The 115343-nt window shown below is 57.9% G+C and carries 101 protein-coding genes and 1 riboswitch (2 of these 102 running past the window's edge); of the genes, 69 read left to right on the top strand and 32 right to left on the bottom strand.

All coding sequences use genetic code 11. From position 1 onward, the window contains the following. Positions 1 to 941 carry the 3' portion of an MFS transporter gene (locus MJA45_RS23665; protein ID WP_315604357.1) on the top strand. The gene continues 253 nt to the left of window position 1, outside the view, so only the last 941 of its 1194 coding nucleotides appear in the window; the start codon falls outside the window, past its left edge; the stop codon is at positions 939 to 941. Here the strand turns inward: MJA45_RS23665 and MJA45_RS23660 are convergent. Next, a complete protein-coding gene (locus MJA45_RS23660) occupies positions 932 to 2050 on the bottom strand; it encodes a mandelate racemase/muconate lactonizing enzyme family protein (protein WP_315604356.1) in 1119 nt (372 codons plus the stop codon). The genes MJA45_RS23665 and MJA45_RS23660 overlap by 10 nt on opposite strands. A gap of 320 nt (positions 2051 to 2370) precedes the next feature. Here MJA45_RS23660 and MJA45_RS23655 point away from each other — a divergent pair, with 320 nt between their 5' ends. After that, positions 2371 to 2784, top strand: coding sequence for a hypothetical protein (locus MJA45_RS23655; RefSeq protein WP_315604355.1), 414 nt, complete (start codon positions 2371 to 2373; stop codon positions 2782 to 2784). Positions 2785 to 2949: 165 nt separating this feature from the next. Here the strand turns inward: MJA45_RS23655 and MJA45_RS23650 are convergent, their stop codons facing one another. Beyond that, on the bottom strand, positions 2950 to 3168 hold the full coding sequence (locus tag MJA45_RS23650; protein ID WP_315604354.1) for a DUF378 domain-containing protein: 219 nt from the start codon (positions 3166 to 3168) through the stop codon (positions 2950 to 2952). A 192-nt stretch (positions 3169 to 3360) separates the two neighbouring features. Here MJA45_RS23650 and MJA45_RS23645 point away from each other — a divergent pair, with 192 nt between their 5' ends. Together MJA45_RS23645 and MJA45_RS23640 are read left to right on the top strand one after the other, a co-directional pair. Continuing rightward, the gene (locus MJA45_RS23645; RefSeq protein WP_315604353.1) at positions 3361 to 5121 is read left to right on the top strand and encodes an ABC transporter ATP-binding protein; all 1761 of its coding nucleotides are present in this window, start codon (positions 3361 to 3363) and stop codon (positions 5119 to 5121) included. Beyond that, complete coding sequence (locus MJA45_RS23640) at positions 5118 to 6920, top strand: ABC transporter ATP-binding protein (protein ID WP_315604352.1); 1803 nt, start codon at positions 5118 to 5120, stop codon at positions 6918 to 6920. Before MJA45_RS23645 ends, MJA45_RS23640 begins: the two co-directional genes overlap by 4 nt. Positions 6921 to 6997: 77 nt before the next feature. Here the strand turns inward: MJA45_RS23640 and MJA45_RS23635 are convergent, their stop codons facing one another. Beyond that, positions 6998 to 7336, bottom strand: a complete 339-nt coding sequence (locus MJA45_RS23635; protein ID WP_315604351.1) for a L,D-transpeptidase — start codon at positions 7334 to 7336, stop codon at positions 6998 to 7000. Between the two features lie 235 nt (positions 7337 to 7571). Here MJA45_RS23635 and MJA45_RS23630 point away from each other — a divergent pair, with 235 nt between their 5' ends. Together MJA45_RS23630 and MJA45_RS23625 are read left to right on the top strand one after the other, a co-directional pair. Then, positions 7572 to 8000, top strand: coding sequence for an NfeD family protein (locus tag MJA45_RS23630; RefSeq protein ID WP_315604350.1), 429 nt, complete (start codon positions 7572 to 7574; stop codon positions 7998 to 8000). A 3-nt stretch (positions 8001 to 8003) separates the two neighbouring features. Continuing rightward, positions 8004 to 8936: an SPFH domain-containing protein gene (locus tag MJA45_RS23625; RefSeq protein ID WP_315604349.1), complete on the top strand. Its 933-nt coding sequence runs from the start codon at positions 8004 to 8006 to the stop codon at positions 8934 to 8936. A 211-nt stretch (positions 8937 to 9147) separates the two neighbouring features. On the opposite strand, the gene MJA45_RS23620 is transcribed toward MJA45_RS23625, so the two are convergent. The 3 genes from MJA45_RS23620 to MJA45_RS23610 all read right to left on the bottom strand — a co-directional run bounded on the left by MJA45_RS23620 (position 9148) and on the right by MJA45_RS23610 (position 13724). Then, positions 9148 to 9330, bottom strand: a complete 183-nt coding sequence (locus tag MJA45_RS23620) for a hypothetical protein (RefSeq protein WP_315604348.1) — start codon at positions 9328 to 9330, stop codon at positions 9148 to 9150. Between the two features lie 247 nt (positions 9331 to 9577). Then, positions 9578 to 10762: a DUF4097 family beta strand repeat-containing protein gene (locus MJA45_RS23615; protein ID WP_315604347.1), complete on the bottom strand. Its 1185-nt coding sequence runs from the start codon at positions 10760 to 10762 to the stop codon at positions 9578 to 9580. 286 nt (positions 10763 to 11048) lie between these two features. Continuing rightward, positions 11049 to 13724, bottom strand: coding sequence for a beta-glucosidase H (locus MJA45_RS23610; protein WP_315604346.1), 2676 nt, complete (start codon positions 13722 to 13724; stop codon positions 11049 to 11051). A gap of 494 nt (positions 13725 to 14218) precedes the next feature. Here MJA45_RS23610 and MJA45_RS23605 point away from each other — a divergent pair, with 494 nt between their 5' ends. From MJA45_RS23605 to MJA45_RS23570, 8 genes are all read left to right on the top strand, one after another. After that, positions 14219 to 15187 (top strand): LacI family DNA-binding transcriptional regulator, encoded by a 969-nt coding sequence (locus tag MJA45_RS23605; protein ID WP_315604345.1) that lies wholly within the window; start codon positions 14219 to 14221, stop codon positions 15185 to 15187. Between the two features lie 106 nt (positions 15188 to 15293). After that, the gene (locus MJA45_RS23600; RefSeq protein ID WP_315604344.1) at positions 15294 to 16250 is read left to right on the top strand and encodes an ABC transporter permease; all 957 of its coding nucleotides are present in this window, start codon (positions 15294 to 15296) and stop codon (positions 16248 to 16250) included. A 13-nt stretch (positions 16251 to 16263) separates the two neighbouring features. Next, the gene (locus MJA45_RS23595; protein WP_315604343.1) at positions 16264 to 17163 is read left to right on the top strand and encodes a carbohydrate ABC transporter permease; all 900 of its coding nucleotides are present in this window, start codon (positions 16264 to 16266) and stop codon (positions 17161 to 17163) included. Between the two features lie 92 nt (positions 17164 to 17255). After that, complete coding sequence (locus tag MJA45_RS23590) at positions 17256 to 18872, top strand: ABC transporter substrate-binding protein (RefSeq protein WP_315604342.1); 1617 nt, start codon at positions 17256 to 17258, stop codon at positions 18870 to 18872. Between the two features lie 144 nt (positions 18873 to 19016). After that, on the top strand, positions 19017 to 20546 hold the full coding sequence (locus tag MJA45_RS23585; protein ID WP_315604341.1) for a glycoside hydrolase family 32 protein: 1530 nt from the start codon (positions 19017 to 19019) through the stop codon (positions 20544 to 20546). Positions 20547 to 20685: 139 nt separating this feature from the next. Next, positions 20686 to 23178: a GH32 C-terminal domain-containing protein gene (locus MJA45_RS23580; RefSeq protein ID WP_315604340.1), complete on the top strand. Its 2493-nt coding sequence runs from the start codon at positions 20686 to 20688 to the stop codon at positions 23176 to 23178. A 2-nt stretch (positions 23179 to 23180) separates the two neighbouring features. Then, complete coding sequence (locus MJA45_RS23575) at positions 23181 to 24056, top strand: ROK family protein (protein WP_315604339.1); 876 nt, start codon at positions 23181 to 23183, stop codon at positions 24054 to 24056. A gap of 385 nt (positions 24057 to 24441) precedes the next feature. Next, positions 24442 to 25644 carry an NAD(P)/FAD-dependent oxidoreductase gene (locus MJA45_RS23570; protein ID WP_315608091.1) on the top strand — a complete coding sequence of 401 codons (1203 nt, stop codon included), beginning with the start codon at positions 24442 to 24444 and terminating at the stop codon, positions 25642 to 25644. A 110-nt stretch (positions 25645 to 25754) separates the two neighbouring features. On the opposite strand, the gene MJA45_RS23565 is transcribed toward MJA45_RS23570, so the two are convergent. After that, complete coding sequence (locus tag MJA45_RS23565; protein ID WP_315604338.1) at positions 25755 to 26831, bottom strand: LacI family DNA-binding transcriptional regulator; 1077 nt, start codon at positions 26829 to 26831, stop codon at positions 25755 to 25757. A gap of 122 nt (positions 26832 to 26953) precedes the next feature. Between MJA45_RS23565 and MJA45_RS23560 the strand changes: the two genes are divergently transcribed. The 4 genes from MJA45_RS23560 to MJA45_RS23545 all read left to right on the top strand — a co-directional run bounded on the left by MJA45_RS23560 (position 26954) and on the right by MJA45_RS23545 (position 30641). Then, positions 26954 to 28225, top strand: coding sequence for an FAD-dependent oxidoreductase (locus tag MJA45_RS23560; protein ID WP_315604337.1), 1272 nt, complete (start codon positions 26954 to 26956; stop codon positions 28223 to 28225). A 162-nt stretch (positions 28226 to 28387) separates the two neighbouring features. Next, positions 28388 to 28813, top strand: coding sequence for a GNAT family N-acetyltransferase (locus MJA45_RS23555; protein ID WP_315604336.1), 426 nt, complete (start codon positions 28388 to 28390; stop codon positions 28811 to 28813). A gap of 100 nt (positions 28814 to 28913) precedes the next feature. Beyond that, on the top strand, positions 28914 to 29882 hold the full coding sequence (locus tag MJA45_RS23550; RefSeq protein WP_315604335.1) for a DUF4405 domain-containing protein: 969 nt from the start codon (positions 28914 to 28916) through the stop codon (positions 29880 to 29882). Positions 29883 to 29906: 24 nt separating this feature from the next. Then, positions 29907 to 30641, top strand: coding sequence for a dioxygenase family protein (locus MJA45_RS23545; RefSeq protein WP_315604334.1), 735 nt, complete (start codon positions 29907 to 29909; stop codon positions 30639 to 30641). A gap of 80 nt (positions 30642 to 30721) precedes the next feature. On the opposite strand, the gene MJA45_RS23540 is transcribed toward MJA45_RS23545, so the two are convergent. The 3 genes from MJA45_RS23540 to MJA45_RS23530 all read right to left on the bottom strand — a co-directional run bounded on the left by MJA45_RS23540 (position 30722) and on the right by MJA45_RS23530 (position 33329). Next, on the bottom strand, positions 30722 to 31561 hold the full coding sequence (locus MJA45_RS23540; RefSeq protein WP_315604333.1) for a MetQ/NlpA family ABC transporter substrate-binding protein: 840 nt from the start codon (positions 31559 to 31561) through the stop codon (positions 30722 to 30724). An 86-nt stretch (positions 31562 to 31647) separates the two neighbouring features. Continuing rightward, positions 31648 to 32316: a methionine ABC transporter permease gene (locus MJA45_RS23535; RefSeq protein WP_315604332.1), complete on the bottom strand. Its 669-nt coding sequence runs from the start codon at positions 32314 to 32316 to the stop codon at positions 31648 to 31650. Further along, positions 32313 to 33329, bottom strand: a complete 1017-nt coding sequence (locus tag MJA45_RS23530) for a methionine ABC transporter ATP-binding protein (protein ID WP_315604331.1) — start codon at positions 33327 to 33329, stop codon at positions 32313 to 32315. Before MJA45_RS23530 ends, MJA45_RS23535 begins: the two co-directional genes overlap by 4 nt. 93 nt (positions 33330 to 33422) lie before the next feature. Next, positions 33423 to 33541, bottom strand: a riboswitch (SAM riboswitch). A gap of 295 nt (positions 33542 to 33836) precedes the next feature. Between MJA45_RS23530 and MJA45_RS23525 the strand changes: the two genes are divergently transcribed. Further along, positions 33837 to 35723 (top strand): hypothetical protein, encoded by a 1887-nt coding sequence (locus MJA45_RS23525; RefSeq protein ID WP_315604330.1) that lies wholly within the window; start codon positions 33837 to 33839, stop codon positions 35721 to 35723. Positions 35724 to 36272: 549 nt separating this feature from the next. Beyond that, a complete protein-coding gene (gene mobA / locus MJA45_RS23520) occupies positions 36273 to 37184 on the top strand; it encodes a molybdenum cofactor guanylyltransferase (RefSeq protein WP_315604329.1) in 912 nt (303 codons plus the stop codon). Between the two features lie 219 nt (positions 37185 to 37403). Here mobA and fdhD read toward each other — a convergent pair whose 3' ends face one another. Beyond that, positions 37404 to 38192 (bottom strand): formate dehydrogenase accessory sulfurtransferase FdhD, encoded by a 789-nt coding sequence (fdhD, locus tag MJA45_RS23515; protein ID WP_315604328.1) that lies wholly within the window; start codon positions 38190 to 38192, stop codon positions 37404 to 37406. A 115-nt stretch (positions 38193 to 38307) separates the two neighbouring features. On the opposite strand from fdhD, the gene MJA45_RS23510 reads away from it, so the two are divergent. The 14 genes from MJA45_RS23510 to MJA45_RS23445 all read left to right on the top strand — a co-directional run bounded on the left by MJA45_RS23510 (position 38308) and on the right by MJA45_RS23445 (position 54900). Beyond that, positions 38308 to 39555: a molybdopterin molybdotransferase MoeA gene (locus tag MJA45_RS23510; protein ID WP_315604327.1), complete on the top strand. Its 1248-nt coding sequence runs from the start codon at positions 38308 to 38310 to the stop codon at positions 39553 to 39555. Beyond that, a complete protein-coding gene (gene mobB, locus MJA45_RS23505; RefSeq protein ID WP_315604326.1) occupies positions 39552 to 40121 on the top strand; it encodes a molybdopterin-guanine dinucleotide biosynthesis protein B in 570 nt (189 codons plus the stop codon). The genes MJA45_RS23510 and mobB overlap by 4 nt, the downstream gene beginning before the upstream one ends. Then, positions 40118 to 40666, top strand: coding sequence for a signal peptidase I (lepB, locus tag MJA45_RS23500; RefSeq protein ID WP_315604325.1), 549 nt, complete (start codon positions 40118 to 40120; stop codon positions 40664 to 40666). The genes mobB and lepB overlap by 4 nt, the downstream gene beginning before the upstream one ends. Positions 40667 to 40700: 34 nt before the next feature. After that, the gene (locus MJA45_RS23495) at positions 40701 to 41102 is read left to right on the top strand and encodes a DUF1761 domain-containing protein (RefSeq protein WP_315604324.1); all 402 of its coding nucleotides are present in this window, start codon (positions 40701 to 40703) and stop codon (positions 41100 to 41102) included. A gap of 244 nt (positions 41103 to 41346) precedes the next feature. Further along, a complete protein-coding gene (locus tag MJA45_RS23490) occupies positions 41347 to 42156 on the top strand; it encodes a phosphotransferase family protein (protein ID WP_315604323.1) in 810 nt (269 codons plus the stop codon). Between the two features lie 112 nt (positions 42157 to 42268). Next, positions 42269 to 42862: a hypothetical protein gene (locus MJA45_RS23485; RefSeq protein ID WP_315604322.1), complete on the top strand. Its 594-nt coding sequence runs from the start codon at positions 42269 to 42271 to the stop codon at positions 42860 to 42862. 125 nt (positions 42863 to 42987) lie between these two features. After that, positions 42988 to 43395: a YflT domain-containing protein gene (locus tag MJA45_RS23480; RefSeq protein WP_315604321.1), complete on the top strand. Its 408-nt coding sequence runs from the start codon at positions 42988 to 42990 to the stop codon at positions 43393 to 43395. A gap of 215 nt (positions 43396 to 43610) precedes the next feature. Next, positions 43611 to 43811, top strand: a complete 201-nt coding sequence (locus MJA45_RS23475) for a cold-shock protein (RefSeq protein WP_315604320.1) — start codon at positions 43611 to 43613, stop codon at positions 43809 to 43811. A gap of 237 nt (positions 43812 to 44048) precedes the next feature. After that, positions 44049 to 45827 (top strand): DNA helicase RecQ, encoded by a 1779-nt coding sequence (gene recQ, locus MJA45_RS23470; protein ID WP_315604319.1) that lies wholly within the window; start codon positions 44049 to 44051, stop codon positions 45825 to 45827. A 150-nt stretch (positions 45828 to 45977) separates the two neighbouring features. Further along, positions 45978 to 47105: a SpoIIE family protein phosphatase gene (locus MJA45_RS23465; protein ID WP_315604318.1), complete on the top strand. Its 1128-nt coding sequence runs from the start codon at positions 45978 to 45980 to the stop codon at positions 47103 to 47105. 36 nt (positions 47106 to 47141) lie between these two features. Next, entirely contained in the window at positions 47142 to 50846 is a 3705-nt protein-coding gene (locus tag MJA45_RS23460) for a response regulator (protein ID WP_315604317.1), read from the top strand. Between the two features lie 28 nt (positions 50847 to 50874). After that, positions 50875 to 51753, top strand: a complete 879-nt coding sequence (locus MJA45_RS23455) for a CheR family methyltransferase (RefSeq protein ID WP_407083171.1) — start codon at positions 50875 to 50877, stop codon at positions 51751 to 51753. 95 nt (positions 51754 to 51848) lie between these two features. Next, positions 51849 to 53924, top strand: coding sequence for a response regulator (locus tag MJA45_RS23450; protein WP_315604316.1), 2076 nt, complete (start codon positions 51849 to 51851; stop codon positions 53922 to 53924). A 430-nt stretch (positions 53925 to 54354) separates the two neighbouring features. Further along, on the top strand, positions 54355 to 54900 hold the full coding sequence (locus tag MJA45_RS23445; protein ID WP_315604315.1) for a general stress protein: 546 nt from the start codon (positions 54355 to 54357) through the stop codon (positions 54898 to 54900). Positions 54901 to 55044: 144 nt separating this feature from the next. Here the strand turns inward: MJA45_RS23445 and MJA45_RS23440 are convergent, their stop codons facing one another. Beyond that, positions 55045 to 56562 (bottom strand): hypothetical protein, encoded by a 1518-nt coding sequence (locus MJA45_RS23440; protein ID WP_315604314.1) that lies wholly within the window; start codon positions 56560 to 56562, stop codon positions 55045 to 55047. A gap of 467 nt (positions 56563 to 57029) precedes the next feature. Between MJA45_RS23440 and MJA45_RS23435 the strand changes: the two genes are divergently transcribed. Then, a complete protein-coding gene (locus MJA45_RS23435; RefSeq protein ID WP_315604313.1) occupies positions 57030 to 58232 on the top strand; it encodes a glucose-1-phosphate adenylyltransferase in 1203 nt (400 codons plus the stop codon). Between the two features lie 2 nt (positions 58233 to 58234). Further along, positions 58235 to 59281 carry a glucose-1-phosphate adenylyltransferase subunit GlgD gene (gene glgD / locus MJA45_RS23430; RefSeq protein WP_315604312.1) on the top strand — a complete coding sequence of 349 codons (1047 nt, stop codon included), beginning with the start codon at positions 58235 to 58237 and terminating at the stop codon, positions 59279 to 59281. A gap of 90 nt (positions 59282 to 59371) precedes the next feature. Here the strand turns inward: glgD and MJA45_RS23425 are convergent, their stop codons facing one another. Continuing rightward, positions 59372 to 60166 carry an SDR family oxidoreductase gene (locus MJA45_RS23425; RefSeq protein WP_315604311.1) on the bottom strand — a complete coding sequence of 265 codons (795 nt, stop codon included), beginning with the start codon at positions 60164 to 60166 and terminating at the stop codon, positions 59372 to 59374. A gap of 305 nt (positions 60167 to 60471) precedes the next feature. Between MJA45_RS23425 and MJA45_RS23420 the strand changes: the two genes are divergently transcribed. Continuing rightward, entirely contained in the window at positions 60472 to 61005 is a 534-nt protein-coding gene (locus MJA45_RS23420) for a hypothetical protein (protein ID WP_315604310.1), read from the top strand. 127 nt (positions 61006 to 61132) lie between these two features. Here the strand turns inward: MJA45_RS23420 and MJA45_RS23415 are convergent, their stop codons facing one another. Then, on the bottom strand, positions 61133 to 61297 hold the full coding sequence (locus tag MJA45_RS23415; protein WP_315604309.1) for a hypothetical protein: 165 nt from the start codon (positions 61295 to 61297) through the stop codon (positions 61133 to 61135). A gap of 137 nt (positions 61298 to 61434) precedes the next feature. On the opposite strand from MJA45_RS23415, the gene MJA45_RS23410 reads away from it, so the two are divergent. Both MJA45_RS23410 and rsbW (MJA45_RS23405) read left to right on the top strand, forming a co-directional pair. Then, a complete protein-coding gene (locus MJA45_RS23410) occupies positions 61435 to 61785 on the top strand; it encodes an STAS domain-containing protein (RefSeq protein ID WP_407083069.1) in 351 nt (116 codons plus the stop codon). After that, entirely contained in the window at positions 61785 to 62234 is a 450-nt protein-coding gene (gene rsbW, locus MJA45_RS23405) for an anti-sigma B factor RsbW (protein WP_315604308.1), read from the top strand. The genes MJA45_RS23410 and rsbW (MJA45_RS23405) overlap by 1 nt, the downstream gene beginning before the upstream one ends. Positions 62235 to 62399: 165 nt before the next feature. Here rsbW (MJA45_RS23405) and MJA45_RS23400 read toward each other — a convergent pair whose 3' ends face one another. Continuing rightward, positions 62400 to 62882: a Dps family protein gene (locus MJA45_RS23400; protein ID WP_315604307.1), complete on the bottom strand. Its 483-nt coding sequence runs from the start codon at positions 62880 to 62882 to the stop codon at positions 62400 to 62402. 231 nt (positions 62883 to 63113) lie between these two features. Between MJA45_RS23400 and MJA45_RS23395 the strand changes: the two genes are divergently transcribed. The 12 genes from MJA45_RS23395 (at position 63114) to MJA45_RS23340 (ending at position 76353) form a co-directional block, all read left to right on the top strand. Continuing rightward, positions 63114 to 63566: a DUF948 domain-containing protein gene (locus tag MJA45_RS23395; RefSeq protein ID WP_315604306.1), complete on the top strand. Its 453-nt coding sequence runs from the start codon at positions 63114 to 63116 to the stop codon at positions 63564 to 63566. Between the two features lie 184 nt (positions 63567 to 63750). Next, the gene (locus MJA45_RS23390; protein ID WP_315604305.1) at positions 63751 to 64110 is read left to right on the top strand and encodes an STAS domain-containing protein; all 360 of its coding nucleotides are present in this window, start codon (positions 63751 to 63753) and stop codon (positions 64108 to 64110) included. Then, positions 64107 to 64556: an anti-sigma B factor RsbW gene (rsbW, locus tag MJA45_RS23385; RefSeq protein ID WP_315604304.1), complete on the top strand. Its 450-nt coding sequence runs from the start codon at positions 64107 to 64109 to the stop codon at positions 64554 to 64556. The genes MJA45_RS23390 and rsbW (MJA45_RS23385) overlap by 4 nt, the downstream gene beginning before the upstream one ends. Next, entirely contained in the window at positions 64553 to 65329 is a 777-nt protein-coding gene (locus tag MJA45_RS23380; RefSeq protein WP_315604303.1) for a sigma-70 family RNA polymerase sigma factor, read from the top strand. The genes rsbW (MJA45_RS23385) and MJA45_RS23380 overlap by 4 nt, the downstream gene beginning before the upstream one ends. Positions 65330 to 65458: 129 nt before the next feature. Further along, on the top strand, positions 65459 to 65776 hold the full coding sequence (locus MJA45_RS23375) for a hypothetical protein (protein WP_315604302.1): 318 nt from the start codon (positions 65459 to 65461) through the stop codon (positions 65774 to 65776). Positions 65777 to 66021: 245 nt separating this feature from the next. Then, positions 66022 to 67038, top strand: coding sequence for a sialidase family protein (locus MJA45_RS23370; protein ID WP_315604301.1), 1017 nt, complete (start codon positions 66022 to 66024; stop codon positions 67036 to 67038). Between the two features lie 46 nt (positions 67039 to 67084). Beyond that, positions 67085 to 68590, top strand: coding sequence for an alpha-L-fucosidase (locus tag MJA45_RS23365; RefSeq protein ID WP_315604300.1), 1506 nt, complete (start codon positions 67085 to 67087; stop codon positions 68588 to 68590). A gap of 35 nt (positions 68591 to 68625) precedes the next feature. Then, complete coding sequence (locus MJA45_RS23360) at positions 68626 to 70026, top strand: alpha-L-fucosidase (RefSeq protein ID WP_315604299.1); 1401 nt, start codon at positions 68626 to 68628, stop codon at positions 70024 to 70026. Positions 70027 to 70271: 245 nt separating this feature from the next. Further along, positions 70272 to 71240, top strand: a complete 969-nt coding sequence (locus MJA45_RS23355) for an ABC transporter permease (protein WP_315604298.1) — start codon at positions 70272 to 70274, stop codon at positions 71238 to 71240. Between the two features lie 15 nt (positions 71241 to 71255). Next, a complete protein-coding gene (locus tag MJA45_RS23350; RefSeq protein ID WP_315604297.1) occupies positions 71256 to 72155 on the top strand; it encodes a carbohydrate ABC transporter permease in 900 nt (299 codons plus the stop codon). Positions 72156 to 72323: 168 nt separating this feature from the next. After that, positions 72324 to 73961: a type 2 periplasmic-binding domain-containing protein gene (locus tag MJA45_RS23345; RefSeq protein WP_315604296.1), complete on the top strand. Its 1638-nt coding sequence runs from the start codon at positions 72324 to 72326 to the stop codon at positions 73959 to 73961. A gap of 127 nt (positions 73962 to 74088) precedes the next feature. Continuing rightward, complete coding sequence (locus MJA45_RS23340) at positions 74089 to 76353, top strand: helix-turn-helix domain-containing protein (protein ID WP_315604295.1); 2265 nt, start codon at positions 74089 to 74091, stop codon at positions 76351 to 76353. A 123-nt stretch (positions 76354 to 76476) separates the two neighbouring features. On the opposite strand, the gene MJA45_RS23335 is transcribed toward MJA45_RS23340, so the two are convergent. After that, the gene (locus tag MJA45_RS23335) at positions 76477 to 77517 is read right to left on the bottom strand and encodes a LacI family DNA-binding transcriptional regulator (protein WP_315604294.1); all 1041 of its coding nucleotides are present in this window, start codon (positions 77515 to 77517) and stop codon (positions 76477 to 76479) included. Positions 77518 to 77671: 154 nt separating this feature from the next. Here MJA45_RS23335 and MJA45_RS23330 point away from each other — a divergent pair, with 154 nt between their 5' ends. From MJA45_RS23330 to MJA45_RS23310, 5 genes are read left to right on the top strand one after another with little or no spacing between them, the layout of a single operon-like run. Continuing rightward, entirely contained in the window at positions 77672 to 79984 is a 2313-nt protein-coding gene (locus tag MJA45_RS23330) for a glycoside hydrolase family 3 N-terminal domain-containing protein (protein ID WP_315604293.1), read from the top strand. Beyond that, positions 79981 to 83088, top strand: coding sequence for an alpha-mannosidase (locus MJA45_RS23325; RefSeq protein ID WP_315604292.1), 3108 nt, complete (start codon positions 79981 to 79983; stop codon positions 83086 to 83088). Before MJA45_RS23330 ends, MJA45_RS23325 begins: the two co-directional genes overlap by 4 nt. Before the next feature lie 11 nt (positions 83089 to 83099). Then, positions 83100 to 84443, top strand: coding sequence for a glycoside hydrolase family 125 protein (locus tag MJA45_RS23320; protein ID WP_315604291.1), 1344 nt, complete (start codon positions 83100 to 83102; stop codon positions 84441 to 84443). Further along, a complete protein-coding gene (locus MJA45_RS23315; RefSeq protein WP_315604290.1) occupies positions 84440 to 85465 on the top strand; it encodes a glycoside hydrolase family 18 protein in 1026 nt (341 codons plus the stop codon). Before MJA45_RS23320 ends, MJA45_RS23315 begins: the two co-directional genes overlap by 4 nt. A 21-nt stretch (positions 85466 to 85486) precedes the next feature. After that, positions 85487 to 86359 carry a sugar phosphate isomerase/epimerase family protein gene (locus MJA45_RS23310; RefSeq protein ID WP_315604289.1) on the top strand — a complete coding sequence of 291 codons (873 nt, stop codon included), beginning with the start codon at positions 85487 to 85489 and terminating at the stop codon, positions 86357 to 86359. 172 nt (positions 86360 to 86531) lie between these two features. Here MJA45_RS23310 and MJA45_RS23305 read toward each other — a convergent pair whose 3' ends face one another. Next, positions 86532 to 86891 (bottom strand): winged helix-turn-helix transcriptional regulator, encoded by a 360-nt coding sequence (locus MJA45_RS23305; protein WP_315604288.1) that lies wholly within the window; start codon positions 86889 to 86891, stop codon positions 86532 to 86534. A gap of 114 nt (positions 86892 to 87005) precedes the next feature. On the opposite strand from MJA45_RS23305, the gene MJA45_RS23300 reads away from it, so the two are divergent. After that, the gene (locus MJA45_RS23300) at positions 87006 to 88019 is read left to right on the top strand and encodes a zinc-dependent alcohol dehydrogenase family protein (RefSeq protein WP_315604287.1); all 1014 of its coding nucleotides are present in this window, start codon (positions 87006 to 87008) and stop codon (positions 88017 to 88019) included. Between the two features lie 144 nt (positions 88020 to 88163). On the opposite strand, the gene MJA45_RS23295 is transcribed toward MJA45_RS23300, so the two are convergent. The 4 genes from MJA45_RS23295 to MJA45_RS23280 form a co-directional block, all read right to left on the bottom strand. Beyond that, positions 88164 to 88910, bottom strand: coding sequence for an alpha/beta hydrolase (locus MJA45_RS23295; RefSeq protein WP_315608088.1), 747 nt, complete (start codon positions 88908 to 88910; stop codon positions 88164 to 88166). A 164-nt stretch (positions 88911 to 89074) separates the two neighbouring features. Next, entirely contained in the window at positions 89075 to 89842 is a 768-nt protein-coding gene (locus tag MJA45_RS23290; RefSeq protein ID WP_315604286.1) for a tryptophan-rich sensory protein, read from the bottom strand. Between the two features lie 82 nt (positions 89843 to 89924). Further along, positions 89925 to 90335, bottom strand: a complete 411-nt coding sequence (locus MJA45_RS23285) for a YtxH domain-containing protein (protein WP_315604285.1) — start codon at positions 90333 to 90335, stop codon at positions 89925 to 89927. Positions 90336 to 90399: 64 nt separating this feature from the next. Next, a complete protein-coding gene (locus tag MJA45_RS23280; protein ID WP_315604284.1) occupies positions 90400 to 90663 on the bottom strand; it encodes a GlsB/YeaQ/YmgE family stress response membrane protein in 264 nt (87 codons plus the stop codon). A gap of 182 nt (positions 90664 to 90845) precedes the next feature. Between MJA45_RS23280 and cls the strand changes: the two genes are divergently transcribed. Together cls and MJA45_RS23270 are read left to right on the top strand one after the other, a co-directional pair. Then, a complete protein-coding gene (gene cls / locus MJA45_RS23275) occupies positions 90846 to 92276 on the top strand; it encodes a cardiolipin synthase (RefSeq protein WP_315604283.1) in 1431 nt (476 codons plus the stop codon). 44 nt (positions 92277 to 92320) lie between these two features. Beyond that, positions 92321 to 92614, top strand: coding sequence for a hypothetical protein (locus MJA45_RS23270; RefSeq protein ID WP_315604282.1), 294 nt, complete (start codon positions 92321 to 92323; stop codon positions 92612 to 92614). Between the two features lie 33 nt (positions 92615 to 92647). On the opposite strand, the gene MJA45_RS23265 is transcribed toward MJA45_RS23270, so the two are convergent. The 4 genes from MJA45_RS23265 to MJA45_RS23250 are packed head-to-tail and all read right to left on the bottom strand — an operon-like array spanning position 92648 to position 94026. Then, positions 92648 to 93310, bottom strand: coding sequence for a thiamine diphosphokinase (locus MJA45_RS23265; RefSeq protein WP_315604281.1), 663 nt, complete (start codon positions 93308 to 93310; stop codon positions 92648 to 92650). Next, the gene (locus tag MJA45_RS23260) at positions 93307 to 93507 is read right to left on the bottom strand and encodes a hypothetical protein (protein ID WP_315604280.1); all 201 of its coding nucleotides are present in this window, start codon (positions 93505 to 93507) and stop codon (positions 93307 to 93309) included. Before MJA45_RS23260 ends, MJA45_RS23265 begins: the two co-directional genes overlap by 4 nt. A gap of 13 nt (positions 93508 to 93520) precedes the next feature. Further along, positions 93521 to 93817, bottom strand: a complete 297-nt coding sequence (locus tag MJA45_RS23255) for a hypothetical protein (RefSeq protein ID WP_315604279.1) — start codon at positions 93815 to 93817, stop codon at positions 93521 to 93523. Then, positions 93814 to 94026 carry a helix-turn-helix transcriptional regulator gene (locus MJA45_RS23250; RefSeq protein ID WP_315604278.1) on the bottom strand — a complete coding sequence of 71 codons (213 nt, stop codon included), beginning with the start codon at positions 94024 to 94026 and terminating at the stop codon, positions 93814 to 93816. The genes MJA45_RS23255 and MJA45_RS23250 overlap by 4 nt, the downstream gene beginning before the upstream one ends. A 213-nt stretch (positions 94027 to 94239) precedes the next feature. Here MJA45_RS23250 and MJA45_RS23245 point away from each other — a divergent pair, with 213 nt between their 5' ends. Continuing rightward, on the top strand, positions 94240 to 94764 hold the full coding sequence (locus MJA45_RS23245; RefSeq protein WP_315604277.1) for an NfeD family protein: 525 nt from the start codon (positions 94240 to 94242) through the stop codon (positions 94762 to 94764). Between the two features lie 15 nt (positions 94765 to 94779). Further along, entirely contained in the window at positions 94780 to 96366 is a 1587-nt protein-coding gene (locus MJA45_RS23240) for a flotillin lipid rafts scaffold protein FloT (RefSeq protein ID WP_315604276.1), read from the top strand. A 163-nt stretch (positions 96367 to 96529) separates the two neighbouring features. Here the strand turns inward: MJA45_RS23240 and MJA45_RS23235 are convergent, their stop codons facing one another. Further along, positions 96530 to 96802: a Rossmann-fold NAD(P)-binding domain-containing protein gene (locus MJA45_RS23235; protein ID WP_315604275.1), complete on the bottom strand. Its 273-nt coding sequence runs from the start codon at positions 96800 to 96802 to the stop codon at positions 96530 to 96532. Then, positions 96751 to 97134 carry an NAD-dependent epimerase/dehydratase family protein gene (locus MJA45_RS23230; RefSeq protein WP_315604274.1) on the bottom strand — a complete coding sequence of 128 codons (384 nt, stop codon included), beginning with the start codon at positions 97132 to 97134 and terminating at the stop codon, positions 96751 to 96753. The genes MJA45_RS23235 and MJA45_RS23230 overlap by 52 nt, the downstream gene beginning before the upstream one ends. A gap of 118 nt (positions 97135 to 97252) precedes the next feature. On the opposite strand from MJA45_RS23230, the gene MJA45_RS23225 reads away from it, so the two are divergent. The 3 genes from MJA45_RS23225 (at position 97253) to MJA45_RS23215 (ending at position 102188) form a co-directional block, all read left to right on the top strand. Then, positions 97253 to 99079, top strand: a complete 1827-nt coding sequence (locus MJA45_RS23225; protein ID WP_315604273.1) for an ATP-binding protein — start codon at positions 97253 to 97255, stop codon at positions 99077 to 99079. Positions 99080 to 99295: 216 nt separating this feature from the next. Next, entirely contained in the window at positions 99296 to 99877 is a 582-nt protein-coding gene (locus MJA45_RS23220; protein ID WP_315604272.1) for a TetR/AcrR family transcriptional regulator, read from the top strand. A gap of 169 nt (positions 99878 to 100046) precedes the next feature. Then, a complete protein-coding gene (locus MJA45_RS23215; protein WP_315604271.1) occupies positions 100047 to 102188 on the top strand; it encodes a YhgE/Pip family protein in 2142 nt (713 codons plus the stop codon). A 156-nt stretch (positions 102189 to 102344) separates the two neighbouring features. Here MJA45_RS23215 and MJA45_RS23210 read toward each other — a convergent pair whose 3' ends face one another. Both MJA45_RS23210 and MJA45_RS23205 read right to left on the bottom strand, forming a co-directional pair. Further along, entirely contained in the window at positions 102345 to 103634 is a 1290-nt protein-coding gene (locus MJA45_RS23210) for a polysaccharide deacetylase family protein (RefSeq protein WP_315604270.1), read from the bottom strand. An 81-nt stretch (positions 103635 to 103715) separates the two neighbouring features. Next, complete coding sequence (locus MJA45_RS23205) at positions 103716 to 104891, bottom strand: MGDG synthase family glycosyltransferase (protein WP_315604269.1); 1176 nt, start codon at positions 104889 to 104891, stop codon at positions 103716 to 103718. A gap of 358 nt (positions 104892 to 105249) precedes the next feature. Between MJA45_RS23205 and MJA45_RS23200 the strand changes: the two genes are divergently transcribed. Together MJA45_RS23200 and MJA45_RS23195 are read left to right on the top strand one after the other, a co-directional pair. Next, on the top strand, positions 105250 to 105588 hold the full coding sequence (locus tag MJA45_RS23200; protein WP_315604268.1) for a DUF3243 domain-containing protein: 339 nt from the start codon (positions 105250 to 105252) through the stop codon (positions 105586 to 105588). A gap of 151 nt (positions 105589 to 105739) precedes the next feature. Continuing rightward, positions 105740 to 106714 carry a YihY/virulence factor BrkB family protein gene (locus MJA45_RS23195; RefSeq protein WP_315604267.1) on the top strand — a complete coding sequence of 325 codons (975 nt, stop codon included), beginning with the start codon at positions 105740 to 105742 and terminating at the stop codon, positions 106712 to 106714. A 123-nt stretch (positions 106715 to 106837) separates the two neighbouring features. Here MJA45_RS23195 and MJA45_RS23190 read toward each other — a convergent pair whose 3' ends face one another. After that, entirely contained in the window at positions 106838 to 107674 is an 837-nt protein-coding gene (locus MJA45_RS23190) for a helix-turn-helix domain-containing protein (protein ID WP_315604266.1), read from the bottom strand. 312 nt (positions 107675 to 107986) lie between these two features. Between MJA45_RS23190 and MJA45_RS23185 the strand changes: the two genes are divergently transcribed. Then, complete coding sequence (locus MJA45_RS23185; RefSeq protein ID WP_315604265.1) at positions 107987 to 109078, top strand: Gfo/Idh/MocA family protein; 1092 nt, start codon at positions 107987 to 107989, stop codon at positions 109076 to 109078. Between the two features lie 186 nt (positions 109079 to 109264). On the opposite strand, the gene wsfD is transcribed toward MJA45_RS23185, so the two are convergent. Next, on the bottom strand, positions 109265 to 110704 hold the full coding sequence (wsfD, locus tag MJA45_RS23180; protein ID WP_315604264.1) for a glycan biosynthesis hexose transferase WsfD: 1440 nt from the start codon (positions 110702 to 110704) through the stop codon (positions 109265 to 109267). A gap of 194 nt (positions 110705 to 110898) precedes the next feature. On the opposite strand from wsfD, the gene MJA45_RS23175 reads away from it, so the two are divergent. Beyond that, complete coding sequence (locus MJA45_RS23175) at positions 110899 to 112059, top strand: Gfo/Idh/MocA family protein (RefSeq protein ID WP_315604263.1); 1161 nt, start codon at positions 110899 to 110901, stop codon at positions 112057 to 112059. A gap of 136 nt (positions 112060 to 112195) precedes the next feature. Here the strand turns inward: MJA45_RS23175 and MJA45_RS23170 are convergent, their stop codons facing one another. Continuing rightward, positions 112196 to 113314, bottom strand: a complete 1119-nt coding sequence (locus tag MJA45_RS23170) for an MGDG synthase family glycosyltransferase (protein ID WP_315604262.1) — start codon at positions 113312 to 113314, stop codon at positions 112196 to 112198. 446 nt (positions 113315 to 113760) lie between these two features. On the opposite strand from MJA45_RS23170, the gene gltB reads away from it, so the two are divergent. Then, positions 113761 to 115343, top strand: the 5' portion of a protein-coding gene (gene gltB, locus MJA45_RS23165; protein WP_315604261.1) for a glutamate synthase large subunit. 3010 nt of this gene lie beyond the right edge of the window; only the first 1583 of its 4593 coding nucleotides appear in the window; the start codon lies at positions 113761 to 113763; its stop codon lies off the right edge, out of view.

The raw sequence follows: 115343 nt of genomic DNA, 5'->3' as shown, positions 1-115343 counted from the left end.
CAAGCCTTGGCAGCGCCTTCTCCCCGGGACTTGGGGTCATGCTCGTCTTCCGCGTGCTGATGGGCCTGGGGCTCGGAGCGGAGCTTCCTGTAGCCTCTACCCTCGTCAACGAAGTCGCTCCCCCGGAGAAACGGGGACGGACGGTCGTGCTGCTGGAGAGCTTCTGGGCGGTGGGCTGGATCCTGGCCGCCGTGATCGCTTACTTCGTGATGCCGGACTACGGCTGGCGCGCGGCTGTGCTCATCGGAGCCCTTCCCATCGTCTATGCGCTCTATGTCCGGCGGGGGATCCCGGAGTCGCCTAAGCATAAGGCCGTTCAGAGCCGGGTTCCGGTCGGAACCCTCGTAACGAGTCACGGGAGACAGACGGCCGCCCTGTGGATCGTCTGGTTCGCCGTGGCCTTCTCTTATTACGGCATGTTCCTTTGGCTTCCTTCCGTCATGATCGCGAAGGGCTTCACGACGATACGCAGCTTCGAATACGTCCTGTACATGACCTTGGCCCAGCTGCCCGGCTATTTTGCCGCGGCCTATCTCGTGGAGCGTTGGGGACGCAAGGCTACCCTCGCCGTGTTCCTCGTCATGACGGCCCTTATGGCCGCTCTCTTCGGCTACAGCGAGTCAACGGCGCTCCTCATGACTTCCGGGGCGCTGCTCTCTTTCTTTAACCTGGGGGCCTGGGGAGCCTTGTACGCCTACACGCCGGAAAGCTACCCGGAGGAGGTCCGGGCATCAGGTGCGGGCCTTGCCTCCGGCATCGGCCGCATCGGCAGCGTGATCGCCCCGTACCTGGTCGGCTACCTGGTCATGCTTAAGCTTCCTTACGCCGCCATCTTCGGGATGTTCACGGTAGTGATTCTGCTCGGGGTGGCCGGGCTGCTTATTTTCGGCCGGGAAACGGCCGTCCGGACCAAGCCGTACGAGCCGGGCGCTCACGAATAAATGCTTCCGTCCCACCGGTAGTGACGGAGGATCTCCTCATCGGGCTCCAGGCCGATGCCGGCCCCCTGGGGCAGGGAGACGAATCCGTCAACCGGCTCCAGAGGGAACAGCCGGGAGAACGGATTGTCCATGACGTCCCATTCGACGGGCTCGATGTTCTCGTTCTCCATCTTGCTCCATGGCTCCAGGCAGGCTTGGGCCGTCAGGGCATACAGCCGGGAGAGCGACCCGTCATAAGTATGCGGCGAAACCCGCTTGCCGTACAGGCGGGAAAGGCTTAGCATCTCCCGGTACGCGTCGATTCCCCCGCTGTGGAGAGGGTCCGGCTGGCTGATGTCGAACGCTTCGGCTTGGAGCAGCGGCAGGAGCTTGGCGGGGCCGGCCAGGTTTTCCCCTCCGGCGACCGGAATGCTCAGGGACGCCCGGAGCAGCCGGTAGTCGGCGGCCCGGTCCAGGGGAAGGGGCTCCTCCAGCCAGCTGAGGTTATCCCAGCAGGCCCAGTGCCGTTCCCACTCCTTGACGGCGGCGGCATCGTAGCTCTGATTGGCGTCCAGGATCAAAGGAACGTTCCCGCCGGACAGGGATTGGACGGCCCGCACATGCTGCCTGTCTTCGCAGGCCGGCTTTCCCCCGATTTTGATTTTGAGCTGCCGGTAGCCGGCTTGAAGCACCCTTTCCACCTGTTCCAGGGACCGCTTCTCCCAATCCTCCCCCGGACGGTACGATTGGAGGGAGGCATAGACCGGGAGTCGGCTTCGCCGGGCTCCTCCCCACAGTCCGCTGACGGAAAGGCCTGCACCCTTTGCCGCAATCTCCGTCAGCGCAAGGCTTACCCCGGCCGCCGCACGCTTATTCCAATTGCCGACCGTCTCCACGAGAACCGTCCGTTCATCGGCCCGCTTTCCTGTCAGGAAGGGGATAATCCGCTCCTGAAAGCCGCGGTCGAGTACCGGCAGCCAGTCCGCCGCCTCCCCCCAGCCGGTCAGGCCCGAGCGGGTCGTGATTCGGAAGAGGTAGCAGGTGCGGTAGGCCTTCCATCCGTTCGCGTCTCCGTAAGGCTCCCGAAGCTTGTGAAACAAGGGAAAGGTTTCAATCCGGTCAATGATCATCTAACAGGCCTCCAGTCGGGCAGAATAAGGGCTTTAAGGAGCTACTAGCCTTTCCTTATCCGGCATGGCCTATGCAGACGAGCAAGGTCGGGATGGGTCCGCCCCCAGAGCAGTGCAGGCTTCGGCGGACTAGCGTTTCTAGTCTACCGGTCCTTGTCGTCTCCGCCCGGTTTACTTGCCCCCAAAACGGGTAAGGAATGGGAAGAAGACCAAATGCCTGTCAGGCCGCTTGAGGGAACGCTTCCAAGGTCAAGTAAGCCCTTAAGAACGGAAGCAACCTTGCGGATCCGGCATTTACTCAACCAAAGGAGAGATGAGCCATGGGAAGAAAAATTCAAGCGTATTTTCATACCGAAAATGAAGCGGAGGATGCCCGCATCCGCCTCCAGACGATAACAACGGAAGGATTGGAGGTCGGCGAGCTGCAGGGAGGGTACAGCGGCGGAGCCCCGCTGCTTGTTCCTTTCGCACTAGGGGCAACCAACGGTACCTCGGGCGTTGGCGGGTATGTGGGCGGCTCGGCCGCTACGGGCTCCGGGGCGGATAACGGCTCCGGCCTGGCCGCCTTTGTCGGCTTGAATGAGCTGGACAAGGATATTAACCGCGATAGCCATTACGACGGCGACCCGGCGGATCTCCGCTACGTGCTGACCGCAGAAGTAAGCACCGAAGACTGGCCGGAAGCGGTGCATGTGATCCGCAGCAACCACGGCCATGTCGAGGTACTGGACTAACCGGCCGCCCGCGGCCTGCAGGCTCCCCTGCCGGGAGGCGCAGGCCGGCTCCGCCTACCGCCCTTCGGGGCGGTTTTTTAGTATGAGGGCGGACATCCTTAACCGGCAAGCAAAAAAGCAGCCGGCGCGGGGCGCCGACTGCCCGATGCCGAATCCCTTTTCCGCTTAGCGGGCCGGGGTCCGGTCTTCCTCGTTCACTTTGTTAAACAAGCTGAAAGCGTAGATGGCCGCAAGACCGACAATGATGTATACGATCCGCGCCAGCACGCTGTCCATGCCGCCGGTCAGTCCACCGACCAGATCCCATTGGAAAAGACCGACAAGAAGCCAGTTCAACCCGCCAATGATTAGCAGAATCAAGGATAGTACGTTAAGTCCTCTCATGGAAAGCACCTCCTTATCCGGTTTGGTATGAACCATGGCTATAGTATTTATTTAACCTAAGGATTTATACGCCAAACGCCTTATGGGAAACTCTTCCGGAAGGGGTTTTATAACGATTTGTGGGCTTGTGCTTTATTGGGGGTGGGGTATACTGGAGGTATTCTGTTTTTTTGGAAAACGGAGGGAATTCGTGTGTCCTTTATTCTTAAGCTTAAATGGTTTTTCGGAGCCCAGCGGGTCCCTTATGTGACCGCGATCCTCATGATGACGGTCGTGACGGTGGCGGGCATGGTTCCTCCGCGCATGATCGGCAACACCATCGACTCGATTCAGGCGGGCGGCCTGACCAGAGAAGGGCTTACCCATACGGTACTGCTGCTCGTCGGTCTCGCGGTGGCGGGCTATGTCCTGACTTACTTGTGGATCACCACTCTTTTTGGCAATTCCATCCTGCTCGAGAAAACGCTCCGCAGCCGGCTTCTGGCCCATCTGACCCGGATGACGCCCTCGTTCTTTCACCGGAACCGGACGGGCGATCTCATGGCGCTCGCCACCAACGATGTCATTGCCGTAAGCAACACCGCGGGCTACGGCGTGCTTACCCTGGTCAATACCGTCATCGGCATTACCGTCGTGCTCATCACGATGATCTCCTTCACGAGCTACAAGCTTATGCTGGCCTCCCTGATTCCGCTTCCGTTCCTGGCCTACGCGATTAACCGGCTCGGCAAAGCCATGCGCAGGCGTTTTCTTGAATCGCAGGCCGCCTTCGGCAAGATGAACGACCAGGCGCTGGAATCCATCTCCGGAATGCGGGTAATCCGCTCCTATGTGCAGGAAGAGGACGATGCGGAGGCTTTCCATCGGGTTACCACCGATGTGATGGACAAGAACCTCAAGGTGGCGGCGGTCAACTCCTTGTTCCAGCCGGTGATTTCCACCATCGTCGGAATCAGCTATTCGATAACGCTTGCATACGGAGCTTATCTTGTCTTTCACGACGAGATTTCCCTCGGTCAGCTCGTCTCCTTCAACATCTACCTGGGCCAGCTCATCTGGCCGATGATTTCCTTCGGGGAGTTCATCAACATCCTTCAGCGGGGGAGCGCTTCGGTAGACCGGCTGGAGACTTCCATGTCCCAGAAGGCGGACGTGCAGGACCCGGCGCATCCGGCCGAAGTGGCCGTTCCCGACACGGTGGAATTTCGCGGCTTGTCCTTCCGTTATCCGGGAGCGGAATTCAACAGCCTGGAGAATCTTCATCTGAAGGTGGACAGAGGGCAAACCATAGGCGTTGTCGGGAGGACCGGAAGCGGCAAATCCACCCTGCTGAAGCAGCTTCTTCGGCAGTACCCGGTCGAGCCGAAACGGCTGTTCCTCTCCGGCGTGCCGATCGAAGAGCTGGCCGTCGACCGGATCCGGAGCTGGATCGGCTATGTTCCCCAGGAGCACCTGCTTCTGTCCAAAACGATCAAGGAAAACGTCGCTTTGGGCCGTAAGCAGGCGACGGAAGCGGAGGTGGAGCGGGCGATGGAGCTGGCGTCCTTCTCGCTTGATTTAACCCAAATGAAGGACGGGCTTTCCACCGTTATCGGCGAGAACGGCGTCATGCTGTCCGGCGGTCAGAAGCAGCGGCTCGGCATTGCCCGGGCACTCCTGATTGATCCGGAGATCCTTCTCATGGACGATGCCCTATCGGCCGTCGACGCCCGGACGGAAAGCGCCATCCTCCATAATATCCGTCAGGTGCGGGCTGGCCGCACGACTTGGATCTCGAGCCACCGGCTGTCGGCGGTGAGCCATGCGGATTGGATCGTCGTCCTGGACGAAGGGCGCATCGTGGAGGAGGGAACCCACGAGGAGCTGATGTTGCTAAGGGGCTGGTACCGCAGTCAATACGATCATCAACAGATGGAAGCGAGCCTGGAGGAAGAGAGGGAACCATCCCGATGAGAACGAAAACGACCGTGTTCCGGCGTCTCTTGGCTTATGCCTTGCTGTACAAAGGCCGCATCGCCTGGGCGCTGCTGATTCTGCTGGTGTCGACGGGCGCCCAGCTGGCCGGGCCTTACATAGCCAAAATCATCATTGACCAGCACATATCGAGCGGCAGCCGGGACTATGCCGCCGTCCTGCGCCTGATCGGCCTCTATGTCGCCCTTCTGCTGGCGACAAGCATCCTTACGTATGTCCAGTCGTACCTCCTGCAGGGGACGGCGCTTCAGATCATCCGCCGCATGAGGACCGATCTGATGAATCATATCCAGCGCATGCCGGTCCGCTATTTCGACAGCACCCCGATCGGCCAGGTCGTGTCGCGGATCGCTAACGATACGGAGGCCATCAAGGAGCTGTTCATCAGCTTCATGGCCACCTTCGTGGTGAGCGGGGCGACGATCATCGGAATCCTGGCCGCTCTCTTCCTGCTGGATGCCCGGCTGGCCCTTTACACGGCGGCCCTTCTGCCGATTGTGGCCGTTATCATGTGGATTCATCTCCGCTTCTCCAAAGTGTACATCACCATCATGAGGGCCCGTCTTGCGGACATGAATGCCCGGCTGAACGAATGGATCAACGTGATGCCCATTATCCAGGCTTTCCGCCGGGAGAAGGAGACGATCGCCGAGTTCGAGGAGCTGAACATGGACCGCTACCGCAACCAGCGCAAGCAGTTCCGGGTGTTCTCCCTGTCCTCGCGGAATGCGGTGGGCTTGATCGGAAGCCTCGTGACCGCGCTGGTCGTCTGGCATTTTGGTAGCCAGGCGCTTCAGACGACCATTTCCTTCGGGGTTCTGTACGCCTATATCGACTACCTCAGCCGCTTCACCCAGCCGATCATCGGCATCTTTGATCAGCTGATGAACGCCCAGCGGGCCTACGTCTCGGCTGACCGCGTATTCAACCTCATGGATGAGCCCGGAGAATACGGGGAAGGCGAGCGCGCCATGCTGGAAGCGAGCAGCGCCGCTTCCGTCACCGGACTGGCCGAGCGCCGCCATGCCGCCTCCTCGGTACCCCGTCCCGAAGGCACGGTGGCCTTCGACCGGGTCACCTTCAGCTACAAGGAGGGGATCCCGGTGCTGCGCGACATCTCCTTCCAGGCGAAGCGGGGCGAGACGGTCGCGCTCGTCGGCCATACCGGCTCCGGCAAGAGCTCCATCATGAACCTGCTGCTCGGCTTCTATGAACCGGATGACGGTTCCATTACCATCGACGGCAAGGACATCCGCTCCTTCTCGAAGCAGGCGCTGCGCAAGCACATGGGCATCGTGCTGCAGGATCCGTTTCTTTTTGCCGGGGACATCAAGTTCAACGTCTCCCTGTATAACCCCGAGATTACGCTCGAGCGGGTGCAGCAGGCGCTTCGCGAAGTCGGAGCGGCTCCTTTCGTGGAGCGCCTGCCCCGGGGATACGACGAGCCGGTGGTGGAGCGCGGAAGCACCCTGTCCGCCGGCCAGCGCCAGCTGATCTCGTTCGCCCGCGCGCTGGCCTTCGACCCCGCCATCCTCATCCTGGATGAGGCGACGGCCAGCATCGACAGCGAGACGGAAGGGCTCATCCAGACGGCGCTGAAGGTGCTGAGCGAAGGGCGGACGACCTTCATCATCGCCCACCGGCTGTCGACGATCAAGGAGGCCGACCAGATCCTCGTCCTGCACCGCGGCGAAATCGTCGAACGGGGCAGCCACGAGGAGCTCATGCGGCGGCAGGGCCGGTACTACCGGATGTACCGGCTCCAGGTAGGGGCTTAAAGCCGGACGGACGGGGAAATCTCATTGGAGTTGGAGCAGTCCCCGGATTCCGCAGGCTTTTCGGCTCCCCGGCCGGCTTACTTCCGGATCGTCACCCGGGTGCCGATCGGCACCAGCTTGGCCAGCGCCAGCACGTCCCGGTTGTGCATCCGAATGCAGCCGTGGGAGACCATTTTGCCGATGGAGGATTCGTTGTTCGTGCCGTGAATGCCGTAATGCGGCTTGGAAAGACCCATCCAGAAAACGCCGAAAGGCCCTCCGGGGTGGGGCACTTTGTTAATGATTTTAAATTCCCCAAAAGGGGTTTGGGTGGCGATCTTGCCGATCCCGACGGGATAGCGGTGAACGACCTTGTCCTGGTCGAGCAGGTAGAGCGCGCGCTCCGACTGGTCGATAATAATGCGGTAAGCGGGCATGGAGCAGTCCTCCCTTTCCTTCCTAATGGCAGCGAGATTATTCTCAGCCTATGAGGAAGCGGACCGAAAGGTGCCGCGGGAGGCGGCTGCGGCTTTATGGTAAAGGGGCGGCTCCATCGATTGGGGAAGCTTTGTCAACTTTTTGAATACTTTTGAGCGGCTCGCGCGTATACATTACAGGGCCATTGGAGGCCGGAGGTTCGGCAATTACCATGGGAATGAAGGAGGACGGGGTATGGCTTGGGTCATTTGGCTGGTCATTGGAGCGGCGCTGATCGTGGCCGAGATGTTCACGCTGACGTTTTACCTGCTCTGGCTGGGAATAGGAGCGCTGGTAGCGGCCTTGTTTGCTTGGATTTTTCCGGATTGGCTGCTGGTGCAGGCGGTGGCCGGCTCGGTCACGGCTCTGGCGCTGACCGTCCTGACGAAGCCCCTCGCCCGAAGGGTAAGGGCTTCGCGCGGGTACAAGGATGCGATTGACGACTTGGTGGGCAAGCAGGGGCTGGTCACGGAAGACATTCACGTCGGCAAGATGGGAATCGTCAAGGTAGGAAGCGAATCGTGGAGTGCGACTTCGACAGAGCCCCTGGTTAAAGGGGAACCGGTCATTGTGGTCCACCGGGGCAACGCGGTTCTGCAAGTAGAAAAATGGGGGAGGCTGTAAAACATGGGTACAGTAATTTCGGTAATAATCGTCATCGTGGTCGTCGCGCTCGTCGCGCTTACGGTCAAAATCGTTCCGCAGCAAAGAGTGGGAGTCGTCGAACGGCTGGGGAAATTCAACCGGCTGCTGACGCCGGGTCTTAATATTCTGATTCCACTTATCGAACAGGTGAGGATCTATCATGACCTGCGGATCCAGCAGGCGCATGTTCCGCCGCAGACGGTCATTACGAAGGACAACGTTCAGGTGCAGATTGATACCATCATCTTCTACCAGGTCGTCGGGCCGGAGCAGGCGACGTACGGCATCTCCGACTATGTTTCGGGGGTACGCAACATTACGACGGCCACGATGCGGCAGATCATCGGGAAAATGGAGCTCGACGAAACGTTGTCCGGCCGCGAGAAAATTTCGGTGGACATTCGGGTCGCCTTGGACGAGGCTACGGAGAAGTGGGGCGTCCGCATTGAGCGTGTCGAGGTCATCGACATCAAGCCTCCGCTCGATATCCAGGAAGCAATGGATAAGCAGATGAAGGCGGAGCGGAGCAAGCGCGCCATCGTCCTGGAGGCGGAGGCCGCCAAGCAGGACATGATCCTCCGCGCAGAGGGAGACAAGCAGAGCAAGATCCTGAAGGCCGAGGGGGAGCGCGAAGCGCGTATCCGTCAGGCGGAGGGCTACAAGCAGGCGCAGGAGCTTGAAGCGCTGGGTCAGGCGAAGGCGATCGAAGCGGTGGCCGAGGCCGAGCGTAACCGGATCGAACAGCTGGCCGCCGCAGGGCTGAACGAGAACGTGCTCGCGTACAAGTCGTTCGAGGCGTTGACCGAAATCAGCAAAGGGCCGGCGAACAAGGTATTCCTCCCGTCGAATGCGATGGAGGCGCTTGGAGCCGTCGGGGCCATCGGCGAGATGTTCAAGGGCAAGAAAACCGAATAGGCGGCTTGGCCTTAAGAAGAACGGTTTTCCGGGATACCGGGAAGCCGTTCTTTTTGTTGTTATTCCGCTTGCGGTTGCTTCCTCTCCTGCGACCGTTAAGGATTAGAGAGACGGGGGGCCGCTCTTCACATATAAAGGACTTCTCCCGCCGCCATGATGCGGGGGAAAAGTCCTGTCGGTTCGTTTAGGATGGAGCCTTTCGCCGTTGTCGTTAGACGGAAAGGTTCATTTTGCTGAGCTCGCCCTTGACCAGGTTGGTAAGTTCATCCTCATAGCCCTTCGTAATCCGGTACTTCCGGACGAAGTCGTTCACGAAGCGGCGGGCATCCTTCGGCTTATAGATGTGAACCATTTCGAGCAGGCTTTCCTTCACTTCATCGGTTCTTCTTCCCATTGCAATTCCTCCCATGGATTAACGTCTGGTTATGAGCGGCAGAGCTATGTAAGGCCGGTTTCTATTAAGATATACAGATTGGTGCTTGTTTAGTAATGATTTACCCTGCCTGTCTGCCTTTTAAACGAAAAAGGTCCTGGGGGACGTGTGTCTAATTTGTGAACAAAGAATCAAAAAACACCTCTTTCCGGGACAAAAGCCCGAATAGAGGTGATTCTTAAGGCAGGGGACCCGCCAAGGCGCAGCCTTAGTGCGTTCTCACATCCACCGAGCCTACGCTCGTACGGACGGTGAGGCCATGCGTTCCGCCGTTAAGGCTGCCTTCATTGCCGTCAAACTGGTTGCCGTGACGGTCCACGCTCCCTAGCTCGGAGGAGAAGGTGTAGCGGTAGCTTCCATTCTCTGGGACGTCGACCTCCACGCTGCCCAATTCCGTGGCGAAGTCCCAATCCTGATCGGGCTCTCCGCTGGCCCGGATCCGGCCGACTTCATGATCTACCGTCAAGCCGCCGGTGAACCCTTCGATGTCGATAGCGCCCACGGAAAGACGGACATCCGCCCGTCCCTTGGAATCCTTAAGCGAGATCCTGCCAACTTCGCCGCTCACGCTCTTAACCTGATCGAAGCCGCTGATGGAAATCTCCCCGACTTCGTTGCTCACCTCGACCAGCAGGGAAGGAGGAGCGGTGATGTGCAGGTCCACGCCGGCATTCTTGTCCGAGAACCAGTTTCCCGAGGAAGGGATCTCGGAGGAAACGAGGAGCGTACCGCCGTCCGGCCGGATCTTCAAATCAGGCCGGCGGGTTTCGGTCCGCTTGCCCCACCCCGTATGGTAGACGGGGGTAACGGTCACTTGGCCGTCCTGAGAAGGCTCAAGCGTTATGCGGCCCGCCGTTCCCCGGATGTCGAGACCCGTTAAGCCGGAAGCGGAGGTCACGATCGGGTCGCCTTCCACCTTGGCGCCGCCCCAGGCAACCGAACGGATGAGGCTTCCGGTAAAGGCCGTAACCGCTATAACCGAGCAAACGAGGAAGACGAGAAAAGCACCGGAGACATCGTAGGATATTTTGCGGTCCTCCCGTTTAACAAGCAGAGCTTCTGCCCCGTACGCAATCAGCATAACCGGCCAGTAGGAGAGCAGGGCTGCGGTGCCTTCCCATCCGCTCCAGCGGTCCAGGTTCAGCATCAGACCGAGCAGCACCAGCACGCCGCCCGTCGTAAAACGGCCTACCCGGTATTGACCGGAACGGTAGCGGTCCCAGGCCCGGAGCAGCCTCCAGCCTCCCCCTAAGACCAAGATCGCCCCAAGGATACTCCAGTTTCCGGCAAACCATATTCCCCATCCGGAGGGCAGGAGCTTCGACAGCAGGAGCATAACTCCGATCGCCACAGCAGCCAAGCCGAGCACCGTTTTGTTTGACTTAACAGGCATTTCTTTCTTTCCCCTTTCGCGCTTACCTTTATGGTTCTATCTTAAGGGAAGAAAGTCACGAGGATGAAGTCACCATCGTCACATGACGGGTAACATTCTTGGTCATAGGGAAGTCATGAGGGACGTCTGCCCGCATAAAAAAAACACGAGTGCCAAGGCTCACTTGCCTTGACACTCGTGCATTCCCTAAACCTGATTCCCGGCTTTCCGACAGGCGGGTCCTTCGGGAGTGCCGGTCCTCTTCTGTCTTTAGCGGGGGCTAAAAACGGAGGGAGGGTCGGAAGGGTTACTTGCCGATCTTAACCTTGCCTTCGAGCCGGATGTCCGAAGACGAGCTGCCGACATAGATAGGCACTTCACCGGATGGGGTAACCCATTGGTGAGTAGTCTCATCCCAGTAGGACAGAGCCTTAGGATCCAGCTTCACGTCAACCTTCGTCTGCTTGCCTGGCGAAAGCGTCACTTTGGCAAAGCCGGCCAGCTGTTTGGCTGGGGTATCGACTTGGGTCGGAAGCTTGCCGGCGTACACCTGCACTACCTCGGAGCCGGCTTTGCCGCCGCTGTTGCGTAGATGCAGCGACACTTGAACGTCCGGATCGCTGCTCGATTGGTCCTTGTTCGGGTTGCTGACCTTGACCTTCAAATTCCGGTAGTCAAAGGTGGTGTAGGAGAGGCCGTGACCGAATGGGAAGGCCGGCGTCAGTCCTTCCTTCTCATAGCCTTTGTAGCCTACGAATACTCCTTCGGAATAAGAGCCTTCCCCGTTCACGCCAGGGAACTGCGCTTTGGTCGATACCGGCGTCTGGTCTTCGTTAACCGGGAACGTCACCGGCAGCTTACCGGATGGGTTAACGTCACCGAACAGCACACGGGCGATCGCATTGCCCTGCTCTTGTCCGGCAAACCATGCCTGAACGATGGAATTCACATCGGATTTCCAGCTGTCCATCTGAACGGCGCGGCCGCTCATGGAGACGACAACCGTCTTCGGATTGGCCTTGGCCACGGCCTGGATCAAACGTTCCTGGTTGTTAGGCAGATCCAGATCCGACCGGTCCACGAAGCCCTCGGCGTCATAGGTGCGGGTCACAATGATGGCGGCATCCGACTTCTTGGCCAGGTCGACCGCTTCCTGAATGCGGGAATCGACCGTGTCGGCCGGAGGCTCCCAGCCGAACCGGATTTGGGCGCCGACGAGCCGGCTGTGGCTAGGCGAATCCGTGCGGTATTCCATCCGGATGTTGTGCTTCTCGCCTTCCTTCAGCTCAACATCCGCTTTGATCGTTTGCAGGGTCTTGCCTTCGTTCTTCACCAGCAGCTTACCGTCCAGATACAGCTCGCTCGAGCCGAGTGCCGTAAGGGACAGCTTGTAGCTGCCGGATTTCGGCGCAGTGATGCTGCCTGTCCAGCGGGCCGACATCGTGCCGTTAAAATCGCCCGGGATAACCGGCAGCTTCGGGGACTGGGCGTTGAAGCCTCCGAAGTTGTAGAAGCCCAGATTCATATTGACCTGAGGGTCAACATTTACCCGTTTGGGCTCGCCGTTCATCGAGGCATTGGTCCAGAATTCGGCCTTCAAGCCCGTCTGGCCGTCTTTTGCTCCGGGAGGAGCCAGCACCGCCGATGGGACGGCCGAAGGACCCGAGATAACATCCGCCGAGGAAATCGGATCGGTTCCCGGCGCGTAGCTTACTTTGACGTTCTTGCCGGCGCGGTTCGTAATCCCCTCCAGCGGGCTGACCGTGTAGGTCGGCGAAACCAGGGAGCTTCCGCCTCCGGCGGCCGAAGCGTTATCCGCATCCGGACCGATAACCGCAAGGGACTTCAGCTCATTGGCCTTAAGCGGCAGCGTCTGGCTGCGGTTCTGCAGCAGAACCATGCTCTCCTCGGCCAGCTGACGGGCAGCGGCTCCGTCCTTTTGAGCCGGAATGCGGACGTTCTGAACCGGGTTGTCGAACAGCCCTTTCTGGAACATTTGCGTCAGGATCCGGGAGGCCTTGTCATCGAGAAGTGTCTCGCTGATTTGACCGTCATCGACCGCCTTCTTCAGCTTGGCTCCCCATAAACCGAACGGGTCGCCGGGCGTCTCGATATCCAGTCCGGCTTTTGCCGATGCCACCGTGCTGAGGTTAGCGCCGTAGTCGCTCATGACAAATCCTTGGAAGCCGAGTCCTTTCTTCAGGACATCGGTGAGCAAGGTTTTGTTCTCGCAGGCGGATTCCCCGTTGATTTTGTTAAACGAGCACATGACCGAGCCAAGATGGGCATCCTTAATCGCTGCCGCAAAAGGGCGGGCATAGACTTCCTGGATGGCCCGCTCGCTCACGTTGGCGTTCGTCGTGAATCGCTCGGTTTCCTGGTTGTTGGCAAGATAATGCTTGGCCGTCGCGATAACCGGGCTCGTTTGAACGCCGTTCACGTATTCCGAAGCCAGCTTCGATTGAAGCAAGGGATCTTCCCCGAGCGATTCAAAGTTTCGGGCTCCCCAAGGAAGACGGGCGATGTCAAGCCCAGGCCCCAGAATGACATTATGCGTCGTATTAAAAGCTTCGCTGCCGATCAGGGTGCCGTACTTCTTGGCCGCTGCCGTGTCCCATGTGGCCGCAAGGGCGATGGGAGCGGGGAGGGCCGTCGATTTCTTGTCCTGAACATTCGGATCCGCAATCCGGACACCGGCCGGGCCGTCCGCCATGGTCAGGGCGGGGATGCCCAGCCGGCTCAGGTCTTTGTTATAGAAGCCGAAAAAGTTATTGACGTCGCCTGTAACAAACGACACCTTCTCATTCAGCGTCATATTCTTCAAAAGCAGCGCTGTCCGTTTCTCAGCGGGAAGAGACTTGTTCATCCACGGATGGTCATCGGCACCCGCAGCGGATGCCGTATTAAGATAGGGAGAGGCTGTTGACGTGAGCACAAGGGCTGTCAAAGCCAGAAGACGGGGGAACTTCCATTTCCACTTCAATTGTTCGAACTCCTCCTATTGGATAACGATAATAGTAACCGGTCCCCGGTGATAGCCATCGGGTGTGCACATGTTTTTCGGCTATGAAAATGCTATGAAAGCTTGCAGCTGCAACACAAATACTAGCATTGGGCAAAATCGCCTGTCACTGTGATAAACTGTCAACTCGTTTGGACTCCGTCTTATCGGCTCAAGGGAGCAAGCAGGGCTGAAGGCGGTGTCATCCGCACCAGAAGTGTCTTCAGTAGTGGTGTGGTCTTCCTTAAGGATAACCAACATTTACCGGAAAAAAGATGGTAAGGAGAAAGTAACCAAGCCACTCTCTGGCAAGAATGCAGGCAGGATCAGACCGAACAGGCCGCAGGTTCTTCTGGATGGAGAGGGAGGGAGGGGGAAGACATCCCATAAATAATTTGAAACGTTTCCAAAAAGATATTGAAACGTTTCCAATATGGTGGTATGATACGCTCATAAGCAAGGATGGAGGCGTAAGCATGTCGAGCATTAAAGATGTCGCAACCTTGGCCGGCGTTGCTGTCGGGACAGTCTCAAGGGTGATCAACAATACCGGAGCGGTAAAGCCGGAGACCCGGCGCAAGGTGACCGAGGCCATCCGCGAGCTGAATTACGTTCCCAATGAAGTAGCCCGGAATTTCAAAATGCAGAAATCCAAAATGGTCGCTCTCCTGCTGCCGAGCATTTGGCATCCGTTCTTCTCGGAGCTTGCCTATTATATTGAAGATGAGCTGGACCGGGAGGGCTATAAGCTGATGCTGTGCAACAGCGGCGGCAAGCCGGAGAAGGAACTCTATTATCTGGATATGCTGCGGCAGAACAAGGTCGCCGGGGTGCTTGGAATCACGTATAACGATATCGATAACGATATCACCACGGAAATCCCTATTGTCAGCATCGACCGTCACTTCAGCAAGAAGATTACATGTGTGACCTCGGACAATCGGGAAGGAGGGCGGATCGCCCTCACGGAGCTGGTCAAGGCGGGAGCCAAGAAGCCGGTGTTCATGGGAACCATTCCCCAGGCATTTAGTGAAACGCTACTACGCAAGGAAGGCTTTGTCGAGGAGGCCGAAAGGCTGGGAGTCGAATACGCCGTTTATGAACAGCCCGATCCGGTTCTGGATGACGATGCCTATTTTGACCGGTTTCTCTCCCTTCACCGTGACGCGGACGGAGTGTTCGCCATTACGGATATGTTCGCCGCCAAATATATCGACAGAGCCAGCCGCCTGGGCATCCGGGTACCGGAGGACGTCAAGGTGATCGGGTATGACGGCATTCAGGATCACCCGTATTTTCATCCGGTTCTGTCGACGATCCGGCAGCCGGTGGAGGCGATGGCGCGTACAGCGGTTAAGCTGTTGTTCCGGCGAATGGAAGGCGAAGAGCTGGAGGATGAAACGTACCGCATTCCGGTCGAGTTCCGCCCGGGAGAGACGACCTGACGACAGGGACAGGGAAGAGAGAGCGCATCCGCTCATCTTCCTTCCCTAGAATTGGAAACGTTTCAAAGCCTGCATGAAAGCGTTTTACTATCAAAGAGGTGATTCCATGAACTTAACTGCAACCGAAGCCTGCCGCAAGCGGGAGGAAGTCCGGTCTTCCAGGAGAGCCTGGAAGCGGATCAAACAAAACTATGAGCTGTATCTGTTCCTGCTGCCTGTCGTTCTGCTGTATCTGGTTTTTCGGTATTACCCTATGTACGGCGTGCAGATTGCCTTTAAGGATTTCTCTCCCAGTAAAGGAATCGGGGGAAGCGAGTGGGCAGGCTTTAAATACTTCATACAGTTTTTTGAGTCGTATACGTTCTGGCCGGTTATCCGCAATACGCTTTCCTTGAGCCTGCAATCGCTGCTTTTTTCCTTCCCGGTCCCTATCCTCGTCGCCCTAATGCTCAATCAGATGATGGCTAAGAGATACAAGAAATTCGTGCAGACGGTCATCTATGCCCCGCACTTTATTTCTACGGTTGTACTGGTCGGAATGCTGCATGTGTTTCTGTCGCCAAACAGCGGGCTGGTCAACCATATCCTCACCTGGCTCGGCGGCGAGCCCATCCTGTTCATGGCGGATGCCGGGTGGTTCCGGCCGCTCTACATCCTGTCCGGCATCTGGCAGGAAACGGGCTTCGCGACTATCATCTACCTAGCCGCTCTGGCGGGGATCAGCCCCGAACTGCACGAAGCTGCCATTATGGACGGAGCGAGCAAATGGAAGCGGGTGCGGCATGTCGACATTCCGGGTATTCTGCCCACCATCGTCATTCTGCTTGTTCTTGCTATCGGGAATATCATGAGCGTCGGCTTTGAGAAGGCCTTCCTGATGCAGAGCGATCTGAACTTCACGTCGTCCAATATTTTGCCTACTTATGTATACCAGCAGGGGATTCAGAAGGCCCAGTACAGCCTGTCGGCGGCCATCGGCCTCTTCAATTCGGGAGTCAATATTATCCTGCTGGTTATCGTAAACCGGGCCGCCAAAAAACTAACCGAAACCAGCTTGTGGTAGAAGGAGGCTGTTTATGAAAGCCTTTAGGCTCAATCGTCGAAGCCGCAGCGACCGTCTGTTTGATATCGCGAATTATTCGCTTCTTACGGTGGGGATGCTGCTGATTCTATATCCCTTGTATTTCGTCCTCATCGCCTCGATCAGCGACCCGAACCGCATTTATGCGGGAGATGTCTGGCTGCTGCCCCAAGGAATCACTTGGGACGGATACCGGCGCATTTTCCAGGATTCCGCCATCTGGACCGGCTACGGCAACTCGCTTCTGTATGCCCTGGTCGGAACGGTCATCAGCGTGACGCTTACTTTGATGGCCGCCTACCCTCTGTCTCGTAAGGACCTGGTCGGGCGTCAGGCGTTCATGTGGTTTTTTATGCTCACCATGTTCTTCAGCGGCGGTCTCATTCCCACTTACCTTCTGGTAAAGAATCTCGGCATGATCAATACGATCTGGGCGATGGTGATCCCGAGTGCCGCCGGAGTCTTTAACATCATCATTGTGCGCACGTTCTTCCAGATTACCATCCCTGAAGAGATGCGGGAGGCGGCTTTTATCGACGGAAGCTCGAATACGAAGTTCTTCCTGCAGATGGTCCTGCCTTTGTCGAAGCCCATTATCGCCGTCATGGTGCTGTACCACGTGGTCGGGTTCTGGAACGGGTTCTTCGACGCCCTGATCTACTTGAGCGACCAAGCCAAATACCCCCTTCAGCTCGTGCTGAGGAACATCCTCGTTCAGAACCAGGTGAATTCGAGCATGATGGTGGACGTGGAATCATACGCGGCGAAGCTCAGGGTAACCGAGCTTATCAAATACGGGGTTATTATCGTAGCGAGTCTGCCTCTTCTGGTGCTCTACCCCTTCCTTCAGAGGTATTTTGTGAAAGGCGTCCTGATCGGTTCGATCAAAGGCTAAGCCATTTCGTTCATACGGTAATTCCCCGGGCCAGGCCTCTCGGGTGGATTATAGATGGTTAGGTTCGTTATACAAACGGAGGGATCACGAACATGAGAAAAGGATTTACGGTTGCACTCGGCATGGCGCTGACAGTGACGACGGCCCTTGCGGGCTGCAGCAAATCGGATGACAGCACCAAAGGCACCGCTTCGCCGGATACCGCGGCAGCGGTCAACAAGGAAGGACTGCCGATCGTCAAGGACAAGGTCACCCTCAAGCTGGTGGCCCCGAAGGCTCCTCTCGCCCCCGAATACGGGCAAATGGAGATCTTCAAGCGCTTGGAGCAGGCTACGAACGTGCAAATTTCCTGGAATAACATTCCCGACACGGATTACGCGGAGAAAAAGAATCTGCTGCTCGCAAGCGGCGATCTCCCCGATGCCTTCTATGGGGCGAACTTCTCGGACTACGAGCTCGTCACCTACGGCAAAGACGGCACGATCAAGCCCCTTGAGAAGCTGATTGCGGATTATGCGCCCAACCTGACGAAGCTGCTCGAGAAAAGGCCGGATATCAAGGCCGCGATCACCGCGCCGGACGGCCATATTTACGGCCTTCCCTCCTGGGAGGAGAACGAGCTCGGCACGAACCCGTTCTTCCACGTCATTAACAAAGCCTGGCTGGATAAGCTGAACCTACCCATGCCGACGACGCTCGACGACTACACCAACGCCCTCGTCGCCTTCAAGACCAAGGACCCGAACGGCAACGGCAAAGCCGACGAAATTCCGCTCAGCTTCATGCATATGGGCTGGTGCATGGACATCGGAGGGCTGTTCGGAGCCTTCGGAATGCCGGACAATACGGAGCACCGGATCGTGAGGAACGGCAAGGTGATCTTCACAGCCATTCAGCCGGAATACAAGGAAGCGCAAACTTATTTCAACGAGAAGTGGTACAAACAAGGGCTGATCGATCCCGAATCGTTTACGCAGCAGGCTCCGCAATATCTGGCCAAGGGCAAAACCCCGGCCGAAACACTCGGCTCTTTCGTCTGGTGGGAGATTGAAGAAGTCGTCGGACCCGACCGGGCCAAGGACTATGCTCTTGTTCCTCCTTTGACAGGACCGGCCGGCAAGAAGACGATCGGACGCGGCAACGGCGGCGGCCCGGCCAAAGGCACCTTCGTCATCACGAAGGCGAACAAGAACCCGGAGGTCACGATGCGCTGGATTGACCAGCAGTATGAGCCTTACATGGCGGCACAGATCCATTGGGGCCCGATCGATCTGGTTTACAAGAAGGATGCGAACGGCAAGCTGGTCAACCTGCCTGTTCCTGGGGGGAAGTCGATGGGCGAATACCGCCAGCAGGTGGCTCCGAACGGCGCCGGCGTCATCACGAAGGAAGACTTCCAGAGCATTGTCGAGATGGAGCCGCGCGCAAAGCAGCGCAAGCAGGACCTGGAGAAGGTTTACGAGCCTTTCATGGAAAAAGAAAATTACCCGAGCCTCTTCTTCCTGCCGGAGGAATTGGACCAAATCAACAAAATCGAGCCTGATTTGCTTAAATTCGTTAATACCCAGCGGGCGAAGTTCCTCGTGGACGGCAATGTCGACAAGAGCTGGGACGCCTATGTGAAGCAGGTGAAGGACATGGGCCTCGACAAGCTGATGGAGATTTACCAGAAGGGGCTGGACCGCTACAAGCAGGCTCAGAAAAAGTAAGGCAAAAAGAGAGACAGCAGGACGGGTGTCGGTCCGCTAAGGACGAGGGGGGAGACCACTTGGCTTGGGATGCCTGGCGGACTCCTGCTCCTCGCATGGCGGGCAGGACATCGGGATCGGACTGGAGAAAGGTGTGGACAATCATTGACTCAAGCTTACAAGGACCCTTTTCGGCCGCAGTTTCATTTCACGCCGGAAGCCAACTGGATGAACGACCCGAACGGGATGGTTTATTACGAAGGAGAATATCATCTGTTCTATCAATATTACCCGGGAGGAACGACCTGGGGCCCGATGCACTGGGGGCATGCGGTAAGCCGGGATCTCGTCCGCTGGGAGCATCTTCCGGTGGCGTTGGCGCCGGATGACAACGGCTATATCTTCTCGGGAAGCGCCGTGGTCGATCGCCAGGACAGCAGCGGGCTGTTCGGCGGAGGTTCGGGTCTGGTCGCCATCTTTACCCACCACCGGAGGAACGAGGAGACGGGAGAGGTAAGCGAGTGCCAAAGCATCGCCTACAGCACGGACCGCGGCCGCAGCTGGACGAAGTACGCCGGGAATCCCGTGCTGGCGGAGAAAGGGCTTCAGGACTTTCGCGACCCTAAGGTATTCCGGCACGAACCGACGAACAGCTGGATCATGGTGATCGCCGCAGGAGACCACATCCGGCTGTACCGGTCGCCTGACCTGCTGGGATGGACCTTCGCGAGTGCCTTCGGGTCCGGGGACGGCTCGCACGACGCGGTATGGGAATGCCCGGACCTGTTCGAGCTTCCCGTCGAAGGGGAGAACGGAGGAAAGCGCTGGGTGCTGATTGTGAGCATCGGCGACCGGCCCGAGGGAGCCGAAGGATCCAGAACGCAATATTTTATTGGAGAGTTCGATGGGTTCCGGTTCCTAAACGAGAATGCCCCGGAGACGATCCTATGGGTGGATCACGGGCGGGACAACTACGCCGGGGTCACTTGGTCAGACATTCCCGACATCGACGGCAGGAGGATTTATCTCGGATGGATGAGCAATTGGAGGTATGCGAACCAGACGCCGACCGTGGCATGGAGAAGTGCGATGACGGTACCCCGTGAGCTGGGCCTCCGGAACGGCAGGCAGGGAGTAAGGCTTATTCAGTGTCCGGTTCGCGAGCTGCAGGCTCTCCGCAAGAAGACGCATTGCCAGACGGACCTGGAGCTGACCGAAGCCCAGAAGATTTTGGACGGCTGCGAGGAGGAACTGCTGGAGCTGGCGGTCGATTTCCGCCTGGGTTCCTCCGGCAGCGTCGGCCTCCGTGTCCGGGCCTCCGACCGGGAAGAAACCGTCATCCGCTATGATGCAGCGGCGGAGCGACTGTCGATGGACCGCACACGGTCGGGGGAGGTGGACTTTCATCCGGCCTTCGCCTGCCGGCATGAAGCCCCTTTATCCGTGGAGGAGGGACGCCTTCGGCTTCATCTCTTCCTGGACACCTCATCGGTAGAGGTGTTTGCGAACGACGGAGAACTGGTGCTAACCGATCTCATCTTCCCTCATCCTGACAGCCGGAGCCTCATCCTGTTTGCGGAAGGAGAAGGAGCCGTGGTGGAACGGCTTGAAGTGAACGCGCTAGGTTCCATCTACGATCCCGGCTCCGAGGCAGCCAAAGCGGACACGGCGAGACGTCAGGAAGCCATAAGGTAGAACCGGGCCGGGATTTGCGGTTCCGGAGAGCACGGTGACACTTTGACGAATTGCAGAACAACCAGACGGCGAAGGACGGGGAAGATTCCCGTCTTTCGCCGTCTCTTGAAAGAAGAAGCGAATGAAGGAGAGGGTGGACATGACAAGCGGGGAAAACACCCCCAGGGCAGGACTAGTGCCCAATCCGGTAACTTTGTCGGCGGGAAAAACATCGGATGAGCATGAAATTCAACAGGAAAGCAGAACGACATTGGCGGATAAGGCACTCGCCGCCCATTGGCCCTTTGACGAAGGAAGGGGGGCAGTGGCACGTGATGTGGCCGGCGGGCGTGCCGATCCCATCGATTACGTGTTCTTGAAGACGGAAGGAGAAAGACGGATGGATCCCGCCTGGAGGACAGGGATCCACAACAAGGCGCTGCTGTTTGACGGCTATTCCACCTGGATCAGACGCCCGGCCGATCAAGCGGTGTCCGTGACCGGGGAGCTGACCATTTCCGTCTGGGTCGCCCCGCGTGCTTTTGAGGGGGGAGTGGACCGGAAGCTGACGGCGATCCTTAGCCAGCACGACCGGGAGCGGAAGCAGGGATTCCTTCTCGGTCTGTTTCGTCACGGAGCCTGGTCCCTTCAGCTTGGTACGGGAGAGAGCTGGGAGGAAGTGTGGGCGGAGAAGGTTCCGCTTGTTCAAGGGGAGTGGGCTTTTCTAACGGCCACCTATACTCCGGCAACCGGGGAGATGAAGCTGTACCATAATGGCGAGGAAGCCGCCTGCCGCCGAATTCCGGGGGGCCGGAACGTATCCCCGGCCGCCGTTGACCTGCTTATCGGACGGAACCAGGAGGGAACGCCTTTCGCCGGGGCTTTCTCCTTCCATCTGTTCAGCGGCCTGATGGACGAGCTGAAGCTTTACACCCGCGCCTTAAGTGTGGAAGAGGTCAAGCGTCAATATGCAGAGGATCTGCTCCCGCATGGAGGCGTCCATCCCCGGATCCCTTACGAGGAGCTTAAGCTCGACAGGAGCCTGCTGGCCGGGGACCGCCACCGTCCGCAGTACCATGTCAGCCCGCCTGCCCATTGGATGAATGAGCCCCATGCCCCCGTTTATTACAACGGCCAGTATCATCTTTTCTACCAGCACAATCCGAAAGGACCGTTCTTTCATTATCTTCATTGGGGCCATTGGGTGAGCCCGGACCTAGTCCACTGGCGGGACCTTCCGGTTGCCCTAACTCCGGAGAACAACGGACTTAACCCGGATGGGGTCTGGTCCGGAAGTGCTGCTTATGATGCGGAGGGTGAACCGGCCTTGTTCTTCACGGCGGGGAATGACAGCGTCCATCCCAACCAGCGGGTCGGGCTCGCCCGAAGCACGTACCGGGACAACTTGGACAACGACCTGGTTCATTGGAAGGTCTATCCGGACCCGATTCTTATCCAGGACCCGGCCCAGAAGCTGACCGGGGATTTTCGCGACCCTTTTGTCTGGAAGACAGGAGACACCTGGTATTTGCTGATCGGGTCGGGGACTGTGAAAGGCAACGGCACGGTGGTGGCCTATTCCTCCAAGGATATGATAAGCTGGAGGAACCACGGTCTGTTTCGTACGGTCGATCGGCAAAAATACCCTTACCTAGGACCCGTCTGGGAGCTTCCGGTGCTGCTGCCCCTGGGGCGGGACCGGGATGGCGAAGAGAAGCACCTGTTTCTCGTTTCCCCTGTAGGGGAGGGGGCGGACGTGGAAGTGTTCTATTGGATCGGCAGCTTCGATCCGGTAACCGTTTCCTTCCGTCCCGATCAGGAGGAGCCTCAGCTGATCGATGTGGGGGACTTTCATTTTACAGGGCCGAGCGGGATGGTCGATCCCGTTACCGGGAGGAGCCTCGTCTTCACCATCGCGCAAGGGGATAGAACGGCGGAGGCGGAGTTCCGGGCGGGCTGGGCCCACAACGGAGGGCTCCCTCTGCATGTCTACCTCCGGGAGGACGGCCGCCTCGGCCTTGAGCCGATTCATGAGCTGGAGAAGCTTCGGGCCGAGAAGCTCGTTTCACTGGAAAACGTAACGGTACGTGAAGCCAATGAGCGGCTGCAAACGATCCAAGAGGACATGCTGGAAATCCGGGTGGAGCTGGAAGCTTGGCCGGACAGGGAGAAGACGGCTGCCGGTTCCCATGCGTCTGCCTCCCAAGAGCTTTCGGGCTCTTTCGGGGGAACGGACCCGGCGGTGACGCCAAGGCCGGCGGGAACCGCTAATGCCGTCTGCTCGGGAAGCGGCCGGATCCTTGGATTGAAGCTGAAGCGCTCCCCGGGCGGGGAAGAGGAGACGCTGCTTGGCTACGACTGGAATCAATCCAGTCTCTTCGTGGACCGGACGAGAACGACGTTGGATCCCCGAGAGCGGTGCGGAGGCATCCAAGGGGGCCGGCTCGAGCTGGCCGGAGAGAATTTGCGGCTCCATGTTTATGTGGACCGTTCCATGATCGAGGCTTATGCCAACGGATTAAAGAGCTTGACCACAAGGGCCTACACGAGCCGCGAGGATTCTCTCGGCCTTCGCGTATGGGGACCCGAAGAGGCCAAGGTAGTATCACTCGAACTATGGCGGATGAAATCGGCTTGGACACAGGAGGAGTAAAGATGATAGCAGGAGCGGTAGAAGCCGGCGGAACCAAATTCGTCTGCGGAATCGGCAATGAACAAGGAGAAATTATAGACCGGGTAAGCTTCCCGACGGAGCGTCCGGAAATCACGCTGCCCCGGGTTATCGAGTATTTCCGGGACAAGAAGGTGGAGGCAATCGGCATCGGTACGTTCGGACCGATCGACCTGAACCCGTCCAGTCCCCATTATGGCCATGTCACGACTACGCCGAAGGAAGGATGGGGCCACTATCCCTTCCTTCCTACGCTGCGCAAGGAGTTCGACGTGCCGTTCGGCTGGGACACGGACGTGAATGCGGCCGCTCTCGGAGAAGCCGTTTGGGGGGCGGCCCAAGGGCTGGACAGCTGCCTGTACTACACGGTGGGTACCGGCATCGGAGTGGGCGTCTACATGGAGGGCCGGCTCGTCCACGGGCTCGTGCATCCGGAGGGCGGACACGTGCTGACCCGGCGCCACCCGGAAGACCGCTTCGAGGGAGTGTGCCCGTATCATGGCGACTGCCTGGAGGGAATGGCCGCAGGGCCGGCTCTCGAGAAGAGATGGGGAGTGGAGGGCACCGAGCTTCCCGAGGATCATCCGGCCTGGGAGATCGAAGCGTTCTACCTCGCCCAGTCGATCGCGAACGCCGTGCTGACCTTGTCCCCAAAGAAAATCATTCTCGGCGGGGGAGTCATGCACCAGAGCCAGCTGTTCCCGCTGATCCGCCGGGAGGTGGCCCGGAACCTGAACGGGTACGTCAACGCTCCCGAACTGAGCGGCGGCCTGGACAGCTTTATCGTGCCGCCGGGCTTGGGCGACAATGCCGGCTTGGCCGGGTCGCTCGCTCTCGGACTGCGGGCCGCCGGCCGTTAAGAGGCCCGGCCCGGCTTGCCGGCAGGCCTCTTCCGCAAGGCAGCCGATAGCGGCATGGCAGGCTCTGCTTGAGGGCGCGCCGCAGAACTTATGAAATTTATATAGGCGTTAATGGTTATAGGAGTAAACAGAAGCCCGCCGTCCGGGATTAGGGACAGGCGGGCTTTTTGCAGGAAAAGGGTTATCCAGATTACCCCATCCTGCCAGGTAACACTTGACAGGATGGGGTCTCCAACGGAAACCGCGTTAAAGCTTAAGGGAAAGGGTGCGGCTGACGAAGACGGAGGAGACGCCGGCTTCTCCATGAACCTTTTGCGCCCGGCTTCGTATGATGGAAGTACATCACCGAAGTGGGCACGAACCCATCCGGAAAGGCGTGAAGGCAATGGGGAACCCGAAGAGAATCGTCATCCTGGGAGCGGGCTACGGCGGACTGGCCGCGGCGCTCCGGCTGCAGAAGAAACTGAGGCGGGGAGAGGCGGAGGTCACGCTTGTCAACAAGCATGACTACCACACGCTGACCACCCATTTGCACAAATCCGCCGCAGGCACCGATCATCCGGATAACGCCAGGGTCGACCTTAAGGAGATGCTTAACAGCCGCCGGACCCGTTTGCTTAAGGCGGAGGTTCAGAGGTTGGAGCCGACGGAGCGTAAAGTGGTCACCGACCGGGGCGTGCTCCGCTACGATTATCTCATCGCGGGGCTCGGAAGCGAGCCGGAGATGTTCGGCATCCCGGGCTTGAAGGAGCATGCGCTTACGATTCGCAGCACGAACAGCGTGCGCCTGATCCGCCAGCATATCCGTTACATGCTCGCGAAGTACAAAACCCAGCCGAAGCGCCTCGACTACCTGACGTTCGTGGTCGGCGGAGCCGGCTTCACCGGCACGGAATTTGCCGGAGAGCTGGCGGACAAGATGCCGGAGCTTTGCCGGCTGTTTGACGTCGACCCGTCGCTCGTGCGCATCTGCAGCATCGAGGCGGGGGCGGCGCCCCTGCCGCCCGGCATGCCGCGGGAGCTCGTACGCTACGGAATGGAGAAGCTGACTGCGAAGGGCGTCTCCTTTAAGCTCACCACCTCCATCCGGGAGTGCACGCCGGAGGGCGTCCGTCTCTCGGACGGCGAATTCATTCCAGCCGGGACCGTCATCTGGGCGGCGGGCGTCCGGGGCAACCGGCTCCTTGAGGAGGCGGGCTTCGAGACGGCGCGGGGCCGGGTGGCCGTCGACCCGTGCCTCCGGTCAAGGCAGCACCGCGAGGTGTTCATCGTCGGCGACAGCGCCCTCGTCCTAGGGCCGAGCGGGACCCCCTACCCGCCGACGGCTCAGATCGCCGTTCAGCAGGGCCGCTACGCCGCCGACAGCCTCCTGGCGCAGCTGCACGGCCGCCGGCTTCCCCCGTTCCGCTACGACCATCGGGGGACGGTGGCTACGCTCGGCCGCGCGGAGGCCATCGGCGTCGTCGGCGGCCGAGCGGTCACCGGCCTGCTCGCCTACGTGCTGAAGCTGCTCGCCGATGCCGGCTACCTGTTCACCATCGGCGGGCTTCCGCTCGTGCTGCGCAAAACGGTCTTCCGCCGCAGCTAGTGCAGGCACGGAGGACCAGGGAGCATCCGTTCGGGCGGGACACCGGGAAGCGGGGGGACCGTGCGTTGTCCGCGGGAAAGGTCGCCCCTTATCCGCGGACCCGGCGAAGGTCAGCCTTCGCGGCCGCCCGCTAGTTGCCGGCTCTCCCGAGGGGGAGGCCCCAGCGTTTCTCCGCGGAAGAAGGCGCCCCCTCGCAGCCTCACATGCTCGAACGGAAGAAGCGGGCTGCCGATCCGCCTCAACATGAGCTCGGCGGCGCGCTCGGCCGCCTCACGGACCAGCAGCACCGGGCGGGTTAACCCGGGATAGGCTGGATGAGCTTCATGATCGGTTCCGATCAGCGAAACGTGGCCCGGCACGGTTAGCCCGGCCCTCTCCAAGGCGACGGCCGCCCAAGTGACGTCGCGGTTCAAGGCGCACAGTACCGCGGTGTAGCCGCCGTCCGCGAGCTTGGCGGTCAAGCTGTTCAGCCAGTCCGTTCCCGTTCCGGGCGGCCCGGTCACGTGCTCGTCCGGGCTCATGGGCAGGCCAAGCCGCTGGCAGGCATCGAGGAAGGCCTGCCAGCGGAGCCGGAAGCCGCGCTGGGTCCGGGTATCGCCGACAAAAAGAATGCGGCGGTGGCCCTCTTCGTACATCTGGTTAAGGCTAAGGTGGACGGCGTGCTGCACGTCCCAGATGACGCTGTCCGCCAGGCTGCCGTCCGGAGGGTAGTTGATCATCACGACGGGGAGCGGCAGCCGGACGAGAGCAAGCTCCATCCACTCCGGTAAACCCGGGGGAAGGAACAGCCCGTCCAGGAACAGGAGGCCGCTGCGCTCCATCCATTCGAGCAGCCCGCTTTCCGTTTGCAGCGGCTTCGGAAGCACCACGGTTGTCAGAACATGACCGAGCTCGTGCAGCCGCTGGTGCAGCCCTTCGACCTGAAGGTGATGAAAGGGAGCCTCTCCGGTCATCAGCAAAGCGAACCGCCGGGGCTTGCCCGCCCCCGGCCAAGGGATCTGCTCGGCGGACAAGCCGGCCGCCTGGGCCTTGGTCCGGTAGCCGAGCTCCCGGGCGGCTTCGCTGATTTCCCGGCGGGTCGACTCGGACATTCCGGGAAGCCCGCGGAGGGCTTTGGATACGGTATGGACCGTTACCCCAAGGCGGTCGGCGATCATCCGGAGAGTGACCTTTTTTCGGCGGGTCATGCTTGTCTCCTCCTTTTTCCGTGGCTTGGTTTATCCGTTTAAATGTAACAAAAATGAAACTATATTAAAACGGTCTCCCTGCCTATAATGAGGGCAAATCGGTGCAAGGGGAGGATACAAGAATGGATCAAGCTAAGGTACGGATGGAGAGAACGGTTCCGGTTCACGACCAAGCCGATCTTATCGTGGTGGGAGGCGGGCCGGCCGGATGCGCCGCCGCCATCAGCGGAGCGAGGAGCGGACTTAAGGTCATCCTTCTGGAGCATTCCGGCCAGTTGGGCGGCATGGGCACGCTCGGCAACGTCAGTATTTTTATGGGCGTGGGCAACGTAACGGGGATTTACCGGGAAATTATCGCCGAGGTGCTTCCGGACCGGCTCCCGGATTCCCACGAGGGCTCGATCTGGCCGCAGTATTCGCCGTTCGTGCTGCGTCATTACTTGAACAGCAAGCTCGAGAAGGAAGGGGTACGTGTCTATTACCACGCGAGCTTCACCTCGGCGGTGATGGATGGGGATACGGTTACGGGCATCGTCGCAAACACAAGAGAGGGGCTCCGGGCTTTTCTCGGCGCCAAGGTGATCGACTGCACGGGGGATGCGCGGGTCGCCCAGGATGCCGGGGTGCCGATCCATTCGGGGCGGGAAGGAGACGGGCTGACCCAGCCGATGACCTTGATGTTCATGATGCAGAATACGGGGAAGCCGGTCACCCCTTACCTTCCGGAGGACGCCTATTATTATGAATCCATGAGCGAGCTCCCGCAGGGAAGGCACCTTTATTGGGAGCAGAACCAGGACGGCACCCTGCTTGTTAACATGACCCGGGTACGGGGGAACGGAGCCAAGCTTGAGGATATCAACCATGCGGAGAAGGAAGCGCTTCGGCAGGTTTTCTCCGTGGCCCACTATTTGCAGCGGAATGGATTTGAGACCTACGTCCTCTCCCATATTCCCGGCCAGGTCGGGGTCAGGGAAACGAACCAGATCGAAGGCCGCTATACACTGACGGAAGACGACCTGACGAGCGGACGGAGGTTCGAAGACGTGGTGGCCCAAACGAATTACGAGATCGACATCCACAGCCCGGACGGGGCCAAAACAACCGACGAACGCAGCCTGAGCGGCTACGACATCCCGTACCGGTGCATGCTTCCAACAGGGGTAAAAGGGCTCCTCGTGGCGGGCCGGTCGATCTCCGCGACCCACGTCGCCATGTCGTCCATGCGCGTGCAGGCGACCTGCTATGCGCTCGGCCAGGCTGCTGGAGCCGCAGCGGCGTGCGCGCTCGAAGAGGGCGTCGACTTCCCGGGCATCTCCATCCCCAAGCTTCACCGGCGGCTGGCGGACCAAGGGGTCGTGTTTTGGAAGGCGGAGAGTGTGAAGCAGGTTTAAGCTGGCGTATGAGGCATTAAGCAGCCCGGCTCCTGGGGGAGCGGGGCTTTTTGCTGTGGGGAAGGCATGAGGGAAGGACCATTCACCGCGAGGCGGCGATCTGGTAAGCTTGCCGTAAGCCGAAAAGAAAAGCCGATAACACAAGGCCAGGGAGGAAGGACCATGATAAGAGAAGCGGTTAAGGAAGATGCCCGGGAGGTCGCTAGGCTGTCTTCACAGCTGGGCTATGAAATAACGGAGTTTGAGGCCGGAGAACGGCTGGAAAGACTGCTGGCAGACAGGGATCATGCCGTTTATGTCCAGGAAGCCGAAGGAGGCGGGCTTGCCGGATGGGTTCATGTCCACGGCCGTCATCTGATCGAATCCCCGCCGTTTGCGGAAATCGGCGGTTTGGTGGTGGATGGCACCCAGCGCCGGAAGAGGGTGGGAGAGCAGCTGATGCGGCGGAGCGAGCAGTGGGCCCGGGAGAGCGGATACCGGATGATGCGCATCCGGTCGGGCAGCCAAAGGAAGGAAGCCCACGAGTTCTACCAAAGAATCGGATACGAGGCGGTGAAACGTCAGGAGGTTTTCGCTTTGTCGCTTTGAGCCGCATTTTCAGCAAATCTTCAGCCGGCGCTCAGCACAGGTTTAGCTTGCCCCTGTAGGATGAAGGCACAATCTTATTTGGAGCTGGGGGCTGGCTGACTTGAAGAAATTAACATACGTCAAAATCACCATCGATATCCTGATGGCCGTTACACTGGTGCTGCTGTATAACAAAAGGGTGCTGGGCGGTCTCGCGTTCCACGAAATCGCCGGGCTCTGCATCGGCGGCGTGTTCCTCGTTCATATTCTGCTGAACGGGCGCTGGGTGGCAACCGTGACGCGCAAGCTGTTCGACCGGAAGCTGCCGGGGCGCACCCGCTTCGGCTATTTGCTGAACCTGCTGCTGCTCGCGTGCATGAGTTTTATTATCGTAAGCGGAATTCTCATCTCGGAGGTGGTTTTCCGGGACCTGCACATGGGCAATGTCGGCTGGTTCAAGGGGACCCATATCGCCGTCTCCTTCCTGACCCTTATCATCGTGGGCGTCCACGTCGGCCTTCATTGGAAGTGGCTGATGAATGTGGGCAGGAAGCTCTTTCGGCTGGAAAAAGGCCGCCGGACCGCCGGCCTTCTGGTTCAAGCGGCCGCCCTCCTCGTCTTCCTGTACGGAGGCTGGCAAATCTACAGCACCGGCTTCCTGAACCGGGTGGAGGGCGTCACTCAGCTCTTCTCGTCCGGTCAGGGAATGCCGGGTGAAGGAAGAGGACGACCCGAAGGGATGCCGGAGGGCATGAGGCGGGAAGGCATGCCGCCGGAAGGAGCCGCGAACGGAAGCGGAGCCGGTACCGCTCCTTCCCAAGCAGCGGCTTCCTCGGAAGCCGGCGTGGCCGGAAAAGACGGGGGCACGGGGGGCGGAACCGGGGCTGCCGGTTTCGAAGGGCGCCCGGCCCGGCGCGGAGGCGAGGAAAGCCCGTTCCGCGAAGGCGGCAAGGGCGGCTTCCCGGGCGCAAGTCCGTGGAACGTGCTGCTTACGTACTTGGGGATCCTGGGCGTCTTCGTCATTCTAACGTATTACGCGGAGAAGCTTCTGAACAGACGCAAGCCGGCTTCTTCAGCTGCCGAGGTATAGGAGCGAGAGAAGGAGGAGAGCGAAATGAGCCGCTATCACGACCACGACCATGGCCCAGACCAAGACAAAGACCAGAAGAGCGGGGAAGGAAGCAGCCTGTGGGAATCCCGCCGGATGACCAGAAGAGAGGTGCTCGCCGCGGGGATCACCTTGCTCGCTTCGACGGTTCTGGCTGCCTGCGGAATCCGGGCCTCCTCAATGGGGGGAACCGAGGAGCCGTCCGCCTCACCCGTACCAACGGCAGGGCAGACCCCGTCCCCTTCCTTACCCCCGACTCCGGCATGCGGCCATGAGGACGGCACGCCCGAGGTGACGGAAGGTCCGTATTCCACGCCCAACTCTCCCGAACGCTCCTCCTTGCTGGAGGAGGGGATGGCCGGTGTGAAGCTGACGGTGTCCGGCTTCGTCCTGAACCGGGACTGCCAGCCGGTCCAGGGGGCGCTGCTGGACTTCTGGCAGGCCGATTCCAAAGGAAGCTACGACAACACCGGCTTCCGCCTGCGCGGCCATCAGTATACGGACAGCAGCGGAGCCTTCCGGCTGGAGACGGTCGTGCCCGGCCTTTATCCGGGCCGCACCCGGCACCTCCACGTCAAGGTGCAGGCCCCGAAGGGGAAGGTGCTGACCACCCAGCTGTTCTTCCCCGGCGAGCCCGGCAATGCGAAGGACGGCATCTACCGCAAGGAGCTTCTGCTGGAAAAAATGGAAACGGCAGACAACCAGCAAAAAGGGGCCTTCACCTTCGTTCTTCCGTCTTAATCCTACCCAAAAACGCCGTTCCCAACAGGTCCGCGAAGGACCGCCGGGAACGGCGTTTTTGCTGGAGAAGTGGGTTCGTCTTAGAAGGCAGGAACGACTTCCCCTTTGTAGGTGTCTTCGATGAATTTCTTCACTTCCGGCGTGTTGAGGGCCTTGGCCAGCTTCTGCATGGCGTCGGAATCTTTGTTGTCCTCACGGGCGACGAGAATGTTGACATACGGGGAATCTTTGCCTTCCAGGAGCAGGGCGTCCTTCGTCGGGACGAGTTTGGCGTCCAGGGCGAAGTTCGTATTGATCACGCTCAGGTCCGCTTCGTCGACCGTACGGGGCAGCATGGCGGCTTCGAGCTCCTTGAACTTGAGGTTCTTCTTGTTCTCGGTAATGTCGCGGACCGTGCCGGTTACGCCGACGCCTTCCTTAAGCTTAATCAGGCCGTTCTTCTCGAGAAGAGCGAGAGCGCGTCCGCTGTTCGTCGGATCGTCCGGGATGATGACGGTCGCTCCGTCCTTAAGCTCGTCGATTTTCTTGATCTTCTTGGAGTAAGCCCCCATCGGTTCTACGTGGACGCCGGCAACTTTCACGAGCTTGGCGTTGTTGTCCTTGTTGAACTGCTCCAGGTAGGGAGCATGCTGGAAGAAATTCGCGTCCAGCTGCTTTTCGTTTACTTGAACATTAGGCTGTACGTAGTCGTTGAACTCGACAATTTGCAGATCCACGCCCTGCTCCTTGAGCTTAGGCTGGATGAACTTCAAGATTTCCGCATGGGGCACGGCAGTGGCGCCGACCTTCAAGGTAGCCGCTTTGGCCGGTGCGGCCGAAGAGCCTCCCGAAGGAGAAGACGATGGAGAAGCGGAATCCTTGCTGCCGCAGGCGGCGAGAACAAGGGTCAGGGCAAAGAGCAGGACGAGCAGTTTTTTCATGAATGGTTCCCTCCAATGGTTTGAAATTCTCTCTAGGTTAATAGTAAAGCCCGTTGATGATATAGCTTGTACAACCGGAGCAGCGGTTATTTGCGGCTGAACCGGATGACGAGCCGGTCGCCGATCGTTTGAAGCACCTGCACGAGAATTAGCAGGATCACGACCGTCACGACCATGACCTCCGGCTGGAAGCGCTGGTAGCCGTACCGGATCGCGAGAACGCCTAAGCCCCCGCCGCCGATCGTTCCCGCCATCGCGGTGTACGAAACCAGCGTCACACACGTGATGGTAATGGCGGCGATCAGGCCGGCCCGGGATTCGGGCAGGAGCACCTTGCGCACGATCTGCCAGCGGCTCGCGCCCATCGACTGGGCGGCCTCGATCACCCCGCGGTCCACCTCGCGGAGCGAAGTTTCGACGAGACGGGCGAAGAAGGGCGCGGCGGCGATGACCAGCGGCGGGATGGTTCCCTTAACCCCGATGGACGTTCCCACAAGGATTTTGGTAAGCGGGATGACCAGAATCATCAGGATGATGAACGGCACGGACCGCAGCACGTTGACGATAAGGGAAAGCACCGTGTAGCTGACGCGGTTCTGCAGAAGCTGGCCGCGGGAGCTCAGGAACAGCAGGATGCCGATCGGCAGTCCGACCATAACGGTGAACAGGGTGGAGAGCCCGAGCATAATCAGCGTATCCTGAGTCGCATCTCCGATATCCGGCCAATGGATGTTCTCCAGGTTAATCTCTTTCATCCGATTTTCTCCACCTCCAATCCGCGTCCCGCCAAGGCGGCAATCGTTTGCTCCACCTGAACGGGGCTTCCTTCCAATTCCACGACCAGCTGGCCGTACGGCGTATCCTTCATCCGCGAGATCGTCCCCTGCAGGATGACGAACGTCGCCTCGGACTCCTTGATCGCCTGGGCCAGTACCGGCTGGTACGTCTGTTCCCCGACAAAAGTGATCCGGTAGATGTTCCGGCTCCCGGAGGCTATCTCCCCTTCCACGACACGGGCAAGCTCGGAGGAATCCGAGACCTGCTCCAGAAATTCGCGGGTGGTCGGATGCTCCGGCTTCAGGAAGACGTCGATCACCTTGCCCTCCTCCACGATCTGCCCGTCGTCGATGACCGCGAGCCGGTCGCAGACGGAGCGGATCACGTGCATTTCATGGGTGATCAGCACGATCGTTATTCCGAACCTGCGGTTGATGTCGCGCAGCAGGGAGAGAATCGAATTCGTCGTCTGCGGATCGAGCGCTGAGGTGGCCTCATCGCACAGCAGGACGTGGGGATCGTTGGCGAGCGCCCGGGCGATGCCCACCCGCTGCTTCTGGCCGCCCGACAGCTGGGCCGGGTACTTGTCCGCATGCGCTTCAAGGCCGACAAGCGCGAGCAGTTCGCTTACCTTGTGCTTCACCTCGGCTTTGGAATGCTTCGTAAGCGTAAGCGGAAAAGCGACGTTCTCGGCTACCGTAGCGGACGACAACAGGTTGAAGTGCTGAAAAATCATCCCGATCCGCCGCCGCTGCTCCTGAAGCCGGCTTCCGTCGAGGGCGGTGAGCTCGACGCCGTCCACGATGACCTTCCCGGAGGTCGGCTTCTCGAGCAGGTTGATTGTCCGGATCAAGGTGCTCTTGCCGGCGCCCGAATGGCCGATCACGCCGAAGATCTCGCCTTTGGCGATCGACAGGTCGATGCCGCGAAGAGCCGGAATGAGCTTCGTGCCGACCGGGTAGCTTTTATGGAGCCTTTGCAGCTCGATCATGCAAGGATCCCTCCTTTTGAGTTGGTATTATCGCCGACAAAGCAAAGGCCCCTTTTTCACAAGGGAAAAAGGGGCTTTATTGTCCATTGTCCCTTCTCATCTGCCAGAGCCGGTTAGACCCTGAAGGAATTGGCACCAAGTATCCCGTCCAAATTGGACGAGACGGTTGCCGGGCATCATCGGGCCTTTCCCTCCGCCTCTCTTAATAAGAAGATGTTATTAAATTATAGGTTGTAAGAATAAATGCGATAAAACGGAGTATAGCGCAGGAGGAGGACCCTGTCAACCGGATAGCGGGAGGCAGACGGTGTAACCTTTTTCCAGACGTTCCTAAAGTAAAGTTGCTCCAAACGTGTCCGGCTAAAACCGGCTGGCCCGAGACGGCGGGAAGAGCACGGCCCGAGGTCATGAAAGTGCCAAAACCGGTCATCCTTCTCCGGAAAAGAATGGCTTAAGATGGGGAGGTAACAATTTCCAACACTTAAGACGGAGGAGGAGAAAGATACAATGAAGCGATTGTCCCTTTGGATTTGTCTCGCGATGCTGGTGGCTCTGGCGGCGGTACCGCTGCAGGCTTCGGCTTACTCGCCGGGAGAAGAAGTGCCGCTGAATTTTCCGAGAACCTACTTGCCGTTTGATGCTCCTGGTGTGGCTTTTGAAAAGACGGGGGGAGAGGTGCTGGTTTCCAACGCCCCCGAGACAATTAACGAGGATGGGGCGCTTAGAGCGGACGGAAGCGTCATTACGGGGCAGTACAATGCCACGCTCTACCGGGATACCGTCACAGGCCCGTTCCGGTTCTGGGGCTCCCACTATAACAAAACGAACCAGCCGCTGAAATTCTGGATCCATGTGGCCAATCCGTCGGCTCAGGCCGTCAACTTCTATGTAACAAGGGAGGCTTATGCCGACGCCGCCGTCACCACAGCGGCAAGCGAAGTGACCCGCAGCTTTATGGATGCGGAGCCGGACAAGCGCTTGCTGGCCACGATTCCCGCCGGGGGATCCTACTCTTTCGCCTATTCCGATGCCGATCACGTGGCAGTCGGCGAGTCGGTAGTGTATTTTGCTGAGTTCAGCGCGGAAAACGCCGCGGACGGGCAGGATGCGGGCGTTCTCGTCTCCCACGTCGTCACGACGGCGGACAAGACGGACCCCGCTCCGTACGCCACCACGCCGACGATAGCCCGCACGAATGCGACGGCCGACCGCTCTGACGATTACCGGGGCGTGCTGGATCATTGGGGCCGCACCGGGACGATTGATCTTACTTTGACGAACGACAATCCCTTTCTGGGGCTGCGTCTCGGGGATCAGGGCTATTCCGGCGAACAGGAGAAGCTGTATACCCGGTGGAATGTGAAAGGCGAGCCTGTCGAGAAGCAGGAGGTGCGCTTCGTCACCCCTACGATTAACAAGGTGCGTCTGGCTTACTGGTACATCGATTATGAGGTTCAGGTTCGCTTGAAGAACCGAACCGGTTATCCGGTGATTCATACCTTGTACGGAAGCAACGGGACCAATCCCGGCTTCGTCAACTACCAGCTGAACGACGGACCGGCGAACAACTATCATTTTGCCCGGAACGCCGTCGTGCCGGTGACCACGGAGAAGGAGTACCGGCTGCGCATGATGGTGATGCCTTCCGCCTATTTGCCGTATGGGCTGTACTTTGCGGCCGGTACTCCCGACGGGGTTCCGAACGAACTGGTGGTTTCCAAAGCGGAGTACTCCCTGCTTGCCGCCGATGCCGGCCAAGCGGAGGAGCTGGTGAACAAACTGCCCGAAGGCCCGGAAAAAGCGGCATTGACCGCACGGCTCGCCCAAGTCCGGGAGTGGATCACGGCGGAAGCGTCGGTTACCGCAGCCGAGAGCCGGCTCCAGGAGCTGGCAGCCACGCTGCAGACGGTCGATCTGTCCCCAGCTGGGAAAGCGGAAAGGGATTCGCTTCGGCAGCAGCTGGAAGATGGAGCGGTCCTGGTTCAGGAAGCCCTGACGGCAGCGGCTGCCAAGGTAGAGGCGCTGCCGCCAACGGACAGCTCCGCGCTGAAGGAGCATCTCGCGGATTTCCACAGCCGCCTGGCGGCAGCCGAAGGCCGGCTGGAGGCGGTCCAGGCGATTGCCGATCAGGCACTTCAGCCGGGGAACCGTTTTGGGGACGCGGATTTGTCCCTGCATAAGAAGGTCGGAGAGACCGCGAGCCTGAACGAGCTGACGGCAGAGCAAGCCCAGCCGCTTCCGGTTCAAGGCCCCTTCACCTGGGTGGGGAGTGACACGGCCGTTGCGACGGTGACACCGGACGGCGTGCTGACGGCTGTCCGGGAAGGATCCGCCCTGGTGTACGGCTATAACGGGCAGGGGATGGTTGCCGTCCTGGTGCATGTCGGCGTTTAATGGTGCGATGGTGCGAAACTTGAGTAACATAATTTGTCTAAAAGAAATCGAGCCAGCCGGCGATCCGGCTGGCCTTCTCTATGAACACGGAAGGCGGGCCGGTTCGGTCGAACTTTCCGGCTACCGTGGAGACCGGTGGACACTAAAGATGAGCATGAGGCTTTCCTGGGGACGTCGGACGTGGAAGTTGAATCGCTTGCCGGTCCTAAAGGATTGGCGGACGTGGGGAAATTGAGGGGCATTAGGGTTCCTTGAAAACGGCGGATGAGTGGATGCTGGAGGAGGCTAGCCAGCCCCTCGAAAAAGTAGCGAGGCACGAACAAGGAAGATTTCGATTGCTGCATATAGAGGAACTCCGATACCTTATTCGGAGAAATCGGAGTATTGCAAAAAAATTAGAGGAACGCAGGTACGCTATTTTACCCCAAAAAGGGGAAGAAGGAGCCATTTGCCCACGGTTGTCCTCCAATAGAGGAACAGAGTTCCGCAAAGATTTTAGCGGGTGCTTGTGGGAGTTGAATAGCGAACTGGAGTTCCGCTATCCTTTGGATGATTAATTGGATTGGTGTTTTAGGGGATTGGCGTTTAACGGAATTAAGGGTAAGCCGCTCTAATGGACAGTTTTCGGGGGCTTGCTCTAAAATGAAGAACAACGAAGGAGGGGAAGCCTGCATGAACGGAAAACCAGCCGAAACCGGTTTCCGCTACCGGCCCGGCTACGGCGGCATTCTGATTGCCGGGGGCGGGAGCACGCGCATGGGTACGGACAAAAGGCTGCTGCCCTTGGGAGAGACCACCTCGCTCGAACGGATGGCGGCGTTCCTCGCCGCGCAGTGCCGAGGCGTCTGGGTGGCGGCAGGAAGCGCCGAGCTGCCGCCGGTGCTCGCCTTCTCCCGGTGGAGGGAGGCCGGGCTAGCGGGTGGGGACGGCCACGCCACAGGGCCCGTCCGGCCCGCGGACGCCCAGGCCGCAGGCGGCCCGGCTCCCCGCCCGCGGACGCCGCCCGCCCCGCTGTGCGCCGTCGCGGACGAGCCGCCCGGCATCGGCCCGCTCGGCGGCCTGGGCGCCGGGCTGCGGCATACCGCGCACCGGCTGAACCTGGCCGCCGCCGCGGACCTGCCGTTCCCGTCCGCGGCGCTTGCCCGCGAGCTGTTCGCCGCCGCGGAGCGCACCGGCCGGCCCGCGGCCGCCGTGGAGCGGGATGGCCGGCTAGAGCCGCTCTTCGCGGTCTACTCCGCCGACAGCCTGGAGAGCCTCCAGGCTTACGTCCGCGAAGGAGGCCGGCGCATCGGCCGCTGGCTCGAGAGCCTCGCTCCGGCGGTCGTCCCGGAGGAAAGGCTCCGCGAGCTGGATCCTGCCGGACTTGCCCTGTTCAACATGAACCGGCCGGAGGACTACCGGCAGGCTCTCCTCTTTCTGCAGGCGGAGCGGAACGGCCATCCAGGGCCAGCCTCCTCCTGAGGAGCCTGCCAGAAGCTCTCCGCCTAACCGATCCTTTCCAGTCAGGGAAGCCAGTCACGCTCATCCCGCTGAGGCTTACTCCCGCTTGGCCGCACCAGTGTTCACACTTTCCCGACGCTATTGTTCATTCTCTTCCTGGTGCCGCCAAGAGCGCTCTCCCATGCAGCGCCGCCAACCACACTCTCCACGCCGTCACCTGCGCTATCCCAGCGCTGGCCGCTACACCCGGATCCGTTCCGGATGGGAGTAGACGTTCAGCGTCCGGCCCCGGATGAAGCCCACCGCCGTGATGCCCAGCTCCTCCGCCAAATCAAGCGCGAGCCCGGTCGGGGCGGACTTCGAGAGGAGAACCGGGCTGCCGAGCTTCGCGGCCTTCAGCAGCACCTCAGAGGACATTCTGCCGCTGAAGGCGATGACCAGCGAGGAGGGATCCGTGCCGTCGAGCAGACAGCGGCCGTACAGCTTATCGAGCGCGTTGTGCCGCCCGATGTCGGCTCTCGTCAGGAGGATCCCCTCTGGGCGGCAAAGCGCCGCGTTGTGAAAGCCTCCGGTCGCTCGGAATTCGGACGAGCCTTCCTGCAGTGCCGACTGCAGGGCAAAGGCCTGCCCGACCGTCAAGGTTACGCTGCCCGTCACCTTCCGGGCCGTCCGGGCGTCGTTGTAGAACGTAAACGACCGGCTTTTGCCGCAGCAGGAGGTCAGGTACCGCTTATGCGTGAGGTCCCGGGTGAACGCCGGGGCCGACGGCACCGTGGCGTAAGCCATTCCCCGGGACTCGTCTATCGTCAGATCGGACAAGTCCGAGGCCTTCCGGATGATTCCCTCCGACGCCAGAAAGCCGACCGTCAGCTCCTCCAGATGCTCAGGCGTGCAAACCATCGTGGCGAACTCTTCGTCATTGACCCATACGGTCAAAGCATACTCGGAGGCGATTTCATCCTCCGCCATCCCCAGGGCCTCCCCGTCATAGCGCAGGATCGGCCGCCTGACGGTCACTCTTCTCTCCATGGAAACGCCCCTTCCCTTGTTGTCCCTTATCCCGTCCTTTATAATATACAAAAAAGCCCAGGCCTTTGCCTTATCCATCATTCATTATCCGTTTTAGTGCAGGAGGAGGCCTACCTTGAACACCCAACCGCTTACGATTGAGGAAGCGCAGCGGCTTGTGCTGGAAGCGGTGGACCCGCTGCCGGCCGAGCTCATTCCCTTGGGAGATTGCACCGGGCGCATACTGGCCGAGGACCTCTACGCCGATGCCGACCTGCCGGCCTTCGACCGTTCCATGATGGACGGGTTCGCCGTCCGCAGCGCCGATACGGCGGCCGCTTGCCCGGACCGCCCCGCCTATCTCACGGTCATCGCCGAGATTGCGGCGGGTGAGGACCCGGTCCGTCCGGTCGGCCCGGGCGAGGCCGCCCGCATTATGACCGGGGCGCCCATCCCCCCGGGAGCCGACGCCGTGTGCCGGTTTGAAGCTACCTCCGATGGGTTTCGGAAGAATGTCCCGCGTGTCGGAGTCTTGAAGCCGACAAGCGAAGGAGAAAATATTGCGAGGAGAGGGGAGGACATCTCCCGCGGAGGCCGGGTGCTGACGAAAGGCACGCGCCTCGGGAGCGGGGCGGCCGCCGTTCTGGCCTCCTTCGGCAGGGCCGAAGTGTCCGTTTACCGCCGGCCGTCCGTGGCGATCTTTACCGCCGGCTCCGAGCTCGTGGAGATTACCGAGCAGCCGGGGAGGGGGCAGATCCGCAGCTCCAACGGCTGGATGCTGGCGGCGCTCGTCCGGGAGGCGGGCGGCCTGCCGCGGCTGGCCAAGCCGGTGCCGGACGGCATCGACGAGCTGGCGGCCGCGGTTACGAGCGAGGGAGAAGGAGCCGACCTGCTCGTTACCACGGGAGGCGTATCCGTCGGGGATTACGACCTGATCCCCGCGGTTTACGAGCGGCTCGGGGCCCGGACGGTCTTCTGGAAGACCCAGATCCGCCCCGGCAGCCCCGTCCGCTTCGCTCTGCGCGGCCGGCAGCCGGTGCTCGGCGTCTCCGGGAATCCGGCGGCCGCTTTCGTCAACGCTCTGCTCTTCGTGGTCCCGGTCCTCCGCAAGATGGCCGGCCTTCCGGACCCGCTGCCGCCGACCGTTCAGGCGGTGTCCGTGTCCGGGTTCCCGAAGCCGCCTATCAAGCCGGTCCGCTATCTGCAGGCGCACGCTTATTTGCAGGAGGGCCGGCTTCTCGTGGAGCTGGCCTGCGGCCAGTCGGCCGGCATGATCGGCAGCCTCGCCGGCACGAACGCGCTGGTCCGCCTGCCGGGCGGAGCCTCCCTACGGGAAGGCGACCTGGCGGATGTCCTGCTCTACGGGGAGGTGCGTTCGAAGTGACCGTTCCCCATGTCGCCTTTGTCGGATACAGCGGCTCGGGCAAGACGACCGTGGCCGTGCAGGTCGCCGCCCGGCTTAAGGCAGGCGGTCTGCGGGTCGGCGTGCTTAAGCACGATGTCCACGGCATGTCGCTCGGAAGCTCCGGCAAGGATACGGACCACTACTGGAGGTCTGGCGCGGACCGGGTCGTGCTCGATTCACCGGATGGGCTCCTTATGCTGCAGCGCCCGCCTGCCTCATCGGAGCTGGCGGCGAAGCTCGCTTTTTTTGCCGGGATGGATGTGGTTCTCTTGGAAGGGTACAAAAGGGAACCGGTCCCCAAGATTCTCGTGGCCCGCACCCGGCAGCAGCTGGAGCTCGGTCTGGAGCTGACCGGACTGGCCGCCCTGGCGGTTCCTTTTGATGCAGGAGACGGAGAGTTGGATAATAAGGATTGGAACGCCTTTCTTAACCAGGCGGAGCCCGGGAAGGCTTGGGACGTGCTGAACCTGAACAACCCGGACGAAATCGCCGAATGGGTAAAGGCTTTTATCAACAGGAGCAAAGGAGAGGGAGAGACCTCATGAAGTGGCTGAAAGAAATTTGGGGCTGGGTAGGCTCGTTTGCCATTGCGTTTGTGTTTGCCGTACTGATCGGAATCTTCGTGTTCCAGCCCTACAAGGTGGACGGGCATTCGATGGATCCTACGCTGCACGACCGGGAGCGCGTCTACGTTTCGAAGCTGCCCCACACGTTCTCTTATGTTCCTAATTATGGCGATATCGTCATCATTGACAGCCGGGTGGACCGGGATCGGACGTTCAAGGACGATTTTATGGGCAATCCGCTGTTCTTGCTGATCACGGGCAAAACGGACGACCAGGTGTTCTACGTCAAGCGCCTCATCGGCAAGCCGGGAGATACGATTGAGATCAAGAGTCATCAGGTTTACCGCAACGGACAGCTTCTGGACGAGCCTTACATCAAGGAAGCGATGAACGCCCCGGACGGCAAATGGACGGTCCCCGCGAAGCATATCTTCGTCATGGGAGACAACCGCAACAACAGCCGCGACAGCCGCGAAATCGGGTTTATTCCGCTGGACCACCTGATGGGCAAGAAGATTCTTTAAGGCCACAAGTTACTTTGGAAAAGAGGTCGTTCGATTGAATTTCGCCGCCATGAATCCTTGGGCCGTGCTGGTGACCGTCCTGGTCACGATGGCCGTCGGCTTCGTCTGGTATTCCCCGTCCGTTCTCGGGAACGCCTGGATGCAGCACCGGGGCCTTAAGAAAGAAGACATGAACTCCTCCGCCGGCCCGATGGTCGGGACGATGGTCCTTGCGGTCGTCAGCGTGCTGGTTTGCGCCCTGCTCGTACAGCTAGCCGGAGCCGACGACCTTCTGTCGGGGCTTGGACTCGGGCTGCTTCTCGCGGTTCTGGTGTCGGCCCGGATCGGTACGAATTATTTTTTTGAAGGGGGACGGCTTGTCCTCTTTGGGATTACGGCCGGGTACCATGCGGTTACGCTTGTTCTGGCCGGAGCGATTCTTGCTTTGTGGCGTTAACCGTTTAGGAGACTGATTATCAAGCACCTCCAGCTTAGGTCGACATCAACCCGTGAACCTTCTGTCAGGGAGGTCTTGCGGGTTTTTTTACAGGTGAGTGCAGGTCGGCATGTCATTTTCATAAAAAAAACGATTTAGATCGCGGAGGAATGCTATGAGGTCCCGTTCTATTCTAACCGCCATAGAGAAGTTTAGGCTGAATGTCTTGAGCAGGGAAGATGTGCCCGAATCATTCAGCTCGGAAGTGCACAAGCTTACCCTTGCCGGCGGAGAAAAGGTTTATGTGAAAATTCCCTATAACAAGGATAAACTGTTTCGGGAACGTCAGATACTGGAAGCCTTGAAGGACATCCTGCCTGTCCCCAAAGTATTGGACTTTTGGGAGGGGGATGAGAAGATGACGGGAGCGCTGCTTCTTTCCGCCATTCCGGGTGTGCCCTGTACAGAAGGAGTCACGGAGGAGCTTTCCTATCAGATGGGCATGTATCATGCGATGCTTCATGAAGTTAATCCTCCAGGATACGGTCACTATGCAAAGGATGGCTTTAAGTTTCTGGACCATAAGGATTGGCGGCTGCATATCAAAGATAGTTTTGAAAAGTGGAAGGAGGATGGCAAAACGATTCTCGATCCCGAATTGTATGAGAGAGCTGTTCTTCACTTTGACGGCGTTTTTTCGGTGCTGCCGGAACTCGACGGGCCTTGCCTTGTTCATATGGATTTTAGACCTGGAAATCTATTGGTGGATGGTAACAAGGTCGTGGGCCTTATTGATTTTGAAAGTGCCCGCGGCGGATCCACGGAAATCGACTTCACAAAAATGAACAGATATAGCTGGAGAGTGAACCCGAGGACAAAGCTGGCGTACAGAAAAGGGTATGAATCCGTTCGTCTTATGATTAATCTGGAAACCGTGCTGCCCTTTTATGAATTTTACGATGCTTTCAGTGCTGTGGTTTGGTGCAAAAACAGAGGCCTCGAGAAGAATCTAGCGTTCCTTCAGGAAAATATTAGTACTTTGCGGAAGTCCGTGAGTGAGCCGTTTTCTGGTTAGAAAGAATTTACGGATTGGAAAGGAAATGGGAATCCCGCGTCGAAAAGAGTAAAACAGGCTGGTTGCCTTTTCCTGGATACGGAAGTGGAGACCTGTCGGTCAGGAGGATTTTATGAAACGGATGCCGTTTGAACGTCCGACCGAGCACTACGACGAGAGCATTTACCACGTGGATGAACAGATATGCCATTTGCTTAAAAAACGCAAGGAGCTGTCAAGCCACAATCCAGGATACCCGCCATTCGAGTATATAGAGAAGTGGGCGGCGGAATTTGGCTTCTATTCGGATTTTTTAAAATCCATTTTTTATTCCCTAGGAACCGAAGAGAGCTTCAAACCAGTTGTCGAGCCTACCGGCTTCCGGAAGCACATTCCCGTTCTAAAGTCATGGGAAGAGGGGGAGTTTTTCTATACCGTTAACTCGGTACGCCAATATCAGAATGCAAGCGTCCTTACCTTCCATATGGACGGGGAGGAGCAGCGGGAATCGGGAAAGAAAATGGCTCTATTCGAGTTGGATTTAGGGGAAGCCTATGACTGCCGGATGGGGACGGGAGGGAGTACCTCGGGACACTACATCTATACCTACCTTGTATCTCCCCCGTTGCCCGATGATCTGAAAGGGATGGTGTTTACCTTCCGCGAGTTCCGCAGACCCTTCAAGAACCAACCGACGGGCCGTGAAATCGTGATCCGGGTCGACTAAGCTAAGATATATCCTGCTGCCAAAAAAGTTTTTAAAAAATTCTCAAAAAAAAGTTTCGCTCCTGTTTCAACTGGAATTCAAGTGGGTAAATTCATATTGTGACGGATCAGACAGGAGGGACGTTAATGATAACCCGTGTCAGAACAGTCGGCGATGCGGAAGCTGCGCGCTCTGCGGTGACCGAGCTTTCCTTTAACGGATATGCGAAAGAGAACATTCACATTCTCGCTCATGACGAGCGGAGCACCGACCGGTTGAACGAGTCCAACGGGACCGAGGATATCGGGTTCATTGAGGAAGGGTTCTTGACGGCCGTGGCCAACCTGTTCCGTTCGAGAGGAGAAGAGCTCCGCACGAAGATGATGTCCCTGGGCGTCAGCGCGAAGGATGCCGCACTCCTGGAAAAAGAGCTCGACCATGGACGAATCGTCGTCATCGGCTGGGGCGGCAACATGAAGTTCGACCATGAGAAGGGCGATCCCAACATCGTGTATACGCCGGCTCTGGAAACAATGGGCAGCCGTCCTCTCTAAGGGACGAATCCTTCAACTAAATAATTCCCATATGAGGAAGTTACCCCGGATTCACGGATTATCAAGGGTGTTCATTCTCTCGTAACGGATGACACTCTCGATAATGTGTGAATTTTTTATGCTGGGCTGATCGGTCTGCCTTCCAAGGTGCATCGCGTCCGCCGGAGTAAAAAGGGTACATATTAAACACTTTAATTAAAGCGAGGTAATTGCACATGCAAACAGGAACAGTGAAATGGTTTAACGCAGAGAAAGGCTTCGGGTTCATTTCCACCGAGGAAGGCGGAGATGTATTCGTACACTTCAGCGCTATCCAAGGCGAAGGCTTCAAGACGCTGGACGAAGGCCAAGCGGTTCAATTCAATGTCGTTCAAGGCAACCGCGGCCCTCAAGCCGAGAATGTCGTTAAACTGTAAGCTGACCTTTTGGACCATCCCATAAAACTGTCCTTACGGGCAGTTTTTTTGGTTTTTACCGGATAATCCAAAGAAAGCGGGCGCTGGCAAACGGAAGAAGGGCTTCCGGAAAAATTCCGGAGAACGGCGGGACTCGGCCGCTTTTCTCCCTTTTGGCGTCAGTTTTTGCTATAGTAGAGGGAGAGAGGGGGACCCGGTGCGGTCCCGCTCTGGAAGACATAAAGCGAGGGATTTGCCGTGCTTCAGCAAGCTAGACAGGTTTTGGAAAAATATTACGGATACCCGTCCTTCCGGGAAGGACAGGAAAGCATAATCGCCCGTATTCTGGACGGGACCGACGTGCTCGGCATCATGCCGACCGGGGGAGGCAAGTCGATCTGCTACCAGATTCCGGCGCTCCTCCTGCCGGGGGTGACGCTCGTCATTTCTCCGCTCATCTCCTTGATGAAGGATCAGATTGACACGCTCGAGAGCATGGGGGTGGCCGCCACCTTCATCAACAGCTCCCTGACGGGAAGCGAGGTAAGCAAACGGCTCGCCCGGGCGGGCCGCGGCGAATACAAGATGATCTACATCGCGCCGGAGCGGCTCGAGTCGGACCGGTTCCTCTCGATGCTGCAGGACTTGTCCGTCGCCATGGTGGCGATCGACGAGGCGCACTGCATCTCGAGCTGGGGGCACGACTTCCGGCCGAGCTACCGGGCCATCACGAGCTTGCTGCGCGAGCTGCCGAACCGCCCGCGGGTCGCGGCTTTCACGGCGACGGCGACTCCCGAGGTCATCTCGGACATTACGTCCTACCTGGGCATCGGCGACGGCGAGGTTTTCCTCACGGGCTTCAACCGCGAGAACCTGAAATTCTCGGTCATCAAGGGGGAGAACAAGAAGGACTACCTGCTGCGCTACGTGAACGAGAACAAGGACCAGGCTGGGATCGTCTATGCCGCCACTCGCAAGGACGTTGACAATCTGTACGAATTTCTCCGCAAGAAGGGAATTGCCGCGGGCAAGTATCACGCCGGCTTAAGTGACACGGAGCGCAAGGAAGCCCAGGAGCGGTTCATCTTCGACGATATCCGGGTCATGGTGGCGAGCAACGCTTTCGGAATGGGCATCGACAAATCCAATGTCCGGTACGTTATCCATTACAATATGCCGAGAAACATGGAGGCTTATTACCAGGAAGCGGGGAGGGCGGGCCGCGACGGAGAGCCGGGAGAATGCCTCCTGCTGTTCAGCCCGCAGGATATACTCATTCAGAAGTTTCTGATCGAACAAACCCAGCTTGACCCCGACCGCAAGGCTAATGAATACAAGAAGCTTCAGGCGATGACCGACTACTGCCACACGCCTCGCTGCCTGCGCCAGCATATTTTGCGGTATTTCGGGGAGCAGGCGCCAGACGAGTGCGGGAACTGCTCGCACTGCAACGACGATCTGCAGGTGACGGACCTGACGGTGGACGCCCAGAAGATTTTCTCCTGCATCTACCGCATGAAGGAACGGTACGGCTCGACGCTGGTCAGCCAGGTGCTGAAGGGCTCCAAGAGCAAAAAAGTGCTTCAGTTCGGCTTCGACCGCCTCCCGACCTACGGCATCATGAAGCAGTACACGGAGAAAGAAATTGTCGATCTGATCAACGCCCTTATCGCCGAGGGCTACATTTCCTTAACGGAGGGCCAGTACCCGGTGCTCCGCCTTCAAGCCAGGGCGAGCCGGGTTCTGAAGGGAGAGGAGCCGGTTCTGCAGAAGCTGCGCATTTCCCGCAAGCCCGAGCCGGTTCGCGACGACGGCCTGTTCGAGCGCCTGAGGGAGCTCCGCAAGGAAATTTCCCAGCGGGAGAATGTGCCTCCTTATGTCGTCTTTCCGGACAGCACCCTGCGCGAGATGAGCGAGATGAGGCCGACGGACCGCATGTCGATGCTCTCCGTTAAGGGAGTAGGGGAAACCAAGTTCATCCATTACGGCGTCCTGTTCATGGAGCTTATTCAGGAGTATCTGGCAGAAGAGGCATGAACCGGGCCGTCAGGAGGGTTTTGGACGGAACGGCACCATGGACAGGCCCCCGGCCCGTGGGCTAAAATGAAGGAATGTGTTTAACGCTATTAACTTTCACAAGGCAAAGTATGAACCGATTCCATGTCGCAATAGAGAAGGAGCCAACCCATGAGCATTCTGATCGTGGACGACAATCCGGTCAACTTGATTATTATAGAGAAGATATTGAAGAGCGAAGGCTATACGGACTGCATTACGGCCAGCTCCGCTTATGAGCTGTTCGATCATCTAAAGCTTGGAAGCGGAGAGCAGCCGGAGCTGCAGGCCGATCTTATCCTGATGGACATGATGATGCCCGAGATCGACGGGCTCGAGGCCTGCCGCCGCATTCAGCAGGAAGAGAAGCTGAAGGATATTCCGATTATTATCGTGACGGCACTCGGCGACTCGAACAAGCTGGCGGAAGCGCTGGATGTCGGGGCCATCGATTACGTCATGAAGCCGATCAACAAGGTAGAGCTTATGGCCCGCATCCGGGTTGCCCTCCGGCTCAAGTATGAGAAGGATTGGCATATCGAGCGGGACCGCAAAATCCGCAACGAGCTCGATCTGGCCAAGCAGGTGCAGCGGAGCGTGCTGAGCCAGCCGCTGGACGACGAGGCCATCAGCATTGCCGCGACCTATTACCCTTCCTTCGAGCTGGCCGGTGACATGTATTCCTGGTACAAGATCGACGAAAACCGGTACGGCATTATTCTGCTCGATATGATGGGACACGGGATTTCGTCTTCCCTTGTCTGCATGTTCATTTCGTCGGTGCTTCAGGACACCATCACCCGTCTGGTTGACCCGGAGCTGGTCATTAACGAGCTTAACCGCTACATGAACCAGCTTTACAGCCAGGAACACTTCATCCATTACTATTTTACGGCGATCTATCTCGTCATCGATACGAAGAACAAGACCATCGAATACGTCAACGCCGGTCACCCTCCGGGCTTGGTCATCCGTGACGGGGAAGAGACCGTGGAGCTGGATAAAGGGAGCTGCGCCGTCGGCTTCTTCGAGCAGATTGAAATCAACAAAGCGAAGCTCGAGTACAAGGAGAACATCCGGATTTTTCTCTTTACGGACGGGCTTCTGGAGGCGGTCGAAGACATGGGGCAGGATTTGACGGAGGAGCTTGTGTCGAACAATACCGGTAACCTTATGAATGTCATCGACCGGATTCTGCCCGAGGACGTTCGCGATGACCAGCATGACGACATGTGCATGGTTATGGTCCGCACCAAATAACGATAAATCCATAAAAAGGAAGGGTGGAGCAGGAAAATGAGAATCCGCACGAAATTATTTCTTGGCTTCGGGGCTCTGATTTTCTTGATGTTCGCCCTGGCCGGGATTGGCATTAACCGATTGTCCAATATTAAGGAAAACCTGAACGACGTTTACACGAACCGCTACACAAAGGTTTCCCTTGCGAACGGAACACGCTTCCAGGTGAACAACATGGCTTTGTATATGGCCAACCTCGTCTCGGCGGACAAGAATACGAACGTGGTCGAGGAAATGCGGAAGCTGGACTTGGCTCAAGCGGATGCCGGTAACAAATTTACGGAGCTTACGCGGTTAAGCGAATCGAATCCGGAGGAGACCAAGCTCGTTTCGGCGGTTAATGGCGCGGGCGCGGAGTTTCTGAGGTATGAGAATCAGCTGCTGGAGCTGATCCGGGCCGGCAAATACGACGAGGCCCAGACACTCCGCAATGCCTCGGGACTGAATGCGAGGGACGAGCTGGCCAAGCGGCTGGAGGAGCTTTCCACGTATCATGAAACCCGAATGAACCAAGCGCTAAGCGATATGAATACGGTGAACAGCCAAACGCTCATGATCACCATGGTTATAACCGGAATCGGCCTGCTGCTTGGCTTGGGCATTATGTTCTGGATCATCTACAGCATAACCGGCGGACTTAACCTCGTTTCCGGCATGATCAGCAGCTTTGCGGGAGGGACGATGGACCGCCGCAAGCGAATCGAGATCCGCCTGAAGGATGAAATCGGGGAAGTGGCGGCTGCCTTCCAGAACGTCGCCCTCGACCTGATGGACAAGACGGAACGGGAGCAGGAGCTGAACAAGGCCAGGGATGAGGAGAATTGGCTCAATTCCAACATGGCCGAAGTAACAACCATGCTTCAGGGGATGACGGATCTGCACCAGGTGGCACAGACCTTCATCGGGGAAGTAACGCCTATGGTGGGAGCGAGCTTCGGTGCTCTGTATGTGAAGGAGGACGAGGGCAAGCGGGCCCAGCTGAGCTTGTACGGCTCCTATGCCTTCAGCGACGGGGCACGGACCAAAACCTTCCGCCTGGGAGAGGGGCTTGTCGGCCAGAGCGCCCTGGACAAGGACGTCATCCACCTTCAGGAGCTGCCTCCCGATTACATCAAGGTAGGCTCGGGGATCGGCGACGCGATTCCGTCGAACCTGATTGTTCATCCGGTCATTTATCAAGGGGAAGTCGTGGCCGTTCTGGAGGTGGCTTCCTTCCGCCGGTACTCGGACCAACAGGTCCGCCTGCTTGAGATGCTGGCCGGTTCCTTGGCCATCATGATTCACAGCATCAACGGCCGCAACCGGGTGGAGGAGCTTCTGCGCATCTCCCAGTCCCAGACGGAAGAGCTTCAGAGCCAGTCCGAGGAGCTTATGTCCCAGCAGGAGGAGCTTCGCCTCTCGAACGAGAAGCTCGAAGCCCAGACGAAGTCTTTGAAGCAATCGGAGGAGCTTCTGCAGAGGCAGCAGGGGGAGCTCGAGCATTCGAACGAGGAGCTGCTCCGCCAAACCCAGCAGCTGGAACTGCAAATTTGGGAGACCGAGCAGATCAACCGCCAGATCGAACGGACGAAGGCGGCCCTCGAGCGCCAGGCGCTGCAGCTCGCCCTGTCCTCCAAGTACAAATCCGAATTTCTTGCCAACATGTCGCACGAGCTGAGGACGCCGCTTAACAGCCTGCTGATCTTGTCCCAGCTGCTTGCCGACAACAAGACGAAGAATTTAACGGCGAAGCAGGTGGAATTCGCGGAGACCATTCATGCTTCGGGAAGCGACCTGCTTAAGCTGATCGATGAAATCCTCGACCTCTCCAAGGTCGAATCGGGCAAGATGGACATTCACCTGGAACATATTCTGCTGAAAGACATGCTCGATTATGTCCGCAGAAGCTTCCAGCCGATCGCCCGCAAGAACCATGTGGCCTTTGAGGTGAAGGTGGACGAAGAGCTGCCGGATACGATCTATACGGACAGCCACCGGGTGCAGCAGATTCTCAAGAATCTGCTCTCCAACGCTTTCAAGTTTACGAAAGAGGGGAGCGTTACCCTGGAGATCGGCCTGACGGAAACGCCGGAGGATCTCAGGGAGCAGTTCCCCGATTCCCGGCGGGTGATCGCCTTCGCGGTCAAGGATACCGGCATCGGCATTCCGGAGGACAAGCTCGACCTGATCTTCGAGGCGTTCCAGCAGGCCGACGGAACGACAAGCCGACAGTACGGGGGGACCGGCCTCGGCCTGTCCATTTCCCGGGAACTGGCCCGGCTGGTCGGAGGAACGATTGGTATCGAAAGCGTAGTCGGCGAGGGCAGCGTCTTCACGCTCTACCTGCCGGAGACGAAGGCGGACTCCGTCTACCGGATGCTCGATGAGGTGGCCGCGGCGGCCGATGCGAAGGATACGGCACCCGAAGAGCAGGATCTGCTTGAGACGTTCGTGGAGGAGGATGTGGAACTCGAATCTCCTTCCCTCCTGGACAAGGCGGCGCTGGAGCCCTCCGGAATCGAAGATGACCGGGCCAGCATCCGGGAGAACGACAAGGTCATTCTCGTGATTGAGGATGACGTCAATTTTGCCAAGATCATTCTGGATATGGCCCGTGACCGGGGCTTCAAAGGGATTGTGGCGATGCAGGGGGATCAAGGCCTCGCTTTGGCACAAGCGTATAAGCCGGATGCCATCGTGCTGGATATTCAGCTTCCGGTGATGGACGGCTGGGCGATTCTCAATCACCTTAAGCACAACATGGAGACGCGTCATATTCCCGTTCATGTCATGTCCGTTACCGAGGACACCCAAAAGGGGCTGACCCGGGGCGCCATCTCCTACTTGACGAAGCCGATCAGCCGCGAGCAGCTGGATCAAGCCTTCTCGGGAATCGAGGAATTCTTCAACCGGGATTGCAAAAGACTTCTTCTTGTCGAGGACGATGATACGCTGAGGGAAAGCCTGGTCGAGCTGATCGGCCACGACGATCTGGTTATTACGGCAGTGTCCACCGGGGAAGAGGCCCTAAGCGAGCTTCGGGAGAATCCGTTCGACTGCATGGTGCTCGACTTGGGCTTGTCCGATATTTCCGGCTTCGAGCTTCTGAACACGATCCGTTCCGATTACCAGCTTCGTGAGCTGCCCATCATTATCTATACGGGCCGCGAGCTCGACAGCAAGGAAGAGATGCTTTTGCGCAAGTATGCCGAAAGCATCATCATCAAGAACGTCAAATCACCGGAAAGACTGTTCGACGAGACCGCTTTGTTCCTTCACCGGGTAGAGTCCAATCTTCCCGAGGACAAGCGGGAAATTCTCGAGAAGCTGCACAGCAAGGAAGCGGTCTTCAGCGGCAAGCGAATCCTGCTCGTCGATGACGATATCCGCAATGTCTTCGCCCTTTCAAGCATACTGGAGAACTACAACATGGACATTACCTTCGCCGAAAACGGCAGGGAGGCTCTCCAGCTCATTGAGAAGGAAGAGCCGTTCGATCTCATCCTGATGGACATCATGATGCCTGTGATGGACGGGTACGAAGCGATGCGGGCCATCCGTAGCATGCCGGATCTGGAGAGGCTGCCGATCATCGCCCTGACGGCCAAGGCCATGAAGGAAGACCGCAACAAATGCATTGAGGCCGGGGCGTCCGATTACATCACGAAGCCGATCAACACGGATCAGCTGCTTTCCCTGCTTAAGGTATGGCTGTATAAGTAAGGAGGTGTCTCCTATTACGGATTATCCCATTGAACCGGTCGGAGGTCCGGAGGAGGAATCCTTCGACGCCGAGGCGCCTTTATCCCGCGAGGAGGAAAGGGAGCGTATAGAGATTGAGCTGCTGCTGGAAGGGATTTTCCGCATGTACGGGTACGATTTCCGTAATTATGCCTACCCTTCCATCCGCCGGCGCATCTGGCACCGGGTCAACGCCTGGAGGCTCGGATCGATATCGGCCCTGCAGGAGAAGGTGCTTCACGATGCCCGCAGCATGGAGAGCCTGCTCTCGAGCCTCATCATCAACGTCACCGAGATGTACCGCGATCCCGAGCTGTTCCTCGCCTTCCGCAAGCTGGTGGTGCCGGTTCTGAGAACCTATCCGTTCATCCGGATTTGGCATGCGGGCTGCTCGACCGGTGAGGAGGTGCTCTCCATGGCCATTCTGCTTCATGAGGAAGGGCTGTATGACAAAGCCCGGATCTACGCCACCGACATCAGCGAGGAGGTGCTGAACCGGGCTAGGGAGGCGGTATTCCCCCTGCGGAAAATGCAGGACTACACGCGCAACTACTTGCTCGCGGGCGGAACGGGAGGCTTCTCCGAGTATTATGCCGTGAAGAACGAAGAAGTGCATTTTCACCGGTTCCTTCTCGACAACGTCGTGTTCGCCCAGCATAACCTGGTGACGGATCAGTCCTTCAACGAATTTAACGTTATTTTCTGCCGGAATGTGCTCATTTATTTCAACAAGACCTTGCAGGATCAAGTGCACCGGCTCTTCTACGAAAGCTTAAGTCCGCTAGGCATCCTGGCCCTGGGTACACGGGAATCGATCAATTTCAGTCATCATGCGGACGATTACGAAGCCTTGGACAGCCGGGAGAAGCTGTACCGCAAAATCAGGTAAGGACATCCGTCATTTGGCGGAAGGTCTGTCGGAGCAGGTTGAATCCCCGTCCGGCACGGAGCCCGGTTCAAAATAAACAGCAAGGGAGCAGGAAGATGGACATGGAATATCCAATCAATATCTTGCTGGTGGACGACCATCCGGAAAATTTGCTTGCCATCGAAGCGGTGCTTGCCGAAGAGAACTACAATTTGATTCGGGCCGGCAACGGGGAAGAAGCGCTTCGCTACCTGCTCAAGTATGAGTTTGCCGTGATTGTTCTCGATGTGCAGATGCCGGGAATGGATGGCTTTGAAACCGCCCGGTTCATCAAGGCCAGGGAAAAATCAAAGAACATCCCGATTATTTTCATTACCGCCACCAGCAAGGATACCGAGCATTTCTTTACCGGCTATTCCGTCGGCGCAATAGACTACATGGTGAAGCCGTTCATTCCGCAAACCCTTAAATCGAAAATAGAAGGCTTCGTCAGTCTTTATATAACGAACAAGACCCTCCAGCACCAGACCGAGCTTCTCCACGAGCAGACGAGCCAGCTGGAGAAAGCGAACCAGGAGCTGCTGCAGACGGCCCTTAACTTGTCCAAAGCCGAAGCCCAGGCGCGGGTGATCCGGGAAACGTCCATCGATACGATGATCACCTTCGATAACGAAGGGACAATCCTGACCGTGAACCCGGCGGCGGAAGGCATGTTCGGGTACAAAGAAGAGGAGCTGCTCGGCAACAGCATCGAGCTTCTGATCCCGACGATTTCCGAAATGGAGAATCCGGCGGCGGCTCAAGCGGGCCAGGACAAGTACATGTTCGGCAAAATCACGGAGATTGCGCCGCGGCGCAAGGACGGGACCCTCTTCCCGGCCGAGATTCAGATCGGGGAGTCGTATATCGGCGAGGATCATCTGTTTGCCTGTACCGTCAGCGACATCACCGAGCGCAAGAAGGCGGAGCAGGAGCTGATTCAGGCGAAGGAAGCGGCGGAGATCGCCTCCAAGGTCAAGACGGAGTTCCTCGCCATGATGAGCCACGAAATCCGTACGCCGATGAACGGAGTCATCGGGATGACGGATCTGCTTCTCGAGACCCCCCTTACCGAAGAGCAGAAGGAGCTCGCGGAGGTCATCCGCAAGAGCGGAGACGCCCTGCTGTCGGTTATCAACGACATTCTGGACTTCTCCAAGATTGAGTCGGGTAAAATGGAGCTCGAGAACGAGCCGTTCAGCCTCGAGGCCTGCGTGGCGGAGACCTTCGACCTGTTTACCGCCAAATCGCGCCGGATTGACCTCGAAATGGCTTATTATCTCGATCCCGAGCTTCCCGCTTACATTACCGGCGATGTGACCCGCCTTCGCCAGATTCTGATCAACCTTGTAGGCAATGCCGTTAAGTTTACGGAGCACGGCGGCATTTATGTGGTCGTCAGCAAGCTGGGGGAAAGCAAGGACAGCATCGACATCGAGTTTGCCGTGAAGGATACGGGCATCGGCATCCCGGACGATAAGCTTGAACAGCTGTTCAAGCCGTTCTCCCAGCTGGATTCCTCGACCACGCGCAAATACGGCGGAACGGGCCTTGGGCTTGCCATCTGCAAGACGCTCGTGGAGCTGATGGACGGCGGGATCCGCGTCGACCGGACGGCGGAAGCCGGAGCCACGTTCGTCTTTACGATCAAGGCCGGCCGCTGCCCTGAGGAGCTGGAGGAGCTGCTTGCCCGGCAGAAGGCGAATGCGGCTCCCGACATGGGGAACGACGCCGGGCGGGCTTCGAAAGAGAGGCGTCCGCTGCATGTTCTCGTGTGCGAGGACAACGCCACCAACCAGAAGCTCCTTACCCGCATCCTCGAAAGCCTCGGGCACGAGGCCGAGGTAGCTCCGGACGGGAAGAGCGCGGTGGAGCTCGCTCTGAAGAAGAGCTTCGATCTTGTGCTGATGGATATCCAGATGCCGGAGATGGACGGCAAGGAGGCCGCCCGGCAGATCATCGCCAAGCTGCCGGCCTCCCGCCGGCCGGTTATCATCGCCATGACGGCTAACGTCCTGAAGGAAGAGAAGGACAAGTGCCTCTCCATCGGCATGGATGACTTCATCGGCAAACCGATCAAAATCGATCAATTCCGCCAGAAGCTCGAGCAGGAATACGAGAAGCTGACAGCCGGCCGGACCAAGGAAGCCTGACCGGAAGGCTAAGGCCGCCCGTCAGGCATGAATTCGGTTGGGAAGGACCGGTGGGCGGGAGAGAAGCAGGATAAGGCCAAGAAGGCGGGTGAGCCTTCCGATAGGGCCCTCTGGGTTCGGAGGCCGGGGAAACCCGGGTTCGGACCGGAGGGCCCTTTTTCGGCGTGAAGTCAGCTTGCTGCGCTTACCCGAAAGAGGAGCAGAATCTCCGCGGCCGGGACGATCATCAGACGTGGCGAACGGATTAGGGGAAGGGACGGCAGGCTTGAATATTACCAGCCGCGCATCGGCCGGAGCTTGTTTAAACGGGGAAGGGGTTGGGTAATAAAATGATAGCACAACGGTGGCTGTCCCCAACCGGCAGCCAATCATCATAAGCGGCCCCGGCTATCCCGGGTTCGGCCCAAACCACTTAGGGAGGTTTTATAACATGGAACAAGAAAAGAAAATCGTAGGCGTGTTTCACTCGGAACAGGAAGCGATTAAAGCCATTGAAGACCTCAAGCGCCAAGGCTACAGCTCGGATGAGATTTCCGTCATTGCCAAAAACAAAGACGACGTCTCCGACATCTCCGATGAGACCGGCACCAAGGCTCCGGAAGGGCTGGCCACCGGTGCGGCTACCGGCGGAGTGCTGGGCGGGGTGACCGGCCTGCTGGCGGGTCTGGGCGCCCTGGCGATTCCCGGAGTAGGCCCGATTATTGCGGCCGGTCCGATTGTCGCCACCTTGACGGGTGCGGCGGTAGGAGCCGGAGCCGGCGGATTGGTCGGCGGCCTGATCGGGATGGGCATGTCCGAAGAGGAAGCGCACCGTTACAACGACTATGTGGACCAGGGCAATATTCTGGTTCTGGTCAATTCCCACGTGGATCGCGACCGGTATGCCTATGATACCTTCCGTACCAACAACTCGCTGAATGCGAGCACCTACGGAAGCTCGTACGGCTCGGACGTGAACCCTAACCGCTTAGACTAATCTCCAGGCCTCTACGGAGTCCAGGAGGAGCGGGCCTTCTTCCGCCTAGGAAGCAGCCGCGTAACTAACAAATGAACAGAAGCTGTCCCGAAGGTAGATCATCTACCGAAAGGACAGCTTCTTTGTTGTTTCTATTGGCTGTTCTTACCGCCCCGGGGGCAGCATACGGTCCAGCCAGACAAGCTTGGCCGCCAGCTCCTCCGCGGTATCCCGGCCGACCGACAGGCGGAGGGCGCTGTTGAACCCCCGTTCGGGGGATTCCTCCACGGCGGCCAGCCTCATAGTATCGAAACCGAAGCTGCCTCCCTGGTGTATGCACAGGGCGGGCTCCGCGGTCTCGGCCCAATGCTTGGCGAGCTCCTCGTACTCGTGGTAATGAACCACTCCCGGAAGCTGCACGTACAGAAGGGAGCCCATCCACGGCTCGCGGCCTGCCCGGAGCCCCTGGCCAGCCTGGACGGAGTGATACAGGCGGCTTACCCGACCCTCCTTCATGCGTTCCTGGAGAAACGAATAGAGGACATTCGTATTCCGGGCGAGCCGCTCCATCCGTCTTTCGAGAACGGAGCGGGAAGGGCGGGGCAGCCGCCACACCAAGGCAGGATCCGGCACGCCGGTTAACACTCCCATCAAGTGGGTGAGCCGCTCCTCGGTTTCGGGATGGGCGACGGGTTCCCCGCTCAGCACCAGAAAGCCCAGATTGGTGAGCTCCAGGCCAAGCTGCCAATACTTGATCCCGCTCTCAATGGAAACCAGCACGACATGGCCGGGCATCCGGTCGGCATACCGTTCGAAGAAAGGGTTGGCCATGCCTGTCAGCGTCCGGTCGATGATCAGAAAGAGAGGAGCGCTCTGCCGGTGGCGTTCCAGCTTACGGAAGAGGAGATCAAGATCGATCCCTTCGTGAACGGGCCAGGTCAAACCGGGCTCCAGGAGCAGGCAGCCCATCTCTTCTCCCCGGTCCAGCATGGCATAGATGTCCTCCACCGTAACGGCCCGGGCATCCGGGTACAGGTCACGGATCAGGGTAATCCCTTCATAATAATACCCGACCTGATGGTACAAGGGCAGCGGACGATCCGTCATGGTCCGGAAGAGCAGAAGAGCCACCTCCAGCGCCTTCATGCCCGAGCTCGTCAAGCAGGCCTGGGCGCGGCTTCGCGCCCCTTCGGACATGGGGTAATATTCCTGGAGAAAGGCCGTCTCATAGGCCTCGATCAAGGAACTCCCGTCTGTCCGGAAATACGAATTTTGTTCCTCGGCCTGGTTTATCCCCTGCTCCTTGACCGGGCTCCTCGTTAAGGAGGGAGAGGGCCAATCGCTGCAGGATAACAGGCCGGCCAGCTGTTTGAGTAAGAGCCGAAGCTCATACTTGATCCTAAGGAAATCTTCCGCCCGGTACCCGGCGGGGTCCGCCCGCAGCTGGTCCAGCCGGTTTCTTCTCCCCTCCAGAGCCTCCCGGTAAAAAGCAGCCGGAAGAAGCTCCGCGGGCACGCTCCGGCCGGCGAGCTCCGCCTTGTGCCCGCATTCCCCAAGCAGCCACTCCAGTTCCTCCAGGTTCTCCAGCCGTTCCCGGCGGTTCTCCTCTTCTGTATAGGACCACCCGCCGGCAAGCCCTGATTCGGGATTCCCGCTTGCTTCGTTGCCTTTATCCCTTTCCATCGGATCCCCTCCTTCAGCCAAAGTCATCCTATTTTTAACCGAAGGGGGTACCGGATAAACAAGAAGCGCTGCGACAGGAAGCAATTCACTAATCCCCTGCGGCTTTGAGAGCTAATCCTTTTGCCCCAAAGCGGAAAACCTACATAGAAGATGCACGGATTCGGTCGAACCTTGAAGAAGGATGACGGATTATGTCTATACGGTGACTTTGTACAAATCCTTTTGTAAATTTTACTATTTTTCTGATTCAACCCACCGGGCCGCGGTTAAAAACAATGTACGAGTCTTCAGGAAGGGAGGCGGAGTTGGCTTTTATCAAGATGAATGGAGACATCAGACGGGAAACAGAACGCACGCCAATCAGCGGACTCAATCCGTACACGTGTAAAACCTTCATCGCCGTCCTTCATGCGGAAGTTCACCCAGACATTACTCCTATAACATATAGATGAAAGGTGATAAAGCTTATGAAACAAACGGAGTGCGTGGCTATGTTGTTAGCAGGCGGAGAGGGCAAAAGGCTCGGTGTCCTGACGACGAATATCGCAAAGCCGGCTGTCCATTTCGGAGGCAAGTACAGGATCATTGATTTTACTCTCAGCAACTGCGTCAATTCCGGAATTGACACGGTCGGCGTGCTCACCCAATACCAGCCGATGGCGCTGAATCAGCATATCGGGAACGGGAGCCCGTGGGATTTGAACCGTCCCGACGGGGGAGTGTCCCTGCTTGCCCCTTACACCGACCAGAAGGAAACCCGATTCTACACGGGAACGGCCAACGCCGTTTATCAGAACCTGAATTATTTGGAGCAGTATAACCCCCAGTACGTACTTATCATATCCGGAGATCATATTTACAACATGGATTACCGGAAAATGCTGGATTTCCATAAAAGCAGTAAAGCGGATGCGACCATTTCTGTTATCGAGGTCAAGTGGGAGGAAGCCAGCCGATTCGGTATCCTCAACACAGACGGCCAGCACAGAGTAACGGAATTCGTGGAGAAGCCGGCCGAGCCGGAAAGCAACTTGGCCTCCATGGGCATTTACATCTTCAACTGGGATGTTCTGAAGGCTTTTCTCCTTAGAGATGACAACACACCGGAGTCGAGCAACGATTTCGGTAAAAATATTATTCCGGCCATGATTGAGCACGGAGCCAAGCTGTTCGCTTATCCGTTCCAGGGCTACTGGAAGGATGTCGGCACAATAGATAGCCTCTGGGAAGCGCACATGGACCTGCTGGACACGGATAACGGCTTCCCGCTGAACCACCCGGACTGGCCGCTTTACACCAACTGCCAAAGCCCTGGACCGCAATTCATTGCGCCCACCGCCTCCATCCGGCAGTCCATGATCAATGACGGCTGTCAGGTTTACGGAGAGGTCGACCGCTCGGTCGTCTTCCAGGGGGTGGAGATCGGAGAAGGAAGTATTATCCGGGACAGCATCATTATGCCCAATGTCGTCATCGGCAAGAACGTCATTCTTTCCAAAGCGATTATCGGAGAAGGCACGGTCATACGGGACGGTGCCGTGGTGGGAGATCTGGAAGGCAAGGAAATTACCGTTATCGGCGAGAAGGAAGTGGTGTACAAAGACACCTCCGACAAAATGCCGAAAATTTTCGCCGGCCGCAACCAGCGTCTACTGGAAAGGATCGGGTAACCGTGAACGATATTTTGGGAATCCTAAACGGATACAAAGAACGGGACGGCCTTAACGGGCTGACCCGTTCTCGCTGTCTTTCGGCGGTTCCTTTTGCCGGGCATTACCGGCTTATTGATTTTATGCTTTCCTCCATGGCTCACTCGGGAATTTCCCGGGTTTTTGTCATGGCGGGACCGAATCCGCTTGCCTTGATGGATCATCTGGCCAACGGAATGGATTGGGGCTTCGGACGCAAAAGAGGTGGGATTGCCCTTCTTCCTCCGGTTAACGGGGAATGGGATACCGCCCGTCACGAAGTGGCCCGGTTTCACAGCCATCTGAAGCATTGGCAGGATGCCCCGCAGCCGCTTGTCTTGATTGCGTCCGGCGGCGAGATCGGCAGTCTCGACTTCCGGCCTATGATTACCTCGCATGGGCGCGCGGATGCCGACATTACGGTTCTGTACCGGATGGAGGAGGAGGCAGACGGGGAGGGAGAACCTTTCCGGGTGCAGGAAGAGGAGGAGCGGCTGACGGGCGTGATGCTTATGAAACGGTCGCTATTTATAGAGCTGGTGCAGGAGGCTTATGGGAACGGACGGGAAGAGACGCTTCGCGATGCCGTTCTCCATAGGCTCGCCAAGCTAAATGTATGCGCTTACCCCATGAAAGGCTTACGGCCGTCCATTGATTCCGAAGCTGCCTATCACCGGGAAAGCCTCTCCCTGCTCGACCGGCTGGCCTGGAACCGGCTGTTCGGCGGTCCTGTTCCCATTCGAACCAAGGCAGGGGATTGCCCGCCTGCCCATTATCGGGGACGGCCTGCCGTACGCTACTCCCTGGTCGGAGGAGGATGTATCATTGAAGGGCAGGTGGAGAGCAGCATTCTTCATTCGGGCGTGAAGGTGGGAGAAGGGGCGGTGATCCGCAACAGCATCATTCTAGACCAATGCGTCATTCAGCCCCACTCGTATCTGGAGAATGTGATCCTGGAACAGCGGACCCATGTGGAACGGGGAAGGAGGATCGCCGGCACGCCCGGAAGCCCTTTCTTTGCATGCAGCTGAGCAGCGGGAGAAAAGAATGTCCAAAAGACGCCATCCTGCGCGAATCATAAGGAGGCGTCTTTATTGGACGTTGAAGAGGGGGAAACCCTCTTACCCATGCAGAAGGGACTCCCCGCCGTCGATATAAACGGAGGTACCGGTAATGTGGAACGATTCGTCCGAAGCCAGAAACAGCACAAGATCGGCTACCTGCTCCGCCGAGCCGGGCCCTTCCTGCAGGGGCTGATCTCCCTCGGGGAACTCCACGGGGATCTGGATTTCCTTCAAATCGGGGGTAGGGTGGGTATTCTTCCCGATGTTGGTGGCGATGGCCCCCGGGCATATGGCGTTGACGCGGACCTTGTACTGTGCGAGCTCCAGGGCAGCCATCTGCATGAACGCCACCTGCCCGGCTTTACTGGTGCTGTATATGCTGAACCCGAAATTGGAGAACACCCGGTTGCCGTTAATCGAGCTCGTGATGATAATGCTTCCGCCCTTGTCCTTCAAGTGGGGTATGGCATGACGGACCGTGAAGTAGGTCCCTTTCAGGTTAATATCGATCGTGCTGTTCCAATCGTTCTCCGTCATATTCTCAATCGGTCCGATGGTCCCGTTAATCCCCGCATTGGCAAACACAATGTCCAGCCGGCCCCAGCGGTCGACCGTATCCTGGATGGCCTTATCCAGCTGGTCCGGCTTGGCGACGTCAACCTCGACCGCGTGAGCGGTTCCGCCCGCCTGCTCGATTTGGCGCTGAACCTTCTCGGCATTCTCCATGACGCGGTCCACGAGACACACCTTGGCTCCATGGGCCGCCAGCTTAAGGGCCGCGGCCCGTCCGATCCCCGACCCTCCGCCGGTTACGACCGCCACCTTGCCTTCTACGCGTTTAGCAGCATTCATCCTTCTTTCATCCTTTCTGGTAAGCTCGCTTGTGCTGCAGGTTAGTGTAACCCGATGCGGCCCGGATCACTCCGGAATTAGGAAAAAAAGCGCTCCCGCCTGGTTCAGAGAACCTTAAAAAGGTTAATCATTCATAAGGCAAAGGGAGGCTGCAGCTGACCTCCTTTCCGGAAGGCTTTACCTTGTGTTATGCGTGGAACGACCATTACCCAGCGTTTCCTTCCGTTAACCGGCTGCCACTAACGACAAGCTCCCGAACAAAGCAGGAGCCGACAGACGCAACCAGATTACGGGGAGGGGTCAAGATGAACAGATGGATAGCGACAGCCGTTCTTTTCGGCGGGTTGACCGCAGCGGGGAGTTACGCCGGACCAACGGCGGATGGCAATCCGGCGGTGGACATACCGAAGACGGAAGTCTCTCACGCCTCTGTAGTCAGCCGCCCGGTTCATAAAGCTTTTACGTTTCAATCGGTAAACGGGGTTACGTTGGAGGACACCCGCCGCGGCGTGGTAGACAAGCTGGGCATTCCGGCGGATATCACGAAGGATCCTTTCCTAACCGGGGTGGAAACCTATGAATACGGGTATATGAGCGTGGATATGGACCAGGGAACGGTCAGCCGCCTGTCCATACCGGCGGAAGCGGGTACGGTGGCTATCGACGGTGTGGAGGTAGCGATTAATCCGGAATCGATTCGCCAAGCCTTGGGTAATCCGGATTATACGGCGGAGGACGGTCTCGTTTACCAACGGGGGGAGATGCTGATCAAGGTGTACCTGAATGTAGCGGAAAGCCGGATCACCCGAATCACCTACTATCCCATGTCCAACACATGAGCATAAGGGACTGTTGAGAGTCACTCAACAGTCCCTTCGAACTGCATGTTCAAGCCGTTTACCTAGGGTGCGGGCCATTTGCCGAAAACGGCCAAAGAAAAAACGGCCTTGCGGCCGCTCGTTTGGCTTAGAACATTGGGAAGACGTACCGGACTAGGAAGTAGAGAGCTCCAAAGAAGATGATAACGTAAGCCAAGTACTTGATGAAGGTGGAAGCCACTAGGCTAGAATCCGATTTTCTCTCTACCTTCGTTTGCGTTTGATCGACTTCAATGTCTCTGCGCTGATCCATCTTGATCCCCTCCTGGTATCATTGTGCTTCGTACCTACTATTACACAAATTGCAGTGGCATGAATCGTGCTTTTACGTGATATTTCTCACGGGATTTGGTATGCTAATAATACTAATTTGGATGAGGTGACCGTGCAGTGGACCGCAAAAAATTTAACGTTCAAACCAAAGAAACGGAAAATAGCACCATCCTTTATATGAAAGGGGAACTTGATTTGGCTATGGCCGTGTACTTCCGTTCGGTTCTGGAGCCGTTGATCGATTCTCCGAAGTCTATTGTCCTGAACCTGAAGGAACTGGCTTACATAGACAGCACGGGAATGGGCATTCTGATCTTCATCCTGAAGGCGCGCAACGAGCGTAAGCTTCCTTTCACCATTCAGGAGGTGCCCGCCAAAATTCAGAAGCTGTTCGATCTGACCGGTATCACCAAATTTCTGTCCGTGGAGGGAGATCCTCAAACTACAGTAAAGGCGGATGGAATGTAATGCAGCCCTTCCGGAAGACCGTTAAGCTGACGATTCCCGCCAGAGCGGAATACATTGACATTGCGCGGCTCTCGCTTTACGGCATAGCTAACAAGATGGGCTTCTCCTATGAGGACATCGAGGACATGAAGGTCGCGGTCGCCGAAGCGTGCAACAATTCCGTGCTGCATGCCTATCCGAACCGGGAGAGCGGAAGCATCGATCTGGAGTTCGATATGAAGGATACGGAGCTCGCCATCACGATCAGCGACCAAGGCAAGAGCTTTGATTATGAGGACAAGGCTAAGGAATTGTCCGCTCATCATAACAAAGAGCTGGAGCAGATTTCCGCAGGAGGGCTTGGCATTTATTTGATGCAGGCTCTGATGGACAAGGTGGAAGTGCTGAGCGGAGGAGGCACCCGCGTGGTGCTTACGAAGTATTTAACCGCCGTCAACCCGGGAGCCTGAGTAGGGAAAAAGATAGAGCAAACCAAAACCTCTCCTTGAAACGTTAATGGTTGGGGAACCTGCCATTTAACAAGGAAAGGTTTTTTGTTGTCCCAAACAAAAAAAGAGGGGATCCCTCAGCCGGTTCATGGCTCGGGGATCCCCTCTTCTAACAGGCGGCTGCCCTTATTCGATAGGAGGATTGGGCTTTTCGCCAAGGAAGGCGGCGAGCATCCAGGAATGCTTCTCCAGAGAAGTCTGAATCTGCGTCAGCATATCCGCGGTGCGGCTGTCCTTCGCTTCCTCGGCTACCTCGATTCCCTCGTGAAGCTCCGTGGAGATGAGCTCGAAGTCCTCGACCACTTGAGCCACCATTTGCGTAGCATTTTCCTTGCCGGTGGCTTCTTTAATGGAAGAGAGCGACAGGCATTCCTTCATCGTCGCCACCGGTTTGCCCCGGAGAGCCAGAATCCGTTCGGCGATTTCATCGAGATGAATGCTCGCTTCGTTGTACAGCTCCTCCAGCTTGACATGAAGGGTGAAGAAGTTCTCCCCGGTAATGTACCAATGGTAGTTGTGAAGCTTGATGAACATCACCGACCAGTTGGCTACCTGCTTGTTCAGAACTTCGACGACCGCGCTGTTCTTGGTTTTGGTTGTTGTGGCCATGTAAGGTTTTGCCTCCTTTGGGATAGGGGAAATGGGCTTCTCTTGACTTGGGGAGCTATCGTCCCCAGGCCGAAGTCTCTATGTTTGTTTACCCAATTAGCACAGGAATTAAACGGCGGGACAGAGGAGCGCGAAAGGCCGCTTCCTTGTTTCAGGGAGTAAGGAACCGGGTAACAAATAGGCAAGGAACGCGGGATCCCACCGCGTCAAACCAACCAGGGAGGCGTTAACATGATATGGCAAATTAGTGTTGCAATTATCGCACTTGCTTTTGCGGTGCTGGTCTTCTTCCTCATCCGTACCTTACATACGGTGCAGGAGTCCCTTAAGGATACGAACCAAACCATCAACCAGGTTCAGCGGGAGCTGAACGATGTAAGCGCCGAGGTGAAGGGGCTTATCCGCAACACGAATCAGATTACGATGGACGTGCGGACGAAGATGAAGGCTCTGGATTCTCTCTTCGGTACCGTGGAGAACGTAGGCGACACGCTGGAAGGCGTCACCTCGTCGCTCCGCCAAGTGTCGAACCGGTTCCGCAGCAACGTAACGAGCAACCTGGCCGAGGTCAACCAGACCGAGGACAAGAAGGTGTACAAAGCCATCAACTGGGCAAGCTCCATCTACGATATCTGGCAGCGGATTAAGGTTTACCGCATGTCGAAGGAAACCGCCCGCCACTAAAGCCTTTCAGGCAGCAGGGCAGCGCGGAGGCGAGGAAGAATGGGGAAGGTGCCGGGCAGCCGGCTCCTTTTTTCTTGCAGAAGGAGAGCGGAAGATACCGTTTTTTTCCTTGTTTCAGGGACAGGCCGTTCGGGTAATACATATATAGTTGTCTAAATAGGTTATTTTGGCGGGAGGAAACCAAATGAACGCAGAGAAGAAGTTCTATGTCACAAAGGAAGTTGCGGCCGACACGATAACGGTTTACCTGCACGGGGAGCTGGACTTGTCCATGGCACCCGAAATGCGGGCGGACTTGGAGCCCTACGTGAACCAGACGGGCAGAGGCCTTATTTTAAATTTAAAGGACCTTAAATATATAGACAGCACCGGAATCGGGATCATTATTCTTATCCTGAAACAGCGCGATGCTCTGGGAGCCTCTTTCCATGTAGCGGAGATTCCTTCCAAAATCCAGCGCTTGTTCGATATTACGGGCATTACCCAATACCTGCTCCCTAATTCCGGAAAGTCTTCGGTGGAAAGGAAAGAAGATATCATATGAAACTTGACAACCAAACGGTATGCTTAACCGTCCCCGCCGATGCGGATTTTGTTGATATTGTCAGACTGACTTTATACGGAATCGCCACCAAATGGGGATTCTCCTATGAGGAAATCGAAGATATGAAGGTAGCCGTAGCGGAGGCCTGCAACAATGCGGTCCTTCATGCTTACCGTGGACTCGAAAAGGGCTCCATGGAGGTGAAATTCGAAGGAACGGACAACGGGATTCGCATTTCCGTCAAGGACGAAGGCAACAGCTTCGATTATCAGCTGAAGGAAAGCAAGGCCGCTTCCCTCCATGACAAGCAGCTGGATGAAATCAACGCGGGAGGTCTCGGAATTTACATGATGCAGGCTCTGATGGACGAGGTTCAGGTGTTTACTAACTCCGGAACCGAGGTCGTCCTGACTAAGTTTCTTCAAAGGAATGAGGAAATGGCATGAAGTCTAATCAGGCTATGCAGGATTACTCCCAAATCATTCAAAAAATTAAAGAGTACCAGCAGACGAACTGCGAGGAGATTGTCACCTCCCTTCTGATGCAGTACGAGCCCCTGGTCAAAATGGCGGCGGGAAAAATGTCCCGTAACCGGCCCGATCTGTACGAGGATTTGTATCAGGTCGGCCAGATGTCTTTGCTGCGCCTATTTAAGCATTACGATAGCTCGCTCGGCATTCAATTCGAAGCCTACGCGATGAAGAGCTTGATCGGGCACATGAAGAATTTTCTGCGGGACAAGTCCTGGTACATTCAGGTTCCGCGCCGGATCAAGGAGAAGGGGCTGCTGATCCAGCAGACCATCGACGACTTGACCATGAAGCTGGAGCGCTCGCCGAATGTCGACGAAATCGCGGTAGCCCTGGATCTTTCCCAGGAGGAAACGATCGAGGTTCTGGCCGGCCGGGAGTGCTACAACTATGTCTCGCTCGATACCCCTTTGTCGAACGACGAGGGAAGTGCCACGATCGGGGATCTCATCGGCGGCGATGTGGATGATTATCATACCGTCGAGATGAGAATGGACCTGCAGCAGGCTTTCGTTCACCTGAAGGAAGAGGAGAAGAAAGTGCTGATGATGGCCTACAGCGAAGGCCAGTCCCAACGAACGATCGCGCAGGCGCTCGGCATTTCGCAGATGAGCGTATCCCGTATCCAGAAGCGGGCGATCGAGAAGCTGAAGGAGCATCTATCCGAGAAGAAAGGGATAGACAGCTGAGAAGGCACGTCTATCGGACGTGCTTTTTTTGCGTTCCTGAGATACTTGAAAGCCGCCTGTTTCATCGGGGGTGCCCACGGGGTAATACATAATACGAAAGTAAGCTATCTTAAAAAGGCGGTGGCTGGCATGGTGATCAAGCATCGTATCAAATGTTTTGACAGTGAGCTGCTGGTGTGCGAGACAGGGCAGAATAATTACGAGCTTACCATACAGGCATCATCGAATCCTCTTGGATTCGGAAATTCCCTGGAATCCTTCGATAACGAAGAGAAGGCGGTCTCGGCGGCGGAGCACTTCTGCAAAGTGTATACGCTTGCAAGAGAGCGGGGCTATTACCTGAAGGACAAGAAGTTTGCCAAGGCGGACAAGGAAATGATTGAGATCAGCTCGGTCTTCGGGTCTTCGGTCCCGTTCGAAACGCTGGCTCTGCAATTCGAAAATTAAAAAACGGGCTCCATGCCCGTTTTTTTTCGTGATAAAAGGCCAGTCGGGGGTTGCCTCCGGCTGGCCTTTTTTGGCTGTCTGCCCGACTCGGCGGTTCGCCGCCGCATGGCGAAAATCGGAAAGCCGGTGAAAGATGCCAATTGATCGGCGGGGGGGCTGCCCGGTAGGATAGGAGCAGGGTAAGCCGGTTTCTCGCTTATCGAATGGGCTGTCCTATAACAGCTGGAAAACAGGAGGAATCTGTCATGGCCGGAATCGTTTCAGAGAAACAATATCTTTTTGCGGAGGGTCAGCCTTTCCAAAGCAGTCATGCCTCGACGCTTGCCCTGCTGCCGGACGGCGGGACAGCGGCGGCCTGGTTTGCCGGTAGTTACGAGAAATCAAGCGATGTGGCCATCTGGATGGCTCTGCGGGGGAATGGCGTCTGGTCGGCTCCGTTCAAAGCGGCGGACGAGGAGGGCATCGCTCATTGGAACCCGGTGCTGCTTCCCTTGGAGGACAAGCTCCTTCTCTTTTACAAGGTGGGGCATGAAATTACCGATTGGTCCACCCGCTTCACGGTGTCCCGGGACGGAGGGAGAACTTGGTCGGAGCCGAGGGAGCTGGTACCGGGGGATGTCGGAGGGCGCGGCCCCGTCCGCTGCAAGCCGATTGTCCTCCCGGATGGAACGATAGCGGCCCCCGCCTCGGTGGAGAGGCATGATCCGGATGCCCCCGGTAAACAGATCTGGGAGGCCTTTGTCGACCTCTCCTCGGACGGGGGAGTTACCTGGACGAAAAGCGCCCCGGTGCCGATGGACTTAGAGAGCTATGTGGGCACCCGCCACTGGTTCGCCCGGGGGCTCATTCAGCCGACTCTGTGGTCCTCCGGCGGCAGCCGGGTCCATATGCTGCTGCGGAGCACCGAGGGCTGGATCTACCGCAGTGATTCGGAGGACAACGGACGCACCTGGTGCGAGGCGTACCCGACCACCCTTCCCCATAACAACAGCGGGATCGACGTTACCCGGATGGAGAATGGGACGCTCGCTCTGATCTTCAATCCCGTCCGCGGCTATTCGACGGAAAGCCCCCGAACCCCTCTGGTTATCCGGTTCTCGAACGACAATGGAGAAACATGGGAAGACGAAGTGGTGCTCGAGAACGAGCCCGGGGAATATTCGTACCCGGCCATCGTATCGAAGGGCCGTACCTTATATGTGACTTATACCTGGAAAAGGGACCGGATCGCCTTCTGGACGTTGACGCTGCCCGACGAGTAATCGGGCGGACATCCTGGCGATCCGGAAAGAAAGGAGAGGTTGGCTAATGGCAGCGAATGCGGAGGCCGCTTTCATCAAGGCGGCGGCGCGGGTAGCCCCATCCGAACGGCAGGCGGCCTGGCAGGAGATGGAGTTCTACGCCTTCATTCATTATACGGTCAATACTTACACGGACCGGGAATGGGGGCTCGGGAACGAGGACCCTTCCTTGTTCGCCCCCACCGATCTTTCCGCCGACCAGTGGGTCGAAGCGTGCAAGAGCGCCGGCATGACGGGCCTGATCCTGACGTGCAAGCATCATGACGGGTTCTGTTTATGGCCGAGCGCCTATACCGGTCATACGGTAGCAGCCAGCCCGTGGAAGGACGGCAGGGGGGATCTGGTCAAAGAGGTAGCGGAGGCGTGCCGCCGCGGCGGGCTCCGGTTCGGCATCTACCTGTCTCCCTGGGACCGGCATGAGCCGACCTATGGGGATTCCCCGGCGTATAACGGGTTCTTCCTGAACCAGCTGAGGGAGCTCTTGACGGGGTACGGGGAGATCTTCTGCGTATGGTTCGACGGCGCCTGCGGGGAAGGCCCGAACGGCAAGAGGCAGGTCTACGACTGGGAAGCCTATTACCGGCTCATTCGGGAGCTGCAGCCTCAGGCTGTTATTTCGGTGTGCGGCCCCGATGTGCGCTGGTGCGGCAATGAGGCGGGGCATACCCGGCCGTCCGAATGGAGCGTGGTTCCGGGCCATTTGCGGGATAACGAGAAGATCCAGGAGCAGTCGCAGCAGGCGGATGACGGCCGGTTCGCGGCACGGATCCGGACCGATGACCGCGACCTGGGAAGCCGGGACGTGATCCGCCCCTTCGCCGATGATCTGGTCTGGTACCCCGCGGAGGTCAACACCTCGATAAGGCCGGGGTGGTTCTACCATGCCTCGGAGGACGATAAGGTCAAATCGCTTGAGGAGCTGCTGGCGGTTTACTACGGGGCTGTCGGCGGCAACGCCACCTTCCTGCTGAACCTGCCCCCGGACAAGCGGGGGCGAATTCACGAGAATGATGCCGTCCGGCTGAAGGAGCTCGGGGAGGCGCTTCGCTCCGCGTTCCGGACCAATCTGGCAGCGGAGGCCGCCATGGAGGCGTCGGAAACGAAGGACGAGGAGAATCGGGCTTCCCATGTACTCGACGGCCGGCGCGAAACGTTCTGGTGCCCCAAGGAAGGGACCGAGCGTGCTTCGATCGAGCTCGACTTAGGGGAGCCCCAAACGTTCAGCCGGGTGGTGCTGATGGAGCATCTGCGGTCCGGGCAGCGGGTGGAAAGCTTCCTCCTGGAAGGCAGAACGGAAGACGATTGGAAGGAAATTTACCGCGGAACCGTGATCGGCTATAAGAAAATAGCTGTCTTCCCTCCGGTGACCTTCCGTTACCTCCGGATAACCATTCTCGAATCGAGGTGGTGCCCGACGCTGTCCTTCCTTGGGGTTTACGGGCCGGAAGGGGAAAATGGCAAAGCAGGCGATAATGGAGCATTGTGCCCCCCGGGGAAAAAGGATATACCGTAGGGGGACTTGTTAACGATGGGATGGGAGGAATCAGCATGAGTGAAAAGATAGACAACAACGAGGAGCAGCACGAAGCGATCGTGGAAACGGGCGTTCACAACTTCAGCAAGGAAGAGGAGTGGGTGAAGCCGGAGGATCCTCTGCTCTTGGAGCGGCTGGAATGGTTCAAGGACCAGAAGCTAGGCCTGATGATGCACTGGGGACCGTATTCCCAGCTGGGCCTGGTGGAATCGTGGGCCCTTAGCGATGACGACGGGAACTGGTCCCGGGACGACATCAACTGGACGGACGACATGGAGGAATTCAAGCGCCAGTACTTCGACCTGAACCGGACGTTCAATCCGGTGCGCCTGCAGCCGGACGTGTGGGCGGAACTTGCGGCCGACAACGGCTTCCGCTACTTCCTCTTTACCACCAAGCACCACGACGGCTTCTGCATGTGGGACACCCACACGACGGATTACCGGGTCACCGGACCGGACACTCCTTTTCATACCCATAAATATGCGGACATCTGCCGGGAGCTCTTCGATGCGTTCCGGGCCAAGGGACTGGCCATCTCCGCTTATTTCTCGAAAGCGGACTGGCATACTCCGTATTATTGGGCCCCGGGCATGGAACGCGGCCGCCACATGTGGCGGGGACCGTCCTATGACCCGGAGAAGTATCCGTGGCTGTGGGAGAAATTTGTGGACTTCACCCATGAGCAGATCATGGAGCTCCTGACGAAGTACGGACGCATTGACTGCCTGTGGCTCGATGCGGGCTGGGTACGCGAAGGCCGGAGCGGCCAGGACATCCGTCTCGGCGAAGTCGTGGAAAGAGCCCGCCGGACCCAGCCGTGGCTGCTGGCCGCGGACCGGACCGTAGGCGGGCCGTATGAGAATATTGTCACGCCGGAGCAGACGATCCCGGAGCGGCCCATGAACATCCCGTGGGAAAGCTGCATCACGATGGGCACCTCCTTCTCGTTCCGGTATGAAGACACCTACAAAACCCCGCGGCAGTTGGCTCATATCCTCCTCGAGGTGGTGGCCAAGGGCGGGAACCTCGCGCTTAACGTTGGTCCCCAGCCGGACGGACGGCTTCCGGAAGGTGCCATCCGCAGCATGAAAGGGCTCGGCGCCTGGCTGAAGGAAAACGGCGAGGGCATCTACGGAACGCGGGTTTGCGAGCCGGCCTTTACCGGCGAATGGGCGTTCACCCGCAAGGACACGACCGGCTACGCCTTCCGTCTCTACCGCAGCGAAGCGGAGACGGTCAGCCGGCAGCTTGTCATTCCTTACCCGGGGGACGTCTCCCGCATCGAGCTTATCGGCACGGAAGAGGCGCTGGAGTTCGAAAGAACGACGGACGGATGGGCGGTCACCCTGCCGGAGACGGCGCTTTCGGAGAAGGCTCCAATCACCCATGCGTTTCGCATGGTGACCCGCTGAGAATAACGGATCCCCGGGACCTGGGTACAGGTTCCGGGGATTTTTTCAATGCGGGAGAAAATTGTTAAGCGGGTGTTAAGACGCGTTTTTCCCTTGCGGGGCAAGGGGTTTCGGAATAATGCAGAGGGCGGGAAAATTGCAAATTGAATAAAGAAAGGAACCCGCGTTACGATCGTCTCAAGCATTCAAGCCAAACGAAAAAGCTTGGGGGAATGACAGAAAAGACCTAAAGAGGAGTGACGTGAATGAGTAAACCAACCGACAGCCTGTCCGCTCCTGCTACGCTCCAAAGGATCGCACGCAAACGGGAGCATCCCTTCATCAAGAGCCTGAAGAGACATTGGGAGCTCTACCTGCTGGTTCTGCCGCCGGTTCTGTATCTTTTTATTTTCAAATACATTCCGATGGCCGGCGTACAGATCGCCTTCAAGAACTACAGCGTCGTCAAAGGCATCTGGGGAAGTCCCTGGGTCGGCTTCGATCATTTTCAAACCTTCTTCCATTCGCCTAACTTCTGGCGGCTGATCCAGAATACGATCGGCATCTCGTTCTACTCGCTGATTGCCGGCTTCCCGATTCCCATTCTGCTGGCGCTGGCGCTAAACGAGATCCGGACGGGCTTCTTCAAGAAGACGGTGCAGATGGTGACCTATGCGCCTCATTTTATATCGACGGTCGTTATGGTATCCATCATCATCCTCATGCTGTCTCCCCATGTAGGGGTGGTGGACCGGCTGTTCGGCCTGCTCGGCCTGCCGCAAACCAACTTCCTCGGGATCCCGGAATACTTCAAATCGATTTATGTATGGTCAGGAGTCTGGCAGACGATGGGGTACTCCTCCATCATCTATATGGCGGCACTCGCCGGAGTGGATCCCTCGCTGTATGAGGCCGCGAAGATGGACGGAGCCTCCCGCTTCAAGAAAATGCTGCATATCGACATCCCAAGCCTCATTCCCATTACCGTCATTATGCTGATTCTAAGTCTGGGCAGCGTGATGGGCGTCGGCTTCGAGAAAATCTTCCTGATGCAGAACCCGTTGAATACGAGCGCTTCGGAAGTTATTGCGACGTATGTGTACAAGGTCGGTCTGGTCGGGGCGAACTTCAGCTTCTCGGCGGCGGTCGGGTTGTTCAACTCCATCATCAATCTCATTCTGCTCATCATTGTGAATACGGTTTCCCGCAGGGTTTCGGAGAACAGCCTGTGGTAAAAGGGAGGGACATCCATGTTTAAACGTAATCGGATCAAAGAACCGGTGGGCGACCGGATTTTTATGGGCTTCAACTACTTGTTTCTGAGCCTTGTGCTGCTGATTGTGTTTTACCCGCTTCTCTTTATCGTAAGCTCCTCCTTGAGCTCCTCGGGAGCGGTCATGTCGGGTAAGGTTTGGCTCCTTCCCGTCGACTTTAATCTGAAAGCGTATGCGTCCATCTTCCGAAGCTCCCAGCTCATGGTGGGCTACTACAATACGATTATCTATACGGTGGTCGGGACGCTGATTAATGTGACGTTGACCGTGATGCTTGCGTATCCTCTCTCCCGCAAGACGTTTTACGGCAGGGGCCTCATCATGATCTTTATGATGGTTACCATGTTTTTCGATGGCGGCCTTATCCCTACGTATCTGCTTATGAAGGGCCTTCATCTTCTTGATACGCGGTGGGCGATGTGGCTGCCGGGGGCGCTCGCCGTCTTCCAGGTCATTGTGGCCCGGACCTTCTTTCAGACCTCTATTCCGGAGGAGCTCGGAGAAGCCGCTCAGATGGACGGCTGCCGGGATATCCGGTACCTGATCAGTGTCGTGCTTCCCTTGTCCGCCCCTATTCTGGCGGTCATGACCCTGATGTACGCCGTCGGCCACTGGAACGCTTACTTCGACGCCCTGATTTACCTGCGTACTGAGAAGCTGTTCCCTCTGCAGTACGTGCTCCGCAACCTGCTGATTCTGAATGCCGCCGACCCGCAGATGCTGGCGAACACCACCGCGAAGCTGCGCGATCAAGGGTTCGAGCAGGTTCTGAAATATGCTTTGATTGTCGTGGCCAGCATTCCGGTCCTGATCATCTACCCGTTCGTTCAACGGCATTTTGTTAAGGGTGTCATGATCGGTTCCTTGAAAGGATGAGGCATAGAAGAACTCCCGCCGGAAACAATGGGGAAGGAGGTGCTAGATCGGCCGCGCTTTCCGGGACGGGGCTTGTGCCTTTCCGCGAAGGAAATTTCACGGGAAAGGCACGTGTGTAGTAAAATGACGAAAACTTACACCGCGACATTTCATAAGGAGGAGTCACCTTTGAAAAAATCATTGTCTGTGCTTTTGGCCATCATTCTGGCATCGTTTACGATACTTGCCGCCTGCGGAAAGCAGGATAGCCAGTCCGGAGGGTCCGGAGGGGGCGAGAACGGCGGCCCCGTGAGTATGACCTTCTTTGCTCCTCAAGGGAAAGCCCCTATGGAGGAGAACGAGTTCACGAAATTCATCGAGAAGAAATTCAACGTCAAGCTGAAGTGGGACCTCGCCCCGTCGGATGCCCTGCAGGACCGCCGCCAGCTGCTTCTGGCAAGCGGCGACTATCCGGAGGTTTTCCTTCACGGCAAGTTCACCACTTCGGATCTTCAGAACTACGGTAAACAGGGCGTCTTCCTGCCCCTGAACGACCTGCTGGCCAAGTACGCACCGAATATTACGAAGCAGATGGAAGACAAGCCGTACTTCAAGGATGCCATTACCGCACCGGACGGCAACATCTATGCGCTTCCGATCTTCAACGAATGCTACCACTGCACCTATTCGCAGAAGTATTGGATCAACAAGGAATGGCTCGACAAGCTGGGGCTCAAAATGCCTACGACGACCGATGAGCTTTATACGGTTCTGAAGGCCTTCAAAACCAAAGACCCGAACGGCAACGGAAAGGCGGATGAAATTCCTCTTACCGGAGCCCCGAACAAATACGTATGGAACGGGAACATCGATGCGTTCCTGATGAACAGCTTTATTTACAACGACAACGACAAGTACTTGATCGTCAAGGACGGCAAAATAAGCTTTGCCGCCAACCAGCCGGAATGGAAGCAAGGCCTGGAATACATGAACAAGCTCTACAAGGAAGGCTTGGTGGATCCGGCTTCCTTCACCCAGAACGACCAGGCGGTCGGACAGCTCGGGAACAAGGAAGGCGACGAAGCGGTCGGCTCCATTACCACGGCGCTCATCAGTTACCTGGTGAACACTTATGAGAAAGATAAGACCCGTCACCAGCACTGGGAAATTGTTCCCCCTCTGAAGGGGCCAAACGGCGTTCAGACGACCGGTGCTTCGCAAAGCGTAGGGGAATTTGAATTCGCCATTACGAACAAAGCCTCCGAGGCCCAGCAGATTGCGGCGATCAAGATTGCGGATTATATGTTCAGCGAAGAGGGCGCCCTCTATGCCGAATACGGTCCGACGGAAGGGAAAGGCTGGAAGAAGGCGGAGCCGGATGAGAAGAATATCGACGGCAAGCCGGCCAAGTACAGCTATTACAACCTGCCGGAGCGCGATAAGAATGTTATCGTGAACGAGAGCTGGTCCCAGATCGGTGCGCATGACCTGTCCAAGACATTCCGCGACTTGTTCGCCGAAGGCCAGGATCCTATGACACCGGAAGGCTACGGCACCCGCTTGGCCAAGGCTACGCAGGTATACCAGCCTTATGCTCCTAAGGAAACCTATCCGGCCAATGTCTTTATCCGCACGGAAGATACGGAGAATGCGGCTCAGCTGACGACGGCCATCAAGGATTACGTCGTCTCCAACATGGCGCAGTTCATCATCGGCAGCAAAAGCATCGATAAAGACTGGGATGCGTACGTGAAGGGCTTCGACGGCCTGAACCTCAAGGAATATCTGGCCATTTATCAACGCGCGCTGGAGAAGAAAGAGAAATAAGCAACGGCTGTAACGAAAGGCTGCTCCCGGGTCAGACATCGACGGGAGCGGTCTTTTCCTTTGACATGCTTTTTTAATCCCTTATAATTATAGATAATTTAAAGACAGGCAGCGGGATGGACGGCTGTTGAAGCAACCATGGCGGAAGGGAGAGGACCTCGAGATGAACAACAATTGGTTCAGACGATTGCTCCTGTCCTATCTTCCTGTTTTTTTTATTGTGACGACGATCCTGTTTATCGTCTTCTTCCAGGTCTTTAACGAGCAGAACCGCAAGGAGGCACTGAAGGCCAACGAATTTCTGGGGTCTCAGGTGATGCAGTATTTGGACAATTCGCTGCGCTCCATCGACTTCAAGGTTCTTCGGGAAATGCTGACCAATCCCAGCCTCAAAAATTATTTCGCGAATTCCCCGCTGGACGATGTGACGGCCGCCATCCAGGCGGTAGGGGTTATGGACGAACTGAAGCTGGAATCTCCGCTCATTCATTCGATCTATTTGGTGCGGGACCGGGACAATACGGTGTTAAGCAACGGGAAACGGATTCCGCTGGAGGACTTTCCGGATGCGGCGTTCATCAAGGCGAGCCGGGATCATCATGTTCTGCGGTGGGAAGGAGCGAGGGATTTCAAAGCCTTCCCCTCGCAGACACCGGTTCGGGTGATGACGCTCGTGCGCGGCGAGAGCACCGGGGAAGACGGGCTCGTGGTCGTTAATGTCGATTTGCCCACGGTCGAGAAGACCATTCTTCAAATGTACGATCCGAATTTTACTTTCGTCCATGTCCTGAACCGGGCGGGTGAAGCGCTTTGGGAGCCGGAAAATCCGGGGAAAGCCGGCTCGGCGAAGCTGTCCAAAGGCGAGGTGTTCTCGGAGTTTACCTCCAGCTACGGAGGATGGAAAGTGCAGACGGGGCTTGCCAACGGGAAGGTCGTGAAATTCGCCCTTGAGTTCTACACGGTCTGGTTTGCCTTTGCCATTGTCGTGGTGCTGATTGGAGTGGCGTGGGTCATCTATGTCACCCGGCGGAATTACAAGCCGATCCAGCAGATTGTGACGCTCATCCAGACGGTGGCGTCGCAGAAGAAGCCGGGGCCCGAGCGCCTGCAGGGGAACGAGTTCGGGTTTATTCAAACGACGCTGGAGTCGATGATTGACCAGACCCGCCAATACCGGCAAACCTACGAGGAGAACTTGATCCTCCAGAAGAAATACTTCTTCCAGGAGCTGCTCGAAGGGAAGAAGGCTTACGACAAGGAGGAGTTTCGGGCGGAGATGGACAAATTCCATATTCCGTTCTTGGACTCCTTGGACAACCGGTGGACGGCAGCCGTTGTGGAGATGGACCGGTACCGACAATTTACCGAGGATTATCACGAGCAGGATCAATCGCTGCTGAAGTTCGTCCTCTCCACGGTGCTTCAGGAAACGGCCCAGCAGGCCGGCACGGAGGTATGGGCGGAGTGGCTGTCCGACCGCCGGCTTACGGCCATGCTGTGGGTAAAGGAGAACCGGCCCCCGGGCTTATTCGAGCAGAAGCTGCTTTCGACCTACCGGGAGTGGGTGGAGCAGAATCTCGGGTTTACCGTTACGGTCGGGGTGGGCAAGCAGGCGGAGGACCTGACCGGACTGAGAGAGTCCCTGAAGGAGGCCAGCCACGCCCTGGCTTATAAAGCCGCCCTCGGCTGCAACCGGATCCTTCCGCGGAGCGAGGTGCCGGACACGAACCGGGATGTGTATGGCTTTCTCCAAACCATCTCCCGGCTCGTTCAGGCCATGCGGCTATCCGAGGACGAGTGGGAGAAGCATTTTGATCACCTGTTCCAGCAAATGAAGTCCTCGGTCCTGTCCCGCCAGGAAATCTGGAACACGATGGAGCTGCTCGTCCAGCATTATGAGCGGGAATTCGGGGAGCTTTCCCGGGAGTACCAGGAACTGTGGGCGGATTCTCTCCAAGAACTGTTGAAGAATTTGGAGGATTGGGAGACGGTGGAGGATCTCCGGAGGCTGTGCTACGAGTCCTTCCGGGAGCTCGCGGAGAAGATGGGCTCCATGCGCCATGCCAAGAAGAACCGGACGCTTATTCTGGAAATCCGCCGGTATGTCGAGGAGAATTACAGCAACCCGGAGCTGTCGCTTACTTATTTAAGCGAGAAGTTTAGCATCAATCCGAAGTACTTGAGCAAGCTGTTCAAAGAAGAGATCGGCGATAAATTTCTCGACATGCTCATCCGGCACCGGATGGAGAAGGCGAAGCAGCTTATGCTCGAGACGGACAAGCCGATCCAGGAAATCAGCGAGGAAGTGGGCTATACCAACTACAACTCGTTTAACCGGGCCTTTAAGAACGCGGTGGGGGTCCCGCCGAGCGATTTCCGGAAGCAGGTGTAGGGGGACTATTCAACTGGTTTGAAACGGTTAGGCAAAATAATAATTAAGGCAGTAATCTACCGTACTGCCTTAATCAATAACAAAGGCTGCCATTCGGCAGCCTTTTCTCATGCGTTATTTTTATCAGGCGGAATCCCGGGGGATCAGGACCGCCCCCATCTGGATTCTCTCGATAGGGGTCCCGGGATGGGCGATCCGCCGCTCGAGCGTCTCGACGGTCCGGCGGCCGAGCTCCTCCTTGCCGAGGTGGATCGTGGTCAAGCGGGGAGACGACAGGGCGGCCCCTTCGACATTATCGATGCCCGCGACCTGTGCCTCCTCAGGAACGGAGCAGCCGATCTGCCGGAGCCGCTGCATCCACTGCATGGCGATGTCGTCGTTGGCCCCGATCCAGGCGTCGGGCCGTTCCCCGGGGGCAAGCCGGCCGAAGCGTTCGGCCGCCGCCTCGAGCCAGCCTCCCGCTTCGTAAGGCAGCTCCCACTCCTGCAGCTCCGTCTCCGGGCTGCCATACCGGTCCCTGGCCAGGCGGACGCCGATCCGTCTCTCGGCAAAGCTGGTCGACCGGCCGTCGTCGCCGAGAAAGACGAGGCGGCGGCACTTCCGGCCGGCCAACAGGTGGTGGCCGATGAGGAAGCCCGCGTCGATATTAGCATGATTCACCTCGTCGCACGAAAGCAGCGGCTCGTGATGATCCAGAAGGACAAGAGGCTTGCCGGTGCGGACCATAAGCTGAAGCACCGGGTAAGGGTAAGCCCCCATCACGATGATACCCAGGCAGCTTCCCCAGTCCAGGTGCGGGGCAATCAATTCCTGTGGGCTTAGCGTGGTTGCGGCGGGGAACGAAACCGGCTGGGAAACGATGGCATGATGCCAGCCCCTCTCGCTGCAGCCGGAAATAAGGCCGGCGAGAACCCGCTGCCAGTAGGAGGCGTCTCCCCGGTTCGTTTGGTTGATGCAGATCAGCACGAAGGAAGAGGCCGACACCGGGGATGGCCCGGCCGCTTTCGGGGCAGGGAGGCCGTAGCCGAGCGTCTTGGCGAGCTCCAATACCCGCTCCCGTGTAGCCGGGCTGACCCCCGATTTGCCGCTTAAGGCCCGGGATACGGCGTATTTCGACAGGCCGAGCTGATCGGCCATGGATTGAATGGATGGTTTTCTGGACATGCGACATTCCTTTCTTCGTCACCTAACGAACCTAACACACTACCAAATATATCGTTATTGACGTTTGGAAGGGGAAGATTTAGACTGGGAGTACATAACGTTATTATATATTAGAATAACAAAAATAACAATTTAAAGTTGGGAGTAGGTAACCATGATCTATAAAGAGGCTTCGCGGCCGATTCCGGAACGGGTGCAGGATCTCCTTCAACGGATGACGCGTAAGGAAAAAATCGGCCAGCTGCTCCAGCCGATGGGCTGGAAAGTCTACCGCAAGGAAGCGGACGGCACGGTGGCGATGGAAGACGATTTCAAGAAAGCGGTTGCCGAGGGCGGCGTCGGCTCCCTGTACGGAGTGCTTCGCGCCGACCCGTGGACGGAGGTTACGCTCGAAACCGGCCTGTCGCCGAAGCAGGGAGCGGCCGCTACGAATGCTATCCAGCGGTATGCCATCGAGAACTCCCGGCTCGGCATCCCGATTCTGTTCGGTGAAGAGTGCTCCCACGGCCACATGGCCATCGGGGCGACGGTCTTCCCCGTTCCCCTCACGGTGGGAAGCACCTGGAATACCGGCCTGTACCGGCAAATGTGCGAAGCGATTGCCGTCGAAACCCGCAGCCAGGGAGGAGCCGCCACGTATTCGCCGGTGCTCGATGTCGTCCGCGACCCCCGATGGGGCCGCACCGAGGAATGCTTCGCGGAGGACCCTTATCTGATCGGAGAGCTCGCCGTGGAAGCGGTGAAGGGGCTGCAGGGCGAGCGGCTCGATTCCGACCGGACGATTGCGGCTACCTTGAAGCACTTCGCGGCATACGGCAGCTCCGAGGGCGGCCGCAATGCGGCTCCCGTTCATATGGGGATGAGGGAGCTGCATGAGATCGACCTGCTGCCGTTCAAGAAAGCGGTGGAAGCGGGCGCCTGTTCGGTCATGACCGCCTATAACGAAATTGACGGCGTTCCGTGCACCTCCCACACCTATCTGCTTAACGATCTCCTTCGTGAGGAATGGGGATTCGAAGGCTTTGTCATAACGGATTTCGGCGCCATCCAGATGCTCGTGAACGGTCATAACACGGCAGAGAACGGGGAAGAGGCCGTGGCCCAGTCCCTTAAGGCCGGGGTCGACATGGAAATGTCGGGCTATATGTTCGGCCGGCACATGGAGCGTGCGCTGGAGCAGGGATGGGTAACCGAAGCGGACCTGGACGCCGCTGCGGGACGGATTCTGGAGATGAAATTCCGGCTCGGGCTGTTCGAACGCCCTTACGTGGATCCGGAATTCGCGGATAAGGTCATCGGTAGCGAGGAGCATGTGGAGCTGGCCCGAAAGGTCGCCCGGGAAGGCATTGTGCTGCTGAAGAACGAAGGCAAGACACTTCCGCTAAACAAGGAGACCGGAAAAATCGCTGTTATCGGTCCCAATGCGCATCACATCTACAACCAGCTCGGCGACTATACCTCCCCTCAGCCGAGGGAGCAGATCGTTACCGTGCTCGACGGCATACGCCGCGCCATGGGCGAAGCGGATGACCGGGTGCTGTACGCGCCGGGCTGCCGGATCAAGGGCGATTCCGAGGAAGGCTTCGAGCACGCCCTCGCCTGCGCCGACGAAGCGGACGCCGTCGTGCTGGTGATCGGCGGCTCGAGCGCCCGGGATTTCGGGGAAGGGACGATCGATCTCCGGACGGGAGCTTCCGTCGTCACCAACGACCCCTGGAACGACATGGAGTGCGGGGAAGGAATCGACCGGTCTACCCTCTCCCTGATGGGCGTTCAGCTGAAATTGGTTCAGGAGATTCATAAGAAAGGCAAGCCGGTGATTGTGGTCTATATCAACGGCAGGCCGATTGCCGAGCCGTGGATCGACGAGCATGCGCACGCCATACTCGAAGCCTGGTACCCGGGGCAGGAGGGAGGGAGCGCCATAGCGGACATTCTGTTCGGCGACGTGAACCCTTCGGGGCGCCTTACCGTGTCCATCCCGAAGGAGGTCGGACAGCTTCCTGTCTATTACCATTCCAAGAAAACGCGCGGCAAGCGCTACCTGGAGACGGACCTCGAGCCGCAGTATCCTTTCGGCTTCGGCTTAAGCTACACTGACTTCCGTTATGACAATGTCCGGGTGGTTCCGGAGCGGATTACGGTGGTCGGGGAAGCCGAGGTGCAGGTGGAAATAACGAATACCGGAGAGAGGGCCGGTGACGAGGTGGTCCAGCTGTATGTGACGGATGTATCGTCTTCGGTAACCCGCCCTGAGATTTCCTTGAAGGGCTTCCGCAAAATTCACCTGGAGCCCGGACAGACGCAAACGGTCACCTTCCCGGTAAACCGGGAGCATCTTCAGCTGATCGACGCCCGGCTTCAGCCCGTGGTGGAGCCGGGGGAATTCCGGCTTCTCGTCGGACGCAACAGCCGGGACCTGACCGCGTGCGTACTACAAGTAGAGAACGGAGGAAACGAATCGTGATCCGCATTCAACGCTTTCTTAAGGATATGGCCGATAAGCAGTGGCTCGAGACGATGGAGCTTCCCGAGTGGCATATGCAGAGAGCCCGTTACATTGTGCCGGGGGAGTATGAGCTTAACAACGACAACAAGGGCGTACAGAGCCTCGACCCGCTCGACAGCACGCAGGGCACGACATACTTTCTCAGCCGGAAAGTAGAAATTCCGGAGAGCTGGCAGGACGGCCCGGTCGGCTTCGTCTTTGAAGGGGGAGGGGAGGGCCTGCTGAAGGTAAACGGCACGCCTTACCACGGCCTGGACCGCAACCACTGGTTCGTTCCGCTTCCGCCGAGCCGGGTCGGGAACGAACCTCTGCTCGAAATCGAGCTGTACGATCCGATCCCGGAGCCGCATGACCCGCTGAACCGCCAGGCGGTCATCCAGCCGCCCATCCGCGGCATCCGCGCCGCGCTTGTGCGCGTGAACCGGCCGCTGCAGAGCTTAATGTACAGCGTAACCGTTCTGGCCGAGTCGCTGGCCCCGCTTCCGGAGGGGGATCTGCTGCGTACGCGCCTTGTCCGGGCGATTCACGAGGTCATGGATGCGATGTATACGGAACGGAACCGCTGGACGGACGGGGAATGGGTAAGCGGCCTGGAGCAGGCGCTCGCGGAGAAGGTCCGGGAGGCGGCGCCCGAGGAGGCAAGAGAAGGCTTCCTGCATATGGTCGGGCAGTCGCACATCGACATCGCCTGGCTGTGGCCGGTCCGCGAAACCGTGCGGAAGTCCAGCCGGACGTTCTCCACGGTATGTACGCTGATGGACGAATACCCGGAATTCCGCTATTCCCAAAGCCAGCCCCAGCTGTATGCCTTCGTGAAGGAGCATTATCCGGAGCTGTACGAAAGGATCAAGGAGCGAATTGCCGAAGGGCGCTGGGAGCTTGTCGGCGGCATGTGGGTCGAGCCGGACTTGAACCTTCCGAGCGGGGAATCGCTCGTCCGCCAGCTCGTCCTGGGCCAAGGCTTCTACCAGGAGGAGTTCGGCAAGCGTTCCGCGATCGAATGGCTGCCGGACACCTTCGGCTACTGCGCTTCCCTGCCGCAAATTTTGCAGCTGGCCGGCATGCCTTACTTCATGACGACCAAGTTGAACTGGAACGACACGAATCCTTTTCCCTATGACCTGTTCGACTGGGTGGGCATAGATGGAACCTCGGTTATCGCCTACCTCAACCACGGGGTGAACGAGCATACCCGGCCGAAGGACGTGGACGAGCACTGGAAGTCGTACAAGCAGAAGGACCGGCACCCCGAGCAGATGCTGCTTTACGGGCACGGCGACGGGGGCGGCGGGGTGACGAACGAGATGGTCGAGTTCGCCGAGCGCTCCGCCTGGATGACCGGACAGCCGGTCAGCCGGTTCAGTACCGCCGAAGCCTTTTTCGGGGAAATGGCGGAACGCCGCCCGACTCTGCCCAAATGGTACGGCGACCTGTATCTGGAACTCCACCGCGGAACGTACACCACTCATGCGGCTGCCAAGCGAAGCAACCGGAAAGCGGAGGTACTGTACCGGGAGGCGGAGGTATGGGGACAATTCGCGGACCCGAACGGCCGGAAGGCGAAGCAGGAGCTGGAGCCGGGCTGGAAGCTGATGCTGCTTAACCAGTTCCACGACATTATCCCGGGTACCTCCATCCCAGAAGTATACGTGACATCCCGCGAGGAATACAAAAAGGTGTTTGCGATCGGAGAGGAGTCCCTGACCGGCTCTTTGAAGGCTCTTGCCGCAAAGGTAACGACCGAGGGGGAAGGCATCCCTTACGTCGTGTTCAACAGCCTCGGCTGGGACCGGGGGGAGGTCGTGACGATCGAAGGATCGTTCGGGCTGGAGTATCCGGCGGTCTTCGACGCAGAGGGCAACCGCTTGGAAGCCGATGTTCAGCGAACCGAGAACGGGGAAACACTGTCGGTTTATGTTCCTTCCCTTCCCGCTTTCGGCTATACGACCCTATGGATCCGTCCGGCTCAGGTGGAGTCGACGGTATCGGCTGAGGATAAGAAGGAAGCCTTTCCGGAGGTTTGGGAAACCGAGCATTACGTGCTGGAGTTCAACCCGGTAGGCGAAATCACCCGCTGGTTCGACAAGACGCTGCAGCGGGAATGGCTGAAGCCCGGCGATAAGGCGAACGAGCTGCAGTTCTTCCACGACCGGCCAACCTATTGGGATGCGTGGGATATCGATCCCCGTTTCGAATCCCAGCGGGCCGGCGGGGTCGAGCTTCTCTCCCGGGAGGTCGTTCTCCGGGGCAAGACACGCGATGTGCTGCGCTTCCAGTGGAAGCTGAACGATTCGGTCATCTCCCAGGATGTGATCCTGTACCGCCATCAGCGGCGCGTGGATTTCATGACGAAGGTACAGTGGGCCGAAAGCCATAAGCTTCTGAAAGCCGCCTTCCCGGCTGATCTCATTGCGGGCAAAGCGACGTATGAGATTCCTTTCGGTGCCCTGGAGCGCCCGACGCACAACAACACCAGCTGGGAGCAGGCACAGTTCGAGGTGTGCGGGCACCGCTGGGCGGACGTTTCGGAAGGGGGCAGCGGCCTAAGCCTGCTGAACGACTGCAAATACGGGTATGACATCAAGGACCGGACGATCCGGCTTTCCCTGCTGCGGGCTCCGAAGTGGCCGGATGAACACGCGGATCAAGGGGAGCATGAATTCACCTACTCCGTTCTTCCCCATGAGGGAGACTGGCGGCAGGGCCAGGTCGTCCGCCGGGCGATGGAGCTGAACCATCCGGTAACGGCTGTCCAGGCAGACGGTCACGCCAGTACGCTTCCTGCGGAGCAGTCCCTGATCGGCTTCCGCAGCGAGTACGTGATCCTGGATACGGTCAAAGCTTCCGAGGACGGACAGGGGACCGTGCTGCGCTTCTACGAATCGTCGGGCGCCCGGGAAACGGTGCAGGTCCAATGGCCGGATGCGGCCGTTCAGGCCTCGCTAGTCAATCTTCTCGAGGATGAACTCGAACCGCTCGCCACCCGGGAAGGAACCCTCGAGCTAACGTTCCGGCCTTATGAAATCAAGACAGTGAAGCTTGTATCCACCCGTCAGGCATAGGAGGTAAACCCATGGATTCATTCAAGCTGCCCCGCATCGCCATGCCTCCTCTCGCCCTTCCGGACGCCGTCCGGGAGGTGCTGGAGGAAGCGGAGGCCAAGCTGGCCGGACGTCCCCGGCTGCTGCAGCAGTTCAAGAACTGCTTTCCGAATACGCTCGAGACGACCACCAAGCTCATGGACGACGGCACCACCTTCGTCATCACGGGGGATATTCCCGCCATGTGGCTTCGGGATTCGGTCGAGCAGCTTATGCATTACGTGCCGCTGGCCAAGGAAGACCCAGGGCTTCAGCGCATTCTTGGCGGGCTGATCAAGCGCCATGCCTGGTACATCGGAATCGACCCTTACGCGAATGCGTTTAACGAGACGGCGAATCATTGGCATTGGGACGCAAACGACCAGACCGACATGTCCCCCTGGGTATGGGAGCGCAAATTCGAGCTCGATTCCCTCTGCTTTACCATCCGTCTTGCCTACCGGTACTGGAAAGAAACCGGGCTTACGGATATTTTCGACGAAACGTTCCATAAGGCGATGCGTTCCATCGTGGAGGTTTGGAGAACCGAACAGCGGCATGCCGAGAACTCCCCTTACCGGTTCATGAGGACCAACTGCCCGGCCATCGACACGCTGCGCAATAACGGCCTCGGGATGCCGGTCAATTACACGGGCATGGTCTGGTCCGGGTTCCGGCCGAGCGACGACGCCTGCGAGCTTCATTACAACATTCCCTCGAACATGTTTGCGGCCGTTTCGCTTTCGCAAATGCAGGAGATGGCCCGGTGGGTGTACCGCGACGAAGCCTTCGTCCGGGAGATGGAAGCCTTCGAAGAGGAGATCCGTCACGGCATCGAGCTCTACGGGATCTACCGCCATCCCGAATTCGGCCGCATCTATGCTTATGAGACGGACGGCTTCGGCAACTACTCGCTGATAGATGACGCGGGAACGCCGAGCCTGCTCTCCATTCCTTACCTCGGCTACGCGGACCATGACGACCCGGTCTACCGGAACACCCGCCGCTTCATTCTGAGCAAGGAGAATCCTTACTACTACGAAGGAACGGCAGCCAAAGGAATCGGCAGCCCCCATACACCGCCGGGGTATATCTGGCCGATGGCCTTGTCCATGCAGGGCCTGACTGCCGCGACGGACGACGAAATGCTCGAGATGATCCGCTTGCTCGAAGCGACCGATGCTGGAACCGGCTTCATGCACGAAGGCTTCCATGCGGATGACCCGGCGCAATTCACCCGTCCCTGGTTTGCCTGGTCCAACAGCTTGTTCGCCCAGCTCGTTTACCGGGCCATGAAGAAAGGCATTTTGGGAGGAAAGGAAGGCGAAACGCCATGAAGAAGCTCATCGTAGGCTATGCAGGCGACCGGGCACTTCCGGACATTACAGCCGAGGCGGCCCGCAAGCTGACGCACCTGAATGTGGCCTTCGGGCATGTCCGCGAGGGCGAGATTCAGACCGGCCATCTTCAGAACCTGGCTCATTTGAAGCAGCTGAGGAGCTACAACCCTGACCTCAAGATCCTCTTGTCCGTCGGCGGCTGGAGCGCCGGTGGCTTCTCCGAGGCCGCCTCCACGGAGGAGGGAAGGCGCCGGATGGCCCTTTCCGCGGTCCGGGTGCTGAAAAGCGGATATTTTGACGGGGTCGACCTGGATTGGGAATATCCGTGCTACGCGGTAGCCGGAATCGGCGCATCTCCCGCCGACAAGAGGAACTTTACGCTGCTCCTGAAGGAAATGAGGGAAGAGCTCGACAAGTTGGCCAAGGAAGGCGGAAGGCCTTATCTGCTGACGATTGCCGCCGGGGCGGACGAGTATTACCTGGACGGGACCGAGATGGAGCAGGTTCAAGCCTATCTCGATTATGTGCAGCTGATGACCTATGACATGCGCGGCGGGTTCCAGACGCTGACGGGGCATCATACGAATCTGTTCGCTCCGACCGGGGATCTGTTCCGGATCAGCGTGGCGCGGTCCGTTCAGCTTTTTGGGAAGGCGGGCGTTCCCCGGGAGAAGCTGGTGATCGGAGCGGCATTCTATTCCCGGATGTGGAAGGAAGTGCCGGATCACAACCGGGGGCTCCATCAGATGACCCCAAGCTCCGGCGGGTACGGACCGGAGTTTACGGCACTGGCGGAAGGCTACATTAACCGCAACGGCTATGTCCGGCATTGGGACGACGAAGCGAAAGCCCCGTACCTGTTTGACGGGAGCACGTTCATCACATATGACGACGAGGAATCGCTGCACCATAAATGCGCTTATGTCCTAAACGCCGGCCTGGCCGGGGTTATGTTCTGGGAATACAGCTGCGACAAAACCTTACGGCTGCTTGACGCCATTCATAAGGAATTGCACTAATCCCGAGGAGGAGAACGAAGAATGAAAATCGGTTTGAGCACGTACAGCCTGCTGAATGCGTTGAAGTCGGGGGAAATGACGGTTCTCGATGTCATCCAATGGATTGCGGATAACGGCGGGGAGCACATGGAAATGGTGCCTTACGGCTATACGGTGGAGGATAACCACGAGCTGGCTGACGCCATCCGGGAGAAGGCCCAATCGGTCGGAATTGAGCTGTCCAACTACTCCATGCCCGCGAATTTCGTTCAAGAGACAGAGGAAGCCTTCCAGGAGGAGATGGAACGGGTAAAACGGCACGTCGATGTGGTGAACCGGATGGGCGTAAAGCATATGCGCCATGATGTCACGGCTTTCACGCTGCCGAAGGAGAAGATGACCATCGCCTGGTTTGAGGAGAACCTGCCGCTCATGGTCAGGGGAAGCCAAATCATTGCCGATTATGCCGCGGGGTTCGGCATTACCACCACCATTGAGAATCACGGCTTCAGTGTGCAGGCAAGCGACCGCGTCCAGCGCGTTCTGCAGGCGGTGAACCGTCCGAACTTCAAGACGACGCTCGATGTCGGCAACTTTATGTGCGTGGACGAGAACCCGATCATAGGCGTAAAGAGAAACCTGCCGTATGCTTCCCTCGTTCACTTCAAGGACTTCTACTTCCGTTCTTACGATGAGAATCCGGGGGGCGGGGAGTGGTTCCGGACCGCTCATGACAATTACCTGCGCGGGGCCATCGTGGGACAAGGGGATCTTCCTATCCGTAAAATCGTGAAGCTGATCAAGGACTCCGGCTATGACGGCAACATCACGGTCGAGTTCGAAGGGATGGAAGAATGCCGGACGGCTTCCAAAATCGCCATGGACAACCTGCGCCGCTTCTGGCAGGAAGCCTAGAGACGTCAACCGAAAAGCTCAGCCTGATAGAACAGCCATTCAAAAAAGTAAAGCCGACGGAGCCAGTCGGCTTTTTTTGGTTTTCCTTGATTGATTATATCTTGAAGATCACGGACAAACGGCGGCGGCTTCCCTAGACTTCCGTCAGACGTTGTCTCTCCGTCCCGGAGGCTCAGAGGGCTTCCCTTGCTCTTTCGACGGAGGAGTAATGGGCGTCCGCCCACTCTTTCATTCGCTTCAGAACGGGGAGAAGACTTTCCCCGAGCGGGGTTAAGGAATATTCGGTGCTGGGCGGAACGGTAGCGAAAACCTCCCGCCGGACCAGGCCGTCGCGCTCCAGACGCCTTAGCGTTTGGGTCAGCATTTTCTGGGAAATTCCGCTGATCCGGCTCTTCATGACCCCATACCGGATGCTTTCCCCGTCCATCGCATGGATCGCCAGAGCCGTCCACTTGTCGGAGAGAATCTCCAATGCCTTGCTGTAGCCGCAAAGGGCGGGGGAGATATCGGGCTTTTTTCCTTCAGGTGTCAACCGGTCGTCCTCCTTTGCGCACTTTTTGGTGCGTAACCGACTTTAAAGTGCTTACTTACTTAAGTTTAGTTGATGCGGTAAAGTGTGTCTATACCTTTCAAAGGAGAGATGATCATGAAAGCCTATCAAATCGGTCCGGAGTTTGGACGGGAGCATCTGAAGTCCATTGAACGAGCCGTTCCCGAGCCTGGCCCCGGGGAAGTGCTGATCCAAATGCGTGCGGTTTCGCTCAATTCACGGGATCTCGGGGTCATCAACGGGTTTTATTTCCCCAGCCTGACCGAGCCTCTCATTCCCGTTTCCGATGGAGTGGGTGAGGTGATCCGGATAGGGAAAGGCGTAACGCGATTTCAAGAGGGAGAGAGAGTCAGTGCCATCTTCACGCAGAGCTGGCTGTCGGGCGAGGCCACCCGGGCGAACTGGCGGAGCACCCTGGGAGGCCCTTTGGATGGGCTGCTGTCGGAATACGTTGTTCTTCCGGAGGAGGGACTGGTGCGTGTGCCGGAGCATCTGACGAATGCCGAGGCGGCGACCCTTCCGTGCGCGGCCGTTACCGCCTGGCATGCCATTGTGGAGGAAGGCGAAGTGAAAGCCGGAGACACCGTAGTCCTGCAGGGGACCGGGGGCGTCTCGATCTTCGCCCTGCAGTTCGCGAAGCTGCTTGGCGCCTCCGTGATCGTGACCTCCTCCCAGGAGGAGAAGGGGGCCCGGGCTCTGTCGCTGGGAGCCGATCATTTCCTCAACTACAAGACCCGAAGGGACTGGGAGCAGGGGGTGCTCGACATCACGGAGGGCCGGGGAGCCGATCATATCGTGGATCTGGGGGGAGCGGATACCTTGAATCGGTCGATCCGGGCACTGCGGGTCGGAGGGCGGATCAGCCTCGTCGGCCTGCTGTCGGGGCCGAGCGTGGAAGGCTTCGAGATTGTCCCGGCTATCCAGCGGAGAGCCAGGCTGCAGGCTGTTAATGTAGGCAGCCGCAGCATGTTTGAGACCATGAACCGGGCCATCGCCCTGCACGGCCTGCGTCCGGTAGTCGACCGGATTTTCCCTTTCGCCGAAGCGGTGGAGGCCTTCCGGTACATGGAACGGGAGTCGTATTTCGGAAAGCTGGTCATTGAATTTTGAATGGGCGGCTGGAACCCGGCCGCCATCCTCATAACCCAGAACGAACCGCTCCCTTAGGTTAAGGAGCGGTTCGTTTGTCGTTCCCCGGCTGCGAGTTCTCCCCGCATTAAAAAGGAGTTGGGGGTAAGCGGATGGGGCTGGACGCTAGCGGGAGCCAGCTGCCCATTTCTCGATCTCCGCTGCCGTTCTGGCCCATTGCTCAGCGGCCGGGAGCGCGGCGGGGCTGTCGCCCTTCTGCGGGCCGTAGCCGCCGAACTGCGCGTGATTGCCGCCGGCAATGGTCACGTAGACGGTGCCGGCGGGCAGGTACTGCTTCCCTTCCTCGTACGCCTCCATTCTTACCACCGTGTCGTTGGAGCCAAGAAGGGAAAGCACGGGAAGGCCCGATTCCGCGAGACTTCCCTTCGAATCCGGGTAAGAGGCGAGGAAGAAGACGCCGGCGATCGGGCGGTCTTCCCGGTGGGCGGCGGCATAACGGGAGGCCATGACACCACCCAGGGAATGGCCTCCGATCACATAGGTTTCGCCCCCGGGGAGACCCTTCAAATAATCATCCGCCCGGTCGGGGCCGAGGATGGCCAGGTTCAGCGGCATCTTCACGATGATGGCCCGGCGGCCGTCGGCGGCCAGCTTTTTTGCGAGGGGGGCGTAGCTTTCGGGCATTACCAGCGCCCCCGGATAGAGGAGGACGCCGGGCTGAAGGGCTTGTCCCTCCGGCTCGAAGACAATCAGGCGGCCGGTCTCCTTCAACGTTACGCCGTCTCCCCCTTGCATGGCCTTAAGGGCTTCCCCGTTTGGCGGATAGGGCTTCAAATAGTAGGCGAGGGAGGCCGCCGCGAGGACGAGCAGCACCGCAAGGGAGAGCCAAATCCTTCTGCGTTTTGGTTTCATCAAGACGTTTCCTCCTAAGAGCGGCAGGGAAGTGGAATAACGTTCACAAAGCAGGCGCTAGGATCGGATCTGTTTATTTTGTTGGCGGGATGCCCTCCATATGCGCACGAAAGGAATAGAAGCCGGGCAATCCTCACGAGGCGCTAATAATGACTCTCCCGTTGCTAGTAGTAGCTTTCCCGGTGCTCCTTCCACTCCTTGGCAGTCCAGAGCAGGTAAACGAGAAGCAGCAAGGCCAGCCCATAAGCCGGGGTACGGACGATCGCGAGGTCCTGCTGCTTCACTCCGATCCCCACGAAGGCCCAGATGAAGACGGCGGTCAGGAAGATGTCATTCGTCCGGTAGCTCACGGCAACGGCGAGTCCCGCCGCCGCCACCAGCATGATGACCGTCCACGTTTCCGGGCTCAGTCCCCAGCCGTCCCAGCCGGCTTTAAGCAGCACCACACCGGCGTTAACGATGGTGGCGACGCAGATCCAGCCCAGGTAGACGCTGAAAGCGATTCTTACGAACCAGAGTTCTCCCGCCGAGTGAGGCCGTCCCCCCGAGTGGATCCGGTTGTAGATGACAATCAGGGAGAGAAGGATGCCGGCCATAGCCACGAGCGACAGATAGATGAAATCGTAATGCCACAGCACAATCCAAAGCGAATTAAGCAAGCCGTTGACGAAGAACCAAGGGCCGATCCGTTCGACGGCGGCGCGTCCCGCAGGAGTGCCGCGGAAAGGCAGCAGGACGAACCCGATCAGCAGGGCGTAAATGAGCGTCCAGATGGAGAAGACATAGGAGGAAGGCGTAAGCAGAACCGGATACCGGTCCGATATCTCTCCCGTCGTCTGTCCGTTCAGCGGCAGCACGTTGGCAAGCGTGTTCATGACGAGGACGACAACGAGAATGATTAGGTTGGCCCATCTCCAGGCTGGTTTGGACATGAAGGAATCCCCTTTCGGCTTGAAATAGAAAAACAGCCGCCGCCCAGGGCGACGACTGTCTGTCTTCTACGGATGGCTTCGCTTAGTAATTGGAAGTCGGATTCGTCGAACCGAGCGTCGGATTCACCGAGGTCGATGTCGAGGAAGACGAGGTGGAGCTGTTGGAGCTGCTCATGTCTTCGTTCTCCGCACGCCAGTTCTTCACTTCATCGGCTACCGTCTGCGAAGAGTCCTTCGTCTGGCTCATGACTTCGCCGGCTTGCGCCTTGACGGTGCTGGCGAGGTCGGAAGCCTTCTGCCCTACGGTAGTGGCCATCTCCGATGCTTTTTGGCCTACGGTAGTGGCCATATCTACTGTTTTGTCACTCAGTTTGCTATAGCGGTCCGACAGATCCTGCCTCATTTGCGCTCCCGTTTTCGGGGTGAGAAGAAGAGCGGATACCGCACCGATTGCTCCACCGACGACCAGACCTGTGATTGTTCCTTTTGCCATTTGAACCATCTCCTTATATAGTATGGGTAAAACGTCAAGGATAGAGAGGATAGCTCTTGATGAATTAGTGAGTCGTTCTGCTGCGCATTCCTTTGAAAAGAAGGCCTACGAGGAAAACGACGAGAGCGGCACCGATGATGGCCGGAATGATGGCGAAGCCTGCAATATCCGGTCCGAAGTGGCCAAAGAGGAAGTGTCCGAGCCAAGCGCCGATGAAGCCGGCGATCATGGAGCCGATAACGCCTCCTGGCATATCGCTTCTAACCAATGCATCGCCGATGAACCCGATAATGATGGCCATGATGACACTAACTAAGAATCCCAGCATGCTGATCATCTCCCTTATTTGTGTGTGTTGCTGTCATACCATATGTTAAACACAAGCATTCCCCCTGAAACATGCCAAGAAATCACAGGAAGGTTTACCGGAACAAAGCGCGGGTAAATAACTACTATTATAGAAGAGCGGCCTGTCCGGCCGTTTTGACGCTCAGGCTGAGGGGGACTTTCATGCTGTGGTTATTGATTTTTATGCTGGTCTTTATCGTACAGGTCGTCGTGGTCTTGTTTATGGAATTCAAAAATCCGTCCAAAACGACCGCATGGCTGCTTATTATTTTCCTGCTGCCGGTAGTAGGCTTCATGCTCTACTATCTGGTCGCCCGCGAGTATCAGAAAAGAAGGCTGGTCAGAAGACGGGGGAAACGGCTGCAGCCTAAGCTTCCGGGGGGAGTGATTCATAGAATAGAAGTAGCCATGCGCTCCCGCGAGCTGAAGAACAAGGAAGCCGCCCGGCAGAAAAGGCTGTTCCGTCTCCTCCAGAGCATTCCGGAGTCTCCCATTACGAAATGCAATGAAACCGAGATTTACTCGGGCGGTAAGGAGAAATTCCGCGCCCTGAAGGAAGTGCTGGAGAAAGCCCGCGATCATATCCATGTGGAATACTACACCATCCGCGCGGACGGCATCGGGACCGAAATCCAGGAAATCCTCATCCGCAAGGCCAAGGAAGGAGTAGAGGTGCGGGTGATCTATGACGGGCTCGGGAGCTATGACCTTAGCGGCGCCTATGTTCAGGAGCTCACGGAGGCCGGGGCCCAGGTCCACTGCTTCTTTCCGCTCCGAAGCGCGGTTCTCGCCCGCAATCTGAACTACCGCAATCACCGCAAAATCGTCGTCGTCGACGGGGACATCGGTTTTCTCGGAGGAATCAACATCGGCGACGAATACTTGGGGAGGGACCCGAAGCTCGGCTACTGGCGGGACACGCACATGAAGCTTAGAGGGGATTCCGTCTACTTTCTGCAGCAGACGTTCCTTAACGATTGGGAGTTCGTAAGCGGGGAGAAGCTGACGGACGAACGCTATTTCCCGGCTCACGGCTGCGAAGGCTCCGAGCAGGTGCAGATTATCGCAAGCGGGCCCGACGCGCATTGGGACACGATTCTCGAGATGTACTTCGGGGCGATCAACTCGGCAACCGACCGCATTCTGATCGTCACGCCTTATTTCATCCCGGATCCGAGCCTCCAGATGGCGCTGAAGACGGCTTCGCTCAGCGGCGTGGACATTCAGATCATCCTTCCGGGGATTACGGATAACATTCTGGTCAAATGGGCCTCCTTCTCCTATATCGAGGAATTGATGCAGGCCGGCATCCGGTTCTATCTGTACAACAAAGGCTTCGTGCATGCCAAAATCCTGATTGTGGACGAGACCATCGCTTCCGTCGGCACCGCCAACATGGACATGCGCAGCTTCTATGACAACTTCGAGCTCAACGCGGTCATGTTCGACAAGAAAACGATCGATTATCTGGTGGAGGACTTTCGGGAGGACCTTCAGGAGAGCACCGAAATCCGGCAGAAGGAGTTCAGCAAGCGATCCCGTTACCAGAGAGGCAAGGAGGTTCTCGCCCGGATGCTGTCGCCTCTTTTGTAGGACATTCATTGATTGACCATTCCAAAAGGAAAGAAGGCCGAACCATGGGAGTCAAATTTGCGAAGGAATACAAGGATATTATTGAAGATCTGACGGAGGCGATCCGCGACATCGGAATGAGCCATGAATTTCTGGAGATGGAAGCGGGGGATTGGGACGGCTTGGACGAGGAGCAGCAGCGGGAATGCCTGACGACGCTCGCGGACGACGTGTTTTACGGCTTGGGCGCCGACCCCAGCCTTCAGCTCGGCACCAGCCATATCATCTATGACAAGGACAACCACATCATCAAGGTCGTGTACACCGACAACGTCATTCGGGTGGTTCATCTCATTTAGGGCCCGGAAAAATAAGTTCATAAGGAAAGGAGCCTAATCCAGGCTCCGGATCACCAGGAGCAGCCCTTCGCGCACAAATATTCGCGCGGTCGGCTGCTCCTGCACGTTGCTGACGCCGAGCGACTGTCCCATGGTGAGAACAGCGTCCTGAAGCGGGTAGCGGAAGCCGTCGAGCGTGACACCCTTCACCTCGGGCGTCAGCGGCAGAAGCGAGACATGCGTGAAGCGTGATGACAGCAGGGCAAGGGAGCCGTCCGTGAGCGTCAGCTCGTTATGGGCATCGGCGATGGAGCACGGGATGCCGCGGCGGAGGGCCTGGACAAGGAGCTGGATGTTCGCGAGGGAATGGTCGAGCCTTGTGCCAAGCACTCCTAGCATCCGGATCTCCCGGGGCCCACGGTCGAGCGCCCAGACGAGCGCCATCTCGGTATCGGTCCAGTCCTTCATAACCGGGTCGCAGGAGACGAACGTCCGGCTTCCACAGCGGACCGCTTCCAGCTCGTCAGGCGCCACGCTGTCGAAATCGCCTATCGAGAGATCGGGGGTCCGGCCATTCTCGACGAGGAAGTAAGCTCCGCGGTCGGCCCCGATCAGGTAATCATCCTCCTGAAGCTCAGTAAGAGCCCACGGTCCCAACGTTCCTCCGCTTACGATGACGGCCCGCCGGCCCTCCAGAAGAGGCTCCCGGGCACTCATCGGATGCCGGCTTTCCGGCGGACGTTCTTACCCTGGGCATAGCCGGTGATGGCCGTGATGAAGGCGGGCAGCAAACTCCACAGCACGAAGCCTGCGTTTCCGGTGACCAGCGTGACGATCAGGAAGAAGAGGACGACAAGAGAAGAGATCGTCAAGCTGAGGCGAAAGGCGGAACGTTGAGTTGGATTGGTTTTCATTTGGGTTTCCCTCCTACATTCTGGTTTGGTAGTACAGGCCGCTCAGGGCCCATCCGGTGAAATGCACGAGCATAAGGATGCCCAGTGCAGCGAGCGCCGACAGGGAAACGCCTGCCAGCAGCAGAAAGAACAGCACATACAGGGCTGCCATGGTGATGATCCAGCTGGCCGCCCGGGCGTTTCGCCAAACGGCATAATACCTCTCATCCAGGCCCCGTTTCTTTGCGGCAAAATAGCGGCCGAGCCACAAGCCCGCCAAGCCCATCAGGGCACCGCCGAACAATCCGGCGAAGGCTCCCCAGTTGGTCATGAACGTTCTCTCCCTTCTTCTTCAAAAATAAAAATCTCCTCGATCGTCAGGCCGAAGGCCCGGGCGATCGTGTAAGCCAGGGTAAGCGAGGGGTTGAATTTCCCGTTCTCAACGGAAATGATCGTCTGGCGGGAGACGCCCGCCAGCTCGGACAGCTTCTCCTGCGTCCAGCCCTTTCCGGCGCGAAGCTCGCGGATGCGGTTCTTCATCGGCCTTCCTCCATGTAAAGCTTACTTTACGTAAAGTCTACTTTACTTCCTCGTCGCATGTCAAGTAAACTTTACTTTGCGCAAATGTGATAATTTTGAAACAATTTTCCATTAAACACGTAATAAGTTACATAGGAAGCAAGCGCACTTTAGACAACGGAAGGGTTTTCGCGGAGATGTGCAGGAACAAGCCGAGGAAAAGGAGGAGAGGCCATGGTGGAGATCTACTGGGGATGTCTGGTCTTGGGGGTGCTTTTCGCTCTCGTGACCGTGCTGCTGGGGGATTTGGTCAGCCAAGCGCTGGACGGGATGCTGGACTTCCTGTCCGCCGATTATCTTAAGCCTGTCACCGTCGCTGGCGGAATTACCGCGTTCGGCGGGGCGGGGATCCTGCTGGAGCATTATTCGGGATTGGGAAGCGTGATCAACCTTCTCCTGGCTCTTGTCTGCGCTTTTCTTCTGGCGGTTGCCGTGCATTATCTCTATGTCCGCCCCATGCGGAACAGCGAGACGTCCTCGGGCTATTCGGAGCAGAGCCTGTGCGGCCGCATCGGCGAGGTGCTCGTCCCGATTCCCGGCACCGGATACGGTGAAGTGCTCCTGAAGATCGGAGCCGCGAATACCAACCGGACAGCCGGGAGCTTCGACAAGGAAGACATTCAGGCGGGAGCTCGCGTCGTGGTCGTTCAAGTACGGGACGGCGCGGTTTATGTTTCCCGGTTTGAAAATAATCTATAGGAAGAGGTAGATGGAATGCCCGATTATTTGGTAATCCCCGCTGTGGTGGTCGGGGTGATTGTGCTTCTCGGCCTGGCCTTCTGGGCCCGCTACAAAACGGTGGGACCGGATGAGGCGATGATTGTGACGGGTTCCTTCCTCGGAACCCGCAACGTGACGTCCGATCCGACGGACGAGGGGCGCCGGATCAAGATTATCCGCGGCGGCGGAGCGTTCATCTGGCCGATTTTTCAGAACAGCGAGTTCCTGTCCCTGCTGTCCCATAAGCTGGACGTCACCACACCGGAGGTTTATACCGAGCAGGGCGTTCCCGTCATGGCGGACGGCGTCGCGATCATTAAGATCGGCGGGTCGGTCGAGGATGTGGCGACGGCGGCCGAGCAGTATATGGGCAAGCCGAGCGAAGCGCTGAAGAGTGAAGCCCAGGAAGTGCTCGAAGGGCACCTGCGGGCCATTCTCGGGACGATGACGGTGGAGGAGGTCTACCGCAACCGGGACAAATTCGCCCAGGAGGTCCAGGGGGTGGCCGCCAAGGACCTGAAGAAGATGGGGCTGCAGATCGTCTCCTTCACGATCAAGGATGTGCGCGACAAGCAGGGGTATCTCGCCTCGCTCGGTAAGCCGCGGATCGCCCAGGTAAAGCGGGATGCGGACATTGCCGAGGCGGAGGCCGTACGGGACGCCCGGATTCAGAAGGCGAGAGCCGAGGAAGAGGGGCAGAAGGCAGAGCTTCTGCGGGACACGAACATTGCCGAAGCAGAGAAGGAGCGGGAGCTGAAGGTCGCCTCCTTCAAAAGGGAGCAGGACACGGCGAAGGCGGATGCGGACCAGGCGTATTTCATCCAGGAGGCCCGCGCCAAGCAGTCCGTGGTCGAGGAGCAGATGAAGGTCGAGATCGTCCGCAAGGAGCGGGAGATCGACCTGCAGGAGAAGGAAATCGTCGTACGTGAGAAGCAGTATGACGCGGAAGTGAAGAAGAAGGCGGACGCCGACCGCTATTCGGTCATTCAGGCGGCGGAGGCCGACAAGGCGAAACGGATGCGCGAAGCGGACGCCCTGCAGTACCGCATCGAAGCGGAGGCGAAGGCCATGGCCGAGCAGAAGCGCCTCGACGGGCTGGCGGTAGCCGATGCCGAGCGCGCCAAAGGTACGGCCGAGGCCGAGGTCGTGCGGCTGCGTGGTCTGGCGGAAGCCGAAGCGAAGGAGAAGCTGGCGGAGGCGTTCCAGAAGTTCGGGGAGGCCGCGGTGCTCGACATCATCGTGAAGATGCTGCCCGAGCTGGCCGGCCGGATCGCCGAGCCGATGAAGTCCATCGACAAGCTGACCGTCGTCGATACGGGCAGCGGCGAAGGCGCCGCCCGCGTCAGCAACTACGTCACGTCGCTCATGGCGACGGCGCCGGAGATGCTGAAGAGCGTGTCGGGCATCGACCTGAACGAGCTCGTGCAGGGGCTGACCCGCAAGACCGTGGGAGGTGGCGGCGGGGGAACGGGGCTGCCGGTACCGGCAGCAGCGAGGGCGGCGGCGCCCCGCTCGGACTCCGGTCGGGAAGCGGCTGCCGCCATAGAGACGGCGGTGAAGCCAACGCCTGACGGGCAGTAAGCGGCCGCATAGAAAACAGGGCAGCCCGGAGGCTGCCCTGTTTTTCCTGTTTCGGGGGAGACCGGAGGACAGAACGCCGCAGACCTCCCTGCGGTTGCGGGTCAGCGGACAGTCGGATACGCCAAGGCCGCGGACAGTCCGATGCGTCAAAGCCGGCAATCCGTTAAGGACGAACAAAGGACTCCGCCATGGTAAACAGCTCCTCGGAGGAGTGAACAAACACGCCGGTCCTGTCATCTTGCGCGGCGGCGAGCATGGCCCGGGCCACCGTCCCCGCTGGAATGGACCGGTAGCGCCGGAGCGGGCCGAGCAGGGCGTGGTTGAGCACACGCATAACGCCAATGGCCGCCTTCTCGCCCAAGCGGAATTCGGAGCGGCTGCCGGTCAGCAGGGAAGGGCGGAAGAAATGGACGGCCGGAACCCCGGCCCGGGCCACCTCTGGGCTCCTTGCCGGGCCGCCAGGCGGGCCGCCGCAGCCGGAAGCTCCCGGTCGACCCGGGCAAAGGCTTCCTCCGAGCCCGCCTTCTTGATGGTGGTCCCGAGGCAGCAGTAAACATCCTCCGCCTGAAAAACGCCGGGCTTCTCCTCCAGCCGGTCCGGCTGAAGGTCTCCGATTTCCTGGCGGAGCAGAGGATGGTCCAGGGCAAGCGGCCTCCGGACCCACACGGTCACCTGCTTGTAAAGCCCGCTCGCAAGCAGCTCCTGGACCAGCTGCCCTCCCACCAAACCGCTTGCTCCGAACACAAGTGCCTGTCTGCCTATACTCATAATTTTTTCCGCCTCTCGTTTTAAGCTGCCGTTACGTGTAAAATATAAGAGATTAGTAGAATGTTGTCGAAAAAAATAGAAATATCAGGTATGATACAGGAATGATGGAGAACCTTTTATGAAACGGATTTTGCTAACCTTCTTATTATTTGCCATTGGCCTTATTCCCATAGCGGCCTTATGGGCTTCCGGCAGCGGAGAATGGAATCCCTCCGGGCGGCTTTCCGGCTGGGAGTATTTCTGGGAGAAGCCGGAAGAGGAAGTCATCGGACGGCCCGAGCCCGGGCTGGTGACCGTTCCGTCAGCTGGCTGGGCGTCCATTGACAGCCCCCTTAACCCTCCCGGCCGCAACGGGTCGAACGTGCTGTGGCTGAGGGCCGACCTGCCGGCCGGCACCTGGAGGGATCCCGGGCTGGCCGCCCGCTTATATGAGATGTACGAAGTGATGGCCGAAGGAAAGGTGATCTACACCTACGGAACCCCTCGGGCCGAGAATCCCGCTTATCAAGGGACGCCGCTTCGCTTTATTCCGCTAAACCAAGAGTGGTTCGGAGGCAAGCTGTATTTCCGCATCTACTCGGGGAAGGCGAATATCGGGTTCATGCAGGATGCCGTTGTGATGGAGCAGGCCCAGTATATCCGCTCACTCCTGAAGGAGCAGGGCAGCCGGTTCATCCTCGGCTTCTTCTATCTTCTCGTCGGGATGGCGGCCATCTACATAGCCATGAGGGTCAACCAGAAGGAATTTCTGTCCTTCGGGGCCTTCGGGGTGTTCTTTGGTATCTATACGCTCTGCCGGACGGCCATTCTGTATCTGCTGTTCGATGTTCCCAAGCTGTGGACATACCTGGAGCTCGCTTCGCTCATTCTGGGCTGTACGGCCATTCTGGCCTTTATGGAGCAGCTTTTTGGGGAAAGCTATTCGCGAATCAACCGTGGTCTCCGCATTCTGTGGAAGGTCCATCTGCTCTACGCCATGGTCCTGCTGCCTGCGGCGGAATGGCGGCTTGTGCCTTTTCCTAAGGTGCTCGCCTTCTACCAGCTGCTGCTTCTGTTCAGCATGGCCGTATCCATCGGAGTTCTTCTCTACCATGCCCGGCACGGCAACCGGGATGCGCGCATCCTGCTGCTTGGCACGCTGTGCTTCAGCGCGGCAGGTGCGGTGGACATCTATACGAATGTCTTGCTTCCGGCAGCCCATCCGCCGCAGCTGTCCTATATCGGCATGCTGGTCTTTCTCTTTGCCGTGATCTCGGTACTCGTCCGGCTGCTGATCCAGATGAAGGTCCAGCTGAACCATTCCGAGAAGCTGTCCGTAGCGGGCAGGCTGGCTGCCGGAGTGGCACATGAAATCCGCAACCCGGTCACGGTTCTGTCCGGTTACCTGCAGCTGATGAAGAACGGAAGAATGAACCCCGATGTCATCCCGGTCATGCTGGATGAGGTCAACCGGATCAATTCCATTATCAACGAATTTCTTCTGCTTTCCAAGCCGGACAAGCCCGCTAACGAGAAGCATGACGTGGCCCTCATTCTGGGGGAGGTCATCTCGTTCCTGAAGGCGGAGGCCGAAGAAGCGGGAATCCGGGTCAGCGTTAGTACAGATGGACGGCTGGGCAGCATCCGGTGCAGCAAGGATCAGCTTAAGCAGGTGTTCATCAACGTCATGAAAAATGCAATGGAGGCCATGCCCGGCGGAGGGCCGATCGACATCGAGCTGCGCCGGGACGGCAGGGAGCTTCTGATCCGATTTCTCGATGCCGGGGAGGGCATTGCGGGCAAGGACATGGAGCGGCTTGGGGAGCCATTCTACACGACAAAAGAGAACGGAACCGGGCTCGGTCTTATGATCTGCCAATCCATTATCAGCCATCATCAAGGAAACCTGGTCCTGTACGGACGGCCGGAAAAAGGGACCTGTGTCGAGATCCGGCTGCCGCTCTAGACCGACGGCCGGAGGGAATCCGGTCAGGATCGCCCGTTCCCTGGTTCGGAACCCTTGGCGGACCGTACTATGTTAGGCGTCTGCTATCTGCCGTCCCTCGGTCCCGCGATTTTTTTGGGGAGGGGCTTGTGAAGAAGCCGGCGCAGGAGTATAATAGGAGAACGAAATGACCGATTTAGTAATTTGGTCAATTTCAAGACGAGAGGAGGAGCTGGTATGGCGGTGGACCGCAGGAAGCAAATTGTCGAGGCGGCCGCTAAGTCCTTCGCTCTTTTCGGATACAAGGCGACGACCATGGATCAGGTGGCGAGGATCGCCAACGTCGGCAAGGGAACGATCTATACGTTCTTCGTCAACAAGGAAGAGCTGTTCGATGAAATCATGAAGGATTTTATCCGCGATATTCTCCGGATAGCGGAGGAAGCGATCGATCCGTCCCGTCCGTTTTTTGAGAACATGCACCGGGTGCTGTACGGGGTGCTGGATTTTCGGAACCGGCATGCTCTGACGGTGCAGCTTACACATGAAATCCGCGAAGTGGGAACGCCCAAGGTCCGGGAAAGCATGGACGGCATCGAGAAGGCGCTGCTGGCTTTTATCCGGGACAAGGTCTCCGAGGCGGTCGGCAAGGGCGAAATGAAGCCCTGCGATCCGGATCTTACAGCCTTTGTTATCCTTAAGCTGTATTTTGCGCTCGTCAACGACTGGGAACGGACTCACGCCCCGTTGGGCAAAGAGAAGATTTCGCAGCTGATGGAGCTCTATCTGGTGCACGGGCTGGCGGCGGAGCTGCCGTAATGACTATACGGATCTGGTTCGCCGAGCCCGGCTTCGGCACTTCGGAAAAGGCTTGTCACGTCACGAAGCGGCAAAACGTCCTAGGACGTTTTTTTTCAGACCCAAATTGACCGTTTGATGATTTTGGTCATTTTGTTTTAATTCTATAAAGGATCAGGAGAGATGAACCATGAGAAAGGCAAGACCGAAGGGAAGCTCCTTCTGGCGCGAGCTGAAGCCCGTGCTAACGAATTACAAGCTGCTGATCCCCGTAATGGCGGTCATGCTCATTCCGCTCATCTACAGCGCTATGTTTCTGTATGCTTTCTGGGACCCGTACGGGAAGGTGAGCGAGCTGCCGGTGGCGGTCGTCAACCTCGACCAGGGGGCTGACTTTCAGGACAAGCGGCTGACGGTGGGGGATGACTTCGTAGAAAAGCTGAAGGAGAAAAACAGCTTCAAGTGGGATTTCGTCACGAAGGAAGAAGCCGAGAAAGGGCTCACGGACAACAAGTATTACATTGCCATTGAGATTCCGGAGGATTTCTCGAAAAAGGCGACTCAAATCATGGACGGGGAGCCGGCGCCGACGATGTTCCGCTTCCTGCCTAACGAAAGCCGCAACTTTATCGCTTCGCAAATCGGCAAGAACGCCGTTGAGAAGATCAAGAGCGAGGTCTCGAATGAGCTGACCAGAAGCTACACGCAGGCCGTGTTTGAGAATGTCCAAACGCTCTCGGACGGCCTGGCGAAAGCCGCGGACGGCGCCCAGTCGCTCGCGGACGGGAGCAAGACGCTCGAAGACGGGCTGAAGCAGGTTGACGAGCATATGGGCGAGCTGGCGGCCGGAACCGCCCCCCTGAAGAATGGGGTGGGCGATCTGACCCAAGGCGCGGCCGCCTTGAACCAGGGGCTCGGCTCGCTGCAGAAGGGCACGGCCGGCCTGTCCGGCGGGCTCGGGCAGCTCGAAGCCGGCCACAAGCAGCTGGAGCAGGGAGCGGCGTCGGCGAAGGACGGCGCCCAGAAGCTTCAAGCGGGCCTCAGCCGCTCGGCTGACGGGTCGGCCCAGCTGAAGGCCGGCGCGGCGCAGCTTGAGCAGGGGCTGAAGGCCTACGCGGCCGCCCATGCGGCGGCGGCACAAGCCCCTGCGGCCGATGCGCCGAAGGCCGGCAGCGGCGACCCCGCTGGTGCCGGTGCCGAAGGCGGCACCCCGGCACCGGGCGCCAGCGAGGCCGCGGCGAAGGACGCCGCCCAGCTGCAGCAGCTGATCGCGGCCGCGCACGCCGTCGCCGCCGGGGCCGACGCCTCGGCCGCGGGCCAGCAGCAGCTGGCGGCCGGCGCCGCGCAGCTTAGCGCCGGCACCGGCCAGCTGGCCGACGGCACGGCGGCGTTCGGCGGCAAGCTCGCCGAAGCCGCCTCGGCCGGGCGGCAGCTGGACGCCGGCGCGCAGCAGCTCGCAGCGGGCGGCCGCCAGCTGCTGGCGGGCCTCGGCCAGCTCGGCGGCGGCGTGGACCGGCTCGCGAGCGGCGCGGCACAGCTTGGCGAAGGCACGCACAAGCTGAGCGAGGGCGCCGGCTCGGTGGCGAGCGGCAGCAGCGAGCTGTCCGGCAAGCTCGCAGAGGCGTCCGGCAAGACGTCCGAGCTGAAGGGCAGCGACAAGCTTTACCAAACCTTCGCCGATCCGGTGGAGGTGGAGGAGGATAAGGTAAGCAGCGTGCCGAACTACGGCACCGGCTTCGCCCCTTACTTCCTGTCCCTCGGCTTGTTCGTAGGGGCCCTGATGCTGTCGATCGTCTTCCCGTTCAAAGCCCCGGCCGCACCGCCGGCCTCCGGCTTCCGCTGGTTCACCGGGAAGACGCTCATGCTGGCCGCCGTGGGCTTGGCCCAGGCGCTCCTGGCCGATGCCATGCTGCTTTGGGGTCTGGGGGTGGAGGTCCAGAGCGTTCCGCTGTTCCTTGTGTACAGCGTGCTGACCTCCTGGACCTTCATGGCCATCATCCAGGTGCTCGTCACGCCGTTCAACAACCCGGGCCGCTTCGTCGCGGTGCTGCTCCTTATTCTGCAGCTGACGACGTGCGGCGGCTCGTATCCGGTGGAGCTGCTGCCTTCTTCCCTGCAGCACGTGAACACCTGGCTGCCGATGAACTACTCGCTTAACGGCTTCCGCGCCGTGATTTCCAGCGGCAATTTCTCGGCGATGTGGCAGAGCGCGGAAGTGCTCGTGAGCATCATGATCGCTCTGCTTGTGATCACGTTGGGTTACTTCCTCTTCTCGTACCGCCACACCTACGGAAAAGGAAGGACGGCCGGAAGCGAGTCCCTCGCCTCTTAAGTTTAAATCTAACCGGCACTGCTTTTCGTATGACAAAAAACGAGGCAGCCCTGTCATCCTGGATGACATCGGGCCGCCTCGTTTTTTTTTTATAAAAATAGCCGCTTGTTAACCGGCCGCGGTGCCCTCCAGGAGACGGGGGAACCCTTCCGCATCTTAGGCGATATAACGGTTCATGAGTTCTTTTTTGGAAATGGCGATGATTTTGGGGACGAGCAGCTCGGATTTTGTTTTCAGCCGCTTCTTTCCTTGAGGATGGATGACGTACATGAGCACCCTCAAGTACCATTGGGTGATTTTGGAGAAGACTCCCTTGGGCAGGTCCAGTATGGTGAACCCGAGCTGTTCGGGCCCGCGGTGGATCAGGCTGATGCCATACAGGCCTTTGGCGTTCTTGTAGGAGGGATCGGTCTCCATAAGCCGCAAAATTTGCGGAAGCAGCTGCTCCGTCCGGCGGATGAGCTGGATGGCGAGGTGCATGGCGCTGCGGCTTTCCTTGCCGAGGTGGAACAGCATGTCGTTGTTCAAGTGAAGCTCTACGATCTGGTCCCCTTTGCGGATTTCCTCTCCATCGAGGAAGGTAATCGGGGTGCTCCCGGTGTATTCCCGGATGCGCACCTGCAGGAAGGTGTTGTCGGGATCAACGGGGACGACGTGAAACAGCTTGATGAAGCAGCGCTCCCAAAGCATCCATACGGAATAAAGCATTCGCCTGCCCACCCCCGACTCCGCCGTTCCCCGCTTTGCGGATCCGGTCATTTCGTCAATCCGGACGCACTGGAGGCTGCGCTCTTCAAAGGTGCCCAAGGTTTCGGTAAGAGCGGACAGCATGTAGGAAGGGGCGTCCCGGTCGGCGCCGAACGTCTCCCCGCTGTCGTGAAGCAGAATGACCGAGCCGTCCGTTACCCGGTTAAGCAGGTGGTTCTTCAGCTTCCGCCGGCCGATGGAGCTCCTCCAGTCCCTCGGCATAACGGACCAGAGAACAATCCCGAATTCGCGGCGGAGTCCGTAATCGAAGAGGTTGAGGATTCCCCAAGGAGGCCGGTAGTAGAGAGGGCGTTCCCCGGTAATGCCCTCGACGATATCGGCCGAGCGGCGGATATGGCGTTTGCGGACCCCCCAGGGGGTCATGAGCCAGTTGGACAGGTGGGTATAGTTGTGGATTCCGATCTGATGCCCTTCCTCGTGCATGCGCCGGATCAGGTCCGGGTGCTTCTCGGCCTTCGAGCCGAGCACGAAGAAGGTGGCCCGGATGCCCCGTTCCTTCAGCAAATCCAGAAGGCGGGGAGTATACACCGGGTCCGGGCCGTCGTCAAACGTGAGGGCGATCTGCCCTTTGCCCCCTTGCCGGATAACCCCCCATCCGAGCATGCGGGACATGACCCACGGCAAAGCCATGTAGACGGCTATAAAGATCAAGCTCCCCCAGAACAGCTTTTCCCTCATAACGCTTTATATTCCTTTCTTGTCTGATTCATAAGGCCAAAAGAGCCGGCCTGACCATCGTCAGGACCGGCCGCTTCCAGCCTAGGCTCTTGCATAAACCGCGCGGCGTACCTTCGCGGGCCAGTAGGTCGGTTTCGTGGCCAGTATGGCCTCCAGCGCCTGGAAGGCGGCGTGCTTGCGCTCGTGCCGCTTGGCCTGCTGGCGGATGGCGGATAAGAGCAAGGGACTTTCGATCAGCTTCACGAGCTCTTCCGCGAGCTCCGCGCCGCTTCCGGCCATGACGGCCACTCCGCTCTTGACGAGATAGGCCGCGTTGTCCTGCTCCTGGCCGGGCAGCGGCTTATGAAGGAGCATGGGCAGCTCCATCGCCACCGCCTCCGAGGTCGTCAGCCCGCCCGGCTTCGTGATGAGCAGATCCGACAGGGCCATCAGCTCGTGGATGTGATCGACATAGCCGGTGGTCAGCACCCCGCGGCAGCCTCGGAACTCCCCATCCAGCTGCTGCTTCAGCTTCTCGTTCTGCCCGCACACGAAAATGACCTGCATGGTTTCCATTATATCACTGGAACGGAGGGTTTCGGTAAATTCTCTTCCGATCATTCCGAGTCCTCCGCCCATGACCAGTACCGTGGGCAGGTCGGGGTGGAGCCCGTACTTCCTTCTTAGCGTACCCCGGTCAAACCTTCCGACGAACCGGGGGCGGATGGGAATTCCTGTTACCGCAATGCGCGATTCGGGAATTTGGTGGCCCATCAACGCTTCCTTCACGTGCTCGGAGCCGACGATATACCGGTCGGTGCAGGGGTGAAGCCAGTAGCTGTGGTCGGTGTGATCCGTGATCACCGTGACGAGCGGAAGGTCGGTCAACCCGTTCTCCTTCAGCATGGACATCGCCGCCGCCGCTCCCGGGAAGGTGCAGACCACGACGGTGGGCCGGACCTCCTGAAGCAAACGCGCCATGCGCCCAAGCGTGTAAAACTTCATTTTTTTGAAAAGGTGAGAGATGGTGTTGTCCGAACGCGTTCTCCGGAAGAGAAAGCCGTACATCGAAGGAAACTTCGTCACCCACTGGGTGTAAGCGTACCGGCCGATCGTATGAAGCTTCGGGTGGGTCCATGCCATGAAATCCACGATTTCCACCTCCATCCCCGGACGGCTCAGGTGGGCCGCCTCGACGATAGCCTTAGCCGCTTGTTTGTGTCCGTCCCCGAGCTCCCCCGACAGGATCAACACCTTGTGCTTTTGGCCTGCTCTCATTCTATGTACACCTCATTCATTAGGATCGACTAGCGCTCACGTTCTGGTTGTTTCCTTAATCATACTGGAGCGGCTCCCCCGATTCAAACCGACCCTCGTTCGGTTTGTTTCCTGGACCTTGGTCCAGCCGCCCCCCCGGTCTCCGGCTTGCTCCTCTTTCTACTAGTTTAAGCGAGAGATCTTACTCTTTTGTCATGGAATATATAAAGGTTTTCTTAATTTTCTATGAAAGGCCGAAGGACGGCCCCTCTTTACTATAATGCGGGACAGGCCGATTTTATGATGATTCAAAGCAAGTCCCCGGTGTGTAAGTAGATGGTGACTCAACGGTTAAAGACTAAAGGAGGCGGAAGAAATCATGAGTGAACGCGATCATGTCATTGAAAAAGACGGAGATCTTCAGACGGATAAAATCAACCAGGCCATCGAGAAGATCGGTGACGGACAAAAAGAGCAGATTTTGGCCGATTTCGGTGCCTTCCAGGAGTATTTGGCCAAGCGCATTCAGATGGCGCAGGGCATCGGACTGAACGAAGAGCAGCTTGCCGTAACGGCGGAGAAAATCGCCGATTACCTGGCCGCCAACGAGGAGCCGCGCAACCGGGAGGAGAAGCTTCTCCAGGAGCTGTGGAAGGTCGGGGAGAAGGATGAGCGCCACAAGCTCGCCCATATGCTCGTCCGTCTGGCCCAGCAATAAGGTGGCCTTAATCTAACCGCATGATCCCATCCCTCTAATCTTCCGTTAGGGGGATTCCTTATACCCGGAAGCCCCGTGCCGCTTTATGGCAAGGATCGGCTGCGGCGTTAAAAAAGAAAACCAACTATACAAGGGGAAGGAGGAACTCCTTATGAAGACAACGGATAAGCCGGCGACCAAACGAATGAGCCTGCAGAGCTTCGCCAACAACCTCTACTGCCGGTTTCAAGACGACGAGGTGCCGGCTATGGGAGCGCAGCTGACGTATTACCTTATACTGTCCTTTTTCCCTTTTCTTATCTTTCTCATCGCTTTGGTCAGCTTTATGCCTTTTCTGAACAGCGGGGAGATCATCGGGAGCATTTCCCGGATGCTGCCGCAGACCTCCAATGAAACGATCCGCAGCGTACTGGATGAGATTCAGCAGTCGAAGAGCTCGACCTTGCTGTCCGTCGGGATCATCACGACCATCTGGTCGGCCTCGAAAGGAATCGACGGGATCCTTAAGGCTCTTAACAAAGCCTATGATGAGGAGGAGACGCGTCCGTTCTGGAAAGTAAAGGGAGCTTCCATCATGTTTACCCTCCTGATGGCGGTCGTGATCGTGTTTACGTTTGGGATGCTCATTTTCGGCAAATGGATCGGGGAAATGATCTTTAAGTTCCTGCATGTTCCGGCCTTCTTCGATATTATCTGGAGCATCGCCAAGTATGTGCTGCCTCTCGGCATGATGGCGGCCATGTTCGTGCTCCTGTACCGGTTCATCCCGAACCGCCATCTTTCGTTCCGGGAAGTGCTGCCGGGAGCCCTTTTCACGACGGTGGGCTGGATCGTCACTTCCCTTCTGTTCTCGTTCTATGTCAACAACTTCGGCAATTACACCAAAACCTACGGAAGCATCGGCGGAATCATCGTCCTGCTGACCTGGCTGTATATTTCGAGCATCATTATCGTGCTGGGCGGGGAAGTGAACGCCACGCTCGCCTTTGACCGGGAGGGCAAGACGAAGGACTCCTGCAAGCGGTTCTCCCTTCCCCTTCTCGGGAAGAAAAAAGACAAGAGCAACCGTGCTCCCGAAGTGGTACTCCCGCTCTATAACGGCAAGGAAGCCGACAAGGCCCGGTAGGGGCGTTCGGCTGGTTTGCCTCCAGGCATGGAATGCTTTGGCCGCCTTCTCCTCTAAGCAGGGGAGAACAGGCGGCCAAAGCATTCCATACTTTTTGTCCGATCAGCCTTCTCCCTCGGGGGCTTATTTGCGTTCGGACGCCGCATCTTGAATCAGAGCATTCACCGACCTGGAATATTCGGTAGGCGTCATGCCGGTTATTTGTTTAAACTGTTTAGAAAAATAATGGACGCTCGTGTAACCGAGCCTCTCTCCGATTTCTGTAAAATTATAGGAATGCTCGCGAATCATACGTTTGGCTTCCGTAATTCTCATCTGCATTAAATATTCGATAAAACTGGAATTAGTGGATTTCCTGAATAATCGCGTAAGCATGGATCGGCTAAGAGTAAACTGCGCGCACACCTGTTCCACCGTAAGGTTATGCGACAGATGGGCACTCAGATAGCTGGTGATTTGTTCCATTAGTACTTCATCCCGGTTCTGTGAAGAAACGGAGGAAAGGGTCGATTCCGACTTCTTCGGAATTAACAATTTCTGGATGAGGTGAATCAGCAGCGCCTCCAGCTCCATCTTGACAAGCTGCTCACTTCCGAAGGGAGCGTTGTTCCTACGGGTCAGACTTGGCTTATTGAGGGGGGCGCCGAACACGTTAATGCCTGCTTGAAGCATCCTGGCGATAATCGCTCTTTCCTCATCATCCAGCCGAAAGCAGCGGCCCTTGAATTGGTTTAAGGCGGGAGAGTTACAATCGAACGCGACGATAAACAAATTGGGGGTGGAAACACGAACAAGCCTATGAAATTCATTGGGCCGATAAAAGACAATAGATCCCTGTTTTAACTCGTATGGGTTCGATTCGATCCACACCTCTGCCTCGCCTTTGTCGACATAGGCAAACTCCCAGAAATCGTGCCGCTCCCCCGCGCTGCGGTACGTATTGGACAGCTCTCTGTACATAAAGGAAATGAGAGACCGAACCGTCAGTTCCTCTCTTAGTTCAAAGCGCACGTAGTCCAATGCCCGCCCTCCATTCAAAAAGCTGTAATCGGAAAAATCTATCCCTTATCCTCATGTTACCTTACTTCTCGATCAAAAAAAATTAGTTTCCTTGAGTATGGTTTACAAACAACTTGACGCCAAGATCAAAGCTGTTTAGATCTGTTCAAAATAATACAAATCAATGAACTTATAGAACAAAGAAAAGGGCAGCCGATCCCGCTATGATGAAATTGTGTTCAGCGAAATACAATCATGGGAGGAATAGGGAGCATGAGTAAAATTCGTCTGGGAATTATCGGCTGCGGCAATATGGCGGGAAGCCACGGGCACGGCTTCAAAGAGCTTGCGGGCCAGATGGAGGTTACCGCAACCTGCGATGTCGAGCTGGAACGGGCACAGAAGGCGGCCGAGGGGGCCGGTGCCAAGTTGGCCGTTGCCGATTACCACGAGATGTTGGATTATGTTGATGCCGTGCTCATCGTACTGCCGCATGACCTGCATTATGAAGTAGGCATGACCTGTTTAAGAGCGGGGAAACATGTGCTGATGGAGAAGCCCATGTGCAATACCGAGGAGGAGTGCGTAGAGCTGATCCACACGGCGGAGCGGGAAGGCAAGGTTCTGATGACGGCCTATCCCGTTCGCTTCTGGCCGATCGTCCGGAAGTTGAAGGAGTTGATCGATTCAAAGGCACATGGGGAGTGCTTCCAGATGTCGATCTGGACGGAGCAATATACCAAGTATCCCGAAGGCCACTGGGCCCATTCCGCCAACCGGCTGGGAGGAGGACAATTTTTCAGCCATGGCTGCCATTATGTCGACCTGATGCTCTGGTTCCTTGGGCGCCCGGTCAGAGGAATGCATCTAGGAACGAATTTCGGAACCCCTTGGATGGAGAAGGAAGGAACCAGCAACGTTGTGATCGAATTCGAGAATGGCGCCTTGGGTTATCATTTCGGAACCTGGGGCGCGAGGGGAACACGATTGGGTTGGAGCATCCATGCCCATTGTACGGAAGGGATGCTGGAAATCAACCTTGCCGATCGCAAGCTGTACCTCCATTCGCACATCAACGAAGAGAAAGCGAACCTCGACACCGAATCCCGTACTCAGGTGCTGATGGAGATCGATAACTCCGGTAAATTCACACATTTCGAAATAGAGCATTTCTTGGACTGTATACAGACCGGCAAGCGGCCCATTACGGACGGACCGACAAGCATCCAAGGACTGCGCTTAATCTGGCGTCTGTATGAAGCGGAGCGGAAGAATACGATTGCCGATTTGCGGGGGTTGGGACTTGAGGACAATTGGGAAAGTGCGGAAGCCCAAGTGGGCGGGAACGCAGAGGACTCGCGCTGATAACTGACGGCAGTTCAGAGATTCGGCAAAGCGGCTGTCCACCTATTTGGGGTCGAAGAGCGAAAGCCGCCATAGCCGGATGCAACAAGGAAAGGAACAGCTTGAACAAGCCGCTTCCTGAGGGGAAGGCCAATGGAAAGGCCATTCCCGGCGGCTTTCGTTCAACTGTCTTCGGATATCGCGAACCTAATCGGAACTATTCTCATGCCGGTCATTCCAGAAGGCGAACCGGACGAGCCCAAGAAGCGAGACGGCCAGCATCATATCGAAGCATACGGTGAAGAGGAACAGATGCTTGGCGAGGTCCGCCTCGCCCGAGCCGATCACCGGCACGACGAACGACAGGACGGCGAGAATGCCGAGCAGAGCGAACGCTTCGAGCTCGATTCTCCGTTCCAGCCGGGATTCCTTGCGATGATTAATCATCAATACCGCGAAATAGACGGCGAAGAACAGGCAGAGCAGGAGGAAGGAGCGCGGCAGGGCGGAGGCCTTCCACTTGCTCCACCAGGTGAAGGTTCCGGTGATTTTCCCAGGCGGCACGTCCGGCGCCTTCTCGTAATTGCCCAGGTAGCTAGGATGAATGGTGAACGCGTCTCGGGCGGTCACCTGCATTTTGTCGAGGAAGCGGGCCGGATGGGTCAAATAGAAGAGCGCCACCGTCTTCTGGTCGGCTTTATCGTACACTTCCTTCTGAAGGATGGGATCGCTCTGAGGGATGGCGGTATTCGGCGTAAAATAATTCGTATCCTTGAGAACGGCGAATTTCGGATCGATGCCGAGCTCCTCCAGATCCTTCTCGGGCGTGGGTGAGTCCTTCAGCACCCCGTAGAAGATCGTCTGGTACTGGTTGATGACTTTAATTTCTTTAGGGTCGAGCAGGTAGATGGCGGCCGAGAACGCGACAAGGCCAACCGAGCCCATTATTACCGAACGCCTCCAAGACCGATCGGCCTTCATCTTCAGGAACCGCAGGGACAGCAGGGCGAGCAGAACGCCGCAGGGCGCATTCTGAACCTTGGCTCCGATGAAGAAGAGAGCGGCGGCGAAGAAGGCGGCCAGCAGTCCTCCGGAGGGCCGGCCGGTTCGGCAAATCCGAAGGGCTAGGGCCATCGTTAGAAAGAGGAAGGCGTACGACAGCGGTTCTCCGTATAACGAGTTATAGTAGGCCGCATACCCGGCATCGCAAAAAACCAGTACCAGAAGGGCGGCCAGGACCCAGCCGACGGTCCGGCTGACCGTGGTGTAGGTTTGGACCAGGAGATAAACGGCCGCGAGGAACACGGCGGCGTACAGAATCGCCAGAAAGCGGATATCGAACACGGAGTCCCATGTTAACGCCTTGTCGAGCAGCATGGCCAGACCGACCATAATCAGCTCCGTCGAGGGATAGCCGCCCTGGAAATAACGTCCGGTCATCTGGTATTGGCTGAGGAAGTAGCTGAAATATTTGTCCTTGTACTCGAGATGGGGGTCCAGGTAATCCAGCCCGAAGGCTCCCATGATCCGCAGGAAATCCCCGTTGTCGGCCATCCCGATAAGAGGCTTGGCCAGCAGCAGATACCCGAGGACCAGAGCCGCGGCCAGAACGGCCGCCGAGGCGGGCTGCAGCAGCTTGCTTTTCATAAATACAATCTCCTTGTGGCAGCAAATGTAAAGAGGAATACCATGTCCATCATAGTCGTAAACGGGGCGGGCTTCAAGTTTCCCCTGCGCCCGGCCTTTTTTAGGACAACCGAACGGCCGCGCATTCCCAACCAAGGGAAATTGGACTATAATGAGAAGCACGCAACACCAATTATTTTGGCAGGAGGGAAAGCATGGATAAGGTCAGATTGGGCATTATCGGGATCGGCAACATGGGCCGCGGACACTGCGCCTATCTAATGAAGAACGAAGTCCACGGCGTGGAGCTGACCGCGATCTGTGACACGGATCCGGAGAAGCTGAAGTGGGTGCCGGAGAACCTGGGCGTGAACGTCCGTACCTTTGGATCCCCGGATGAATTCTTCAAATCGGGTACGGTGGATGCGGTGCTGATCTGCACTCCTCACTACAGCCATCCGGAGCTCGCGATTCAAGGCTTCGAGCATGGCCTTCACGTTCTCATCGAGAAGCCGGCCGGCGTATACACGAAGCAGGTTCGGGAGATGAACGAGGCGTCGCTTAAGACAGACAAGCTGTTCGGCATTATGTACAACCAGCGGACCAATCCTCTCTACCTTAAGCTTAGGGATTTGGTTACCTCCGGAGAGCTCGGGAACATCCGCCGCACGAATTGGATTATTACCAATTGGTACCGCTCCCAAAGCTATTACGATTCGGGCGGCTGGCGCGCTACTTGGGAAGGCGAAGGCGGAGGCGTTCTGCTGAACCAGGATCCCCACCAGCTTGACCTGTGGCAGTGGACGATTGACATGATGCCGAAGCGCGTCCGGGCTTTCTGCTCGTTCGGCAAATACCGCAGCATTGAAGTCGAAGATGATGTAACCGCTTATGTGGAGTATGAGAACGGGGCAACGGGTCTGTTCGTCACCACGACGGGAGAAGCGCCCGGAACCAACCGTTTCGAACTGACAGGAGACAACGGCAAAATCGTCATCGAAGACGAGAAGCTCACCTTCTGGCGTCTGCGGCAGCCCGAGCAGGAATTCAATGCCGCGTACAAGGGAGGCTTCGGCAGTCCGGAGTGCTGGAAGTGCGAAATCCCCATCACCGGCGGCAACCCTCAGCACAAAGGCATTACCCAGAACTTCGTTGACGCGATTCGGAAAGGCACCCCGCTGCTCGCCCCTGGCGCAGAGGGCATCAAAGGGCTTACGCTCTCGAACGCGATGCATCTGTCCGCTTGGACCGACGATTGGGTGAACCTTCCGATTGACGAGGATCAGTATTATTCCATGCTTCAAGAGCGCATCCGGAACTCCACCATGAAGAAAGAGGGAGGCTCGCGGACGCTGAACGTCGGAGGAACCCATTAATTTTTTTTGCTACTGTTAACGTGTGCATGAGATAAGGGGATAGGGGTCCTTTTCCGGCTCTGTCTCTCCAGCCCACAGCCCAAAAAAGGCAGTCAACCGCATGGACGGTTGGCTGCCTTTGTTATAAGCCGGAATGTTATTGAAGAAACTCCATGATCGCCCGGGAGCAAACCTCGGGTCCGCTCTTCAGCTGCTCCTGCTGCATCCAGGCTCTTCGCTTCACGAATTCCGGATAATCTTCCAGGAGCCGGTTGAACCAGTACGTCACCGTGTCCATCGATTGGATGACCGTTCCGTAGCCTTGGTCGGTAAAATACTGGCAGTTCTCTTCCTCCTGGCCGGGAATGGGGCTGTAGAAAAGCATCGGGATGCCCTTGGCCATCGCTTCCGTGCAGGTCATGCCTCCCGGCTTCGTCACGAGAAGATCGGAAACCTCCATCAGCTTGTCGATTTCCTTCGTATAGCCGAGCAGCCGGATGTTCGGATGCTGAAAAAGGGGGTCGTGCATAAGCCGCTGCCGGACCTTCTCATTATTGCCGAGGCAAAAAATGAGCTGGATCTCCTCCCGGAACCGGCTCATGTGCCGGATCAGCTCCTCGTTATTGACGAGCCCCCAGCCGCCGCCCATGATGAGGACCGTCGGCTTGGCTGCCAGACCGAACCGGGAACGAAGCTCGTCTTTATCCGAGGAGGGAATCCAGAAGTCCGGATGAACGGGAATACCCGTCACTTCGATGATGGATTCCGGCACGCCGCGGCCAATCAGCTTGTCGCGCACCTCGGCGGTTGAAACCAGGTATTTGTTGACCGCAGGATCGATCCAGGTGCCGTGGGCGTCGTAATCCGTAATGACCGTGCAGAGCGGAATGGCGAGCCCCGAGCGCTTCAACCGGGACACCACTACGTTCGGAAAAGGATGGGTGCAGACGATCATATCCGGCCGCAGCTGCTTGATGATGGAAGCGGTCTGCGAGTAGAAAATCCGATGAAGCGCTAGCGAGGTGAGCCGGTTCAAGGATTTTTTGTATTGATGGCGGTAGAGCATTCCGTACAGCTTGGGCTGGGAGGTGACCGTTTTGCGGTAGGCTGAGAAAATGAGCGGAGCGATGGTAGGGTGCTGAAAGGCACCCAGCTCCAATACCCGTGTCCGGACCATGGAGGAAAGCCGGCGAAGCCCGACCGAAATGGCGTGGGCGGCCTGCGTATGACCCGAACCGAAGCCCTCCGACAGGAGAAGGACTCTCTTTTTTCTCATACCTCTTTCACCTGACCTTCATATGCTAAACGAAGCCGATCCTCAAGCCTATTCCCGCCGCGTTTTTTGCAAGATTCTAGTAAAAGTATGATAGCATGTTTTGCCTGCCATCACAAAGAAAGCACAGAAGGACACTTTATAAAATGAAGGCGTTTCCTTTATAAGAAGTTCTTATAAGTAAACGGCCAAAATTCGGCGAAATTGTGAATATTCCTTATTGTTCTTGGCTAATGGCGGTGTTAAAATGATGTAAAATCAAAACCGCCTGGCCATAAAGACCTTAAATGGCCGGCAACCAAGTGCCGGATGGGAAGCTTCCCGGCCGGCCGAATCACCGGGGTAGCGCGCTTGTCCCATGGGGAGAGGAAAGCGTTCTTCTTTTGGCATTGGCTTTCGCGCGTTAAAGCTACAATAATTTAAACCACTGAAAAGAAAGGTTGGCAGGAATGAAACTTACCGGATTGCCTCCAAAGCAGGGATTGTACGATCCGCAGTTCGAGCATGACGCATGCGGAATCGGGTTCGTAGCGAACATCAAGGGAAGACCTTCACATGAGATCGTCCGCCAGGCGCTAACGGTTCTATGCAACTTGGACCACCGCGGCGGTCAAGGAAGCGAGAGCAATACGGGGGACGGGGCGGGCATTCTGATGCAGATCCCTCATTCCTACTTCAGCCGGGCTTGCGGGGAGCTCGACATCTCCCTTCCGGAGCCGGGGGCTTACGGGGTGGGAATGGTTTTCCTGCCTCAGGATGAAGAAGCCCGTCAGGCAAGCGAGATCCTCTTGGAGAATATCGTGAGGGAGGAAGGCCAGCTGGTACTTGGCTGGAGAACCGTACCCGTGGATAATTCGACGTTGGGCGAGTCGGCCGTTTCGGCGGAGCCCTGCGTGCGCCAGATCTTTATCGGGGCGAATGGCTTGGCGGAGGACGACCTGGCCTTCGAACGCAAGCTCTATGTTATCCGCAAGCGGTCCGAGCATGCGATCCGTCAAGTGCAGGGAGCCGAATCCTTCTACTATGCGAGCTTGTCCTCCCGGACGATCGTCTACAAGGGAATGCTGACGCCCGAGCAAGTGGACCATTATTATACCGAGCTGCAGGACCCGTCCCTCGAATCGGCCCTTGCGCTCGTTCACTCCCGTTTCAGCACGAACACCTTCCCGAGCTGGGAGCGTGCTCATCCTTACCGCTATCTGATACATAACGGGGAAATCAACACCCTGCGCGGCAACGTCAACTGGATGCGTGCCCGCCAGGCCGTGTGCGAGACCGATTTGTTCGGAGAGGACTTCAAGAAGCTGATCCCGATCATGGAAGAAGAGGGCAGCGACTCCCAGATTTTTGACAATGTGCTCGAGTTTCTGATGCTGTCCGGGCGTTCCCTGCCTCATGCGGCCATGATGATGATTCCGGAGCCGTGGTCGAAGCATGAATCGATGGATGCCGCCAAAAGAGCCTTCTACCAATACCACAGCTGCCTCATGGAGCCGTGGGACGGACCGGCTGCCATCTCCTTCACGGACGGCCGGCAGATCGGTGCGGTGCTGGACCGCAACGGGCTGAGACCGGCCCGTTATTACGTCACGAGCGACGACCTGATCGTCCTCGCGTCCGAAGCGGGCGTCATGAACATCCCGCCGGACCGCATCGTCCGCAAAGACCGGCTCCAGCCGGGCCGGATGCTTCTGGTGGACACCGTGGAAGGCCGCATCGTAGCGGATGAAGAAATCAAGGAGCGCATCGTGGGCGAGCACCCTTACCAGGAATGGCTTCAAGAGTACCTGGTCTCGCTCGAGGACCTGCCGGAAGCGGGCGAAGTACCGGGAGTCGATCACGACACGGTGCTGCAGCGGCAGCTGGCGTTCGGCTACAGCTTCGAGGTGCTGCGCAAAATTCTCGAGCCCATGGCGAAGAACGGCGTGGACCCGATCGGGTCCATGGGCAATGACGCCCCGCTCGCGGTGCTGTCCGACCGGCCCCAGCTGCTCTACAACTATTTCAAGCAGCTGTTCGCCCAGGTGACCAA

The organism is Paenibacillus aurantius (assembly GCF_032268605.1).
Classification (GTDB): domain Bacteria; phylum Bacillota; class Bacilli; order Paenibacillales; family NBRC-103111; genus Paenibacillus_AO; species Paenibacillus_AO aurantius.
The sequence above is the reverse complement of the archived record's forward strand: the minus strand, read 5'-3'. Positions and strand labels throughout refer to the sequence as shown.

What these genes read in the sequence shown, in the direction of transcription:
- MJA45_RS23660 (WP_315604356.1), bottom strand. Translation starts at nt 2,050, where the DNA reads ATGATCATTGACCGGATTGAAACCTTTCCCTTGTTTCACAAGCTTCGG.
- MJA45_RS23655 (WP_315604355.1), top strand. Translation starts at nt 2,371, where the DNA reads ATGGGAAGAAAAATTCAAGCGTATTTTCATACCGAAAATGAAGCGGAG.
- MJA45_RS23650 (WP_315604354.1), bottom strand. Translation starts at nt 3,168, where the DNA reads ATGAGAGGACTTAACGTACTATCCTTGATTCTGCTAATCATTGGCGGG.
- MJA45_RS23640 (WP_315604352.1), top strand. Translation starts at nt 5,118, where the DNA reads ATGAGAACGAAAACGACCGTGTTCCGGCGTCTCTTGGCTTATGCCTTG.
- MJA45_RS23635 (WP_315604351.1), bottom strand. Translation starts at nt 7,336, where the DNA reads ATGCCCGCTTACCGCATTATTATCGACCAGTCGGAGCGCGCGCTCTAC.
- MJA45_RS23630 (WP_315604350.1), top strand. Translation starts at nt 7,572, where the DNA reads ATGGCTTGGGTCATTTGGCTGGTCATTGGAGCGGCGCTGATCGTGGCC.
- MJA45_RS23625 (WP_315604349.1), top strand. Translation starts at nt 8,004, where the DNA reads ATGGGTACAGTAATTTCGGTAATAATCGTCATCGTGGTCGTCGCGCTC.
- MJA45_RS23620 (WP_315604348.1), bottom strand. Translation starts at nt 9,330, where the DNA reads ATGGGAAGAAGAACCGATGAAGTGAAGGAAAGCCTGCTCGAAATGGTT.
- MJA45_RS23615 (WP_315604347.1), bottom strand. Translation starts at nt 10,762, where the DNA reads ATGCCTGTTAAGTCAAACAAAACGGTGCTCGGCTTGGCTGCTGTGGCG.
- MJA45_RS23605 (WP_315604345.1), top strand. Translation starts at nt 14,219, where the DNA reads ATGTCGAGCATTAAAGATGTCGCAACCTTGGCCGGCGTTGCTGTCGGG.
- MJA45_RS23600 (WP_315604344.1), top strand. Translation starts at nt 15,294, where the DNA reads ATGAACTTAACTGCAACCGAAGCCTGCCGCAAGCGGGAGGAAGTCCGG.
- MJA45_RS23595 (WP_315604343.1), top strand. Translation starts at nt 16,264, where the DNA reads ATGAAAGCCTTTAGGCTCAATCGTCGAAGCCGCAGCGACCGTCTGTTT.
- MJA45_RS23590 (WP_315604342.1), top strand. Translation starts at nt 17,256, where the DNA reads ATGAGAAAAGGATTTACGGTTGCACTCGGCATGGCGCTGACAGTGACG.
- MJA45_RS23580 (WP_315604340.1), top strand. Translation starts at nt 20,686, where the DNA reads ATGACAAGCGGGGAAAACACCCCCAGGGCAGGACTAGTGCCCAATCCG.
- MJA45_RS23575 (WP_315604339.1), top strand. Translation starts at nt 23,181, where the DNA reads ATGATAGCAGGAGCGGTAGAAGCCGGCGGAACCAAATTCGTCTGCGGA.
- MJA45_RS23570 (WP_315608091.1), top strand. Translation starts at nt 24,442, where the DNA reads ATGGGGAACCCGAAGAGAATCGTCATCCTGGGAGCGGGCTACGGCGGA.
- MJA45_RS23565 (WP_315604338.1), bottom strand. Translation starts at nt 26,831, where the DNA reads ATGACCCGCCGAAAAAAGGTCACTCTCCGGATGATCGCCGACCGCCTT.
- MJA45_RS23560 (WP_315604337.1), top strand. Translation starts at nt 26,954, where the DNA reads ATGGATCAAGCTAAGGTACGGATGGAGAGAACGGTTCCGGTTCACGAC.
- MJA45_RS23555 (WP_315604336.1), top strand. Translation starts at nt 28,388, where the DNA reads ATGATAAGAGAAGCGGTTAAGGAAGATGCCCGGGAGGTCGCTAGGCTG.
- MJA45_RS23545 (WP_315604334.1), top strand. Translation starts at nt 29,907, where the DNA reads ATGAGCCGCTATCACGACCACGACCATGGCCCAGACCAAGACAAAGAC.
- MJA45_RS23540 (WP_315604333.1), bottom strand. Translation starts at nt 31,561, where the DNA reads ATGAAAAAACTGCTCGTCCTGCTCTTTGCCCTGACCCTTGTTCTCGCC.
- MJA45_RS23535 (WP_315604332.1), bottom strand. Translation starts at nt 32,316, where the DNA reads ATGAAAGAGATTAACCTGGAGAACATCCATTGGCCGGATATCGGAGAT.
- MJA45_RS23530 (WP_315604331.1), bottom strand. Translation starts at nt 33,329, where the DNA reads ATGATCGAGCTGCAAAGGCTCCATAAAAGCTACCCGGTCGGCACGAAG.
- MJA45_RS23525 (WP_315604330.1), top strand. Translation starts at nt 33,837, where the DNA reads ATGAAGCGATTGTCCCTTTGGATTTGTCTCGCGATGCTGGTGGCTCTG.
- mobA (WP_315604329.1), top strand. Translation starts at nt 36,273, where the DNA reads ATGATTAATTGGATTGGTGTTTTAGGGGATTGGCGTTTAACGGAATTA.
- fdhD (WP_315604328.1), bottom strand. Translation starts at nt 38,192, where the DNA reads ATGGAGAGAAGAGTGACCGTCAGGCGGCCGATCCTGCGCTATGACGGG.
- lepB (WP_315604325.1), top strand. Translation starts at nt 40,118, where the DNA reads ATGAAGTGGCTGAAAGAAATTTGGGGCTGGGTAGGCTCGTTTGCCATT.
- MJA45_RS23485 (WP_315604322.1), top strand. Translation starts at nt 42,269, where the DNA reads ATGAAACGGATGCCGTTTGAACGTCCGACCGAGCACTACGACGAGAGC.
- MJA45_RS23480 (WP_315604321.1), top strand. Translation starts at nt 42,988, where the DNA reads ATGATAACCCGTGTCAGAACAGTCGGCGATGCGGAAGCTGCGCGCTCT.
- MJA45_RS23475 (WP_315604320.1), top strand. Translation starts at nt 43,611, where the DNA reads ATGCAAACAGGAACAGTGAAATGGTTTAACGCAGAGAAAGGCTTCGGG.
- MJA45_RS23465 (WP_315604318.1), top strand. Translation starts at nt 45,978, where the DNA reads ATGAGCATTCTGATCGTGGACGACAATCCGGTCAACTTGATTATTATA.
- MJA45_RS23460 (WP_315604317.1), top strand. Translation starts at nt 47,142, where the DNA reads ATGAGAATCCGCACGAAATTATTTCTTGGCTTCGGGGCTCTGATTTTC.
- MJA45_RS23450 (WP_315604316.1), top strand. Translation starts at nt 51,849, where the DNA reads ATGGACATGGAATATCCAATCAATATCTTGCTGGTGGACGACCATCCG.
- MJA45_RS23445 (WP_315604315.1), top strand. Translation starts at nt 54,355, where the DNA reads ATGGAACAAGAAAAGAAAATCGTAGGCGTGTTTCACTCGGAACAGGAA.
- MJA45_RS23440 (WP_315604314.1), bottom strand. Translation starts at nt 56,562, where the DNA reads ATGGAAAGGGATAAAGGCAACGAAGCAAGCGGGAATCCCGAATCAGGG.
- MJA45_RS23435 (WP_315604313.1), top strand. Translation starts at nt 57,030, where the DNA reads ATGAAACAAACGGAGTGCGTGGCTATGTTGTTAGCAGGCGGAGAGGGC.
- MJA45_RS23425 (WP_315604311.1), bottom strand. Translation starts at nt 60,166, where the DNA reads ATGAATGCTGCTAAACGCGTAGAAGGCAAGGTGGCGGTCGTAACCGGC.
- MJA45_RS23420 (WP_315604310.1), top strand. Translation starts at nt 60,472, where the DNA reads ATGAACAGATGGATAGCGACAGCCGTTCTTTTCGGCGGGTTGACCGCA.
- MJA45_RS23415 (WP_315604309.1), bottom strand. Translation starts at nt 61,297, where the DNA reads ATGGATCAGCGCAGAGACATTGAAGTCGATCAAACGCAAACGAAGGTA.
- rsbW (WP_315604308.1), top strand. Translation starts at nt 61,785, where the DNA reads ATGCAGCCCTTCCGGAAGACCGTTAAGCTGACGATTCCCGCCAGAGCG.
- MJA45_RS23400 (WP_315604307.1), bottom strand. Translation starts at nt 62,882, where the DNA reads ATGGCCACAACAACCAAAACCAAGAACAGCGCGGTCGTCGAAGTTCTG.
- MJA45_RS23395 (WP_315604306.1), top strand. Translation starts at nt 63,114, where the DNA reads ATGATATGGCAAATTAGTGTTGCAATTATCGCACTTGCTTTTGCGGTG.
- MJA45_RS23390 (WP_315604305.1), top strand. Translation starts at nt 63,751, where the DNA reads ATGAACGCAGAGAAGAAGTTCTATGTCACAAAGGAAGTTGCGGCCGAC.
- rsbW (WP_315604304.1), top strand. Translation starts at nt 64,107, where the DNA reads ATGAAACTTGACAACCAAACGGTATGCTTAACCGTCCCCGCCGATGCG.
- MJA45_RS23380 (WP_315604303.1), top strand. Translation starts at nt 64,553, where the DNA reads ATGAAGTCTAATCAGGCTATGCAGGATTACTCCCAAATCATTCAAAAA.
- MJA45_RS23375 (WP_315604302.1), top strand. Translation starts at nt 65,459, where the DNA reads ATGGTGATCAAGCATCGTATCAAATGTTTTGACAGTGAGCTGCTGGTG.
- MJA45_RS23370 (WP_315604301.1), top strand. Translation starts at nt 66,022, where the DNA reads ATGGCCGGAATCGTTTCAGAGAAACAATATCTTTTTGCGGAGGGTCAG.
- MJA45_RS23365 (WP_315604300.1), top strand. Translation starts at nt 67,085, where the DNA reads ATGGCAGCGAATGCGGAGGCCGCTTTCATCAAGGCGGCGGCGCGGGTA.
- MJA45_RS23360 (WP_315604299.1), top strand. Translation starts at nt 68,626, where the DNA reads ATGAGTGAAAAGATAGACAACAACGAGGAGCAGCACGAAGCGATCGTG.
- MJA45_RS23355 (WP_315604298.1), top strand. Translation starts at nt 70,272, where the DNA reads ATGAGTAAACCAACCGACAGCCTGTCCGCTCCTGCTACGCTCCAAAGG.
- MJA45_RS23350 (WP_315604297.1), top strand. Translation starts at nt 71,256, where the DNA reads ATGTTTAAACGTAATCGGATCAAAGAACCGGTGGGCGACCGGATTTTT.
- MJA45_RS23335 (WP_315604294.1), bottom strand. Translation starts at nt 77,517, where the DNA reads ATGTCCAGAAAACCATCCATTCAATCCATGGCCGATCAGCTCGGCCTG.
- MJA45_RS23330 (WP_315604293.1), top strand. Translation starts at nt 77,672, where the DNA reads ATGATCTATAAAGAGGCTTCGCGGCCGATTCCGGAACGGGTGCAGGAT.
- MJA45_RS23320 (WP_315604291.1), top strand. Translation starts at nt 83,100, where the DNA reads ATGGATTCATTCAAGCTGCCCCGCATCGCCATGCCTCCTCTCGCCCTT.
- MJA45_RS23315 (WP_315604290.1), top strand. Translation starts at nt 84,440, where the DNA reads ATGAAGAAGCTCATCGTAGGCTATGCAGGCGACCGGGCACTTCCGGAC.
- MJA45_RS23310 (WP_315604289.1), top strand. Translation starts at nt 85,487, where the DNA reads ATGAAAATCGGTTTGAGCACGTACAGCCTGCTGAATGCGTTGAAGTCG.
- MJA45_RS23300 (WP_315604287.1), top strand. Translation starts at nt 87,006, where the DNA reads ATGAAAGCCTATCAAATCGGTCCGGAGTTTGGACGGGAGCATCTGAAG.
- MJA45_RS23295 (WP_315608088.1), bottom strand. Translation starts at nt 88,910, where the DNA reads ATGAAACCAAAACGCAGAAGGATTTGGCTCTCCCTTGCGGTGCTGCTC.
- MJA45_RS23290 (WP_315604286.1), bottom strand. Translation starts at nt 89,842, where the DNA reads ATGTCCAAACCAGCCTGGAGATGGGCCAACCTAATCATTCTCGTTGTC.
- MJA45_RS23285 (WP_315604285.1), bottom strand. Translation starts at nt 90,335, where the DNA reads ATGGCAAAAGGAACAATCACAGGTCTGGTCGTCGGTGGAGCAATCGGT.
- MJA45_RS23280 (WP_315604284.1), bottom strand. Translation starts at nt 90,663, where the DNA reads ATGCTGGGATTCTTAGTTAGTGTCATCATGGCCATCATTATCGGGTTC.
- cls (WP_315604283.1), top strand. Translation starts at nt 90,846, where the DNA reads ATGCTGTGGTTATTGATTTTTATGCTGGTCTTTATCGTACAGGTCGTC.
- MJA45_RS23270 (WP_315604282.1), top strand. Translation starts at nt 92,321, where the DNA reads ATGGGAGTCAAATTTGCGAAGGAATACAAGGATATTATTGAAGATCTG.
- MJA45_RS23265 (WP_315604281.1), bottom strand. Translation starts at nt 93,310, where the DNA reads ATGAGTGCCCGGGAGCCTCTTCTGGAGGGCCGGCGGGCCGTCATCGTA.
- MJA45_RS23260 (WP_315604280.1), bottom strand. Translation starts at nt 93,507, where the DNA reads ATGAAAACCAATCCAACTCAACGTTCCGCCTTTCGCCTCAGCTTGACG.
- MJA45_RS23255 (WP_315604279.1), bottom strand. Translation starts at nt 93,817, where the DNA reads ATGACCAACTGGGGAGCCTTCGCCGGATTGTTCGGCGGTGCCCTGATG.
- MJA45_RS23250 (WP_315604278.1), bottom strand. Translation starts at nt 94,026, where the DNA reads ATGAAGAACCGCATCCGCGAGCTTCGCGCCGGAAAGGGCTGGACGCAG.
- MJA45_RS23245 (WP_315604277.1), top strand. Translation starts at nt 94,240, where the DNA reads ATGGTGGAGATCTACTGGGGATGTCTGGTCTTGGGGGTGCTTTTCGCT.
- MJA45_RS23240 (WP_315604276.1), top strand. Translation starts at nt 94,780, where the DNA reads ATGCCCGATTATTTGGTAATCCCCGCTGTGGTGGTCGGGGTGATTGTG.
- MJA45_RS23230 (WP_315604274.1), bottom strand. Translation starts at nt 97,134, where the DNA reads ATGAGTATAGGCAGACAGGCACTTGTGTTCGGAGCAAGCGGTTTGGTG.
- MJA45_RS23225 (WP_315604273.1), top strand. Translation starts at nt 97,253, where the DNA reads ATGAAACGGATTTTGCTAACCTTCTTATTATTTGCCATTGGCCTTATT.
- MJA45_RS23220 (WP_315604272.1), top strand. Translation starts at nt 99,296, where the DNA reads ATGGCGGTGGACCGCAGGAAGCAAATTGTCGAGGCGGCCGCTAAGTCC.
- MJA45_RS23215 (WP_315604271.1), top strand. Translation starts at nt 100,047, where the DNA reads ATGAGAAAGGCAAGACCGAAGGGAAGCTCCTTCTGGCGCGAGCTGAAG.
- MJA45_RS23210 (WP_315604270.1), bottom strand. Translation starts at nt 103,634, where the DNA reads ATGAGGGAAAAGCTGTTCTGGGGGAGCTTGATCTTTATAGCCGTCTAC.
- MJA45_RS23205 (WP_315604269.1), bottom strand. Translation starts at nt 104,891, where the DNA reads ATGAGAGCAGGCCAAAAGCACAAGGTGTTGATCCTGTCGGGGGAGCTC.
- MJA45_RS23200 (WP_315604268.1), top strand. Translation starts at nt 105,250, where the DNA reads ATGAGTGAACGCGATCATGTCATTGAAAAAGACGGAGATCTTCAGACG.
- MJA45_RS23195 (WP_315604267.1), top strand. Translation starts at nt 105,740, where the DNA reads ATGAAGACAACGGATAAGCCGGCGACCAAACGAATGAGCCTGCAGAGC.
- MJA45_RS23190 (WP_315604266.1), bottom strand. Translation starts at nt 107,674, where the DNA reads ATGTACAGAGAGCTGTCCAATACGTACCGCAGCGCGGGGGAGCGGCAC.
- MJA45_RS23185 (WP_315604265.1), top strand. Translation starts at nt 107,987, where the DNA reads ATGAGTAAAATTCGTCTGGGAATTATCGGCTGCGGCAATATGGCGGGA.
- wsfD (WP_315604264.1), bottom strand. Translation starts at nt 110,704, where the DNA reads ATGAAAAGCAAGCTGCTGCAGCCCGCCTCGGCGGCCGTTCTGGCCGCG.
- MJA45_RS23175 (WP_315604263.1), top strand. Translation starts at nt 110,899, where the DNA reads ATGGATAAGGTCAGATTGGGCATTATCGGGATCGGCAACATGGGCCGC.
- MJA45_RS23170 (WP_315604262.1), bottom strand. Translation starts at nt 113,314, where the DNA reads ATGAGAAAAAAGAGAGTCCTTCTCCTGTCGGAGGGCTTCGGTTCGGGT.